The organism is Kitasatospora sp. NPDC053308, from assembly GCF_055585785.1.
The window spans coordinates 9,969-123,186 of record NZ_JBVJJY010000005.1; the positions used below are offsets into that span (position 1 = coordinate 9,969).

Below are 113,218 nucleotides of genomic sequence, written 5' to 3' on the forward strand. Positions count from 1 at the left end.
GCTGGAAGGGCGAAAACGTGTGCGGGACAGAGGGGAAGCCCGACAGCCCTTTTGGGGGGGGTGCCCCGGGGGGGCGGGGGCGTCCCCCCCCCGCCCCCCCGGCCCGGCCCGTCAGCGCTTGGCGTAGTCCGCGACGCCCTGCCAGTCGATCACGACGCAGGGCGCGTCGCCCACCACCCAGCCGTCGTGCCCGGGCGGGCAGACCATGAAGTCGCCGGGGCCGAACTCGTCCTCCTGGCCGTCGTCCATGACGATCTTCATCCGGCCGGACACCACGTACCCCATGTGGGAGGCCTGGCAGCTGTCGGTCTTGGCGATCGGCTTCACGTGCTCGGACCACCGCCACCCCGGTTCGAACACCGCCCGACCGACCGGGCCGGCCTCCAGGTTCACCAGCCGCACCTCCCCCTTGGCCTCCTCGAAGGGGCGGACTTCCTCGGGTTCGTCGAAGCTCTTGCGGACCAGACCGGACATGGCGCACTCCTCTCCACGAGGGCGGCCCGGCCACCGGAGAGGTGGCCGGGCCGCCCCTGCTGGCCCTTCCAGTCTGCGCCCGCGGCGGGCGGCGGTCACGTGTGGAGTCGCGCCCCCGTGATCGCCACCGGGCCGTCAGCCCTGGGTGCGGGCCACGCCGATCGGGCAGGACGCGCCGGTCCCGCCGAGACCGCAGTAGCCGTTGGGGTTCTTGGCCTCCGACAGGTACTGCTGGTGGTACGGCTCGGCCGGGAAGAACGGGCCGGCCGGGGCGATCTCGGTGGTGATCGGGCCGTAGCCGAGCGCCGTCAGGGCCGGCTGGAAGGCGTCCCGGGAGGCCGCGGCGGCCTCGGCCTGGGCGGGGGAGTGGGTGTAGACCGCGGAGCGGTACTGGGTGCCCACGTCGTTGCCCTGCCGGTTGCCCTGGGTCGGGTCGTGCGCCTCCCAGAAGGTCTTCAGCAGGCGCTCGTAGGAGATCACGGCCGGGTCGTACACCACCCGGACCGCCTCGGTGTGCCCGGTCAGCCCGCTGCACACCTCCTCGTACGTCGGGTTGGGGGTGTAGCCGCCCTGGTAGCCGACCAGCGTCGTCCAGACGCCGGGCAGGCGCCAGAACGTGCGCTCGGCGCCCCAGAAGCAGCCCAGCCCGAAGTCGGCCACCTCCAGCCCCTCCGGGTACGGGCCGGTCAGCGGGTGGCCGAGCACGGTGTGCGGGTCGCGCAGCTCGAAGGCCGGGGCCGGCCGACCGGGCAGCGCCTGGTCGGCGGGGACGAGCGAGGTCTTGTGGCGGTTGAACAACACGGCCTGCTCCAGCGGGTCGGAAAACGTGGCTCCGTGTGCAACGCGAACGGCCGCCCCCGGATTCCGGGAACCCCGCCGCGCCCGGCCGCACCGGCCGGGCGCGGCGCGTGGCCCGCCCGGGGCCGGGCCGGGTCGCCGTTCCGGCGGGCACGGGGGCGTGCGGCCGTTAGGCTCGGACCCATGACCGAGCACCAGCTTCCCCAGGGCTTCGAGACCCTCGCCATCCACGCGGGTCAGGAAGCAGACCCCCAGACCGGGGCCGTCGTCACGCCGATCTACCAGGTGTCCACCTACAAGCAGGACGGGGTGGGCGGCCTGCGGGGCGGCTACGAGTACAGCCGCAGCGCCAACCCGACCCGCACCGCGCTGGAGGAGTGCCTCGCCGCGCTGGAGGGCGGCGCCCGCGGCCTCGCCTTCGCGTCGGGCCTGGCCGCCGAGGACACCCTGCTGCGCACCATCCTCAAGCCGGGCGACCACATCGTGATCCCCAACGACGCCTACGGCGGCACCTTCCGGCTGTTCGCCAAGGTGCTGACCCGCTGGGGCGTCGAGTTCTCCGTGGCCGACACCCAGGACCTGGCCGCCGTCCGCGAGGCGATCCGCCCCCACACCCGCGCGGTGTGGGTGGAGACCCCGTCCAACCCGCTGCTGGGCATCACGGACCTGGCCGCGCTGGCCGAGATCGCGCACGGCGCCGGCGCGCTGCTGGTGGTGGACAACACCTTCGCCAGCCCGTACCTGCAGCAGCCGATCGCGCTCGGCGCGGACGCGGTCGTGCACTCCACCACCAAGTACATGGGCGGCCACTCGGACGTGGTCGGCGGCGCCCTGGTGCTGGCCGACGCGACGCTCGGCGAGGAGGTCGCGTACCACCAGAACGCGATGGGCGCGGTCTCCGGCCCGTTCGACGCCTGGCTGGTGCTGCGCGGCATCAAGACGCTGGGCGTCCGGATGGACCGGCACAGCGCCAACGCGGAGAAGGTCGCCGAGCTGCTGGCGCGCCACCCCAAGGTCAGCGAGGTGCTCTACCCGGGTCTGCCCGAGCACCCCGGCCACGACATCGCCGCCAAGCAGATGAAGGCCTTCGGCGGCATGGTCTCGTTCCGGGTCGCGGGCGGCGAGGAGGCCGCCGTCGAGGTGTGCAACCGCGCGCAGCTGTTCACCCTCGGCGAGTCGCTCGGCGGCGTCGAGTCGCTGATCGAGCACCCCGGCCGGATGACCCACGCCTCCGCGGCGGGCTCGCCGCTGGAGGTCCCGGCCGACCTGGTGCGCGTCTCGGTCGGCATCGAGTCGATCGACGACCTGCTGGCCGACCTCACGCAGGCGCTGGGCTAGGCACGGCTCACTGCCCCTGCTGGTCCGCCGTGTACGACTCCATCGCGTCGTTGAAGCGGGCCAGCAGGGCGCAGAACGCCCGCTGCTCCTCCGGGGGCCAGTCGGCCACCAGGCGGCGGGTCAACTCGGCCCGCCCGTCGCGGACTTCGTCCAGCCGGCCGGCGCCGCGCGAGGTCAGGGCGAGCCGGACGGCACGGCGGTCGGCCGGGTCCTGCACCCGGCCGACCAGCCCGGCCGCGACCAGCGGGGCGACCTGGCGGGTCACCGTGGAGGAGTCCACGCCCAGCGACTCGGCCAGCGCCTTGACGTTGGCGGGCCCGTGCCGTTCCAGCCGGTCGAGCAGCAGGTAGGCGGCCCGGTCCAGCGTTCCGACCCCGCCGCCGGAGGCCCGGACCTGTTCCATGCGGCGCGCGAACACCGCGAGCTGGTACTGGAGTTGGGTGTGCACGGGGTCGGTGCGGTCGGTGGCCTGGGGCGAGGTCGTCGTCATCGCGGCTCACGATCGTCGTGCGGTGAGGGAGGCTCAGGAGCAGCAGCGTACGCGGGCGCGGCTGGCCCGGGAACAGGCCCGGCGTCCCGGATTGCCACCCCCGGAGTCCTACCCTGGGGGACATGCACCACTGGCCCCTCACCCTCGACGACGTCCGCGGCGCCCAGAAGATGCTCGCCGGGATCGCCCGGGTGACCCCGATGGAGGGCAGTCGGCACCTCTCCGCGCTGATCGGCGCGCCGGTCCACCTGAAGTGCGAGAACCTGCAGCGCACCGGCTCGTTCAAACTGCGCGGGGCGTACGTGCGGATCGCGGGACTCTCGCCGGTGCAGCGGGCCGGCGGGGTGGTCGCCGCGAGCGCCGGGAACCACGCCCAGGGGGTGGCGCTGGCGGCCTCGCTGCTGGGGGTGCGCTCGACGGTGTTCATGCCGGTCGCGGCGCCGCTGCCGAAGGTCGCGGCCACCCGCGAGTACGGCGCCGACGTGCGGTTGCACGGCGCTTCCGTGGACGAGGCGCTGCAGGCCGCGCAGCGGTTCTCGGAGGCGAGCGGCGCGGTGTTCATCCACCCCTTCGACCACTGGGACGTGGTCACCGGCCAGGCGACGGTCGGGCTGGAGATCCTGGAGCAGTGCCCCGAGGTGCGCACCATCCTGGTCGGGGTGGGCGGCGGCGGGCTGCTGGCCGGGATCGCGGCGGCGGTCAAGCCGCTGCGGCCGGACGTCCGGGTGATCGGGGTGCAGGCGGCGGGCGCGGCCGCGTACCCGCCCTCGCTGACGGCCGGGCGGCCGGTGTCGCTGGAGCACTTCGCCACCATGGCCGACGGGATCATGGTCGGGCGCCCCGGGGACATCCCCTTCGAGGTGGTCAACACGCTGGCGGACGGCATCCGCACGGTCTCCGAGGACGCGCTGTCCCGGGCGCTGCTGCTCGGCCTGGAGCGCCTCAAGCTGGTGGTCGAGCCCGCCGGGGCGGCGCCGATCGCGGCGCTGCTGGAGCGGCCGGACTCCTTCGAGGGCCCGGTGGTGGCGGTGCTGTCCGGCGGCAACATCGATCCGCAGCTGATGCAGCGGGTGCTGCGGCACGGGCTGGCGGCGGCCGGCCGCTACCTGTCGCTGCGGGTGCGGCTGGCGGACAAGCCGGGCTCGCTGGCGGACCTGCTGGGCGTGCTGACCAGGCTGGACGCCAACGTGCTGGACGTGGCGCACGTCCGGACCGATCCGAAGCTGGGGCTGACCGAGGTCGAGGTGGACCTGCACCTGGAGACCAAGGGGCCGGAGCACTGCGCGGCGGTGGTCGGCGAGCTGCGGGACTCGGGGTACGTCGTCGCCGGCTAGGACCTGGCCGGCGGCGGACGGCCCTCGGCCCTCGGCGCGCGGCTCCCGCGGCGCGGGCGGCGGGTTTCCGGGTGTCGGTGCTGGGGGCCTGTCGTGGCCGCGGTGCGATGTCAGTCCTCCCTGGAACGATGGCGGAGCCGCATCCCTTGACGCGATATATCGCGTACTGGGAGACTCGCGATACATCGCGTTCGAGTCCCGCGGGTCGAGAATCGAGTCGCCCGCGCGCCCGAAAGCGGGGCAGAGTGGGACAGATCGCTCCATACGTCCGAGGAGATGAGGCAGGCCATGGCGCCAGCCATCCAAGCCGAGAACCTGGTGAAGACCTTCGGCGACGTACGAGCCCTGGACGGCGTCAGCCTCGACGTCCCCGAGGGCACGGTGCTCGGGCTGCTCGGCCCGAACGGCGCCGGGAAGACCACCACCGTACGGGTCCTCACCACCCTGCTGCGCCCCGACTCCGGCCACGCGGTGGTCGCCGGCGTCGACGTGCTCAAGCACCCCCACCGGGTCCGCAGCCTGATCGGCCTGTCCGGTCAGTACGCGGCGGTCGACGAGTACCTGACCGGCTTCGAGAACCTCACCATGGTCGGCGAGCTGTACCAGATGAGCACCCGCGACGCGAAGGCCCGCGCGCTGGAGCTGCTGGAGTGGTTCAACCTCACCGAGGCCAAGGACCGCACCGCCAAGACCTACTCCGGCGGCATGCGCCGCCGCCTGGACCTCGCCGCCGCGCTGGTCGTCCGTCCGCCGGTGATGTTCCTGGACGAGCCGACCACCGGCCTCGACCCGCGCAACCGGCTCGCGCTCTGGGAGGTCATCGAGACCCTGGTCGAGCAGGGCACCACGCTGCTGCTCACCACCCAGTACCTGGAGGAGGCCGACCGGCTCGCGCACGACATCGCGGTCGTCGACCAGGGCCGGGTGATCGCCCGCGGCACCGCCGACCGGCTCAAGGCGCAGATCGGCGGCGAGCGGATCGAGGTCGTGGTGCACGAGCCCGGCCTGGTCGCGGACGCGGTCGGGGCGCTGTCCGGCTACGCGCTGAGCGAGCCGACGGTGGAGCGGAACACCCGGCGGATCACCCTGCCGATCAGCGGCGGCGCCCGGGTGCTCGCCGACGCCATCCGCGAGCTGGACGCCCGCGGGATCGAGATCGACGACATCGGCCTGCGCCGCCCGACCCTGGACGACGTCTTCCTCACGCTGACCGGCCACGTCGCCGAGCAGCAGGACGAGGAGGGCGGCTCCGGCCCCGAGGCGCGCGGCCGGGGCAGGGGCAAGGGCAGGTCCGGCGCGGACGACGCCGACGGCCGGGACGCGCAGGCCGTCGCGGCCGGGAAGGAGCGCTGAGATGAGCACCGCCACCGAGCACGCCATCGGAGCGGCGATCCCCCCGCAGCGCCGCGGGCCGGCCGCCATGCTCCACGACTCCTGGGTCGTCGCCAAGCGCAACCTGCGCCGGATGACCCGCATCCCGGAGATCGTCGTCTTCGGCCTGATGCAGCCGGTCATGTTCGTGCTGCTGTTCTCGTACGTCATGGGCGGGGCGATCAAGATCCCCGGGGCGGACTCCAGCTCCCACACGTACATCCAGTTCCTGATGGCCGGCATCTTCGCCCAGACCGTCACCTTCGCCACCGCCGGGGCCTCGGCGGGCATCGCGGAGGACATGACCAAGGGCCTGGTGGACCGCTTCCGCTCGCTGCCGATGGCCCGCTCGGCGGTGCTGGTCGGCCGCACGCTGGCGGACCTCGTGCAGACCGGCATCACCCTGGTCGTGCTGGCCCTGGTCGCACTGCTGGTCGGCTGGCGGATCCACGACGGGCTGCTCAACGCGCTCGCCGCCTTCGGCCTGCTCCTGCTGCTCGGCTACGCCTTCTCCTGGATCGGCGCGCTGATCGGCCTGTCGGTGCGCAGCCCCGAGGCGGCCACGTCGGCCGGGCTGATCTGGCTGTTCCCGCTGACCTTCGTGTCCAACGCCTTCGTGCCGGTCAGCTCGATGCCGGACTGGCTGCAGCAGGTCGCGTACTGGAACCCGTTCAGCGCCACCGTGCAGGCCTGCCGGGTGCTGTTCGGCAACCAGGTGGGGCCGGTGGACGACGTCTGGCCGATGCAGCACGCGGCGCTGGTGTCGGTGATGTGGTCGATCGTCATCACGGCGGTGTTCTCCTGGCTCGCGGTGCGCAAGTACCGTTCGTCCACCGCCTGAGCCGCTCCGTCCGAGCGGGCGGTTCCCGGCACGGAAAGGGCGGCCGCGGAGTCCAGGACTCCGCGGCCGCCCTCGCCGGCGTTTCGGGGGCCGGGCGCCGGATCAGCCGGCGTACGGCACGACCTTGACGATCTTCACCATGGCCGGCTTGCCGTTCGGCAGGTCGTAGGTGGCCTCGTCGCCGATCTTCTTGCCGTCGATCGCGCGGCCCAGCGGCGACTGCGGGGAGTAGACGTCCAGGTCGTCGGAGCCGGCCACCTCGCGGGAGGCGAGCAGGAACTCCATGAGGTCGTCCTCGTCGCCGTCGAAGGCGACCGTGACGACCATGCCCGGAGCCACCACGCCCGAGTCGGCCGGGGCCTCGCCGACCTTGGCCCGCTCCAGCAGCTGGGTGAGCTGGCGGATCCGCAGCTCGTACTTGCCCTGCTCCTCCTTCGCCGCGTGGTAGCCGGCGTTCTCCTTGAGGTCGCCCTCCTCGCGCGCCGCCTCGATCTTCTGGGCGATCTCGATGCGCCAGGGCCCGGTCAGGTGGTCCAGCTCGGCCTTCAGCTGGTCGTAACCGGCCTGAGTGAGCCAGGTCACGTTCTCGCTGGTCTGGGTCACGGGTGCTCCTCGTAGGTGCTGGGGCTGTGCTGAGGGTGTGAGTCGTCAGCAGGGTTGGTGGTATATCGGTCTCAACTACAAAGCAACGCCCGCTCCCGTACCATCCGGTGCGGAAGGGGCGAAACCACGAGCCTAACAAGTCCTGCCGACAAGCGGGAGAGCCGTTGGCGTGCCATTGACGGTGGCGTTACGCCGCGATGTACAGGACGGGGTGCGACCCCCTACGGATGCCCGTTCCCCCGGCCGACTATGCGCGCTACCGGGCGGGCGTGCAGCCCAGCAGCTCCGCGGTGGTGCCGCGGGCCGTGGTGCGCAGGATGACCGTCGCCTCGTAGCTGGAACCGGCCGCCGGCACGGGGAAGTCGGCCACCCCGACCACCGCGTGGTCGTCGCCCTGCGAGCGGACCGTACAGGTCCCGGCCTGGCCGTCGCCCTTGCGGACGGTGAGGTGCAGCTGCACCTCGGAGTCGGACAGCACCTGGAAGGTCGGCACCGAACCGTTGATCTTGGTCTCGCGCAGCAGGTAGGAACCGCCCAGCCAGGCGATCAGGCCCAGGCCCAGCACGCCGCAGACCGCGCCGACCACCTTGAGGCGGCGGTCCGAGTCGCGGTCGCCGCTCCGGCCGTAGCGCCCCTCGGGCAGCGTGCTGGCGGTGGTCTCTGCGGTCATCGGACTCGGTCCTCTCCTGGGGGAGGGGGCGCACGGGGGTGCGCGGGCGGTGCGGGGCGGTGCAGTACGGGTGGGACGGGGCGGTGCAGTACGGGCGGTGCCGTAAGGGCGGTGCGGTGCGGGGAATGCGACGCTCCTCCAGTCCGTCACTATAGGAGGGGCACGCCCGCGGCCGGTCCGGCGGGGGCAGGGCTCGGCCGGCGCGGCGACTCCCGCGGGCCGACCCCGCGGCGACGCGGTCCCGCAGTGAGCGGTTCGTACGGTGGGCAGACCCGGACTTCGCGGAACGCCCGACGATGTGGAAGGAACGCAAGGCGTTGACTGAGCAGTTGCGACTGATGGCGGTGCACGCCCACCCGGACGACGAGTCCAGCAAGGGCGCGGCCACCATGGCCATGTACGTCGAGCAGGGTGTGGACGTGCTCGTGGCCACCTGCACGGGGGGCGAGCGCGGGTCGGTCCTCAACCCCAAGCTCCAGGGGGACCCGTACGTCGAGGAGAACATCCACGAGGTCCGCCGCAAGGAGATGGACGAAGCGCGGGCGATCCTCGGCGTCAAGCAGGCCTGGCTGGGCTTCGTGGACTCCGGCCTGCCCGAGGGGGACCCGCTGCCCCCGCTGCCGGAGGGCTGCTTCGCCCTGCAGGACGTCAAGGAGGCGGCCGAGCCGCTGGTCCGGCTGATCCGCGAGTTCAAGCCGCAGGTCATCACGACCTACGACGAGAACGGCGGCTACCCGCACCCGGACCACATCATGACCCACAAGATCACGATGCTGGCCTTCGACGCCGCGGGCGACCCGGACGCCTACCCGGAGGCCGGCGAGCCCTGGCAGCCGCTGAAGCTCTACTACAACCACGGCTTCCCGATGGGCCGCATCCGCGCCCTGCACGAGTACCTCACCGAGCACGGCCACGAGTCGCCCTACGGCGAGTGGATCGCGGGCTGGGAGAAGAGCGGCCGCAAGGAGCGCGAGATCACCACCCGGGTCCGCTGCGCCGACTGGTTCGAGACCCGTGACCGCGCGCTGATCGCCCACGCCACCCAGATCGACCCGGACGGCCCGTGGTTCCGGGTGCCGCTGGAGGTCCAGCGCGAGGTCTGGCCCACCGAGGACTACGAGCTCGCCCGTACCCTGGTGGACGTGGACCTGCCCGAGGACGACCTGTTCGCCGGGCTGCGCACCCCCACCCTGGCCGTCGAGGCCGCCGACACGCGCGACTGAACCACCCCCCGATGGCCCGGCTCCCCGTGAGCCGGGCCACCATAGAGATATGAGCGCCCCCGTGAACGTCCTCCACCTCGCCGCCGACCTCGCCGTCGACGACGCCAAGGTCACCCCCGGCCTGCTCGGCTTCCTCGTCTTCGCCGCCCTCGGCGTGGCGACCTGGTTCCTGGCCAAGTCGATGAACCGGCAGTTCAAGAAGGTCGACTTCGTGGAGGAGCCGGAGGCCCCGAAGGAGTGAGTCCGGCGGCGTGGGGCAGGTCCTACGCCGACAGGGAGTCGGGGAGTGGTGCCCGCCGGTCCCGCCGCGGGAGTGCGTCGTCGGGGTGCCCCAGACCGAGGCGGTAGGCGAGCACGGCGGTACAGACCCGGTTGCCGGTCCCGAGTTTCGAGTAGATGGCGCTCAGGTGGTCCTTCACCGTGGCCGGGCTGAGCAGCAGCGACCGCCCGATCTCGACGTTGGAGAGGCCGGAGGCGAGCATGGTGCAGACGGCCTGCTCGCGCCGGGTGAGGGCGCGGGCCCGCTCCCGGATCTCGCGCGGTACGGCCTCTCGTCCCAGCGCGTCGAAGAGCGACCGGGTGGCGGCCGAGGTGAGCACGCGGTTGCCGGCGGCGACGATGCGGATCGTGTCCTGGATCGTCGCCGGCTCGGTGTCCGGGCTCAGCACGCCCGCCACGCCGTTGAGCAGGGCCTCCGAGACGAGCGTGTCCTCGCCGTCGTGGGCCAGCAGAACGACCTTCGGACGGTTTTCCGAACGCTGGAGCGAGGCGAGGTCGGCCAGCGGGGCCGACAGTCCCGGCCGGCCTCCGATCACCACCACGTCGGGGCTCCGCCGGACCGCGGTGGCGACGACCTCAGCCAGCCCGCACCGTCCGACGACCTCGATGTCCGAGGCCTCCCCGAGAAGGGCGCTCAGCCCCGCTCTGATGATTGCGTCCTCGTGAACGATAAGAACACGGATCATCTCTGTGTACTCCCCCCAAGAGTCCAAGACAGAGTGGAATGTTCGTCACTGATTCTGTGACCGGTTGCCCCGGAGGCGCTCATTCCATGGCAAAGATTGAGGATTATTTGAGTTAAGTGTAGGTCATGCCCACCGCCCTCAATGCCCAAAACGGTCATTCGTGATATCTGATTCCAAGTCAGGCTACCAGGGGGTGGCGACGGGCGGCCGGGGCGGGCCGGTGACGGACCGGTGAGGGTTCGGTGACGGGCGCGCGCGGGTCTTCGCGCTCGTGGGAGCGGGTGACCGGTGAGTAGCCGACGACTCCGGGGGACGCGCCGACCGGTGGGCCCGGCACCGCTGTTCGGCGGGGGTGGGAACCGCTGTTCGGCCGATGTGCGACGCGGCGGGGGCGGGCATGATCATGCCGTCGGCTTGTTCCGGCACACCACCACGCGACAGGGGGAAGCGTGCTTCCGCGGCGCAACACATTCGCACCCGTCGACCTCGCCACGGCACCCGAGGTCAACAGTGTGCTCGACGAACTCGGCATCGGCCGTCTGGGCACGGACGACGTCGAATCGTTTTTCGGACGAAACGAGAACTGGGCCGGGACGACGGACGCCGGCGTCGGAGTCTTCGTCAAGAGGGTGTCGCTCGACGGAGGGCCCGAGGACGCCGAGCTCCGGATCGGCAGGTCGCGCACCTTCGCCTCGCTGATCGAGCGGAACGGCTCCCGGGATCTCGTGACGCCCCAACTCATCGGCTACGAGAACGAATCCAGGATGGTCGTGTTCCGGCTCCTGCCGGACACCCGGACCTTCGCCGAGCTGACCACGGACGGCGGGATCGACACCGACCTGGCCCACCGCGCGGGCCGGGCCACGGCCGCGCTCCACGAACTCGACGTCGAAGGGGCCGAGCCGGCGGTCGACCGCTCGCCGTTCCCCTTCCCGAGCCTCGGGCTCATGCACTCCCTGCCGCTCTCGGGCTTCATGGGACTCACCTTCGCCGAGACCACGCTCTGGCAGCTCCTGCACGGCGACCAGGTGCTCGCCGGGGCCGCGGCCCGACTGCGGTCGGTGGAGGCGCAGGCCCCGCTCGTACCGACCCACTGCGACCTCCGCTTCGACCAGTTCCTGCTCTCCGGGGACGAGCTGTACCTGACGGACGGCGAGGAGTTCCGGCTGGCCGACGGCGCGCGCGACGTCGGCGCGATGGCGGGCGAGTGGCTCTACCGGGCCGTCACCGGCCTGACCGGGCGCGACGAGGACGACCTGTCGCCCGCCGAGCCGACCCACGAGGAGATCGTGGCGCGGGGCTCCCGGGAACTGGACAAGGCCCGGCCGATGATCTCCGCCTTCTGGTCCGGCTACCGGTCCGTCCGCACCGGCGACGACCCCGGGTTCGCCGCCCGGGCCACCGCCTTCGCCGGCTGGCACATGATCGACCGCGCGATGGCGACGGCCGTCCGCAGCGCCACCCTCCCGGCCGTCGCACGGGCGGCGATGGGCGTCGGCCGCAACGCGCTGCTGGACCCGGAGCACTTCGTCTCCGCCCTTGGCATCGAGGAGAAGCGATGACCACCGCACTGGAGGACGTTCCCGCCGTGGTCGACGGACTCAACGGCCGGCTGGCCCGGGCCGTCGACTCCATCGAGGTGGCGCCCGACTGCCTGTCGGCCGCCGTCGAGGGCCGCGAGATCACCGCCGACACCACCGCCGGACTCCGCGACCGGCTGGCCGCCACGATCTACGAGGCCCTGCACGCCGGCCGCCCCGCGAGCGACGAGCCGATGCCCCGGAACCTGCGGGACCGGACCCTGGAGGCCCGCTTCCTCGAGGCGACCCCGCACACCACGACGCCCTACCGCGCCCGGCTGCACGGCCTGTACGAGGGCCTCGCCGTGGTGGAGCTGGACGGCGTGCGGGTCCGGGTCCCGGCCGCCGGGCCGGGGCCCGCGGACCCGGCCGAGGAGGCCGCCAGGGCCGCCCTGCGCGAGGCCGCGGAGCGCTCGGCGACGAGCACCGAACCCGTCTACGCCGACGTGCGCATCGCGGCGGCGCGACCGGCCCTGTCCCCGGGCTTCTTCCTGGTGGACGGTTCGCACGGCCGGCCGTCCCGGGGCTCGCTGCTCCGGCTCTACACCCACGTCTCGGAGGCGTCGTACGCCCCGGACGTCTGGCACTCGGTCCTCACCGCCCTGGAGGCGGCCGTGGTCCCGTACCGGGCCAAGATCAGCTCCTCCCCGCTGCTCTACCCCCGGCGTGACGCGCTCGTCGTCTACCTGGGCGAGGACGCGCTGCACGCTGTGAACACCGTCGGTGAGGCGGTGCGCGGCCTGCCCGGGATCGGTGCCGAGACCTCGCCGTTCGCCGACGAGATCACCCCCGGCTTCGCCGCCGCCTGGGAGCCCGAGGACGACCGGCCCGGCCACCGGAACATGAGCTTCGGCCAGCACCGCGCCGCCGCGGTCGCCGCGGGCCTCACCGCGCACCGGGTCGACCCGCAGCACCCCTCACCGGCCGCGGCCGTGGCGGCCGCGCTGGTGGAAGCGGGAGTCGACCCCGCCCATCCGGCCCGGAGCCTGGGCCGACCGCACGCCGATCCCCGAAAGGAGGGCTGAGGGTTGCCGCGTCCGCCGGCCCTTCCGTCCGAACAGAAGACGCGCCTCGTCCTCGCGGTGCTGTCCAAGGAACGCTCGGTGTCCGAGGCCGCCCGCATGGCGCAGGTCTCCGAGCAGTCGATCGCCAACTGGCGCCGTCAGTTCGTCGAGGGCGGCAGCCTGGCACTGGCCGGCAAGGCGCCGGCCAGCCCCGCCGACCTGCGCGAGGCCGCGCTGATGAAGGAGGTCGACCGGCTCAAGCAGGCGCTGGGCGAGGCCTACGTCGAGCTGATGGCCTGTCGGCGGACCGGGGTGTCGCGGCATGTCCCTTCCGCGACCTCGAAACAGTTCGCACGGAACTAGGAATCAGTGTTTCGAGGTTCTGCGTGATTCTGGGGATTCCGCGCCGGACCTACACCCGCAGGTTGAAGCAGTACAGGGAACAGCAGCACGGAGAACGGGAAGAGCATGGCGAAGCGCGGTCCGAGGGAACCGGATCTGCCGGCGATTGAAGTGCGGGGCCTCACCATGCGCTACGGGGACAGAACCGTGCTGCGCGGGGTGGACCTCCACGTCCGGCACGGCGAGGTGCTGGGGGTGCTCGGCCCCAACGGGGCGGGCAAGACCACCACCATCGAGATCCTGGAGGGCTTCCGGGCCCGCACCGACGGCGAGGTCCGGGTGCTGGGGGAGGACCCCCAGCGGGCCGGTCAGGACTGGCGGGCCCGGGTGGGCGTCGTGCTGCAGGACTGGCGCGACCACGCCCGCTGGCGGGTCGCGGAACTGCTGGAGCACGTGGCCTCCTGCTACCCGGCGCCGCGGTCGGTGGCCGAGACCCTCGACACCCTGGGCCTGACCGCACAGGCCGGACAGGTCTGCCGGCGGCTCTCCGGCGGGCAGCGCCGGCGCCTCGACGTGGCCCTCGGCATCATCGGGGACCCGGAGCTGCTCTTCCTCGACGAGCCGACCGCCGGGTTCGACCCCGTCGCCAGGCGCGAGTTCCACGAACTCATCGAACGACTCAAGGACGACGGCATGACGCTGGTGCTCACCACCCACGACCTGCACGAGGCCGAACGCCTCGCGCACCGCACCGCGATCCTCGTCGACGGGGCCATCACCGCCGTCGGCACCCAGGTCGAACTGGCGGCCGTCGCGCACGCGCAGGCGAAGGTGCTGTGGACCGAGGACGGCGAGCCGCACGAGGAACGGACCCCGGACCCGTCCCGGTTCGTCTGGGAACTCCACCAGAGGTTCGACGGCCCCGTGCCCGGACTGGTGGTGCAGCGGCCCACGCTGGAGGACGTCTACCTCCGCATGATCACGGAGACGGGCGAGTGACCGTGCGCGAACCCCTCACCGGCCGTTCCTCCTCCACCCGCCGCGTCCTCGCCGCCGGGGTCAGGCGCGGACTCCTCGAGCTCGCCCAGCAGTTGCGCAGTCCCCGGGAGGCCTTCGGACTGTTCAGCACCCCGCTGCTGTTCGTCCTGCTCGGCACCTTCCTGGACGGGGACATCCCCGGATCCACCGTTCCGATGGCCGAGCTGATGGTGGCCGGCGGCATGGCCACCATGGTGGCCCAGGCCGGCCTGCTCGGCCTCACCCAGACCCTCGCCGTGGAGCGCGAGGACGGGACCCTGGCCCGGATGCGGGCAGTCCCGCACGGGATCTCCGTCTACCTGGTGGCGAAGACCGTCGTGGTCGCGCTCACCGCGCTGGGCGGCAGCGTCCTGGTGCTGGCGGGCGGCGTGCTGTTCGTCGGGTCCTCGCTGCCCCGGGACGCCGGGCACTGGCTGGTCCTGGTGTCGGTCGTCTCGATCGGCCTGCTGGCGCTCGTCCCGTTCGGGGCCGTGCTCGGCGCGGTCCTGCCCAACGCGCGGGAGGCACTGGGCTTCCTGATGATCCCGCTGCTCGTGCTGATGGTCTTCTCCGGCCTCTACTTCCCGATCTCCGCGCTGCCGACCGCCGTTCAGGACATCGTCGGGGCCTTCCCGCTGAAGTGGACCGGACAGGGGATCCGGGCGGCACTGCTGCCCGACGCGGCGCTCGGCTCCGAGACGGCGGGCGCGTGGGAACTGTCCAAGGTCCACCTGATCAACGCCGCATGGGCGGTCGCGGGCTTCACGGTCGCCCCGCGCGTCCTGCAGCGCATGACCCGCCGTGCGACCGGCACTCGACCCAAGAGAGTTAAGGCATCGCAATGACAGGAACCCTGCGGCACATATCCGCGATCTTCCCGATCCAGCCGGACGCGCTGGACCCGATGGTGGAGTTCGGGACCTTCGCCCGCGACGCCGGGGTGCGCCGGCTCTGGCTCGGGCAGTCCCTGCGGGTGGAGACCCACCTGGCGCTCGCCGCCTTCGCGGCGCGGGTCCCCGGCGTCGCGCTCGGCACCAGCGTGGCCCTCTCCATCCTGCGCCACCCGTACCAGGCGGCCGTCGAGGCGCGCTCCATCAGCACGCTGTCCGGGGCCCCGTACGTCGCCGGGTTCGGCCCGGGGGCCGTCGGCTCCCAGAAGCAGTTCCTCGGTGCGCCCTACGAGAAGCCGCTGCAGGCGATGACCGAGTACGTCAGCGTGATCCGCCGGCTGCTGGACAGCGAGCACGTCGTCCACGACGGCGAGTACTTCAAGTCCAGCTGCCCGATGCTGCACGTGCCGTCCCCGCCGATCGAGGTGGGCCTCGGCGTGCTGCGCCCGGGCATGGCCAAGACCGTCGGCCGGATCGCGGACGTGGCCATCACCTGGCTCACCCCGCACCACTACATCAGCGAGCAGCTGATGCCCGCCATCGCGCGGGGCGCGGAGGAGGCCGAGCGGCCCCGGGTGCCGCGCGTGGTGAGCATCGTGCACGCCGCCCTGGACCGGCCCGGCCGCAACCTGCGCCGACTGGTCTTCACCGCCGCCGGCCCCCACCTCGGGTCGCCCCACTACACCGACATGCTGCGCCGCGCGGGGCTGCCGGTGGACCCCAGCGAGCCGGTCAGGGGCGCCGAGGCGCTGCTCGACGCGCAGGTCTTCGCCCACGGGACGGCCGAGGACATCGCCAAGGTCGTCCGTGCCCACCGGGAGGCCGGGGTGGACGAGGTCGTCATCAACGTCTGCGGGGTCTACCTCATCGAGGGGGCCCGGGCCGCGATGGACGACCTGCGCGAGATCCTGGAGGCGGTCCGGGCCGATGACTGACACGTCGTCCCCGGGCCCGGAGGACGTCCCCGCCTTCACGGGCCGCCGCCTGGTCTTCGCGGTCACCGGCGCGCTGACCGCGGCGCACACCCCCTTCTGGGTGAACTGGACACGGCTCTACTACCCCGACGTGGAGGTCCGGACGGTGGTGACCCGCTCCGCCGAGCGGTTCGTCACCCGGCAGGCGCTCGCCTCGCTGAGCGGCGCGGACGTCATGGTCGACGTCTGGCCGGACGCCCCCGCGGCGCAGGCCCCGCACGTCGAACTGGCCGAGTGGGCGGACACCGTCGTCGTGGCTCCCGCGACGCTGGGATTCTGCTCCCGGCTGGCGGCCGGGCTGGGGGACAGCCCGCTGCTGCTCGCCCTCCAGTGCACCCGGGCGCCGGTGGCGCTCGCGCCCTCCCTGCCGCCCGGCGGCGCGGAGTCCCCGGCCTACCGCCGGGCCACCGCCGCGCTGGCGGAGTTCCCGCACGTCACCGTGGTCCCGCCGGTCCCCGGGCTGAGCTCGTCCACGGGCCGCTGGGACGCGATGGTCAACGCGCCCATGCCCGCCGTCTTCGCGGCGGCGGAGGCCCTGCGCGGTGCGCTCGCGGCCGGTGCGCCGCGGGACGGGCACGGTGCCGGGGCGACCGGTGCGGCGGAGGACCGGTCGTGACCGCGGCACCCGCCCGCACGGCGGTCGCCGAGTTCGGCACGGGCTACCTGAGCACCCGCATCCTCTCGGACGGGGTCGGTCACCTCTGGGTCCGCTCGCCGGGCCCCGACCGTCCCGAGCCCTTCACCGCGGTCCCGGCGGGCCTGCGGAGCGCCCTGGGCGCTCACAGCGGGTCCACCGCCCCGGAAGCGGTCACCGGGGCGCGCATCGTGCTCGGTGCGGAGGGGCCCGGATCCGACGGGGGAGCCGGATCCGACGGCGGGTCCGGATCCGATGGCGGGTCCGGAGCCGAACGGTGGTACCGGGCCGACTGCGCCTACTCGCTGGGCCACGTCCTGGCCGGCCCGCAGACGGTGCCGCACCAGTGGGAGGCCCTGCCCGGACTGCTGCAGCACTGCGGCCGGGCGCTCCGGGAGCTGCACACCGCTGTTCCCGTCCCGGCCGGCCTCACGGCTCCCCGCGGCGCCGGCCGACTGGCCGGCTGGCTGGCCGGGCGCTCCGACCGGGGAGCCACCGCCCGGCTGCGGGACGAAGCGCGGGCCCGGCTCGGCGAGGCCCGGCTCAACCGGGCCGCGGAGTGGTGCTCGCTCCTGGTCGCCCCCGCCGACGAGGACGTCCTCCTGCTGGGCGGGCTGTCCCTCGGCGGGGTCGTGCCGACCCGCAGCGGAGCGGGGTGCCACGTCCTGGCGGGCGAGGAGCTCGCCCGCGGGCCGGCCGCCTACGACCTGGGCTGGGCGGTCGGTGAAATCGCCGAGTTCGCCCTGCTGCACTTCGCGGACGGCGGCCGGCGGTCCGCCGTCGCCGAGCGGTGCGCGGAGGCCGGGGCCGCCCTGCTGGGCGGGTACCGGGAGGCCGCGGGCGGGGAGCCCGCCGCCGTCGACCCGGACGCCGTGGCGCGGATCGCGGTGCTGCGGATCCTCACCCACGTCCACGACTTCTCCGCGTTCGTGCAGTGGATCGACCAGGTGACGCTCTACCTCGATCTGCTCGCCGACCTGATCGACGACCCCGCCGTGGCCCTCGAAGCCGCGTGCGGCAGCCAGACCTCACAACGCCCCACCGATGAACCGGAGGACCAGTGATCTCGCAGAACGCGCACTACGACGAGAAGATGGCCAGCGTCTACGAACAGATGTACCCCATCGGCGTCGACACCGATGCGGCCGTGAACTTCCTGTCCACGCTGGTCAAGCCCGACGCCAAGGTGCTCGAGCTGGGCATCGGCACCGGCCGCATCGCCGTCCCGCTGGCCCAGCAGGGCTTCCGGGTGCAGGGCATCGACGCCTCCGAGGCCATGCTGGCGAAGCTCGCCGAGCGGGACCCGGAGGGCTCGATCCCCGTCACCCTGGGCGACTTCACCGCGCCGGACCTCGACCTGGGCGGCGACTTCGACCTGGTCACGGTCGTCCTCAACACCTTCTTCGTGGCGGTCACCCGCGACGCCCAGCTGAACTGCCTGCGCAACGCGGCCTCCCAGCTCGCCGAGGACGGGAAGTTCGTCCTGGAAGCGTTTGACCCGGCTCCCTACCACTCGATGACCAAGCCGGAACTCTCCGTGCGCCACCTCAGCGAGAATTCGCTGATGTTCGACACGATGATGGTCGACCGTGCCCAGCAGCTGATGCTCGCCACCCACACGATCGTGGACGGCGGACCTCCGCAGACCACCCAGCACGTGATCCGGTACGCATTCCCGTTCGAGCTCGACGCCCTGGCCGAATTGGCCGGACTGAAGCTCACGGCGCGCTGGAGCGGTTGGCACCAGCAGCCGTACACTGCAATGAGCCCGCGGCATATTTCTGTCTATGAGCGGGTAAAGTGAGCAGTGTCCGGTCGATAAGGATGGCCGACTGAGGGAGGGTCATGATCGAGGGAATTGCAGGAGTAATCGCTCTTGGCGTCACGGGGGCGCTGGGAGCCGCTGCCGACCGCTCTTCGAGCAAGCGCAAGAAGGGCTTCCGGGAGCGTTACGGATCCTTCGAGGGGTTCCGGGCCCAGGTGGACAAGGAGAAGGTCCAGCAGGTCCGCAACGAGAAGGGCGACATCGCCGCGATCAAGGTGGTGCGCCAGAACTACCCCTACGTGTCGCTCGCTTTCGCGAAGCGCTACGTGGAGGAGCTCCCCGCCTAGTCGGAGGGGTTCTGCGGAGGGCGGGTGCGGGCCGGGTGCGGTCCGCGCCCGCTCCCGGCGCGGCCGAACCGGTTACCGGTTCGGCCGCGCCCCGTTGTGGGGCCGGCCTGCGCGGGTGCCTCCGGGGGGCCTGCGAGGGTGCCTCCGGGCGGTGTCCGGGCGGGTCTTTGGTGCGGGCCTTAACGGAATCGGGTATTCCGGTATGTGGGGTGGACGGACGACGGCCCCCGGGTCGGCCCAATGTTCCCAAGTAATTCCCCCGGCCGCCGGCGGCCCCGAATCGGGAAGAGCGGTGGCAGGGCCACCGGAAATGCGCCGGGCAAAGTTTCCCGAGCCGGGACCTGGGCCGCGTTATTTTTTTCCTGGATTCCTCCCGGACTTCGGGTGTAGAAATATCTCGAAGGCGGGAATTGCCGCCGGAATCGATCGTGAACAGGAGCCACCGTGAACACGTCCGACAACCTGATGGCCGGCTACGCGACCTACACCTCCGCCGACGAGATCGCCTCGACCCTCGGCGCAGGCGCCCCGGAGATCAGCCCGATCAGCCTCTCGATCGCCGTCTCGATCACCGAGTCCTCCTACGCGTGCGGCGCCGGCATCAGCCTGAGCGTCGGCTGGACCGTCGGCAAGGGCTGCTGACCCTTTCCGTCGCGCACGCTCCGTCCCGCCGGCTCGGCACCCTGGACCACAGGGCGCCGAGCCGGCGGGACGACCCGACGCCTCCCCCCCCGGAGCACGGAGAACACCGAGGAGAGAACCCGACCATGCGGCGGATCACGCTGGACAACGGCCTGCGGGTGGTGCTCGACGCCCGGGCCACCGCCCCCGTCGTCGGTGTCGCCGTGCATTACGGGGTCGGATTCCGCAGCGAGGCGGTCGGGCGCAGCGGATTCGCCCACCTCTTCGAGCACCTGATGTTCCAGGGCAGTGCCCATGTCGCGGCGGGCGAGCACTTCTCGCACGTCCAGGGGTCCGGCGGGGCGGCCGGCGGGTCGACGCACCAGGACTACACCGACTTCTACGAGATCGCCCCGGCCGCGGCCCTCGAACGGCTGCTGTACCTCGAGGCGGACCGGATGGCCGGGCTGCGCCTGACCCAGCACGCCCTGGACACCCAGCGCCGGGTGGTCGCCGAGGAGATCCTCGCGAACGTCTCCCACCGCCCCTACGGCGGGTTCCCCTGGACCCTCCTCCCCGGAGTGCTCTACTCCTCCTACGCCAACGGCCACAACGGCTACGGCGACTCGCACGACCTCGAGCGGGCGACGCTCCAGGACTGCGCCGCCTTCCACCGGGACCACTACGCGCCGGGCAACGCCGTGCTGACCGTCTCCGGCGGCTTCGACGACACGCTGGCGGAGGGCCTCGTCGAGCGGTACTTCGGAGGGATCCCGGCCCGCGCCGCGGCACCCGTCGCCGACCTCGCCGAACCGCTGCCGCAGGCCGTGCTCCGCGGGACGTGCGAGGACGCCACCGCGCCGCTCCCCGCGCTCGCGCTCGGCCACCGCATGCCCGACCCGGTCACCGAACTGCCCTCGTACGTCGCGCACATGGTCCTCTCGACGCTCCTGACGGGCACCGACCGCTCCCCGCTGTCCCGACGGCTCGTGCAGCAGACCCGGCTCGCCACCGCCGTGCGCTCCGGCTGCGGCTTCTTCGGCCCGCTGCAGGCCCGCGACCCGGACACCTTCCAGTTCGTGATCACCCACCTCCCGGAGTCCGCCGTCGACGACGTGCTCCAGGAGACCGACGGGGTGCTGCGCGACATCGCCGAGCGGGGCGCCGGGCCGGCCGAGCCGGCCCGCTCGCTGGCCAGGCTGCAGGCCTCGACGGCCCGAGGCTACGACAGCCTGCTGACCCGGACCCGGCACGTCGGCGCGTTCGAGCTCCTCCACGGCCGGGCGGGCCTGGTCGACGACCTGCCCGCGGTCATCGCGGGGGTGGACGCCGAAGCCGTGTCCGCGGCCGCGGCCGCCCTGCTCGCGCACCCCCGTGCGGTCCTGCGGCTGCGCACCCGTCAGGAGGCCCTGGTATGAACCCCGTCACCGCCACCGCTCACGGCCCCGCCGCCGCGGCCCTCCCCGCGCTCGCGAACGGGATCCCGCCGCTCGGGCCGCGGACGCCGTTCCCGCTCCCGCCGCACCTGGACGACCGGCTGCCCAACGGCCTGCGGGTCGTCGCCGTGCACTCCGCCACGACGCACCTGGCGGAGGTGCGGCTGCTGCTCCCACTGCCCGCGCACAGCACCGACGCGGCCACGGCCGCCGTGCTCGCGGCCCTGATCACGGTCCGTACCGCCGTCCGGTCGGCCACCGAGATCGAGGAGGCGCTAGCCGACGACGGCTCCGTCCTCGCCGCGGCCCGGGCGGGGAACCACCTCCTGGTCAGCGCCTCCCTGCCGGCCGCCCGCCTGCGCGCGGTGCTCGACCTGCTCGCCGAGTTCCTCGGGCAGCCGCACCACACGGCCGAGGCCTGTACGGCCGTCGCGCACCGGCTGGCCGAACGGGCGGGCCGGGTGCGCGCCGTGCCCGTCGACGCGGAGCTGCGCACGCACTGCTTCCCCGGCTCCCCGCACGCCCCGCAGCCCTCTCCCGGGGAGCTGGCCGCCGTCACGGCGGACCGGGTCGCGGAGCTCCACGCGGCCACGGCCCGCCCGTCCGGCTCCGTCCTGGTGGTCGTCGGGCCCGTCGAGCCGTCCCGGGCACTCGCGGAGAGCGCCGCGGCCCTGGGCTGCTGGCGGGACGGCGGTCCGGCCCCGGAGCAGCGCCCCCCGGTCTGGTCGGGGCGGGGCGTCCGGGTCGTCGCACGGCCGGACGCGGTGCAGGCCCAAATCGCGCTGGCCGCTCCCGCGCTTCTCCGGACGGACCCCGGATTCGCCGCCCTGAGCATCACGAACTGCCTCTTCGGCGGATACTTCTCCGCGCGTCTGATGCGGCGATTGCGCGAGGAGGCCGGACTCGTCTACCAGGTGGAGTCAACCATCGACGAAATTTTGTCGAACCCGGCCGTCCTGATCACCTGCGCGACGGCTCCGGAGAATGCCGAGAAGACCCTCGCCGAGCTGCGCGACCAAATCGGGGAACTCCACCGGAAACCGCCGACCGGGCAGGAGGTCGCGGCGGCCCGCGACTACATGACCGGGGTCACCTACATCGGCCAGACCTCGCAAGCGGGCCTCGCGTCCACCCTGGCCGGGGTGCTCGCCAGCGGGCTGGAACCGGACTGGCTGCGTGAATTCCCGGAACGGCTCGGCGAAGTGACCCCAGCTCAGGTGCGTGACACCGTCGAGCGCCACTACGCCGTCGACGCGTTCTCCGGGGTCGTCCTGACCGCACCGGGCGCGGGGGCCCGTCCGGCGGGGCCCTAGGGGCCGTCCTGCGGCAAAATGCCGTCCGCCGGTCGGTCCGCCGATCCGCGAAAACCGATGACGCCACTTTTCCCGGGTGGCATCATCGGTTTTTCCGTGTTCCCCCGCGCCCATTGTCGGACGTCCTCCGGGAGTGCGGCTCCCAAGCATCGGCGGCGCCAGGGTGAGCCAGTAAAGAATATTCCCCCCGTGTCGCTCCAGTTGGGGCCGCGGCTCCCGCCAACAAACGGGGTGGTCCTTCGGCGGTGCGGCGTGAGAGAAATTCCTCAGCCGATTTTGGCTTTCCATCACGGAGGAATCATGAACACCACCGACCAGCTCATCGCCGGCTACACCGCCTACACCGACTCGGCCGAGATCGCCGCCGACGCCTCCGCCGAGGCTCCCGCGATCACTCCGACCACCACGATCACCATCGTCTCGGTCGAGAGCGCCGTCTTCTCCATCGGTGCCGGGGCCAGCTTCAGCGCCGGCTTCACCATCTCCAGCGGCTGCTGATCCCCTCCCGGCCGCGGCCCTGAGCGTCAGCGCCAGGGCCCGGCCGGGGCTCGACCCCCTCTCGGACTCCTTGGAAGGGATATGCCATGCGGATCAGCCCCACCTCCGCGAGCGGTCCGCAGCGTCCGAACATCCTCGGCGCCCTGCTGCGGGACAAGCTCGCCCCGATCCTCTTCGCCCTCCTGCTGAGCCTGGCCGCGGCGGCGTCCACCCTGGCGATCCCGCTGCTGGTCCGCGACCTGATCGAGGCCCTGTCGACGCACGGGAGCATGTGGGACATCCTGCTGTGGATGGTGCCGCTGGCACTCAGCGGTGCGCTGGCCTCTGCCCTCTCCGGTTACCTGCTGGCGCGCGCCGGTGAGCAGTTCATCCTCCAGCTGCGGGCCCGGGTGATGGAGCACACCCTCCGGATGCCCCTCCAGGTGGTCCGCGCGGCCGGCGCGGGCAACCTCGTCGCCCGCATCACCTCCGACGCGATGCTGCTGCGATCCGTCGTGGACGCGGGCGCCGTGCAGATCCCGGTGGCCGTCCTCACCGGGCTCGCGACCATCGTGCTGATGGCCGTCATCGACTGGATGCTCGTCCTGATCACCTTCACCGCCTTCGCGCTGGCGGGCTGTGCCATCTGGTACGTCCTGCGCCGGGTGCGCAAGGGGTACGAGGCCATCCAGGTCGCCACCGGCGGTCTCGCCCAGCGGTTCACCACCGCGCTCACCTCGCTGCTGACGGTCAAGGCGTACCGGGCCGAGCGGCGCACCGCGGAGTCGCTGACGGCGGACGCGTCCGAGATCACCAAGACGATGCTGCACGCCTCCCGGCTGCAGTCGGTGGTCCTCCCCATCATGTCGCTGGGTCAGGAGGTCGCGCTGGCCAGCATCGTGATCGTGGGCAGCGCCCGGATCGCCGACGGCGCCATCGCCCTGCCGGACTTCGTCGCCTTCCTGCTCTACCTGCTCCAGCTGGTCAGCCCGCTGACCGTGATGGTGATGGGCTTCGGCAAGCTCCAGACCGGGCTGGCCGCCAAGGGCCGCTTCGAGGAGCTGCTGGCCGTCCCCGTCGAGCCGACCGGGGCGCCCGGCCACGACCCGGCCGCCGCCGGGACCGCCGTCACCGCCTATCCCGCCGTCACCGAGTCGCAGGACGCCGTCCGGTTCGACCGGGTCTCCTTCGCCTACGACGGCGTGCCGGTCCTGAAGGACGTGAGCTTCCGCGCCCCCCGGCACGGTCTGACCGCCATCGTGGGCCACTCCGGGGCCGGCAAGTCCACGGTGCTGGGGCTCATCGAGGGCTTCATGGGGAGCACCGGCGGCACGCTGAGCGTGCTGGGCCGGGACATCTCCCAGTGGCCCCTTCCGCTGCTGCGCGACCGCCTCGGTTACGTCGACCAGGCGTTCACCCTGCTGGAGGGGACGATCCGGGAGAACCTCCTGCTGGGTATCGAGATCGACGACGACCAGAGCACCGTCGGCAACGACAAGTGGCTGATGGACGCCCTCGAGTCGGTGGGCCTCGCCGAGACCGTGCGCGCCCTGCCCGACGGCCTGGACACCGTCCTCGGCCGCGACACCGACCTGTCCGGCGGCCAGCGCCAGCGCATCGCCCTCGCCCGGGCACTGCTCAGCCCGGCCGACATCATCCTGCTGGACGAGCCGACCTCCCAGCTGGACGCCCTGAACGAACTGCGGCTGCGGGACGTCATCGACACCCTCGCCCGCGACCGGGCGGTCCTGGTGGTGGCGCACCGGATGTCGACGGTGATGCACGCCGACCACGTGGTGGTCCTGAAGGAGGGCACCGTGGCCGCGACCGGCACGCACGCCGACCTCATCAGGACCGACGACCACTACCGGGACCTGGTGGAGAGCCAGCAGTGGGCGGCGCTCGAGGAGTCCGAGGAACCCGCCCCGCTCCCGGCCTGACCCCGGCCCCGCCGGACGGACCCCCACCGACGAACCCCCGCCGCAGGCCCCCCGCCCACGGCGGGGGTTCCGGCGTTCCCGCCCCCGGCCCGCGGATCGTGCGACGATGCCGTCATGAACCGGTTGGCTGGTGTGACCTCGCCCTATCTGCTGCAGCACGCTGACAATCCAGTCGACTGGTGGGAGTGGTCCCCCGAGGCGTTCGATGAGGCCCGGCGGCGCGGGGTGCCGGTGCTGCTGAGCGTGGGCTACGCGGCGTGCCACTGGTGCTAGATGCCCGCGTCGAGGAAGCTAGAAGTTACTTCCCTGAAATTCTGCGCCTGCGTAAGCGGCGGCCCGGAACGCGGGTGACGGTCGCACGTGGGGACCGTCGGGCTCCTTCGTGCTTTGGTTGGCCAGCTCGGTGCAGCGCCCCTCAGATCCCTTGAAATGATCACGTGCGAACTATCTGGCTAATCTGTTCCGCCTGTATGCGGCTGCTTGGATCGGCTGTGCGGGGCGTAGGAAGAGGGCTGCGTGCGGGGCCACTTCGGTAGGGGTCGTTTCCAGCCGGTAGTGCTGGACGAGGGTGGCGAGGATCAGGGTGGCTTCGACCTGGGCGAAGTGGAATCCCAGGCAGCCGCGGGGGCCGCTGCCGAAGGGGAACCAGGCGCGGGCGGGAACGGGGTGCGGGGTGTCGGCGTCCCAGCGTTGGGGGCGGAAGGCGCCGGGGTCGGGGAACCAGCGCGGGTCGCGGTGGGTGACCCACTGGCTGCACCACACGACGGTCCCAGCCGCGACGGGGCTGCCGGCGAGCATTGCCCCTTCCTGAGCGGCGGCGGCGCTGAGCCACACCGGCGGGTACAGGCGTAGGGCCTCTTTGACGATCTGGCGGGTCCAGACGAGCCGGTCGTAGTCCTCGATGGCGGGTGGGCGGCCGTTCAGGACGTGGTCGAGTTCGGCTTCCAGGCGGGCGCGGGCCGCGGGTGCGTGGGTCAGGAGGTGGAAGGTCCAGGTGAGGGCGGTGGAGGTGGTTTCGTGGCCGGCGGCCCACAGGCCCACCGCCTCGTCGCGGATCTCGTTTGCGGGCAGGGGGTGGCCGTGTTCGTCGCGGGCCGCCAGCAGCCGTCCGAGGAGGTCGTCGCGGGTCTGGGCGTCTGGGTCCTGTCGGCGTTCTCGGATCAGCCGGTTCATCTCGGTGTCGACGGTCTTCACGGCGGCGAGCAGGCGTCTACGGCGGGGTGTGTGCACCCAGCCGGGCAGGAAGAGGCTGGTGCTGCGCAGCTCATGTCCGACGGTGGTCACGGCTGTGTCTACCGCGTCGGCGAGGGCGTGGGCCTGGTCGCCGACGTCGTTGCCGAAGAGGGTGCGTACGACGATGCGCTGGGTGATGCCGGCCATTTCGGCGGCCAGGTCGAGGTGCTGTCCGTCGTGCCAGCTGTCGGCCGCCGAGCGGGCGCAGTCCACCATGGTCTCCGCCTGTGCGCGTACCTGCCGGGGGCGGACGGCGGGTTGCAGGAGGGCGCGCTTGCGCCGCCACTGGGCGCCGGTGCTGCGGACCAGGCTCTGGCCGGTGATCTGGCGGAACGCCCAGCCGAGGTCGGCGAGGTCGAAGGTGGTGGTGCGCTTCGCGAAGAGTTCGGCGATGTGTTCGGGGTGGGAGAGGAAGAGGTTGCGGACGGGGCCGAGCGTCCAGGTGACGGAGTCCCCGTAGTCCTCGCGCAACCGGGTCAGAAAGCGGAGCGGGTCCTTTCCGAACGCCACCAGATTTCCCAGGCCCGGCAGTCCTCGGGGCCCGGGGGCAGGGTTCAGTGGGGGTGGAGCTGCGGGGTCTGCTTTTGCGGTGTCGCCGGAAGGCGGGGGAGGCGCGGTCATCGCGCGACGGTAGGTGCGGGCGGGGTCCAGCGGCTGGTGGGCGGCACGGTGTTGCCGAGTCCGTAGTCCTTCTTGAGGTGTTCGGGGATGGCGTAGTGCATGACGCGGCCGCGGGTGAGGGAGGAGAGCTCGAAGATGGTGGTGAGGTGGCCGAGGTGGTCCAGGGCCCAGGCGCCGAGCGGTGAGTGGTCCTCGATGGTCTCCAGGACCCCCAGAAGACTGGGAACGGCTTTGACGAGGGTGTCCCAGGTGGTGCGGGGCACGCGCAGCCAGTCGGCGCAGGTGTCGCCGACGAGGTAGCGGATGAGGGCGGAGACGATGGGGTCGAAGAAGGTGCCGGGGACGACTTCTTCGTAGAGGTCGATCAGCTGGCGGGTCAGGTGGGTGCCCTCGTCGGAGGGTCCCATGTGGCGCAGCATGTACAGGTCGAGGAACTGCCGGGCCTCATCGAGAGTGGTCGGCACGGCGGCTTGGTCGACGCCGAGCATGGCGCCCACCACACGCCAGGCGTAGTAGTAGGACTCCGCGCCTTCGGTGGACATGTGGATGCCGAGCCGGTGGAGGCTGTCCAGGACGAGCAGGGAGAAGAACATCTGCCCGCCGATCATGTCCTCCTGGCAGATCGGCGTGCCCAGAGCCCGGCTGTCCCAGCGGTCCTCGCGCGTGAGGTGGTGGCGGATGGAGGCGTGCAGGAGGCGGACCTTCTGGGCTGCGGGGATGAAGCGGCTGCCGGCCTCGAAGGCGTCGGGCTGCATCAGGTAGGTGGTGAACTGGCCGGTCTCCGCCATCCGCTTGGAGGGGTAGTTCAGCCCGTGGGTGGCGGACAGCAGCCGGGCCACGTGCGGGACCAGGTAGCAGGCGGGCATGGAGGCGAAGGACAGTGCGGTGTTGATGTGGACGTTGTTGTCGATGAAGAACAGCCGCGCCTTCTCCATCTCGTTCCAGTCGATCCAGGCCGGGGGCGCGCTGGTGGTGTGAAGGTATTCGCGGGCGACGTCGGGCAGTCCGTCGGGCAGTGGAGAGCCGGCGGTGGAGACGTGGCGCATCAGGGTGTTGAACGCGCCGACCTCCCCCCGCTCGAACAGGGTCGCCACCACCGCGTCGGCGATCTCGTCCCCCGCTTCGCGCAGGGAGTTCATCGAGGTTTCGGTATAGGGCATGTCGTTCCTTCTCCGAAGGCTTCGCGGGCGTGGCGTGGGGCTGATCATGTGCGGCGGTCGGCGGCGCGTTGGGCGAGGTCGGTCAGCACCCGGCGCGCCTGCGCGGGGACACAGGCCCCGCCCAGGTGGCGTACCGCCTCCCGTGTCCGTGCCGCGATCAGGTCCTCGATGCGCTGGGGGGCTTTCAACTCCGTCATCAGTTCGCGGACCTGGCGCAGGTGGCTCTCGTCCAGGTCGCGGCGGCCCAGGACGGCGGTCAGGTACTCACGCCGGTCGGGCGGCGCGGCCTGCCAGGTCAGGGCCAGTAGCGCGGTCGGGCGCCGGCCGCGCAGGTCGTCCAGGTTCGCCTTGCCCGTGCGCTCCGGCTCTCCGAACAGACCCAGCAGGTCGTCACGCAGCTGGAATGCCTCACCCAGTGCGAGCCCGTACCCGGACAGGGCCTGTCGCAGCTGCGGCGAGGCGCCGGCGAGAAGGGCACCGATGAGCAGGGGCTGCTCGACGGTGTACTTGGCCGTCTTGTACCGGACGACCTTGAGGGATACTTCGGGGTCCGGGTCGGCGCCCGTGGCAAGGATCTCCAGGCACTCACCCGCGATCAGCTCGCGCGCCAGATCCGCCCACAGCGGGCGGGCCCGGGCCAGGTAGGCGGCGGGCAGCCCGCAGCCGGTGAAGAGCTGGCCGGCCAGCGCCATGAGGTGGTCACCGACCATCATGGCGAGCGAGCGAGCGGCGCCGTGGGCCTGCGGCCGTCCGGCGAGCGCGGCCCGCAGGGCGACGTGGGCGGTGGGCAGACCGTGGCGCAGGGGGCTGTCGTCGATGATGTCGTCGTGGACGGTCGCCGCGGCGTGGACCAGCTCCATGGAGGCGGCCGCACGCAGCAGATCGTCACTCTCGGGCTGGCCGCCCGCCCGCCACCCCCAGTAGCAGAAGGCGGCTCGCATGCGCTTACCGTGCCGTGCCGCCGCCCGCAGCTGCCCGGCGACCGGCCGCAGCGCCTCGTCGATCATGAGAAGCCGTTCGGCCTCGCCCGCCAGAAAGCCGTCCAGGGCCGTGTCGACGCGGTCCTTGAAGCCGGCCGCATCCCAGGACTCAGGCATCGCCGCAGGAGGCGGCCTGCCGGGCCACGACGCGCCGGGCGAGGATCTCCAGGTGGGCAGGGGCAGTCGGTGTGACGCGCCCCAGAGCCACGCGGCCACGGGCCATCAGGTCGTGCTGCGCGTCCCGGACGAGTTCGGGACCGTCCGACCGCCGCAGCAGCTTGCGCACTCCCCCCAGAGCCGATCCGGCGGTGCTCACCGCCAGGTCCGCCAGACCGACGGCGAGCAGCAGCGCCCGCCGTTCCAGCCCGGCATCTTCTGGTGCCGACGTCATACCGGTCCTCCCGCACGATCGGGCACACGCCACCTGCGGCATTGCCGAACTCACATTAACGTCAGGAAATGACGGGATTTCGTGGCATTGCCCATTCGAGTGAATAAAAGAATGATTCTACGATCCAACTGTCGGGCTCCCGGGTGTGGCGGTCGAGGTCGCGATGCGTTCATGTGACTGAAGTGATTTGGCTGACTGTCTTTGACCCTGTTGCCTGCGTGACCACGCAGGTCGACCATCGGTTCACCCCTACGTGCGTTCGCGAGGGGCTGTGCGCCGGGCGTACGCCGCCCACCCGCGCGTGCGCCGAGCGCCTTTGACAATTCCCTCAGTCCGCAGAGACAATTTCGGGGCCCGGTCTGCCCCGATGAATCGAATTCTCCGCGCATTGACCGGAAGTTCCTGATGTTCACCGCCGATCTCCGCGGCTGCGTCGCACCGCTACGCCGGCACATTCTCCGAGTTCGGCACCCTCCGGTGAGCATGTTCTCTTTCCTGTCGCGTTCGCCAGGCCGGGAGGACGATGCCGCTCGCCGCGCATCGACAGGAGCAGGGCGTGTTTCACCCTTCAAGCCCCCACGGGGTGCCAGGCGGACCGGACTGGCTGCGCGATGCCCACAGCAGCGTCGAAGCGGGGCTGCGGGACGCCGTCGCAGGCTTGGACCTGGCGACCTTCCAGACGGTGGCCCACGGTTTCGGCTGGCCGGAGGAGCCTGGCCACGACGCGGCGGGCGGGCGCCGTCAGCTCGGCACCCTGGCGCTGCTGGCCTCCACCGTCAACGGAGGTGACTGGCGTCGGGGCCTGCCCGCCGCGCTGGCCTGCGAGCTGGCCTTCAGTTCGGCGCTCATCCACGACGACGTCCTCGACCGTGACCCCACCCGCGGCGGCAGGCCGAGCGTCTGGTCCCTGTTCGGGCAGACGGCCGCGGTCCAAGCCGCCACCACACTGACCGCACTCGCCTTCCAGTCCCTGGCCACCGCCCGGCCCGAGCTGGCCAGCACGACCACGAGCCGACTGGCCCGCACCGTCGCCAACCTCAACGCCGGCCAGTTCCTTGAGCTCCAACTCCAGGCGCGCACCGACCTCACCGTGCCCGAATACCTGGCCATGGCGGGCGCCAAGGCCAGCTCCCTCGCCGAGTGCGGATGCGCGCTCGGAGCCCTCCTCGCAGGCGCCGACGCGGACACCGCCGACGGCCTGGCCGCCTTCGGTAGTCGCCTGGGCATCATCTGGCAGCTGCGCCAGGACTACCTCGGCATCTGGGGCGAGCCCGGCCCGACGGGCGGCCAGGCCCACGAGGATCTGGCGCGCCGCAAGAGGACCTACCCCGCCCTGGCGGTGCTGGCCGCCAGGGGCGAGGAGCGCGAACGCCTCGCCGAGCTCTACCGGGACACCACCCCCGGCCCCCTCACCGAACAGCAGGCCCGACAGGCAGCCGACCTCATCGAACAGTGCGGAGGCCGAGAGCACACCCGTGAGGAAATCCAGCTCCGCCTCGCCGATGCCCTCGAACCCCTGGAACACCTGGTCCGCGACGCCGCCACCCGCCAAGCCCTCACCGCCCTCGCCACCACCATCGCCATCGGCGACAGCTGACCCACGCGCGCACACCGTTCCCATCCGCAGGCGGCCCACCCTCTCGGACAACGCCCCGCCGAAACCCCTTCCGGACAGGCCCGGCGCGCCCGCAGCCACAGCCGGCCGCCCACCCGACCGTCCCCGTACCCGCGCCCACAAGGCCCTGAGCCACCACCCGCTGCACGTCGACCCTGCCGACGCCACCGTGTGGCCGAGCCCAGGCAAGGCCGTGAGGTTCCACGACAGCTACACCGACCGGAGAGCTTCGAGCAGACAATCATGACCATTGCTTCCGCCGCCGCCTCACCGCCCCACGACCTCGCCCAGGCCCTTGGGCGTACCGAGAACGCGCTGACCGAGTTCCTACACGCGAAGGCCGACCAGGCGCGCGCGCAGGACCTTCCCGACGAGGCCGCCCTGATAATGGCCACGTTCCTGGCCGCCGGGGGCAAGAGACTCCGCCCCCTCCTGTGTGTCCTGGGCTGGCAGGCCGGCGGCGGCGACGAACTGCCCCAGTCCGTGGCGCAGGTCGGGGCCTCCATCGAACTGTTCCACGCCTTCTGCCTCATCCACGACGACCTGATGGACGGCTCCGACACCCGCCGCGGACAGCCCACCGTCCACCGCGCACTCGCCACCGCCTACGCCCCTGGCCGCTCACACGGCCTCGCCGAACGGACCGGACAGGCCGCCGCCGTCCTCATCGGCGACCTCGCCCTGTGCTGGGCCGACGAACTACTCCACACCGCCCACCTCACCCCACGCCAGCTCGCACGGGTGCTGCCCATCGTCAGCGCCATGCGCACCGAGGTCATGTACGGCCAGTACCTGGACATCACCGCCACCGGCGTCCCCATGACCGATGTCAACCGCGCCCTTGCGACCATCCGCTACAAAACCGCCAAGTACACCGTCGAACGCCCCCTGCACCTGGGCGCCGCCCTGGCCGAAGGCCCACCCGGTCTCACCGCCGCCCTGAGCGCCTACGCCCTGCCCCTGGGAGAGTCGTTCCAGCTGCGCGACGACCTGCTCGGCGTCTTCGGCGACCCGCACGCCACCGGCAAATCCCGCCTGGACGACCTGCGCGAAGGCAAACCCACCGCCCTGCTCGCCCTCGGCTTCCAGCGTGCCGACGCCGCGCAGGCCCGCACCCTCCAGCAGCACGTGGGCAACCCGCGCCTGGACGAGCAGGGCGCCGAGCGCGTGCGGGAGGTTCTGGAAGCAACCGGTGCCCGCGCCGAGGTCGAAGCGATGGCCCACACGCGCGCCCGGCACGCCGCCCAGGCCCTGGCGCACCTGCCGGCCCGCGTGCGGCAGCCGCTCGCCGACCTGGCCGCTTCCCTGACCGACCGATCCGCGTGACTCCACCCCGCCCAGCCGACTCTTCGAGGATGAGCATCCGATGACCACCGCCCTGCCGCAGCCCGCGAACCCGTTCTTCACCCGTGTCGACGACCACCCGCGCCCCTGCACACCCGCCGACCTCAAGCGTCTGGAAACCCTGCGCGAGCAGTACCGCGAGTACATCACCCGAAACGGGCCCGGACAGCTGTCGATCAACGACCTCCTCAGCCCCGTCGGCGTCGACTTCCAGCAGTACACCGCCCACATCGAGCACCACCCCGCGATGCACTTGGTCTCCGGCCTGGTGGACGCCTGGATGCGCGAGCACCAGATGTGGCTGACCACCACCCCCCACGTCGTCCAGGCTCCGTCCTGGATGTACGCCCACGCCACCGAGAGTGCGCTGGTCCACATCACCAAGCTCACCACTGTGGACTGGTACCTCAACGACACCTTCGGCCGCGACCTGCCCGGCGCGAACCCCCACGGCCGCCTGCACCTGATCGAATCCGCGGCAGCCATGGGCCAGGACCTTGACGCACCGCTCGCGCACCCCAACGTCCAGGCCCAGGCCCTTCAGGGCCTTCTGCAGGAGATCCGCGCCGCCGCCCCCGCCCGCTGGTTCGCGTCCCTCCTGGAGCACTGGACCGACCAGGTCGAACTCACCCACGCCGATCTCGGCATCGCCGCCACCGGCGCCGTGCCCTCGGTCTTCGGCTACCTGCGCCAACGCTGCCGCACCTCCGGCATGCTCTACTGCACGAGCCTGGCCGAGTACGCGGCCGGCGTCTACCTCGACGACCTCTTCCAAGGCCCGCGCGACATCACGACCGCGCTGGAGCGCCTGGTCTTCCTCGCCGCCGCGATCCCCGCTGTCGGCAACGACGTCTACGGATTCGAGAAGGAGATCGTCGACCTCGGCTCCAGCAACAACCTCATCAGCGTCGTCGCCCTCAACCGGCCCGAGACCGGGATGCTGGAAGCGGTGACCGCCGCCGGCCGGATGGTCGCCGACATGCTCCAGGAGTTCATCACCCTGTCCCGGCACATCAGCACCCGCGCCAACGACCTGCCCCACGACCAGCCCTGCTCGCCCACCGCGCTCACGCGCTACCTCACCGCCCTGGACGTCCTGGTCGCCAGCACCTGGACCTACCAGTCCCGCAGCCTGCGCTACCGCTACCCCCACTCCCTGTGGACCGAGTCCGCCACCACCGCCGCCCCCACCACCCGCCACGCCGAAACCGGCCTGCAAACAGCCGCAACCCCGCACTGACCCCCGTATGCGTCGGTATCAGACAAGGAAGCGCCCGCGACATGGACGAAACCCAGATGCCAAACCCACCACCGGCTCGCCGGTGCCGGCGGAAGTCTTCGGGCTGACCGCCCGACTGGGGCCCGCCCACCACACAGGAGGATGGTCGACTTACGCGGTCCACCCTGGACTGCCGCGACTGCGACGGACCAGGACCCGGACGTACCACGCACCTTGGAGTCAACTGCTCGGCGCCCTGGACTACGGCCGGCGCAACAGCCCCACACATACCGGCCCGCCCACCCGTGCGGAGGACGGCGACACCCCATCTGTCCCAAGGCTTAAGGGCTCGCGCGGAATGGTCCGGCTGGTGGGATGAGCGATGCTTGGCCGATCAGAGGGCGGTGTGCCACCGTAGGGCGGCATGAGCAATGATCAGGGGAGGACCGCGGCGCTGAAACAAGCGGTTCAGCTGCGGGAACAGGGTCAGGCTGGGCCAGCCCGAGAACAATTGGTGGCGCTGGCCGAGCGGTATCCCGAGGACGCCGAGATCGCCTACCAGGCTGCCTGGGCACACGATGTTCTCGGCTTGGAGCGCGAGGCCGTGCCGTTCTATGAGCGGGCCCTGACTGGTGTGGGACTGTCTTCGGAGGACCGCCATGGGGCTTTCCTCGGGCTGGGGAGCACTCACCGGGTCCTGGGCTCCTACAAGGCAGCCGTGCAGACCTTGCGGCACGGGCTTGAAGAATTCCCGGACGATGCGGCGCTGTGCGCTTTCCTGGCCATGGCGCTGTACAACGCTGGGGAAGGTCGCGAGGCAGTGAGTCTGTTGCTGAAAACGCTGGCCGCCACCAGCAACGACCCCCGGGTGCGGGACTACCGGCGGGCGATCGAGCACTACGCGGACGATCTGGACGGCGTACAGCAGGCAAACGATGAGCAGCAGAGCTGAGATGCCCGCGACGCCGCGGGCGGCGCTTCCCATGGTGAGTGGCCCAAGCTCGTGGGATCAGGCTGCGCACGGTGATCACGGAACCCGCGGCTGCCGCATCTGCTGCCCGACCCATGCCTACCCGCGTGAGTTCTCAGCCACATGGGGAAGTGCGCTGGCCGCTGTAGCCAGACTCGGGCGCACGGTGCGAGAGGTGCGCGTGCGGCGATGGAAGGCGGACACGGCCACGGCGGCAGCCACGGCCAACCACAGGCCTTGGGCGGCCAGCGCGGGTGCAGCGGAATGGGTCGTGAACGTGGCAGTGACGGCGGCCTGAACGGCGCCCCAGCTGGGCAGGAGAGCGACCATCGGATGGTCGGCGATCGCGCTGGCGACCGGCGTCTGCAGGGAGATGTCGACCAGGCTGATCATGACGATGACGAACATGCCGGTGACCTCACGCCGCAACACGGTTCCCAGCGTTACCCCGAAGGCGCCGTAGGTCATGGTCGCCATGAACAGTGCCGCCGCCACCTCCTGCGGTCGGGGGAGAGGGTGGAACAGGCACAGCACGGCGGTGGCGTAGGTCGCGATCAGGGCGCAAGCCAGTGCGAGCGCCACGAGCTTGCCCAAAACCAGGCGGGGTCGCGAATAGCTGGCCAGTGCCAGACGGTGGTCGAAGGGGTAGCTGGTGAAGGTCGCGGCGAACATCAAGAATCCGATGATGAGGACGACCGCGTTGAGGGCACCGGTCAGCTGCATCAACCGGTTCCCAGCGACATGCACCGTCGTCCCGTCCGAGCGCAGCAGGAAGGGGACGGCGGTGGTGTAGGTGACGGCGTACGTGATAGCGCTCCAGCCGGGAACGAACGCCGCGGCCAGAAGGATCGCGAACCGGTTGCGCACGTACTCGGTCAGGGTGAAGCGGGCTGTCGTGAGGGTCTGCTCCATGCTGCTCACGTCCGGAGAACCGATTCCTCTCGGTGCAGGGCACCGTCGCTCAGACGCCACAGGGCGTCGAGGTGCTGAGTGTCGTGGGCGAGGTGCGTGACGACCAGGACGGAGCGGCCCGCGTCCCTCAGCCTGGACGCCATGACCCAGAACCGCTGATAGGTGTCCCAATCGAAGCCCTGGTACGGCTCATCCAGGAGCAGGACCTGCGGATCATGCATCAGCGCCAGCGTCAGGTTCAGCTTCTGCCGGGTTCCCCCGCTCAGCCGATCCGCTGTGACGTCCGCGTACGAGGTGAGCCCGAGTTCCTCCATCACCTCGTGCGATCGGCGCTCGGTGCTCGGCAACCGGTAGGCCGTGCGGAAGTAGCGCACGTGCTGGGAGACGGTCAGAGACTCATTCAAGACAGCAAGCTGAGGGCAATATCCCAGCTTCCCGCCGATTTCGACTGTCCCCCGGTCGGGCCGCAGATGACCGGCGAGGATCCTCAGAAGCGTGGTCTTGCCCGAACCGTTCTCCCCGACGATCCCCGCCAGCACGCCGGGCTCCAACTGAAGACTGACCCCCGACAGCACCTGTCGATGCCCATAGGCGTGCTTCACGCCCCGCACCCGCACAGCTGATCCCTTCCGCGGGAAGCCAGTTCCTAGGGACCTGCTTCCGGCCTGGCCATCACGCAGCTCCGGGCCGCGCGGCAATGTGCTCCGGTGGCTTAACGGTCTAGGGACCGGCAGGTGACGCTCCGGCAGCTCATGGACGCACCGGCGGCAGGGCCCCGGGTTGCTGATGTCGTAGGCCGAACGTAACGAAACGTGCGACGATGCCGTTATGAACCGACTGGCTAACGAGCAGTCGCCCTATCTACTCCAGCATGCTTCCAATCCGGTGGATTGGTGGCCATGGGGAGAGGAGGCGATGAATGAAGCTAAGCGGCGGGACGTACCCATCTTCCTCTCGGTGGGGTATGCGTCCTGTCACTTATGCTTCTACTAATGCACTGGTGCCACGTGATGGCGCACGAGAGTTTCGAGGACGCCGGGCTCGCCGGGTACCTGAACGAGCGCTTCGTCGCGGTCAAGGTGGACCGGGAGGAGCGGCCGGACGTCGACGCCGTGTACATGGAGGCGGTGCAGGCCGCGACCGGGCAGGGCGGGTGGCCGATGACGGTCTTCCTCACGCCCGACAAGGAGCCGTTCTACTTCGGCACGTACTTCCCGCCGCAGCCCCGGCACGGGATGCCGTCCTTCCGGCAGGTGCTGGAGGGCGTCGACGCCGCCTGGCGGGACCGGCGGCAGGAGGTGGCCGAGGTCGCCGGGCGGATCCGGGCGGACCTGGCCCAGCGGGCCGCCGTGTACTCCGCCGGCGCCCACAACCCGCCCGGTGAGGCGGACCTGCACCAGGCGCTGGTGACCCTCAGCCGGGAGTTCGACCAGGCCCGCGGCGGCTTCGGCGGCGCGCCCAAGTTCCCGCCCGCCATGGTGGTCGAGTTCCTGCTGCGTCACCACGCGCGCACCGGTTCGCAGGCGGCGCTGGAGATGGCCGAGCGCACCGGCGAGGCGATGGCCCGCGGCGGCATCCACGACCAGCTCGGCGGCGGCTTCGCCCGGTACTCGGTGGACGCCGGCTGGGTGGTGCCGCACTTCGAGAAGATGCTGTACGACAACGCCCTGCTGCTGCGCGCCTACCTGCACCTGTGGCGGTCCACCGGCTCCCCGCTCGCCCGGCGGGTCGCCCTGTCGACCGCGGACTTCCTGCTGCGCGAACTCCGCACGCCCGAGGGCGCGTTCGCCTCCGCGCTGGACGCCGACAGCCTGGACGAGGAGACCGGGCAGTCCGCCGAGGGCGCGTACTACGTCTGGGAGCCCGGCCAGTTGGTCGACCTGCTCGGCCCGGCCGACGCGGCCACCGCCGCCCGGCTGTTCACCGTCACCGCCGACGGCACCTTCGAGCACGGCACGTCCGTCCTCCAACTCCTCGCCGAGCCAGAGGACTTCGCCGAGTACGAGACGATCCGCGCCCGGATGCTCGACGCGCGGTCGGCCCGGCCCGCACCGGCCCGGGACGACAAGGTGGTCGCCGCCTGGAACGGCCTCGCCATCGCCGCGCTCGCCGAGACCGGCGCCCTGCTGGAACGGCCCGACCTGGTCGAGGCCGCCGAGCGCGCCGCCGACCTGCTGCTCGCCGTCCACCTCACCCCCGACGGCCGGCTGCTGCGCACCTCCCGGGACGGCCGGGCCGGCGCCAACGCCGGAGTGCTGGAGGACTACGCGGACACCGCCGAGGGCTTCCTCGCGCTGTACGCCGTCACCGGCGAGGCGGAGTGGCTGCAACTGGCCGGCGGCCTGCTGGACACCGTCCTCAAGCACTTCACCGACGAGGCCTCCGGAGCGCTCTACGACACCGCCGACGACGCCGAGGAACTGATCCGCCGCCCGCAGGACCCGACCGACAACGCCACCCCGTCCGGCTGGACGGCCGCCGCCGGCGCCCTGCTCACGTACGCCGCGTACACCGGCTCCGACCGGCACCGGACGGCCGCCGAGCGGGCCCTCGGCGTGGTCGGCGCGCTGGCCGGGCGGGCGCCGCGGTTCATCGGCTGGGGCCTCGCCGTCGCCGAGGCGCTGCTCGACGGGCCGCGCGAGGTGGCGGTGGTCGGCCCGGCCGGGGACCCGGCCACCGATGCGCTGCGGCGGGCGGCCCTGCTCGGGACGGCGCCGGGCGCGGTGGTCGCGGTGGGCGAGCCGGGGGAGACCGAGGTGCCGCTGCTGGCGGACCGGCCGCTGGTCGGCGGCGCGCCCGCGGCGTACGTCTGCCGGCACTTCGCCTGCGACGCGCCGACCACCGATCCGGCGGCGCTGGCGGAGCGGCTGGGCGCGGCGGTCGAGTAGCGGGCGAGCGGCGGTCGCGTGGTGAGCGAACGGCAGGGGACCGGCGGGGACCGGCGGGCGCCCGGATAATCGCTGGCGGGGGCGCGCGGACCGGGTGAGGATGGGCCATGACCTGGACTTTCAGCACCTCGCTCGACGACTTCCGGGAGCAGGCGGGCGCCTTCCTGGCCGCCCGCCCCGCCGAGAACACCGTCCTGCTCACCATCGCGCACCGGCTGGCCGAGGCCGGGCTGGACGTGTTCGGCGGTCCGCCGGTCTTCGGCTGGTGGCGGCCCGCGGACGGCGCACCGGTCGGCGGCGCCTTCCTGCAGACACCGCCGTTCGACCCCCGGCTCTCCTGCATGCCGCCGGCCGCGGCCGCCGAGCTCGCGGTCGCCCTGGCCGCCGCCGGGCCCGGGTTCACCGAGGTGGCCGGGGTCGGCGGGTCGGCGGACGCCGCCCGGGCCTTCGGTGCGGCCTGGACGGCGGCCACCGGCACCGTGCAGTCCGTGCGGGTCGACGAACGCCTCTACCGCCTGGGCGAGTTGACCGATCCCCCGCGGCCGCCGGCGGGCCGCCACCGGCTCGCCGCACCGGCCGACCGCGAGCTGGCGATCCGCTGGTACGAGGAGTTCCTGGCCGAGGCCGAGGTCATGCTGCCGGACGTGCCGCGGGCGGTGGACGACAAGATCGCGGGCGGCGGGCTCCACCTGTGGGAGGACGACGGCCGCGCGGTCGCGCTGGCCGGCAGCAGCCCGGTGATCGCCGGGATGTCCCGCATCGGACCGGTCTACACCCCCACCGAACTGCGTGGCCGCGGGTACGGCAGCGCCGTCACGGCCGCGGCCTCCGCGTACGTCCTCACCCTGGGGGCCGAGGAGGTGCTGCTCTACACCGACCTCGCCAACCCGATCAGCAACTCGATCTACCAGCAGATCGGCTACCGGGCGGTGGAGGACTGTCTGATCCTGGACTTCCGGGCGTAGCGGGGGTTGCGCGCTCCGGGCGGGGCCCGGGTGGCCTACGCGTCCTCGGCGGGGTGCCGGCCGGCCGCCTTCGTGTCGAAGGGGTCGGTGGCCCCCGCCGCGGCGGGGACCGGCAGCCGGTCGGAGTCCAGATAGGTCCGCGCGCAGGTGATCAGGTTCCCCCCGGCCGCCTTCATGTCGTTCGCCAGCCCGTCCAGCAGCGCCTTCCAGGCGGCGCCACACCGCTGCAGTGCCGCCCCGCTCCGCCAACCCGCGAGACCCGCGGCCGCGTTGGCGCTGGGCTCCGTCAACGTCGCGGTCTCGTCGGGGACTTTCCCGGCCACTGCCAGCGCGCTGTTCCCGGCGGCGGTCAACTCCCATGGTTTCACCGTGAATCCCGGATCCTGACCCATCGGTTCCCCCTGGCATCCGTGACGGCCGCGGACGCTATGGTAGCGGTGAGTGTCGTGGTGGACACGGAGCACACAGGGGCAGGAATGGACATCGCGAGCCTGCGCGACGCCGTACCGGCGGACCTCTACACGGCGGCGGACGAGTACGACGCGCTGGCCACGGCGATGTCGCGGCACGCCACCGACTGGAAGAGCGGCACCGCGGACCGGGTGCACGGCTCCCAGTGGAGCGGTCCGGCGGCCGACGCCGCGATCCCGGTGCTGGACGGCATCACCGGCAAGGTGCGCGCGGCGACGACCGAACTCGGCCTCATCGGCAAGGAGATCCGGGACTGCGCCGACGCCATGACGCTGGCCCAGGGGCGGCTCGTCCAGGCCCTCTCCGACGCGTGCGCCCAGGGCTTCCCGGTCAGCGACAGCGGCACGGTGAGCCGGCCCCCGTCGACCAGCCCGTTCCAGGCCGCCGACTGGGAGGCCAGGCGGAAGGCGGCCGCCGAGGAGATCGGCGAGCGGATCCGAAAGGCACTCTCCGACGCGGCCGACGCCGACACCGCGCTGGCCGGCACGCTCGACAGGTTCGCGGGGCACGCCAGGGACAGGTCGGGCCTGGACGAGAAGGCGGCCGCCGCCGACGTGTACCTGGACCGGTTCGGCGACACGTGCGGCCCGATGTGGCAGCGGGGCGTGCCCGGCAAGGACGCCGCTCCGACGGAGGTCAACCGCTGGTGGAAGGGCCTCGGCCCGGAGGGGCAGCGGTGGTTCCTCGGCCACCACCCGGAGGTGCTCGGCAACCTCGACGGCATCCCGGCGGAAGTGCGGGACACGGTGAACCGCGACCGGTTGGAAGCCCTGATGAAGTCCGTCAGGACCAAGGAACCGGACGAGATGAACGCCGTGGAGAAGGACCTGGTCGCCCTCTACGGGCCCATCGACGCGCGCCTTCGGCAGCACACGGGAGACCCGCCGGTCTTCCTGCTCGGTCTGGGCGGCGAAGGCCGGGGCCGGGCGATCCTGTCGTACGGGAACCCGGACACCGCCACCGACATCTCCGCCTACGTGCCGGGGATCACCACCACCATGACGAGCCTGGGTCCGGGAGAGAACGACGGGACCAACGAGGCGGAGAACGCGCTGAACCTCTACCGCGCCGCGAGCGGCAAGGCCCCGGCAGGCCACTCCGTCGCCTCCATCGTCTGGCTCGGGTACGACTCGCCGGGGATGGACCTCGGGGCCGCGTCGACGAAGGCCGGCAAGGACGGTGCCCCGGTGTACGCGAAGTTCCTGAGCGGGGTGAGGGCCGGGCACGACGGCACGCGGCCCCCACACCTCACCGCGGTCGGTCACAGCTACGGTTCGTACCTGGTGGGCCAGGCCACCATGATCGCCACCCGGCCGGGCTCGCACGACGCGCCTCCGGACGACGTCGTCTTCATCGGCAGTCCAGGTGTGGGAGCGGACAGGGCCTCCGACCTCCGTCTGCCGCCCGGCCACGTCTGGGTCGGCGCCGCCGACAACGACGTCGTGACGCACGCCCCCTCGAAGTTCAGCCTGGACCCGGACGAGCGCTGGTACGGGCGGGACCCGTCCAGCAAGCACTTCGGCGCGAACCGCTTCACCGTCGACGACTGGAGCCGCGGCAATCCGATCGACGCGCACACCAAGTACCTGAACGGGCGCGGCGGACCCTCGCTGGACAACATCGCGGCGATCGTGAGCGGCAGCGGTGACGTCGAGCTGACGGGCCGGCGCGGGTGAAGCGCCCGCGGCGCGCGCTACCGGGCCCGAGCCCGCGTCCGGCCTCGACGACCCGTACTGGTCGCACTGACCGCCCCTACTCCCAGTCCCAGCGGATCCCCAGGATGCACGGCCGCAGCGCGGTGGCGACCAGGTGGACGCAGTGGTGTCCGTCGAGGGTCAGCTCCTCCGTCTCGTACGGGGCCTCGCCCGGCGAGTGGAGGGCGAAGCGGTGGCAGCGCACCGGGAGGGCGTCCGGGTGGAAGGTGACCTGGAGGACGTACTGCCCGGCGCCGGAGTTGAAGCCGCGGACGTACTCGCAGCTCGGGTCCGGGGAGGGCGCGTCGTCGAAGCCGTAGCCGAGGAGGTGGGTGTCGCCGGCGCGCAGCCGGCGGTCGAGGAGGAGTTCGGCGGCGAGCAGGTGGTGGGCCGGGTCGCGGCGGATGCGGCCGGGGCGGCAGTTCTCCTCGGCCCGGACGCCGACGAGCGCGATGTCGCTGCCCGGGTCGCCCTGGTAGAGCGCGAGGTAGCGGTCGATGCCGTCGCGGTGGGCGCGCAGCGCGTGCTGGGAGTCGCGGCGGGTCAGCTGGCGGTCGGGGCCGACCCGGATGCGCTCGATGTGGGTGACGGTGTGCAGGCCGGTGTCGCGCGGCCCGGGGAGTGCGGTGAGCAGGTCGTCGACGGCGGCGGCCGGGGAGATGAGGTCCCGGTACGGCCGGACGGGCGGGCCGGCCGGGGCCGGTCCGGCGGCGCGGCGGGGGCCGAGCAGCCGGGTCAGGGAGTGCTCGGGCAGGTCGAGGACGTCCTCCAGGGCGGCGACGGCGCGCAGGGACTCGGGCCGTTCCGGGCGGCGGCGGCCTTGTTGCCAGTAACTCAGGCTGGTGAGGCCGACGTTCACGCCGCGCAGGGCGAGCCGGTGGCGGATCCGGTGCAGTGCGAGGCCGCGGGCGGTGATGGCGGTGCGCAGGGCGAGGTGGAACGGGCCGGTGCGCAGGGCGGCGGCGAGGTCGGCTGGGTCGCTCCGGTGGATGGCGGTCTCCTGGCGGACGGGGCGGGGCGGGCGGACCGGCTTTTGACCGTGAATATTCACATCGGTGCGGCGGTTTGTCACCGGTCCACGCCTGCTGCGCGGGGGTTTCCGGCGCGCCGTTCACACCCCCGCCCGGGCATTCACACCTCGACTCGGGTCGTCGCGAAGCCCGTTGACCGCCTTCGGGAAGCGGCGCGATGCTCGGGACGCGATCCGGACCGCGCCCCCCACAGCACCTCGCTCCATTCGCGCAAGGAGGCATCCCCACATGCCAGTTCCACGGATACGGCTGCGCCGTGCCGTCTCGCTGCTCGCCCTCGGCGTGCTCGGGCCGACGCTCACGGCGGCAGTGGCCGCGCCCGCGATCGCCGCCCCCACGGCGGACCGGGCCCCGCACCAGGTGCGCCAGGCCGCCGCGCCCGGCAGCACGGCCGATCTGGCCGGCACGTACAAGAAGCTCAACATCACCATGCAGCAGCAACAGCAGACCAACTGGTGCTGGGCGGCGAGCGGGAACACCATCGCCACCTGGTTCGGCTACAACTACAGCCAGAACCAGTTCTGCAACGCCGCGTTCGGCCGCGCCGGCACCTCCAGCTGCCCCAACAGCCAGGCCACGCTGGGCGACGTGCAGAACGGGTTCGACCGGGTCGGGATCAACCCGGGCTCGTACGTCACCGGCTACCTGCGCTACAGCACCGTGCAGGCCGAGGTGGACGCCAACCGGCCGATCGAGACCCGCATCCAGTGGAGCTCGGGCGGCGGGCACATGCACGTCCTGTACGGCTACGACACCGGGAACAACTGGGTCTACTGGGGAGACCCGTGGCCCTCCAACTACCGCTACAACTGGGCGGATTACTGGTACTACGTGAACAACGACACGTTCTCGTGGACCCACTCCCTGTACCGGATCGGCGCGTGAGGGCGACCATGACCGAGAGCCGTAACCTCCGTCGGGCCGCCGCCGGCGCCCTGCTCACCGCCGGTCTCGCGCTGGCGCTCGCCCCGGCCGCGCACGCCGACGCGCCCGCGTCGGCCGGCACCCAGGCCTTGGCCGAGGCCCCCGCCCAGGTGCCTGCGCAGGCCCCCGCCCAGGCCCCCGCTCCGGTGCCCGCCGCCGAACTGGCGCAGGCCCGCAGCGCCGTCCAGGACCCGGCCGTCCTGGACAAGGTCGGCCACTTCTTCGCCCGCAAGGGCGTCCCGCCGACCCAGCAGCTGACCATCGGCGCCGCCGAGGAGGCGCGGGCGGCGAGCGCGTCCGCGCCGCGGCTGGCCGGCGACACCGTGCCGGTGTACGTGCTGGACGCCGGCTTCGTGGCCGGCACCCCGGGCGCACCGGTGGCGAAGGCCGAGTTCACCGCCAGCACGGTGGTGGCGGCGGACGGGCAGACCGCCTCGGTCTGGACCGTCCGGCAGGGCGACGCCTGGCGGGTCGTGAACATCGCCTCGGGCGGCGACGAGAGCGACTACGCGGCGAAGGCGGCGAGCGGCGGCGGCACCGCGTTCCGCGAACCGCAGGTCAACGCCTGGTACGTGCTGCGCGACGGTCGGGTGCTCCCGCTGGACGACGAGGCCCGGCGCTCGGTGGGCACCGGCGGGGTGTCGCTGGCGGCGTACCAGCAGCTGGTGCACCAGCGGTACGGGGACAAGCTGCCCGGCTCGGCGTACGACCGGGCGGGCGAGGGCGGCGGCTACCAGGTGGACACCGCGGGTGCTGCGGGTGCCGCCGGCGCCGCTCGGCCGGTGGCCGCGCCGGAGCCGGCGGCCGGTGGTGGCCAGGTGCTGCCGGCCGTGACGGCGGTCGCGGCCCTGGGCGCCACCGCGCTGGTGGGCGCGGGCGCCGTCCTGCGGCGGAGGACGGGCGTCCGCCGCGGGTGAAGGGGCCGCGGGGCCCGGCCGAACGGGCCGGGCCCCGCGGCTTTTCCCGCCGCGGGGGGGTACCGGGGCTCGGCGGGGCCCACCGGGGCTCGGGCCGGCCTGGAGGCTGAGCCTCGGCGGGGCCCACCCGGGGCTCACGGACACCGGCATCGCCTGCACGGGATCGGCCGGGACGCCCGAAGCCCGGACCGGACGCCGGGACGCCCGAAGCAGGGGGCGTCCCGGCGTCGGGCTTCCGGGGCGGGGACGTCCGGAGGGGCCGCGGTCGGCCGTTGGGGAGTCATGCCCCCGGCTGTCCGGGATCTCCGTCGGCGGCCGGGGTGTCCGCGGGCATCGCCGGCATCCACGCCGCGACCAGCGCCGCCGAGACCGCCGCGACGGTGACCCCCGGAAGATGGCGACCGTCAACACGGTGACACCGCCGAAGTTCCCTCACGTTCTGTGACGTGTCCTGGAAGTGCCGCTTCCGCACATGGAATTGACGCAACGTTGATCTGTCGTTCGCCGCCCGAGGGCGGTGGCGGGTGACTGTCGGTAGATACCATGTGGCAATCGGTCAGTGCGGGCCGACGCGTGCCGAGAGCGGAGAAGGGGTGGGGCGGCAGGAGCCGACCACGAGCCCGGCACCGGGGAAAGGGGAGCCGAAGTGGCTGACGCGGACGACAGGCGGGCGAGTGCCCAGGTGTGGGGTGCGGCGGCGGTGGTGGCCTCCGCGCTGGCCGTGGTCGCGGCCTATCTGATCAACGGCGCCGCGCTGGTCCTGGGGGTCGCCGGGGTCGAGACCCTGCTGCTCATGGTCTATGTCGGCCGCCGCTGGCGGGCCCTGCACGGGCGGCCGTCCCCGGCCCGGCACCGTCCGGCCCGGGGCATGCCGGACGCCGCGCACTGCGAGCGCTGCCGCCGGGCCCGCGAGGCGCTGGACGCCCGGCAGGCGCGCGGGGGGTACGTGGAGCCCGGTGGGCGCGCGGAGCAGGGCGGCCGTACGGAGCACGGGGGCCCGGTGGGGGGCGAGGGGCGCCGGGAGGCCGCCCCGCAGCCCGAGCCCGGGTCGGCCGACCACGCTCCGTACGCGCGCCGCCCGCAGGGCCGGACACCGTACGAGCGCCCCTGGACGGCGGAACGGGCGGCCGCCCGGTCCGTGGACCGTTCGACCGCCCGTCGTGGTGCGCCGGGTTCAGCCGGCCGTGCTGTACGCCACCAGTGAGACACCGACGTACTGCACGATGAAGGCTCCCAGGGTGAAGGCGTGGAACACCTCGTGGAAGCCGAACCAGCGCGGTGAGGGGTCGGGCCGCTTGAGCCCGTACACCACGCCTCCGATGCTGTAGAGCACCCCGCCGACGATCATCAGCACCAGTACGGCGACCCCGCCGGTGTGCAGGAAGTCCGGCAGGAAGAACGCCGCGGCCCAGCCCAGCGCGATGTACACCGGCGTGTACAGCCAGCGCGGCGCGCCGACCCAGAAGACCCGGAACGCGATCCCGGCGAGCGCGCCGCCCCAGACCGCCCAGAGCAGCAGCTGCTGGCTGGTGCCCTTGAGCAGCAGCATCGTGAACGGCGTGTAGGTGCCCGCGATGATCAGGAAGATGTTCGCGTGGTCGAGCCGGCGCAGCACGGCGTCGCCGCGCGGTCCCCAGCTGAAGCGGTGGTACACCGCGCTGACCCCGAACAGCAGCCAGGCGCTGACCGAGTAGATCGCGCAGGCGATCTTGGCGGGTGTGGAGTCGGCGAGGCAGATCAGGACGATCCCGGCGGCCACCGTGGCGGGGAACATCCCCGCGTGCAACCAGCCGCGCCACTTCGGCTTGCTCTCCCCGTTCTCGGCAGGGCCCTCCGCGAGGCTCTCAGCGAGCACAGCAGCAGTCATGCGCAGCATGCTACCGGCTACCTACGCACGCGTAGGTTACTGGCGCGTAGGAAGTGGCGATCATCACTCTTGGACGTTTTGGAGTATTCGCAGTGTGGCGCCGCGCACTCCGTCCGGGACGTGAGCGACCTATTACCGGCCAGTAATCGTACTTACTGTAGTAAAGGATGCGTCAATTTCGACTCCGCGGGGCGTTCCGGCCTTGAGGCCGGAGCTACGCTGCAAGCACCCTCAGACCCCCGCAACGCCCTCTCTTCGCCGAGATGGCGTGAAACGGAGCGATCGTGTCGTACGAGATCTCTGCTCTCAGCGCATCCGCGCCCACCCACCACAAGCAGCTGCTGGCTTGGGTGAGCGAGATCGCCGAGCTCACCCAGCCGGACCGCATCGAGTGGTGTGACGGCTCCGACGAGGAGTACCAGCGCCTCGCGGACCTGCTGGTGGCTCAGGGCACCTTCAAGAAGCTCGACGAGGACAAGCGCCCCAACTCCTACTACGCCGCCTCGGACCCGACGGACGTGGCGCGCGTCGAGGACCGCACCTACATCTGCTCCGAGCAGGAGGAGGACGCCGGCCCGACCAACAACTGGAAGGCCCCCGCCGAGATGCGCGAGGTCTTCCAGGGCGAGCAGGGCCTGTTCCGCGGCGCGATGAAGGGCCGCACGATGTACGTCGTGCCCTTCTCGATGGGCCCGGTCGGCTCCCCGCTGGCCGCGTACGGCGTCGAGATCACCGACTCCGCCTACGTCGCCGTCTCCATGCGGGTGATGACCCGCATGGGCCAGGCCGTGCTGGACCAGCTGGGCGAGGACGGCGACTTCGTCAAGGCCGTGCACACCGTGGGTGCCCCGCTCGCCGAGGGCGAGGCCGACGTGCCGTGGCCGTGCAACAGCACCAAGTACATCTCGCACTTCCCGGAGACCAGGGAGATCTGGTCCTTCGGCTCGGGCTACGGCGGCAACGCCCTGCTCGGCAAGAAGTGCTACGCGCTGCGCATCGCCTCGACCATGGCCCGCGACGAGGGCTGGCTGGCCGAGCACATGCTGATCCTGAAGCTCACCCCGCCGGCCGGCCCCACGGGCGAGGCGGAGCCCAAGTACGTCGCGGCCGCCTTCCCGTCCGCCTGCGGCAAGACCAACCTGGCCATGCTCCAGCCGACCATCCCGGGCTGGAAGGTCGAGACGATCGGCGACGACATCGCCTGGATGCGCTTCGGCGCCGACGGCCGCCTGTACGCCATCAACCCCGAGGCCGGCTTCTTCGGCGTCGCCCCCGGCACCGGCGTGGACACCAACGCCAACGCCATCGACACCCTCTGGGGCAACACCGTCTTCACCAACGTCGCCCTCACCGACGACGGCGACGTGTGGTGGGAGGGCCTCACCGAGGAGCCCCCGGCGCACCTGACCGACTGGCGCGGCAACGACTGGACCCCCGAGTCCGGCACCCCGGCCGCCCACCCGAACGCCCGCTTCGCCGTCCCGGCCGCGCAGTGCCCGACCATCGCCCCCGAGTGGGAGGACCCGGCGGGCGTGCCGATCTCGGCGATCCTGTTCGGCGGCCGCCGCGCCACCGCCGTCCCGCTGGTGACCGAGTCCTTCGACTGGCAGCACGGCGTCTTCCTCGGCGCCAACATCGCCTCCGAGAAGACCGCCGCCGCCGAGGGCACCGTGGGCGAGCTGCGCCGCGACCCGTTCGCGATGCTGCCGTTCTGCGGTTACAACATGGGCGACTACTTCGCCCACTGGCTGAAGGTCGGCGCCCAGGCCGACCCCGCCAAGCTGCCGAAGATCTACTACGTCAACTGGTTCCGCAAGAACGCCGAGGGCACGTTCGTCTGGCCGGGCTACGGCGAGAACAGCCGCGTGCTCAAGTGGATCGTCGAGCGCCTGGAGGGCACCGGCGAGGGCGTGGAGACCCCGATCGGCGTGCTGCCGACGGTCGAGGGCTTCGACCTCGGCGACCTGAAGCTGTCCCAGGAGGACCTCGACCTGCTCTTCACCGTGGACGCCGACATCTGGCGCCAGGAGGCCGCCCTCGTGCCGGCCCACCTGGAGACCTTCGGCGACCACACCCCGAAGGAGCTGTGGGACGAGTACCGGAACCTCGTCGCGCGCCTCGGCTGAGCCTGAGCCTCGACCGAGCGAAAGGCGGACGCGCGGCACGAACCGCGCGTCCGCCGAGCGACAGGACGGCCGGAGTTCCGCCGGACGGTCTTCCCCCGACCAAGGAGATCGTCCGGCCGGGACTCCGGCCGTAGTGCTCTACCGCCCGTGGTGCTCTACCGCCCGTGCTGCCGCACCGGAGTGATCAGAGCCGGGTGATGGCAGTGATCCACGCCTGGTTGCCCTGCGGGACGTCCACCGTCGACCCCCGCCACTGGCGGGCCGGGGCGCCGTCGTCGGTGCGCCAGTCGGCGATCTCCAGCAGGAGGGCCGAGTTGAGGTTGGCCAGTCCGAGCTCGTTGCGCGAGCCGATCGAGCCGGCGTAGTTCCAGTGCTGGTTCCAGCCGCCGGTGCAGTCCCACTGGCGGGCCGGGGCGCCGAGGTCCCGGCTCCAGTCGGCGATCTCCAGGCACTTGCCCGAGTTGCGGTTCACCAGGCGGAAGCCGCCGCTGTCGGGAACGTAGTCCCACCGCTGGTTGGCGCCGCCGGTGCAGTCCCACTGGCGGGCCGGGGCGCCGTCGTCGGTGCGCCAGTCGGCGATCTCCAGGCACATGCCGGAGTGGGCGTTCACGATGGTGCTCGACGTCGGGGTGCGGAAGCCGCCGTTGTAGGCGGACGCGGGAGTGGCCGGCAGGGCGGTGGTCAGCGCGATGGCGGCGACCGAGACGGCCGCGGCGGCGCGGGCGCGGGTGAGCGGAATGCGGATGGTCAAGACGGACCGGTCCCTTGCGGAGAAGTAGGGCAGGGGAGCGGAGCCTTCCGGGGCGTCGGGCGCCTCGGTGTCCGCGTCGGCCCGGGCCCCGGCACATCGCCGGTCGGCCCGTCCCCCCTACGGACCGGGGAGGAACCCGGGCCGCCGACGCGCCGGAATCCTACGGTCCGGTCGTCCATCCGTGACCAAAGGGCAGGTCAAGGCTGCGTATAGCCGCCGAGGAAGTCGCCGATCCTGGTCACCGCGTCGGTGATCTCCTCCGCCCGGGGGAGCGTCACCAGCCGGAAGTGGTCCGGTTCGGGCCAGTTGAAGCCGGTGCCCTGGACCAGCAGGATGCGCTGGGAGCGCAGCAGGTCGAGGACCATCTGGGCGTCGTCCTTGATCTTGTGGACCTTCGGGTCCAGCCGCGGGAACGCGTACAGGGCGCCCTTGGGCTTGACGCAGCTGACCCCCGGGATCTGGTTCAGCAGCTCGTACGCGGCGTCGCGCGAGGCGAGCAGGCGGCCGCCGGGGAGCACCAGGTCGCGGATCGACTGCCGGCCGCCGAGCGCGGCGGCCACCGCGTGCTGGGCGGGCATGTTGGCGCACAGCCGCATCGAAGCGAGCACGGTGAGGCCCTCGATGTAGCTGCGGGCCCGGTGCCGGTCGCCGGACAGCACCATCCAGCCGGAGCGGAAGCCCGCGACGCGGTAGGCCTTGGACAGGCCGTTGAAGGTGACGCAGAAGAGGTCCGGGGCCAGCGTGGCCAGCGGGATGTGCTCGGCGTCGTCGTAGAGGATCTTGTCGTAGATCTCGTCCGCGTAGACCACCAGGTCGTGCCGGCGGGCGATCTCGACGATGCCCTCCAGGACCTCGCGCGGGTAGACCGCGCCGGTCGGGTTGTTCGGGTTGATCACCACGATGGCCCGGGTGCGGTCGGTGACCTTGGACTCGATGTCGGCGAGGTCCGGGTACCACTCGGACTGCTCGTCGCAGCGGTAGTGCACCGCGGTGCCGCCGGCCAGCGAGACCGAAGCCGTCCACAGGGGGTAGTCCGGCGCCGGGACGAGCACCTCGTCGCCGTCGTCGAGCAGGGCGGTCATGGCCAGCTGGATCAGCTCGGAGACCCCGTTGCCGAGGAAGACGTCGTCGACGGAGAGGCCGTGCAGCCCGCGGTCCTCGTACTGCATGACGACCGCGCGGCGGGCCGAGAGCAGGCCCTTGGAGTCGCCGTACCCGTGCGCGTTCGCGAGGTTGCGCAGGATGTCCTGGAGGATCTCCGGGGGCGCCTCGAAACCGAAGGTGGCGGGGTTGCCGGTGTTGAGCTTGAGGATGCGGTGGCCCTGTTCCTCCAGCCGCATCGCCTCGTCGAGTACCGGGCCGCGGATGTCGTAGCAGACATTGGCGAGCTTGCTGGACTGGATGACCTGCATGTCTGCCTACTTTAGGGGTACGCCGGGGCCGCGCGTGGGGTGTCCGGAGGACCGGGTGAAAGGGCCCGAAGGGCCCTCCTTGGAACGGCAGGCGGGGGCGAGCGGAGACCTTCCAAACCGGTGGCCGAATGTCCGGAATGCTCCCGTACGCGAGGAGCGCCACGCGGAACCCGGGCGGAACGAGACGGACGGCACACCGCCGGCCCGCCCGCGCGCGGGAGGATGTGCGCGTCGCGTCCGGTGGGCCGGGCGCGCGGGCCGACGCCGGTTCGGGTCGGCGCCGGGTTCCGGATCGAGGAGGGTGCGCCGGTGGTAGCGGTCGTGGCGGTGCTGGTCGGTCTCCTGGTGGCTGCGCCGCTGCGCGGGCTGATCGCCTACTTCGCCGTGCCCGAGGGCGAACCCTGGTGCGGGGCCTGCCCGTTGTGCGGGCGGACGGTGCGGCTGCTGCCGCCGACCGGGCGCTGCCCGGGCTGCCGGGGCCGGCTGGGCGCCGGCGCCGGGACGGTGGAGGCGGTCGCGGTGGCCGTCGCCCTCGCACTGGCGTCCGCGGCGGACGGTCCGCAGACGATGGCCCTGGGCTGGGCCGGCGCACTCGGCGTGGCGCTCGGCTTCGTGGACGGGCGGGTGCACAGGCTGCCGCACCTGCTGAACCTGGCCCTGCTCGCCGGGGTGGCCGTGCTACTGGTGGTGGCGGCCCTGGCCGAGGGGCACCCCGGGGTGCTGCTGCGCTGCCTGCTGGTCGCGCTGACCGTCGGGGCGCTGCTGGAACTCGCCGTCTGGGCCCGGGCGCTGGGCCCGGGCGACTCCCCGCTCGGGTTCGCCCTGGGCGGTCTGCTCGGCTGGTACGGCTGGTCGGTGGCGTTCGGCGGGCTGTTCGCCGCGGTGGTGCTCGCCGGGCTGTGGGCCACCCTGCGGGCCGCCGCGGCCCTGGTCCGGCGCCGTCCGGTGCGCGGACTCGCCGTCCCGGTGGGCCCGTTCCTGCTGCTCGGCTCCCTCGTCGCGGTCCTGGCCGGATGACGGAGGGGCCCGTCGTACCGGCTCCGGTACGACGGGCCCCTCCGCCGGCGCGCGAGCCCCACCCTCAAGGAGCGGCGCGCCGGGGGGAGTTACGCATGAGGCCCGCCCTGACGCCTCAGGGCATCTTGTGGACGAACGGGCCGACCGTGGAGGAGAAGGCGTTGCCGTTGTTGGCGTCCCAGTTGGTCGACCAGGTCATCGCGCCGCGGATGGCGGGCCACTTGGCCGGCGGCACGAAGCTGCCGCAGTTGTTGCCGGTGGCCAGGCAGTCCAGCGCGTTGTTCACCACGGTCGGCGAGACGTAGCCGCCGCCCGCCGCCTTGGCCGAGGCCGGGACGCCGATGCCGACCTGGTCCGGCCGCAGGCCGCCCTGGATGTGGGTGCAGACCTGCGAGGTGATGAAGTCGATGGTGCCCTGGTTGTAGACCTTGCCGTCGCAGCCGTTCATGCCGCCCGAGTTGTAGAACTGGGTGTTGACGACGGTCAGGATGTCCTTGGTCTTCAGCGCCAGCTGGAAGTAGGCGCCGGCGGTGCTGTACATCCCGATCGTCTCGGGCGCCATGGTCAGCACGAAGCCGGAGCCGGCCTTCGCCTGCAACGAGTGCAGCGCGTCGGCGAGCGGGCCGGGCTGGACGCCGTTCTCCAGGTCGACGTCGATGCCGTCGAAGCCGTAGTCCTTGAGGATCGCGGCTGCGCTGTCGGCGAAGTTGGCGCCGGCCGTGGCGTCCCCGACGCTGATCGCGCCGTTCTGGCCGCCGATGGAGAGGACGACCTTCTTGCCGGCCGCCTGCTTGGCCTTGATGTCGGCCCGGAACTGCGCGTCGGTGTAGCCGCCGAGCGCCTTGGACAGGCCCGGGTCGAGGGTGAAGCTGATCGCGCCGGTCCGGGTCGGCACGGCGTCGGCGAAGGAGACCGCGATGATGTCGTACGCGCTCTGGACGTCGCTCAGGCGCTGCGGGGTGGAGCCGTTGTCGAAGTTCTGCCAGTAGCCGGTGACCACGTGGGCCGGCAGGCCGGTGGCCGGCGGGGTGTAGGTGGCCGTGGGCGTCGGCGTCGCGGTGGGGGTGGCCGTCGCCGTCGGGGAGGCGGTCGCCGTCGGGGAGGCGGTGGCGGTGGGCGTGGCGGTGGGGGTCGCGGTCGGCGAGGGCGTGCCGGTGCCGCCCGGGCCGACCAGCGCGACGTCGTCGGCGAGGTAGGCGCCCTGGCCGTACCAGCCGTGCAGGTAGACGGTGACGCTGGTGGCGCTCGCCCCGGTGGTGAAGGTGGTGGAGAGCTGGTTCCAGCTGTTCTGGTTCGACCAGGTGGACGGGTCGGTGCCGCCGGTGCCGCGCGCGCCGAGGTAGACGTACGGGCCCTGCACCCACGCGCTCAACGTGTAGCTGGTGTTGGGCAGCACGCTGATGGTCTGGGTGCACTCGGCGGTGTCGCCGGCGCCCGGGGTGGCCTGCAGGGCGCCGGCGCCGGAGTGGACCGGAGCGGAGACGGTGGTCGCGGCGCCGGTGCAGCTCCAGCCGCCCAGACCGCCGTCGAAGCCGCCGTTGGTGACCAGGTTGCCGACCGCGGCGCCCGCGCCGCCGGCGAAGAGGGTGAGGCCGCCGCCGGCCAGGGCGAGGGCGGTGGCACCGGCCGCGACGGCCGGGAGGGGGCTGCGCCGGCGCTTGTGCGCGGCCTGGTTCAGCGTACGGGCCATGGGGGTGACGCTCCTGGGGGTGGAGCGGCCGCCGCGGTGGGGGGCGCGGCGGCCGCGTGTGGGGGAGGGCTGTTGCGTCCGCGATGAGCCTGGGGGAGGAGGACGAGGGGGGCTGTTCCGTCCCGGATCACAAGCTGGACTAGACCATTGGGGGTCGTCAAGCACGGAACCGACGGCTTACGGTTCCGTTAAGGATCCGGAGACCGTTCCGTGTCCGCACCGCCCCGGCCGCCGGACATCCGCGGAAACACCGTCGAACGGCACTCCGACGGCCCTCCGCACTCACCGGCACGCCCTCGCGACAGACTTCGTACAGGACCGTGACCAGACCGCTACCTGCGGCTTTACCGTGCGCCTGCGCGCGGGAGTAGGCTGCGCCGGGGTGGTGACGCACCAGCTGAACGAGTACGGAGGGGTCCGGAAAACATGGGTCTGCGCGATGTCGCCGAACGGACGCCGGGGCTGCGCACCCTGCTGGGCGGGATGTACGGGCTCTACGGCCGCCGGGTCGAGGTCCACCTCGCGCGCACCCCGCACCACATCGGCGTGATCCTGGACGGGAACCGACGCTGGGCCAAGGCCGCCGGCGGTTCCACCGCGTACGGACACCAGCGCGGCGCCGACAAGATCAGCGAGTTCCTCGGCTGGTGCGACGAGACCCACGTCAAGGTCGTCACCCTCTGGATGCTCTCCACCGACAACCTGGACCGCCCGGCCGACGAGCTGGTCCCGCTGCTCGGCATCATCGAGGACGCCGTCACCGGCCTGGCCGCCGCCCGCCGCTGGCGGGTCCACCCGGTCGGCGCACTCGACCTGCTCCCGCAGCACACCGCCGACGTGCTCAAGCGCGCCGCCGAGGAGACCGCCGACATCGACGGCATCACCGTCAACGTCGCGGTCGGCTACGGCGGACGGCACGAGATCGCCGACGCCGTCCGCTCGCTGCTCCAGGAGCAGGCCGGCCGCGGCACCTCGATCGAGGAACTGGCCGAGATCCTCACCGTCGAGCACATCGCCGAGCACCTCTACACCCGCAACCAGCCCGACCCGGACCTGATCATCCGCACCTCGGGCGAGCAGCGGCTGTCCGGCTTCCTGCTCTGGCAGAGCGCGCACAGCGAGTTCTACTTCTGCGAGGCGTACTGGCCGGCCTTCCGCAAGGTCGACTTCCTGCGCGCCCTGCGCGCCTACGAGCAGCGCCACCGACGGCTGGGCCTGTAAGTCCCGCTCGGGCGGGGGGCTCGGCGCGGAGCGAAGTGACCGCCGTAGGGCTGGCGTACCCGGCCGCCTCGTGAGGCCAAACGTTCACCGGCAATGATCCGTCAGTTCGCCGGGGGCGCGAATGCACCGCCCCCCGCCTGGGAATACTCCGGTCAGACCGGCTCCGAGGCCACCGGGGCAGCGGGGCCGGCTTGCCGCGGATGACGCAGGGTCATCCGCTCTGGAGGCCTAGTGGTCAGTTCCAAGAGCCGCCGGACACCAGACCGGCGCACGTACGTTCTCGACACCAGCGTGCTCCTGGCGGACCCGCTCGCCATGACCCGCTTCGAGGAGCACGAGGTCGTCCTCCCGGTGGTGGTCGTCACCGAGCTGGAGGCCAAGCGGCACCACCCGGAGCTGGGCTACTTCGCCCGCCAGGCGCTGCGACTGCTCGACGACTACCGCATCCGCCACGGCCGGCTCGACGAGCCGATCCCGGTCGGCGAACTCGGCGGCACCATCCGGGTCGAGCTCAACCACTCCGACGTGTCGATACTGCCGGTCGGCTACCGGGCCGGTGGCGGCGAGGCGGACACCCGGATCCTGGCGGTCGCCCGCAACCTGCAGGCCGAGGGCTACGACGTCACCGTCGTCTCCAAGGACCTGCCGCTGCGGATCAAGGCCAGCTCGGTGGGCCTGCTCGCGGAGGAGTACCGGGCCGAGCTGGCGATCACCTCCGGCTGGACGGGCATGTCCGAACTGCACGTCCCCGCCGACCAGGTGGACGCGCTGTTCTCGGCCGGCCACGACGTCGCGGTGGACGTCGACGGGGCGGACGAGCTGCCCGTCCACACCGGACTGGTGCTCACCTCGGAGCGCGGCCGCGCGCTCGGCCGGGTCACCGGCGACGGCCGGGTCCGGCTGGTGCGCGGGGAGCGCGAGGCGTTCGGGCTGCGCGGGCGCAGCGCCGAGCAGCGGGTGGCGCTGGACCTGCTGCTCGACCCGGACATCGGCATCGTCTCGATGGGCGGCCGGGCCGGCACCGGCAAGTCGGCGCTCGCGCTGTGCGCGGGTCTGGAAGCGGTGCTGGAGCGGAGGCAGCACCGCAAGGTGATGGTCTTCCGGCCGCTGTACGCGGTCGGCGGCCAGGAGCTCGGCTACCTGCCGGGCTCCGAGGCGGAGAAGATGGGCCCCTGGGCGCAGGCGGTCTTCGACACCCTCTCCGCCGTCACCACCCCGGACGTGATCGAGGAGGTCATCTCCCGCGGGATGCTGGAGGTGCTGCCGCTGACCCACATCCGGGGCCGTTCGCTGCACGACGCCTTCGTGATCGTGGACGAGGCCCAGTCGCTGGAACGCAACGTCCTGCTGACGGTGCTGTCCCGGATCGGCCAGGGCTCGCGGGTGGTGCTCACCCACGACGTGGCGCAGCGGGACAACCTCCGGGTGGGCCGGTACGACGGCGTGGTGGCGGTGGTGGAGAAGCTGAAGGGGCATCCGCTCTTCGCGCACATCACGCTCACGCGCTCGGAGCGTTCGCCGATCGCGGCGCTGGTCACGGAGATGCTGGAGGACATCCACCCGTGATCCACCCCTGATCGGGACATAGTCGGACAATACGGTCAACTCGCGCCCTGGGGCCCGCTCCTGATGGAGCGGGCCCCGCCCGTTTCATCACATCGAGTGCTTTCCGTCCGGGGAACTTCCGTACGGTGAATGTGACATGCGCCACGCGGGCGGGAATTGCGTCGACAGCGCCCGGTGCGGCATGGTGAGGGTTCTGTCAGGCCCCGCGTACGGCGCGGCAGGGCTTCCGGACTCCGGGAGTCAGGCCCGGAAGGTCCGCCAACTCCGGTCGGTGGACGCACAATTGAACACCGATGAGCCGTACGCCGCCCGATTCCAACGCCCGGTCGCCTCACCTCGGCCGGACGCCGGGCCAGCACCTCCCGTGACCAGAGCACCGTGCGGAGGTCCGTGCCAAGGGGCATGTTGCGCCCGCACGGTCACGCGTGGGCGATGCTGGAAGGAATCCATGTGACTCGGATCTCGGTCCGGGGAGTTGCTGTGGCCTCCGCCACCGCCGTCACCGCTGTCGGTGCCGTCGTCGGCATGGCCTCGGGCAGCGAGGGCAAGACCACGCAGACGGTCGATGTCGCCGCCGGCGCGACCCTGCTTGCCGAAGTCCCCTCTGGCGCCCAGGCGCAGACCATCAGTGACAACATCGGCCAGCAGGCATCCGCCCAGCAGGCCTCCGCCGACGCCGCCGCCAAGGCCGCCGCTGAGCAGAAGGCCGCCGAGGAGGCCGCGCGCCAGAAGGCCGCCGCGGACGCCCAGGCGAAGGCCGACGCCCAGGCCAAGGCCGACGCGGAGAAGGCCGCCAAGGCCGCCGACGACCAGCGCAAGGCCGCCGAGGCCGCGAACCGGTCCAAGGCCCGTTCGGCGATGACCGCGGTCGACGACAGCGCCCCCGCCGTCTCGGTCAGCCCCGGCTCGGTCCAGGACCTGGCGCGGCAGATCGTCGGCAACGACGCGCAGTTCCAGTGCTTCAGCCAGATCGTGAAGCGCGAAAGCGGCTGGGACTACACCGCGACCAACAAGAGCTCCGGCGCGTACGGCCTGGTCCAGGCGCTGCCCGGTTCGAAGATGGCCTCGGTCGGCGCCGACTGGCGCACCAACCCGGCCACCCAGATCAAGTGGGGCCTCAACTACATGAACAGCCGCTACGGCAGCCCCTGCGGCGCCTGGTCGTTCTGGCAGGCCCACAACTGGTACTAGGAGGCCGCCGCTGCGGCGGCGCACTCCGTGCGGCCCTCGGTCGCCCGCCCCGGGAAGGGTGGGCGACCGGGGGCCGTCGCTTTCGGGGGGCCGGCGCCGCGGGCGGCCGGCACGAGCGAACCGCGCCGCCCGGGCTGCGCTGACCAGTGCGCTCTCGGGCGGTGCGGTCCTGGTTGCGGACGCGGGGCGCGGGAAGGGGTCCTGGTTGCTTCCCGCACCGGCCGGTCCGCCGGCGGTTGGCTTTCGGATGCTCCCGGGGCTGTGGTCTCCGGGTCTCGTCCCGTGTCCTCCCCAGCGAAGTGCATCCGAAACCACCTGGAACATGGTGATTTGTCCCAGTCGTCGGACTGGGGTGGGCGCATCGAACCCGGCGGTGGCCGGACGGGCCGCACCCACGCCGGGTAGCGTCATCCCTGACGGCCGCGGCGGGACCCGCGGCGTACCGCCGGGCACGGCGGACCGGGCAGCGGAGCGGTGGTAGCGAGGATGGCGCGGGGCGGGAAGGCCTTCAAGGCCGTGGCCAAGGGCATGGCCGTGGTGGCGAGCGCGGCCGCCGTGATCGAACGGCGCCGCCGCGCCGCGATGGCGGCCGACCCGCACGAACTCGCCGTCCCCGCGCTCGCCGAGGGGCACGTGTTCACCGAGGGGCGCGTACCGGCGGCCGTCGAGACGCCCGGCCCGGTGCCGGTGCCCCGGGCCGACCCGGCGCCGGAGCCGGCGGGTGCGGCCGCAGCCCCCTCCGGCACTTCCGCGCCCGCCACCCGGGCCGTGCCCACCGCCAGCGCGCACGCGGGGCTCGGCCGGGAGTACCACCCGGGCCGGCCCGCCACTCCCGCCGAGGCGGTCCCGTGGGGCCTGCGGGTGGCCGCCGAGTCGACCTGGCGGCTGCTGCTGCTCGGCGCCGCGCTCTACGTGGTCTTCTACGTGGTCGACATGCTGCGGCTGGTCGCCTTCTCGGTGCTGGCCTCGCTGCTGATCGCCGCCCTGCTGGAGCCCTCGGTGTCCTGGCTGCGCCGGCGCGGGGCGCCGCGCTCGCTGGCGGCCGGCGGGGTGTTCCTGAGCGGCCTGGCCGGGATCGGACTGGTCGGCTGGTTCGTGGTCTGGCAGGTGAGCACCAACCTGCCGAACGTGACCGCCCAGGTCAAGGACGGTGTCAACCAGCTCAGGGACTGGCTGATCACCGGCCCGCTGCACCTGACCCAGCAGCAGATCAAGGACTTCGCCGACCAGATCACCAAGGCGATCACCACCAACACCGATCAGCTCACCTCGGCCTCGATCACCGGCGCGCAGATCGCCGTCGAGGTCCTGACCGCGCTGCTGATGACCTTCTTCACCACCTTCTTCCTCCTCTACGACGGCGAGCGGATCTGGTCCTGGGCGCTGCGCGGCCTGCCCCGGAACTCGCGCTTCGCGATGGCCGGCGCCGGACCGAAGGCCTGGGCGACGCTCACCGCCTACGTGCGCGGCACCGTGTGCGTGGCCTTCATCGACGCGGTCTGCATCGGGATCGGCATCGACCTGCTGGGCGTGCCGCTGGCGATGCCGCTGGCGGTGATCATCTTCCTGGGCGCCTTCGTCCCGCTGGTCGGCGCGCTGGTCACCGGCACCGTCGCGGTGCTGATCGCGCTGGTCACGCAGAACCCGTGGACGGCGCTGATGGTGCTGGTGCTGCTGATCGCGGTGATGCAGGTCGAGAGCCACATCCTGCAGCCGTTGATCCTCGGCCGGGCCGTCCGGGTGCACCCGCTGGGCGTGGTCCTCGGCGTGGCGGCCGGCGGCATCATCGGCGGCATCGGCGGCGCGGTCGTCGCCGTCCCGCTGATCGCCGTCACCAACACGGTGGTGACCCATCTGCGCCGCCGCAACGAGGCCGGCCAGGCCGTCTTCACCGCCCTCGAAGCCGCCCGCGAAGCCGCCGAACGCACCGCCGCCGCCACCCCGGGACCGGTCGCCGAGCCGGCTTCCGCCGAGCCGGCTTCCGCCGCCCGCCCGGCGCCGGCCACGGAGTAGGGCGGGCAGCACCGGCCCCCGAACCCGCAACGGTGCGCCGAAGCCGGTCCGGGGGGGGGACCTGCGCCGTCGGCGTCGTCCGGGCGACGGCCGCCGGCCGGATCCCCGCTCGCCGGAGGGTTCAGCCACGGCGCCCGGGCGCCCCGGTGATCCGGCTGCCGTGCCCGCTCACGATCCTGCCGATGTTGTCGACCGAGGTGCGGTCGTCGCCGGGCCCGTCGTCCCAGTAGGACGAGTGCGCCGTGCCGTCCGCGGCCCCGGCGCCGACGGCGAAGCGCCGGGCCCCGAACTCGGCGCTCGCCGGATCCCTGGCGTACCAGCCGGTGTGGGAGACGTAGTCCCATCCGGCCGCGCCGACATAGGTGTGATCGGCGCCGACGGAGAAGTCGGAGGCGTGGAAGGCGTCCGTTCCGGGGCTGCCGACCAGGACGAGGTCGTCGGCCGCCAGCCCGGTGGGCTTCCGCGCCGCGAGACCGACCAGGAGCGAACCGAAGCTGTGTCCCTGCGCCGTCACATGGGCCGGCCGGCCCTGGTGCGAGGCGCGCTGCCCTTCGAGGAACCTGCGGTAGGCGTCGACACCGCCCCGGGCGCGTCCGAGGTCGAGGGTCTCCGCGGCGCAGAGCGGTGCGTCGTAGCCCAGCCAGGCGATCGACGCCGTCGAGCGCGTCGGGTCGGCGCGTCGGGCCGCGTCGTACACGGCCCTCGCCCGGGTGGCGTCGCCGCCGCCGATGCGCTGGAGCTCGGTGCCCAGGCCGCCGACCAGCGAGGTGACGTCGTCCGCGGTGTCCGGGTCGCCGAAGGAGAGGATGCCGCGGCCCCGCCCCTCGCCCCCGATGCCGAGCAGGAGGACGGGCGGGTGCGTTCCGTCCGAGTCGCGCAGCCGCCGGGCGATGCTCCGGAACCCGTTCAGTTTGAGCTCCTCGTCCGGGTCGGACGCGTGGTCGCCCCGCTCGTACGCGGCGATGAGCCTGGGCAGGAGGATCCGGTTGGCCTGGTCCCGGGCGGCCGCGGGCACGCCGTCACGGTTGCCGACCAGGTCCGGGTGCGCCGTGATCAGCCACTGCCGCTCGTCGGAGGGGAGCCCGTTCCACCAGGCGTTGACCTCGGCCGGTGACGCGTCCGCGTCCGGGACGGCGCCGAGCAGCAGGGCGTCCGGGAGGAGGCCGGGGTCGAGCCGGTCACCGGCGGCCGTCGCCGGGTCGAGGCCGGTGCCGTCCCGGGCGCGGCCGGTGTGGTGGCGGAGCCGGGCGGTGAGCGCCCGGTCGACGGCGTCGGCCTCGGCGAGGGCCGTGGTGATGCGGGCGGCCAGCTGCCCGGCGGTCCGTGCGCGGTCCTCCTCGTCCTGCTGGCCGTCCTGGTCGGCGGGGTGCGCGGGTGGCCAGGAGACGGTGCCGCGGTCGTCGACGGACATGCCGGCGGTCCGCGCGTCGGCCAGCGCCTTGCGCAGGGTGGACTGGGCGACGGCCAGCGCGTCGGCTCCGGTGCGCAGGGAGCGGCCGACCAGGCCGACCTCGCTCCGGGCGGCCCCCAGTTCGCCCGTGGTGCGGTGGAGTGCTGGCCGGGCCGCGTCGGCGGTGGCCCCGGACCAGTCGGAGGCGGCGGTGCGGTGGTCGACGGTGGTGCCCCACGTCTGCGCGTGCCGCCGCAGGGCACCGTGGAGCCTGTCGTAGGCGTCGGCCGCGGCGTACAGGTGGGCGAGGTCGGTGTCGCGCAGGGTGGCGAGGTCCACGCGGCTCCCCCTAGCCGAAGTGCAGCACGAAGTTCCGCCGCTGCGCCGCGGTGGGGCCGGGGGAGCCGGTGGGGCTCGGCGTGGCGGTGCGGGTGTCCGGGCCGAAGGCCGTACTGATCCGCCGGTCGGTGTCCGCGTACCCGTCGGCCGCGTCGAGGAGCCCCCGGCCCTGGTGGCTCATCCTCGTGTGCAGGCCGGCGACCAGGGTGTTCCAGGCGTCGGTGCAGTCGGCGAGGGCGGCGCCGCACCGGAGGCCGGACAAGCCGGCCGCGGACTGCTGCGAGGCGTCGACCAGGGCCTTCAGCTCGCCGGGGATCGCGGACGCCGTCTCGACGGCCCTGCCGCCGGTCTGCCGGAGTTCGTGGGGACTCGCTCGGAAGCCGGATGACGGTCGGTCGGACACCGCGGGCCCCCTCGGACCGAATGTCGTGTACGGATCGCCCAGCACTGTAGCGGAGCGCGGGGCGCCCGGCGGAAACGGCGGCGGGCCCCTCGCGGACGTGGTGTCCGGGAGGGGCCCGCTCGGGGTGCCGGGTGCGTCAGGCGGTGACGGCGGCGAGGGCGGCCTCGGAGTCGAGGACGCCGGCCACGGCCTGCAGGACGGCGGCGATCTTCATCGAGGCCTGGATGACCTCGCGCTCGACGCCGGCCTTGCGCAGGACGGCCTCGTGCGAGTCGAGGCACTGGCCGCAGCCGTTGATGGCCGAGACCGCGAAGCACCAGAGCTCGAAGTCGACCTTCTCGACGCCCGGGGTGCCGATGATGTTCATCCGCAGACCGGCCCGCATCGTGCTGTACTCCTTGTCGGAGAGCAGGTGCAGCGTCCGGTAGTAGACGTTGTTCATCCCCATGATCGCGGCCGCGCCCTTGGCGGCGGTGTACGCCTCGGGGGAGAGGTTGGCCTTGGCCTCGGGCTCCAGCTCGCGCAGCAGGCCGGGGCTGCGGGTGGCCATCGCGCAGGACAGCACGGTGCCCCACAGCTGCTGGGCCGGCAGGTCGGAGTTGCCGATGACCGAGCCCAGGTTGAGCTTGAGGTCCTTGGCGTAGTCCGGGAGGGCGGCCTTCAGGTCGTCGAGGGCCATGGGTCAGCCCGCCAGCAGGGCCTGGGCGTCGAGGGTGTCCTCGCCCTTGTTCCAGTTGCACGGGCACAGCTCGTCGGTCTGCAGGGCGTCCAGCACGCGCAGGACCTCCTTGGGGTTACGGCCGACGGAGCCGGCGGTCACCATGACGAACTGGATCTCGTTGTTCGGGTCCACGATGAACACGGCGCGGTGGGCGGTGCCGTCCTCGCCCTCGACGCCGCAGGCGCGCATCAGGTCGTGCTTGACGTCGGCCAGCATCGGGAAGGGCAGGTCGCGCAGGTCCTTGTGGTCCTTGCGCCAGGCGTGGTGCACGAACTCGGAGTCGCCGGAGACGCCGAGGATCTGGGCGTCGCGGTCCGCGAACTCGTCGTTCAGCTTGCCGAACGCGGCGATCTCGGTGGGGCAGACGAAGGTGAAGTCCATCGGCCAGAAGAAGACGACCTTCCACTTGCCCTCGTAGGACTTGTGGTTGATGTCGGCGAAGGCGTTCGCGGCGTCGAGGTCGACACAGGCCTTGAGGTCGAACTCGGGGAACTTGTCACCGATCGTGAGCACGTTCGCTTCTCCTGAAGTGAGTTGAGGGGAGCTTTGTCCGGATTCCGGACACGGATCACAATTCCACATCGTGGACTGATCAGGGAAATAGCTAGACTGGATGTGTCTGATCGGAGGTTGCTATCAGTACCGAATCCCCCACGTCGCGGCCGGGCACCCGCCGGGCCTCCGCCGCGAAGGCCGGCCAGGCTGTGGCGAGCGCCACAGGCCGCGGACCCCGCACCCCGACCGTCGCCCAGCTCCGGGCCTTCGTCGCGGTGGCCGAGCACCGGCACTTCCGGGAGGCCGCCGCCGCCACCGGGACCAGCCAGCCCGCGCTGTCCGGGGCGGTCGCGGCGCTGGAGGAGTCGCTGGGCGCGCAGCTCGTCGAGCGTACGACGCGCAGGGTGATCGTCACTCCGCTGGGGGAGCGCGTGCACCGGCACGCCCGCCGGGTGCTGGCCTCGCTGCAGGCCCTCACCGAGGAGGTCGAGGCCGCCCGCCGCCCGTTCACCGGGCCGCTGCACCTGGGTGTCATCCCGACCGTCGCGCCCTACCTGCTGCCCACCGTGCTGCGGCTGGTCCGGGACGGCTTCCCGGAATTGGAGCTGCACGTCCACGAGGAGCGCACCCCCTCGCTGCTGGAGGGCCTGGCCGCCGGGCGGCTGGACGTCCTGCTGCTGGCGCTCCCGGCCGGCGGGAGCTCGCCCACCACGGACATCCCGCTGTTCGACGAGGACTTCGTGCTGGTCACCCCGCCGGGCCATCCGCTGGCCGGGCGGGTGGACGTGCCGCGCGACGTGCTGCTCGACCTGGACGTGCTGCTGCTGGAGGAGGGCCACTGCCTGCGCGACCAGGCGCTGGACATCTGCCGCGAGGTCGGCGCCGATCCGGCGGGCTCCACCACCCGCGCGGCCGGCCTGTCCACCCTGGTGCAGCTGGTCGCCGGCGGCCTCGGGGTGACGCTGCTGCCCGCCACCGCGCTGGACGTCGAGGCCGGGCGCACCGACCGGCTGGCCGCCGTGCGCTTCGCCGCCCCGGCGCCGGGGCGCCGGATCGGGCTGGCCGTCCGCCCGGGCTCGGCGCGCGGCGCCGAGTACGAGCGCTTCGCGGCCGCGCTGCGCGAGGTGCTGGTCGAGCTGCCGGTCCGGATCGTGGAGGCCTGACCGGCTCGGGGCCGGGACCGGCTGGGGTCGGGGGGCGGTTCAGTCCTGATCGGCCCGGGCCGGGTGCGGCTCCCCGTGCCAGCGCGGTTCGGGCCGGACGGCGGGGGCGCCCAGGCAGAGCCCCACCGTCGTCGCGACCAGGAGGTCCAGGGCCCGCAGGGTGTCCGCCTCGGCTCGACCGTCGGCGCCGCGCAGCGCGAGGTGGCGGGCCGTCAGTCCGTCGAAGCCGCTGAGGAAGTGGACGGCGATCTCGCGCGCGGGCATCGCCAGGGCCAGCCCGTGGGCGGCCGCGAGGGCGGTGAGCATCTCGGTGGCGGTGCCCTCGATCTCGCGCTGCAGCCCGAGCATGATCTCCCGCACGTCCGGGTCGCGCATCGCCAGCGCCCCGAACTCGCTGAGCAGCACGCAGCGCCCCTCCTCGCCGGTGGCGGCCTCCCAGAGCGCGTAGACCAGGGTGCGGACCTGCTCGCCGAACGGCCCGTCGCCCGGGGTCGCGGCGCGCACCTGGCCGATCGCCTCGGAGGTCAGCTGCTCCACCACGGCCCGGTAGAGGTCCTTCTTGGTGCCGAAGGTGTAGTGCACCGTCGCCTGGGCGACCCCGAGCTCGGCCGCGATCGCGCGGGTGCTGCCCGCGGCGACCCCTTCCCGTGCCATCAGGTCGAGGGCGGCCTGGACCAGTTGCGGGCGGCGTTCGGAGGCGGGGACGTGAGCCATCCAGCCAGGGTAGCGCCATGGTCGGCCAACTGTGTCAAACGATCTGGTCGGATGATCCGGTCGACCAACTTTGTCACTCGACAAACTTGAGCGTACGGTGGAACGCGACCTGCCCTGACCGACTCCGAGGACCGCCCATGGCCACCTACCTGTACCGACTGGGCCGCTTCTGCTTCCGGCGGCGGCGTACCGTCCTGGCCGTCTGGATCGCCGTGCTGATCGCGATCGGCGGGGCCGCGGGCGCCTTCGCCGGCAAGACCAGCGACGAGTTCACGGTGCCCGGCACCGAGGCGCAGACCACGCTGGACCGGATCAAGGACACTTTCCCGGCGCAGGCCCACGGCTCCGCCCAGGTCGTCTTCGCCGCTCCGGCGCCCGGCGGCGCCACCACGCCCGAGGCCGCGAAGGCGGTCGGCGAGGCGGTCGGCCGGATCGCCGGCGTCCCCGGCGTGGCCGCGGTGCCCGATCCCTACGCGACCGGCGCCGTCTCGTCCGACGGCCGGGTCGCGATCGCCCTGGTCTCCTTCGACCACAAGCTCGCCGACATCACCGACCGGCAGCGCGACGCCGTCAAGGCCGCCGCCGAACCGGTCCGCGCGGCCGGCCTGGACGTGGCCTTCGGAGGCGACGCGTACAACAGGTTCGCCCAGATCGAGGGCGGCTCCGAGTCGATCGGCCTGCTGGTGGCCGGGGTGGTGCTGGTGATCACCCTGGGCACCCTGGTCGCGGCCGGCCTGCCGCTGCTCACCGCGCTGGTCGGCGTCGGGGTGTCGATGGCCGGACTGCTGGCGCTGACCGGCTCGTTCCGGATCATCACCACCGCGCCGGTGCTGGCCCTGATGGTCGGCCTCGCAGTCGGGATCGACTACGCGCTGTTCATCCTGTTCCGCCACCGCCGCCACCTGGACGAGGGGCTGGAACCGGAGGAGGCCGCCGCCCGCGCCACCGCGACGGCCGGCAGCGCCGTCGTCTTCGCCGGGCTGACCGTGGTCGTCGCGCTCGCCGGACTCGCCGTCGCCGGCGTCCCGTTCCTCACCGTGATGGGCCTGGCCGCCTCCGGCGCGGTCGTGGTGGCCGTCCTGGTCGCGATCACGCTGCTGCCCGCGGTGCTCGGCTTCGTCGGCCGCGCGATCGACCGGCTCCCGGTCTGGAAGCGGGCGCTGCGCACCAGCGGGCGGACCACCATGGGCGAGCGCTGGGCCCGCTTCGTGGTCCGCCGCCCGCTGCCCGTCCTGCTGGTCGGCCTGGCCGGGCTGGGCGCCCTGGCGGTGCCCGCGGCGAGCCTGAACCTCGGACTGCCGGGCGGCGGCTCACAGGCCGTCGGGACGGACGCGCGCACGGCGTATGACCTGGTCAGCGACGGCTTCGGACCAGGCTTCAACGCCCCGCTGGTGGTGGTCGTGGACGCCCACGACGCCCCGCGGCCCGACCAGGCGGTGCAGGGCGTGGCGGCGAAGCTGCAGTCCCTGAAGGGCGTCAGGACTCTGCTGCCGCCGCAGGTCGACCAGGTCGGCCGGACCGCGCTCGTCCCCGTCATCCCGCAGACCGGCCCGGACCACGCGGACACCAAGGCGCTGGTCACCGAGATCCGCGACCAGCGCGGGGAGTTGAAGGCGGCGACCGGCGCGGACATCGCCGTCACCGGCACCACGGCCGCCAACATCGACGTCTCCACCAAGCTCGGCCAGGCGCTGCCCCCGTTCGTCGGGGTGATCGTCGCGATCGCGCTGGTGCTGCTCGCCCTGGCCTTCCGCTCGGTGCTGGTGCCGCTCAAGGCGGTGCTGGGCTTCCTGCTCAGCATCGGGGCCTCGCTCGGCGCGGTGGTCGCGGTCTACCAGTGGGGCTGGCTGGACGGCGTGATCGACGTGCCCAAGGTCGGTCCGGTGGTCAGCTTCGTGCCGATCCTGCTGATCGGGGTGCTGTTCGGCTTGGCGATGGACTACGAGCTGTTCCTGGTCTCCGGGATGAAGGAGCAGTACGTCCACGGCAAGGCGCCGCGCGAGGCGGTGGTGGGCGGGGTCAAGGGCGGCGCCCGGGTGGTGACGGCGGCCGCGCTGATCATGGTCTCGGTGTTCGGGGCCTTCGTCTTCGGCCACGACCCGATCGTCCAGCCGATCGGCTTCGCCCTCGCGGTGGGCGTGCTGGTGGACGCCTTCGTGGTGCGGATGGCGCTGGTGCCCGCCGCGATGGCGCTGTTCGGCAAGGCCGCCTGGTGGTTCCCGAAGCGGCTGGAGAAGGTCGTGCCGAAGGTGGACATGGAGGGCGAGCAGTTGATCGCGCGCCTGGCGGAGCAGCCCGCGAAGGAGCCGGTCGCCGTCTGAGGCCGGGGCTGCCGCGGCCGGCTACGGCTGCGGCAGCCGCTGCTCGAACCAGACCACCTTGCCGGTGCCCAGCCGGGTCGCGCCCCAGCGGTCCGCGCACCTGGACACTATCTGCAGCCCGCGCCCGCGTTCGTCCTCCGGCCCGGTGCGGCGCGGGCGCGGCAGCAGCGGACTGTCGTCGCCGACCTCGCAGCGCAGCCGGGTGGTGCGCACCAGGCTCAGCGTGATCGGCCGGGTCGCGTGCTGGACGGCGTTGGTGACCAGCTCGCTGACCATCAGCTCGGTCGCCTCGCTGAGCTCGTCCAGCCCCCAGCGGCGCAGGGTGTGCGCGGCCAGCCGGCGGGCCCGGCCGGGCGTCTCGTTGCGCGGCTGCAGGTACCAGTGCGCGACGTCCCCGGCCGGGATGCCGTCGAAGCAGGCGCCGAGCAGGGCGATGTCGTCGCCGCGGTCGCCGGGCGGCAGGATCCGCAGCGCCTCCATGCACAGCTGCTCGGGGGACTGCCAGCGGGCGGCGGCGATCCGGGCGCGCAGCACCTCCAGGCCGTCGCTGATCGCTCGGCTGCGGGTCTCCACCAGGCCGTCGGTGAACAGCAGCAGCGCCGAGCCGGGCGGCGCGGGCAGCTCGACCGAGTTGAAGTCGACCCCGCCGACCCCGATCGGCGCCCCGGAGTCCAGCTCCACCACCTCGGCCGTCCCGTCCGGGCGGACCAGCACCGGCGGGACGTGTCCGGCGTTGGCCAGCACCACCCGGTTGGCGATCGGGTCGTAGACCGCGTACACGCAGGTCGCCAGGTGCTGTTCGCGGCCGAGCCGCTGGGCCTGCTCGTCCAGGTGGTAGAGCACCTCGTGCGGCGGCAGGTCGAGGGCGGCCAAGGTCTGCGCGCTGGTGCGCAGTTGGCCCATGATGGCGGCCGAGGTGAGCGAGTGGCCCATCACGTCGCCGACGATCAGGGCCACCCGGTTGCCGGGCAGCGGGATGGCGTCGTACCAGTCGCCGCCGACCTGCGCGCCGCGCTCGCCGGGCAGGTAGCGCTGGGCGAGCCGGACGCCGTGCGGCTGCGGCAGCCGCAACGGCAGCATGCTGCGCTGGAGTTCGTTGGCTATCTCCCACTCGCGGGCGTACCGCAGGGCGGTGTCCACGGCCAGCCCGGCCTGGGTGGCGAGGTGCGCGGCGGTCGCGGTGTCCGCGGCGTCGAAGACCGGGCGGCCGCTGCGTTCGGGAGGACGGCGGATCAGCACCAGCAGCCCGAGGACGGCCTTGCGGCCGCGCAGTGGGAGGGCGAGGACGGAGGTGCCCGCCGCCAGCCGGGCCACCCCGCGGGTGCCGTACAGCTCGCGCAGCAGCACCTCGGTGCGTTCGGCACCGGGCGTGCCGAGGACGGCGGGCTCGGCGGGGCGGCGGCTCAGCAGGGCGTGCGCGAGCGCCCCGCCCCGGGTGACGGGGACGGCGGGTCCGCTGTCGGCGGTCGAGCGGGCGCCGAAGCGGGAGCGGCGCCGGTCGTCGAAGCCCCCCGGGCGGCCGCGGCGGCCGATCCTGGTGCCGGTGCTGTGGTGGATCCGCAGCTCCTCGGGGAAGCCGGGTTCGCGTTCGACGTTGGGCAGCGGGTCGCGCAGGTGGACCACGGCGGCGTCGGCCAGCGTCGGGACCAGCACCCGGCCGATGTTGCGCAGCGTCGCGGCCAGGTCGAGGGCGCTGTTGATCCGCCGGGTCGCCGAGTCGAGGTAGGCGAGGCGGTCCGCCACCTCGGCCCGTTCCGGCCGGGTGGCGGTGGCGGACGGCTTCGCGGGAGCCGGGGCGGGGGCGTGGGCCGGTGCTGGGGCCGGGGCGTGGGCCGATGCCTGGGTCGGGGCCGGAGCCGCAGCCGGTGCCTGGGTCGGGGCCGCAGCCGGTGCCGGTGCCGGTGCCTGGGCCGGGACGTGGCGGCGCCGGCCCGGGACGGCGGGCGGCTGCTCCGCCTCGGTCTTGAGCTGGTCGCGCACGGCTGCCTGTCCTGGATTCGGTGGGGTCGATGGGGAGTTCTGGGCCGGTCGGTCGATCAGCCGACGCGTCGACAGCACAGGAACAGCTGTTCCTCCGGCGGCAGCGAGGTGCTGGCCGGCGCGTACGGATGCCCCGAGCACTCCTCGACGGCGAAGCCGGACGCGACCAGGACCCGCTCCAGATCCTCCCTCAGATACCCACTGATCCGCAGCTCTCTGCCAAGGAACGGAAGCGGAACGTGATCCAGGTCCGCCTCGACCATGCCGAGCGCCAGCAGTCCGCCCGGTCGCAGGAGTTCGCGTAGCCGCCGGAGCACGGTCGGGATCTCGTCCTGCGGCAGCAGGATCAACGTGAAGAACGCGGTGACGGCGGCGAAGGTGCCGTGGCCGTCCGGTCCGAGCGCGGGCGCGTTCCAGACCCGTTCGGCGCGCTCGGTGGCCAGATCGTACAGGTCGATCCGATGGAACACCGGCGGGATCGCGCCGGGGGACGCCGACTGCCGGGCCAGCGTGAGCATCACGTCGGAGAGGTCCACGCCGGTCACCCGCAGCCCGGCTCCGGTCAGCTGGCGGACGGTCGGTTCCCCGGTGCCGCAGCCCACGTCCAGGACCCGGGCGCCCGGTTCCAGCTCGGCGACCAGACGCCGGCCGCAGGCCAGCTGCCCGTCCTTGGCGGGGAAGGCCTCCCCGTACCCCGCGCCGATGGTGTCGAAGGCGACCGCCTGCAGGGCCCGCGCCGCCCGGCGCCGCCGTACCTCGGGCTCGTCGTCCCCGGCGTCCTCGCCGACGGGGAACGGGTCGGATATCCGTCCGGTCGTCACGTTGAGAGGCACCCTTCCACCCGTGCCTCCGGTCGGCTCTCGGCGGCCTCCCGGGCCGCCGCCGGTGGCGGCGTGTCACACTCCCCGCAGCACGCGGACCGACTGCACCCCGGCGCGTTGGCGACGGACACTCGTGTGCGTACTGGCATCTGAGAATATGCGCGATCACCGCGCCATGGGGTCCCTTTCCGGCCAACTCGTCGTGCTTGGGTCGATGTGGCCGGGGTTGCGGAAGCACGGCGGTGTGGGTCGGGGTGGTGCGCGAGGGGCCGCGCGCCGTACGGAGCGCCGGGGGTGACGCCGGGATGACGGCGCTGACCTGCGGTTTCTCGGAGCCGCCGGCCGACTATCGGACGTTTATCGAACGTCAATCGGCGGGGTGCACAGTGGAGTCCAGCGCCGGGGAAGCGTTGAGGGCGCTCCCGCAGCCGGGGGGCTGCGGGAGCGCCGACGCGCGGTTCGGGGGAGGTGCTCCGAGGGGGAGCGGAGGCCTTACGGCGCCGGGGGAGAGATGGGCTCGGTGTGCTGCTGGGAGATGAGGTCCGCCACGGGGGAGGCCTCGGGCACACCGAGCCGCGTGAAGATCGCGTGCGCCTCCTGGAGGCACGCGAGCCCGCGAGCGGGCTGGGCGAGGGCGAGCAGCGCCTCGCCCAGTGCGGCGTTGGCCAGGCCCTGGCAGAAGGCGGAGTCCATCTCCTGACCGATCGCGAGCGATTCGCCGGCGGCTTCGGCGGCCTCGGTGTGCTGCCCGGAGGCGAGCAGCGCGGAGGCGAGGCGGGCCAGGGTGTACCCCTCCCAGAGGGGGTTGCGCTGGGACTGGTAGAGCCGGTGGGCCTCGCGCAGATGGGGGACGGCCTCGATGCCGGAGAGCACCACGCCCAGTTGGTAGAGCGTCTGGGCGAGCAGCGGACCGTTTTCGGACTCCCGTGCGGCGGCGACGCCGTCCTCGGCTGAGCGGATCGCCGTCTCGGTCATGCCGAGCCGGTGCTGCACCCGGGCCATGTTGCTGACTACCCGTGCCTCCAGGACAGGCGCGCCGACGGCCCGACTGGTGGCCCGCGCCTGCTCCAGGAAGGGCAGCGCCTCGGCCGGACGGTTCCCGACGTTCAGCATGACACCCAGCATGTTGGCCGTGGCCAGCAGGATGACGGTCGGCTCGTCCGGCGCCTGGTGGTCCAGGCTCCGGCGGAAGGACTGCTCCGAGCCCTGGAAGTCGCTGGTGACGGACTGCAGGGTGCCGCGGGCGAAGTACACCCGGGCGAGCGCGGCCGAGTCGTCGCGGCGCTGCGCGTCCTCGCCGATCGCGTCCAGGGTCCGCAGCGCTCGGGGGCCCCGGGTCGGGTCCGGATCGATGCTGATCAGGTAGTTCAACAGGTCGACGGCGGCGCGCTGCAGCACGCCGGGGCCGCTCGCGGCGGCCTCGACGGTGCTGAGGAGCAGGCCGCCCTCGGTACCGAGCCAGTCCTGTGCCGCCTGGCTCGTCGGCAGGTCGAGGCCCGGAGACGTGGGCGTGGTCAGCAGTTCGGGCAACGGGTCGTCCGGCTCGATGACCTGGGCCGCGTTCCGCACCGTCGGTATCAGCAGGTCGAGCAGCCGCAACACCGCCCGCTCCTGCTCTCCGGTGTCCCCGATCCGCTCGTTCTGCCGCTGAGCGTAGAGCCGGAGCAGGTCGTGGTAGCGGTAGCGGCCCGGGGTGAAGCACTCCAACATGTTCGCCTCGACCAGCGCCTCGGCGAGGTCCTCGGCGGTGTACTCGTCCACGCCGAGCAGCGCCGCGGCGGCCGCCAGCGGAATGTCGGGCGAGTCGATCAGGGCGAGCAGCCGAAAGGCGCGGGCCTCGTCCGTGGACAGCTGTCCGTAGCCGAGCCCGATGGTGGTCTCCACGGCCAGGTTGCCGAGCTGGAGTTCGTCCAACCGCCGTCGTTGATCGGCTAACCGACTGGCCAGGTCGGAGACGCTCCAGCGCGGGCGGCTGGCCAGCCGGGCGGCAGCGATGCGGACGGCCAGCGGTAGGAAGCCGCAAGCGGTGACCACCTTCATGGCGGCTTCCGGCTCGGCGGCGACCCGCTGCTCGCCGACGATGGCGGAGAACAGTGCCAAGGCCTCGGCGGGGGTCAGCTCCTCGACGTCGAAGAGCTGGGCGCCCGGGATGCCGGCCAGCCGGGACCGGCTGGTCGCAAGCACCGCGCAGCCGGAGACGCCCGGGATGAGAGGTCGAATCTGCTCGGCGTCGCGCGCGTTGTCGAGCAGGATGAGCATCCGCCGGTTGGCGAGCAGCGAGCGGTACAGGGCGGCGCGCTGTTCGAGCGAGTCCGGGTTCTCCGTGACACCGAGCGCGTGCAGGAAGTCACCGAGGACGACCACCGGGTCGGCTGGGGAGGCCCCGGCCCCGCGCAGGTCGACGTACAGCTGTCCGTCCGGGAACTCGGCGCGGACGCGGTGGGCGACGTGCACCGCGAGAGTGGTCTTGCCGACCCCGCCGATACCGGCCAGCGACGTGACCACCACGGCCTGGCCGGTGGCGTTCATCAGAACCTTGGAGAGATCGCCGACCAGCTCGGAACGTCCACTGAAGTCCGAGACATCGGCGGGGAGTTGGGCCGGAGCCGGGGGCGCGGTCGGACTGTCCTCGCGGGCGGCCAGGGCGGCGGCGGGGAGCGCGAGGCCCGGATCGGCCGCGAGGATGCGGTTGTGCATCGCGGAGAGGCCGGTGCCCGGCTCGACACCGAGCTCCTTGATCAGGAGCTTGCGGGTGTCGGTGTAGACGCCGAGCGCCTCGGCCTGCCGGCCACAGCGGTACAACGCCAGCATCAGCAGCTCGCGCAGGCGCTCGCGCAGCGGGTGCTCGGCCGTCAGGCTGTTGAGCTCACCGACGATCTCCGCGTGCAGACCGATGTCGAGGGCAGCCGAGCAGAGTTCCTCGGCGGCGGCCACCTGGCGTTCGGCGAGGCGCAGCCGCTGGGTGTCGGCGTAGGGGCCGGGGATACCGGTGAGCGGACGGCCGCTGAACAGGTCCAGCGCCTGGACCAGGAGGCGGTGCGCCTCGTGCTTGTCGCCCGAGGTCCGGGCGGCCGCGGCCTCGGCGGAAAGCCGCTCGAAGACCGTCAGGTCGAGGGCGTCAGCCGGGATGCGGAGCGCGTAGCCGTCAGCGACGGAGACGAGCAGCTCGGCGGGTCGGCGCACCTCGCGCCGGGGCTCGATGACGGAGCGGAGGCGGGAGACATAGGTGCGGAGCGCGGCCACGGCCTGGGCGGGAGGCCGCTCTCCCCAGAGTGCGTTGACCAGGTCCTGGGTGGTGACCGGGCGACCGGAGTGCAGCAGAAGGGTGGTCAGAACGGCCTGTTGTTGCGGGGATCCGAGAGAGAGGGGTTTGCCGTCGAGCCAGGCCTGGACCGGACCGAGGACTTGGAAGCGCAGCGCAGGGGTCTGCGGCGTCTCCCGAAACTCCATGAAGTCCCCCGATGGCCTGTGGTGTCGTTTCCGTGAAAGGGCGCTCGGCGGTCTGCCGCGGTGCTTCAGCTTAGGCGGACGCCCGACTCTGCCGGACGGCAGCGCAAGCCACACGATGTTTATCGGACATTTAATCAACCCTACGATACTGTCCGCGCGCCCGCGCCACAGAGGCCGGGCTGGACACATTTGATGACCGAAAGGCGGCCGACCCATGGCCAACGACCAGAGCGAGACCCCGGTGGCGTCGGCGCCCGAGAACGCGGCGAAGACCGAGGCCCCGGCCGCCGCTGTGGAGGCGGGCAAGGCTGTCGAGGGCGCGGTGACCGCGGCCTCGAACCCGACCGAGTACGCCGCGCCGACCGACACCCAGAAGGCTGATATCGAGGGCGCCCTCTTCGGCGACGAAGCCGAGCACGTGGAGGAATCCACCGAGCCGGCCACTGGTGAGCCGGGCAAGAAGTACGTGCCGGAGAGCGTCGTCGGCGGCCACCCGTAAGCCGTTCCTCTCCCGTGCCCCCGTGCCCCCGTCCGGGCGCGGGGGCACGTGTGGTGGTGTACGCGCCAGTTCGTACCCCGGCGGATCGGTGGCCGATTCCCGTCCCCGGTGCACGCATGGTGACCGGCGTTATCCGTAACGTGCCCGGCGGGCGGCCGCGGGGCGTTCCGGAATTCCGGATTCACCGCAGGGATTGCGAAGTCCGGAATGTAGCCGTTCGTGGGGATTTCGCCGGAATTATCGACGCCGAACTCATTCAGCCGATTCGCGTGGCCCGGGAACGGGTGAGACGTGGGCGGGTTCGACGGCCCATTCGAGACCGCCGCCCTCGGGGCGCAGGTAGTGCTCGCCGCCGATGGTGTCCATGTAGATGCCGGTGCGTCCGGTCCTCCGGTCGAGGACGAGTTCACCCACGTGTGGTCGGTAGGCCGGGGCGTTGCGCTGTCGGATGCTCACCGCTGTGCTCCTCGCTCTGGGAGGCGACTGGCCAGCATCTCTAGAGAAGCTAATATCTCTAGAGATGTCAACGGTCGTATCTGCTTACTAGCGGCCGCGGGCGCGCCTACGATTTGGTCCGAGGCAGAGGGAGCGGCGATGACCGGCAGCACTGGCGACAAACGCCCCAAGTACCAGCGGATCGCCGAGGCGCTGAAGGCGGCCATCGACACCGGCCGGTACGGCGCGGGCGACCGCCTGCCCGGCGAGAACGACCTCATGGACGAGTACGGCGTGGCCCGGATGACCGCCCGCCAGGCGCTGGGGGTGCTGCAGAGCGAGGGCATCGCCGAGGCGCGCCGCGGCGCGGGGGTGTTCGTCCGGGACTTCCGGCCGCTGCGCCGGCGCGGCATCCAGCGGCTGGCGCAGGGGCAGTGGGGGTCCGGCCGGTCGATATGGTCGGCGGACATCGACAACCGCACCCTGGTGGTCGACCAGGTGTCCGTCACCGAACAGGGCGCCCCCGAGCACGTGGCCCGGGTGCTGGGCGTGGACCCGGGCGCCCCGATGTGCGTGCGGAGCCGCCGCTTCGTCCTGGACGGCAAGCCGGTGCTGCTCTCGACGTCGTACCTGCCGGCCGGCCTGGTGGCCGGCACCGCGATCACCCGCGAGGACACCGGCCCGGGCGGCACCTACGCCCGGCTGGCCGAGATCGGCGCCAAGCCCGTGCACTTCCGCGAGGAGGTCCGCTCCCGGATGCCCGGTGCGGAGGAGTCCACCCGCCTGGAACTGTCCGCCGGCACCCCGGTGATCCTGATCTGCCGCACCGCCTTCGCCGACGAGGGGCAGGTGGTCGAACTCAACGAGATGATCCTGGACGCCGCCTCCTACGTCCTGGAGTACGACTTCGACGCCTGAGCCCCCGCCCGCGCGGCTGCTGCTACTGGTAGTGGTAGCGGGCCTTGAGAACCTTCACTTCCTTGTCGTCGGCCCGGTACACCAGTCGGTGCTCGTCATCGATCCGGCGTGACCAGTAGCCGGCCAGGTCGCCCTTCAGGGGTTCCGGCTTGCCGATCCCGTTGAACGGATCGCGCTGGATCTCGCCGATCAGGCGGGTGATCCGCTGGGCCATTCTCCGGTTCGATCCCAGCCAGAACAGGAAGTCCTCCCAGGCGTCCGGGTCGAAGTGGACGCTCCTCACACCTCGCCCGCCAGGGCCGCCAGTTCCTCCATCGTCCTGGTGACCCCCGGATCTCCCGCCTTGTCGCGGGCGACGGCCTCCATGAGTCGCCGGGCATTGGCGGGTGAGCGCAGGAGGTAGATCGTCTCCTGCCAGGAGTCGTAGTCCTCGGCCGACATGAGGACCGCGTCGCCGCTCTTGGAGGTGATTCTTATCGGGGCGTGGTCGTCGTTGACCTTCTTGATCAACGGGAAGAGCTGCGTGCGGGCCTCGCTTGCGCTGATCGCCATCGATCCGCCTCCTGTCCGAACCGGAAAGCCGTACGTCTACGGTACGGGATTCCGGTACCGGTTGCGAGGAAAACCGCCCCGGCCGCAGGGGCGGACGGGGCGGTCAGGGGGCGTACGGGCTACGCCGTGGCGGCGGGGGCTACTCCTTGGAGCGGACCCGGAGGTTGGTGATCAGCGGGCCCTCCGTCGTCTCGCGGAAGAAGTCGTTGCCCTTGTCGTCCACCACGATGAACGCCGGGAAGTCCTCGACCTCGATGCGCCAGACGGCCTCCATGCCGAGCTCGGCGTACTCCAGGACCTCGACCTTCTTGATGCAGTCCTGGGCGAGGCGGGCCGCCGGGCCGCCGATGGAGCCGAGGTAGAAGCCACCGTGCCGGGCGCAGGCGTCGGTGACCTGCTTGCTGCGGTTGCCCTTGGCGAGCATGACCATCGAGCCGCCGGCCGCCTGGAACTGGTCGACGTAGGAGTCCATCCGGCCGGCCGTGGTCGGGCCGAAGGAGCCGGAGGCGTAGCCCTCGGGGGTCTTGGCCGGGCCCGCGTAGTAGACCGGGTGGTCCTGCAGGTACTTGGGCATGCCCTCGCCGGCGTCCAGGCGCTCCTTGATCTTGGCGTGGGCGATGTCGCGGGCGACGACCAGGGTGCCGGTGAGCGAGAGGCGGGTCTTCACCGGGTACTTGGAGAGTTCGGCGCGGATCGCGGACATCGGCTGGTCGAGGTCGACCCGCACCACGTCGTCGTCCAGGTGCTCGTCGGTGGTGTCCGGCAGGTACTTCGCCGGGTCGGTCTCCAGCTGCTCCAGGAAGACGCCCTCGGCGGTGATCTTGCCGAGCGCCTGGCGGTCGGCGGAGCAGGAGACGGCCATCGCGACGGGCAGCGAGGCGCCGTGGCGGGGCAGGCGCACCACGCGGACGTCGTGGCAGAAGTACTTGCCGCCGAACTGGGCGCCGATGCCGATCTTCTGGGTCAGCTCGGTGACCTTGGCCTCCAGCTCCAGGTCGCGGAAGCCGTGGCCGGTCCTGGCGTTGCCCGAGGTCGGCAGGTGGTCCAGGTAGTGCGCCGAGGCGTACTTGGCGGTCTTCAGCGCGAACTCGGCGCTGGTGCCGCCGATCACGATGGCCAGGTGGTACGGCGGGCAGGCGGCGGTGCCGAGGGAGCGGATCTTCTGCTCCAGGAACGAGAGCATGCTGGCCTCGTTCAGGATGGCCTTGGTCTCCTGGTACAGGTACGACTTGTTGGCGGAGCCGCCGCCCTTGGCCATGAAGAGGAACTTGTACGCGTCGCCGTCGGTGGCGTACAGCTCGATCTGGGCCGGCAGGTTGTTGCCGGTGTTCTTCTCGTCCCAGGTGGTGACCGGGGCCATCTGGGAGTAGCGCAGGTTGAGCTTGGTGTACGCGTCGTACACCCCGCGCGCGATGGCGGCCTCGTCGCCGCCCTGGGTGAGCACGTTCTGGCCGCGCTTGCCCATGACGATCGCGGTGCCGGTGTCCTGGCACATCGGCAGGATGCCGCCGGCCGAGATGTTGACGTTCTTCAGCAGGTCGAGCGCGACGAAGCGGTCGTTGGGGCTGGCCTCCGGGTCGTCCAGGATGCGCCGCAGCTGGGCGAGGTGGGCGGGGCGCAGGTAGTGCGAGATGTCGTGCATCGCCTCGGCGGTGAGCAGCCGCAGGGCCTCGGGCTCGACCTGGAGGAACGTGCGGCCGCCCGCCTCGAAGGTGGAGACTCCCTCGGAGGTCAGCTTGCGGTACGGGGTCGGGTCAGCGCCCAGGGGGAGCAGGTCGCTGTACTCGAAGTCTGGCGTGGGAGCCATCGGGGCGGTCCTTAGGGGTCCAGTGGTACGGCTGCGTCGGCGAAGCACCATCCAGGGTAGGACCCGGTCGCGGTCGGCATGCGGACAGGTCCGCCTTGCGTGATCGGGCTCACTCGGGCTGGAGTGCGAGCGACTAGGCTGGGCCCGTGGACAACTCGCCGTCGCACGACGATCCGGGGCAGCCGGTGCCGGCGCCCGTACCGATGACCAAGTCCGAACTCGAGCCCGAGGCCAGGCCGGAGGCGAAGCCGGAGTCGCGGCCGTCGCACGCGCCGGTCCCGCAGGCGCAGATGCGCGTCTCGGACGCCGACCGCGAGCGGATCGCGGAACTGCTGCGGGACGCCTACGCGGAGGGGCGCCTGGACGCGGACGAGCACGCGGAGCGGATCGAGGCCGCGTACGCCGCCAAGACCTTCGGCGACCTCGCACCGCTGACCCGGGACCTGCCGGCCCGCCCGCTGTCCTTCGAGAAGCAGCCGCTGGGCGCACCGGCGGCGCCGCCCCAGCCGCCCGCCCGCCAGGAGTCGCCGGCCGTGGTGGCGATCTTCGGCGGCGCGTCCCGCAAGGGCCGCTGGCGGGTGGGTTCGCAGCTGAAGGCCTTCGCCGCGTTCGGCGGCGTGGAGATCGACCTGAGCGACGCCGTCTTCGAGTCTCCCGAGGTGGAGATCGTGGTGGTGGCGGTGTTCGGCGGGGTCGAGGTCCGGGTGCCGGAGAACGTCAGCCTGCAGGGCGCCGGGGTCGGCCTGTTCGGCGGTTTCGACGTCCGCGAGCAGACCGCGGCGGACCCGTACGCTCCGGTTGTCCGGGTCAAGGGCCTTGCCCTGTTCGGCGGTTGCACCGCCAAGCCGCGCCGGGGCAAGAAGCTCAAGGAGTGGGTCCGCCGCCAACTCGGCACCGACTGATCCCCGTTGACCTGCACAGCGCTGATCCCCGTTGACCTGCACAGCGCCCGGCCGGGAGCCAACTCCCGGTCGGGCGCTCGACGTTGCGCCGAGTGCACTCCGTAGTCGATTGCGTGCAGTGTGCATGAATCGGAGCGGGGCGGGGTAGTTCCTTCCGCACATCGCTTCTTGTACGGCTGCGCACCGGAGGCGGCCCAGCGGCCGTTCCGGGAGGTTGGACAGCGGGGGCTCGCAGCCGGGCAGGGGAGCGAGGGTTCCCCGTGTCCGAGAGCCTCGTCAGGAGTACGGCCGTGCTGCATCCGATGGAGTCCCGCACCACCTCGCCAGTCGCCGCCGCCCAGCTGCTGGAGCGCCGTCCCGACGTCCGTCCGCAGCCGCAGCCCCCGGGCGGCCAGGCGGGTGCCCCCGCGGGCGAGGACAACCCCTGGCACACCGGTGCGGCGTGCCGGCGGGACGAGGTCGGGTTGTTCTTCGCGCCCTCCAAGGAGCCGACCGCTGCCCGGTTGTCCCGGGAGGAGCAGGCCAAGCAGGTGTGTGCCCGCTGCCCCGTGCTGCTGGAGTGCCGCGAGCACGCGCTGGCCCAGCCGGAGCCGTACGGCGTCTGGGGCGGGCTGACGGCCGCCGAGCGGAGGGTGGTGCTGGCCCGGCGCCGCCGCCGGGATGCGGAGCTGCGCGAGGCGACCCGGGTGACGGCGGCCGCGCGGCGCCGGATAGCCGGGTGACGGCGGGTCGAAGACCCCGGAGGCGGCCCCGAGGAGCCGAGCCCCGGGGCCGGACGCGCCGCGGCCCCGACGGGGGAGGATCCCCGCCGGGGCCGCCGCCTGCTGTCCGCAGGACGCGTCGTCGCCGGTGCGTCAGTTGGCGCGGTCGAAGTCGATCGCGCTGTAGGCCCGCAGCTTCGCGAGCTTGTGGGTGGAGTTGATCTCGCGGATCGTGCCGCTCTTGGAGCGCATCACCAGGGAGCTGGTGGTGGCGGTCTCCGAGCGGTAGTGCACCCCGCGCAGCAGCTCGCCGTCGGTGATGCCGGTGGCGACGAAGAACACGTTCTCGCCGCTGACCAGGTCGTCCGTGGTGAGCACCCGGTCCAGGTCGTGCCCGGCGTCCATGGCCTTCTGCCGCTCGGCGTCGTCCTTGGGCCACAGCCGGCCCTGGATCACGCCGCCCATGCACTTCATCGCGCAGGCCGCGATGATGCCCTCCGGGGTGCCGCCGATGCCCATCAGCAGGTCGACGCCGGTGCCCTCGCGGGCGGCCATGATGGCGCCGGCCACGTCGCCGTCGGAGATGAACTTGATCCGGGCGCCCGCCTCGCGGATCTCCCGGACCAGGCCGTCGTGGCGCGGGCGGTCGAGCACCACGACGGTGACGTCCTCGACGGCGCTGCCCTTGGCCTTGGCGACCCGGCGGATGTTGACCGCCGCCGGGGCGGTGATGTCGACGAACTCGGCGGCCTCCGGCCCGGCCACCAGCTTGTCCATGTAGAACACGGCGCTGGGGTCGAACATGGTGCCGCGGTCGGCCACCGCCAGCACGGCCACGGCGTTGTTCATGCCCTTGGCGGTGAGGGTGGTGCCGTCCACCGGGTCGACCGCGACGTCGCACTCGGCGCCGGTGCCGTCGCCGACCCGCTCGCCGTTGTAGAGCATCGGGGCCTCGTCCTTCTCGCCCTCGCCGATGACGACCACGCCGTTCATCGAGACGGTCGAGACGAGGGTGCGCATCGCCTTGACGGCTGCGCCGTCCGCGCCGTTCTTGTCGCCACGTCCGACCCACCGGCCGGCGGCCATCGCGGCCGCCTCGGTGACCCGGACGAGTTCGAGCGCGAGGTTCCGGTCCGGGGCCTCGGGCGCGACCTCCAGGGCACTGGGAAGGTGGTGCGGGTACTGCGTGGTCATCGTCGTTACCTCTCTGTACGCGACGGCCAGTGAGCGCCCGACTACTGCCTGGTCGAACGCCGTGGTGAGGGTCCTGCGATCGTATCTGCCCACGAGATGACTGTCTGTGGCGCGGGTCGCCGCTCCTCGGCGAAAAGCGCCGGTTCGTCCCGCTTCACCCGTACGTGGACACCCCGGGTGGCCGCCCCCGGATGTGGATGAGTCACCATGTGGGGGTGGCTGCAGAGAGCAAGGGCATGAGGGGTCGCCAGACCGTACGGGACATGGTCCTGTCGATGCTGGCGGTCGGTTTCGTCGTCTGGGTCGGGTACCTGTTCCTCCCGCACGACGCCAACAGCGACCCGGTGCACGTGGTCGAGTACAGGGTGGCCGCGGCCACCGCGAAGCGTGCCGCGCCGTACCCGCTGCTCGCCCCTGAGGGCCTGTCCGACAAGTGGCGGGCCACCTCGGTCAGCTACCGGCCGGCCGACCAGAACAACGGCAAGGGCAACGCCTGGCACCTGGGCTTCGTGACGCCCTCCGGCCAGTACGCGGCGGTCGAGCAGACCGACGTGTCGCGCGACGCGCTGCTGGCCGACAAGGTCGCGGGCGGCAAGCCGGACGGCACCTCCGACGTGGCCGGCCGCACCTGGGACCGCGTGCAGGGCGAGAAGGCCCGCGCGCTGGCCGCGCAGGGCGGCCCCGGCGCGACCGTGCTCACCGGCACCGCCTCCTACGAGGAACTGGCCGAGCTGGCGCAGGCGCTCAAGTAGCGCGGCGAGCGGCGGCGGTGACGCGGAAGGGCCCCGCACCGGACGAACCGGTGCGGGGCCCTTCGCGCGGGGCGGGTCAGACGGTGGTGACGACCTCGTCGTACTCCAGGCGCGGCGAACGCGGGAACCAGGCGTCCTCGCCCGGCTTGCCGATGTTGACCACGGCCAGCACCGAGTGGTCGCCGTCGCCGAAGAACTCCTTGTTGAGGCCGTCGGCGTCGTAGCCGGTCATCGGGCCGGCGGCCAGGCCGGCGGCGCGCACGCCGATGATGAAGTAGGCGGCCTGCAGGGCGCCGTTCAGCGTGGCGGACTGCTCACGGACGCTGCGCTCCGAGAAGAACATGTCCTTGGCCTGCGGGAAGTGCGGGAGCTGGGTCGGCAGCTCCTCGTGGAACTCGTTGTCCGCGGCCAGGATGGCGACCAGCGGGGCGGCGGCGGTCTTGGCCTTGTTGCCGTCCGCCATGTGCCGGACGAGGCGCTCGCGGCCCTCGGCCGAGCGGACCAGGACGACGCGCAGCGGCTGCTGGTTGAACGCGGTCGGGCCGAACTTGACCAGGTCGTAGATCGCCTGGATCTGCTCGTCGGAGACCGGCTCGTCGGTGAAGGTGTTCGCGGTGCGGGCCTCGCGGAACAGCAGGTCCTGAGCGGCGGCGTCGAGTACCAGGGCGTCGGTGGTCATGCTTCTGCACCTCATGCGGGAGGGGGGGAGTACGTCGGGGGCGACCGGTCGCGGCCGATCACCTCCTCCAACATAGGTGAATATTCAACTATTCCTCAAGTGCATGTGACCCGCATCACTCCCGGCGGTGCGGCTCGGACCCGCCCGGCCCGCCTCACCGTTCGCCCGGGGCCCCGCCCTCCTCGGCGGCCAGCGCCGCGTCCAGCCGTGCCCGGGCGCCGTCCAGCCAGCGCTGGCACACCTTCGCCAACTGCTCGCCGCGCTCCCACAGGGCCAGCGACTCCTCCAGCGACGTCCCGCCGTTCTCCAGCTGCCGGACGACGTCCAGCAGCGCGTCCCGGGCGTGCTCGTAGCCCAGCGCGTCGTCCGCGGTCGGCGCCGCCGCGTCCTGCTGCTCCTGCTGCTCTGCCATGCGTGCCAGCGTAGGGGGTGGCACGGACACCGCCGGCCCTGCTAGTCCTCCGCGGCCACGGTGACCCCGAAGCCGCCGCCCGCCACCCGGGCGTGCAGGGCCTCGCCGGGCGCGGTCTGGCCGGGGTCGGTCACCACCGTGCCGTCCGCCCGCTGGAGCACCGCGTAGCCGCGCTCCAGGGTGGCCGCCGGGGACAGCGCGACCACCCGGGCCAGGGTGTGCCCGAGGTCGCTCTGCGCGTGGTCCAGCCGGTGCCGCAGGGTGCGGCGGGCCCGCTCCAGCAGGCCCTCCACCTCCTGGCCGCGCCCGTCCAGCATCCGGTGCGGAGCGGCCAGCGCCGGACGGCTGCGCAGCCCGTCCAGCCCGTGCTGCTCGCGCTCGACCCGGCCCAGGACGTGCCGGCGGGCGCGGTCGCGCAGCTGGCGCACCTTGGCCAGCTCCTCGCCGACGTCCGGAACCACCCGTTTGGCGGCATCGGTCGGGGTGGAGGCGCGCAGGTCGGCGACGAAGTCCAGCAGCGGCTGGTCCGGTTCGTGCCCGATCGCGCTCACCACCGGCGTCCGGGCGGCCGCGACCAGCCGCACCAGCCCCTCGTCGGAGAACGGCAGCAGGTCCTCCACGCTGCCGCCGCCGCGGGCCACGACGATCACGTCCACCTCGGGGTGCTCGTCCAGCTCCCGCACCGCCGCGCTCACCCGCTCCACCGCGCTGATGCCCTGCACCGGGACGTTGCGCACCTCGAAGCGGACGGCCGGCCAGCGCCGCCGGGCGTTCTCCAGCACGTCCCGCTCGGCCGCCGAGCCCCGCCCGGTGACCAGCCCGACGCACTGCGGCAGGAACGGCAGGGGCTTCTTGCGCTCGGCCGCGAACAGGCCCTCCCCGGCGAGCCGGCGCTTCAGCTGCTCCAGCCGGGCCAGCAGCTCGCCCAGCCCCACCGGCCGGATCTCCGCGGCGCGCAGCGACAGCTGCCCGCGCGCCGCGTACCACTCCGGCTTGGCGTGCACGACGACCCGCGAGCCCTCCTGCACGACGTCCGCGACCTGCTCGAACACCGAGCGGAAGCACGTCACCGTGAGCGACACGTCCGCCTGCGGGTCGCGCAGCGTCAGGAACACCACGCCCGCGCCCGGCCGCCGGCTGAGCTGGGTGATCTGCCCCTCCACCCACACCGCGCCGAGCCGGTCGATCCAGCCGCCGATCAGCGCGGAGACCTTGCCGACCGGGAGCGGGGCTTCGGGGGAGCTGGTGTTGGCCATGCGTACGAGGCTAGCGGCGCCCGCCGACACCTCCCGGCGAACCCTGCACTCCGAGCACCACCAGTCCGGCCGCCAGCCAGACCAGCCCGGCCAGCTGCGCGGTGGTCGAGGCCTCGCGGACCACCGCGCCGATCACCGCGATCCCCAGCAGCGGGACGACCACGTGCCGCAGCCGGTCCCGCGAGCCGTGCCGCACCGCGTACCAGCCGATCACCGAGGCGTGCAGCAGCGCGAACGCGGTCAGCGCGCCCATGTTCACCACGGAGGTCAGCTGGTCCAGCCCGTCGTCCCGGTTCGCCGCCCAGACGGCCGCCGCCATGGTGATCGCGGCGGCCGTCAGCAGCGCCCGGCGCGGCACCGCGCTGCCCGGGTCGACCGCGTCGAGGACCCGGGGCAGTCGCCCCTCCCGGGCCATCGCGTAGACCAGCCGGGCGGCCGCCGCCTGCCCGGCCAGGGCCGCGAAGGCCGCGCCGATCGCCTTGCCGGCCGCCACCAGGACGTGCAGCCAGTGCCCGATCCCGCTCTCCACGGTGTCGTAGAAGGCCGAGCCCTGCGCGGCCGGGTCGGCGGCCAGCTGCCGCGGCGCGAGCGGCTCCAGCAGCGCCGCCAGGTAGGTCTGCGCGACGAACAGCACCCCGGCCAGCGCCAGGCACAGGAGCACCGCCCGGGCCACCGCCGCCGAGGCGCCGACCGCCTCCTCCACGAAGGTCGCGATCGCGTCGAAGCCCAGGTAGGAGAGCACGGCGACGGACACCGCCGAGACCACCGCGGTCGGCGAGAAGTCGCCGACGGCGGTGAACGGGGTGTCCCAGCCGCGCCGGGCGCCGTCCTGGGCCAGCGCGACGACGGCCGCCACCAGGAACACCGCGAGCACCACGATCTCCAGCGCGAGCACGGCGAAGCCGACGACCGCGGCCGTCCGCACCCCGATCAGGTTGAGCGCGGTGGTCACCACGACCGCGACCGCCGTCCACAGCCAGCGCGAGACGTCCGGCACCAGCGAGTGCAGCGCGATCCCGGCGAACAGGTACGCCACCGCCGGGATCAGCAGGTAGTCGAGCATCGCCATCCACCCGGCGATGAACCCTGGCCCCTCGCCCAGCCCGGCCCGCGCGTAGGCGAACACCGAGCCGGTCTGCGGCACCGCGCGCACCATCTGGGCGTACGAGAAGGCGGTGAAGCCCATCGCGACGGTCGCGACCAGGTAGACCGTGGCGACGGCGCCGTGGCTCTTGGCGTCCAGCACGCCGAAGACGCCGACCGGGGCCATCGGGGCGATGAACAGCAGTCCGTAGACCATCAGATCGCGGACGCCCAGGCTGCGGCGCAGACCGCCGGGCGTCGTCCGCTCGCTCACAGGGCTCATAGGCACCACATTCGATCACCTGTGACCGGGTCGGCGTGGAATGTGTCCGCCATCCGCGCGGCTCGCGGCTGCGGGCGGCGCCACCCGCAGCCGCCCGTACGATGGAGCCATGTCCAACACCGCGCCGCGCCGTGTCCTGCTCGCCGCCCCCCGGGGCTACTGCGCGGGTGTCGACCGCGCCGTGATCGCCGTGGAGAAGGCCCTGGAGCAGTACGGGGCACCCATCTACGTCCGCAAGCAGATCGTCCACAACAAGTACGTGGTGCAGACCCTGGAGAAGAAGGGCGCGATCTTCGTCGACGAGACGGAGGAGGTGCCCGAGGGCTCGATCGTGGTCTTCTCCGCGCACGGGGTCGCCCCGTCCGTCCACGACGAGGCGCGGGCCGGCAAGCTCGCCACCGTCGACGCCACCTGCCCGCTGGTCACCAAGGTGCACAAGGAGGCCGTGCGCTTCGCCGACGAGGGCTACGACATCCTGCTGGTGGGCCACGAGGGCCACGAGGAGGTCATCGGCACCATGGGCGAGGCGCCGGACCGGATCCACCTGGTGGACGGCGCGGAGGACGTCGCCAACGTGAAGGTCCGGGACGAGTCCCGGGTCGTGTGGCTGTCCCAGACCACCCTGTCGGTGGACGAGACCATGGCCACCGTCGGCGAGCTGAAGAAGCGCTTCCCGGCGCTGGTCAGCCCGCCCAGCGACGACATCTGCTACGCGACCCAGAACCGCCAGGTCGCGGTGAAGCAGCTGGCCCCCGAGGCCGACCTGCTGATCGTGGTCGGCTCCAAGAACTCCTCCAACTCGGTCCGCCTGGTCGAGGTGGGCCTGGAGTACGGCGCCAAGGCCGCCCACCTGGTGGACTTCGCCGAGGAGATCCGCGAGGAGTGGCTGGAGGGCGTCACCACCGTCGGCCTGACCAGCGGCGCCTCGGTGCCGGAGGTCCTGGTGGACGGCGTGCTCGAATTCCTGGCCGCCCGCGGTTACGACACGGTCGAGACGGTCAAGACCGCCGAGGAGCACCTGACCTTCTCGCTGCCCAAGGAACTGCGCCGCGACCTGCGCGCCGAGGCGGCGGGCAAGCTCTGACGACACCGGAAGGCCCGGTACCCCCGTGCGGGGTACCGGGCCTTCTGCTGTGCGGGCCCGCGCGCCCTCTCGTAGCTTTGTGCACAGGCTGTGGACAGACCGGTGCGCGGCCCCGGAGGAGGGTGGAACGTGATGACGGCGGTATTCGGCGTGGACATCGGCGGCTCGGGGATCAAGGGCGCGCCGGTCGACCTCGCCCGGGGCGTGCTCGCCGAGGAGCGCCACAAGGTGCTCACCCCGCAGCCGTCCGCCCCCGAGGCCGTGGTCGCCGCCGTCCGCGAGGTGGTCCGCCACTTCGACCACCGGGGCCCGGTCGGGCTGACCTTCCCCGGGGTGGTGGTCGGCGGCCGGACCAGGACGGCGGCCAACGTGGACAAGGGCTGGATCGGGGTGGACGCGGAGGGCCTGTTCCGCGAGGCGCTGGACCTGCCCGTGACCGTCCTGAACGACGCGGACGCGGCCGGGCTCGCCGAGCTGACGCACGGCGCGGGCCGGCAGCAGCCGGGGGTCGTCCTGGTGCTCACCTTCGGCACCGGCATCGGCAGCGCGCTCTTCGTGGACGGCGTGCTGGTGCCCAACACCGAGCTGGGCCACCTGGAGCTGCGCGGCAAGGACGCCGAGCGCCGGGCCTCCTCGGCCGCCAAGGACCGGCACGACCTGACCTGGGAGCAGTGGGCCGGGCGGGTCGACGAGTACCTGGACCTGGTGGAGATGCTGTTCTCGCCGCAGCTGATCGTGATGGGCGGCGGGGTGAGCCGCAAGCACGAGAAGTTCCTGCCGCTGCTGAAGGACCGCGAGGCGCGGGTGGTGCCGGCGGAGCTGCGCAACGACGCCGGGATCGTGGGGGCGGCCATGGCTGCGGCCCGGGCGGCGGGCTGAGGCCCGCTTCCCGGTGGGGCGGTGTCCGGCAGGGCCGGGCCGGGTCAGCGGGAGCGCTGGATCCGGCGCTGGGCGATGAAGCGGGCGAGGACGATCAGCGCGGCGAGCCCGGTGCCGGAGAACAGCCAGCCGGCCCGCAGCGCCAGCCCGGTCGCCAGCGAGACCACCTGGGCGGTGACGCCCGGGGAGTCGACCGGCGCGAGCAGCAGCAAGGCCAGCGCGAAGGCGATCGGCCCGCTGATCGGCGCGGCCAGCAGGTCGACGGAGCGGACCCGGACGGCCAGCTGGAAGCAGACCACCAGGTAGCCGAGGCCGAACAGCCAGCCGAGGTCGTCGAAGAGCAGCCGGTCCACGCCCGCCACCGTGAGCGTGGCCAGGACGGCGAGCACGCCCGTGCCGACGGCCGTCAGCCGGGTCGGCCGGCCGGTCCGGCGGCGGCCGTACAGCTGCTCGTCGGCGCGCCCGCGCAGCGGCAGCCGCAGCCGCGGGGCGGGCGGACGGGCGGCGCCGGAGGGGCCGGCGACCGGGCGCAGCCGGGAGGCGGGGGCGGGCGCCGCGGTCTCGGGAGCCCGGCCTGGACCGGGGACGGCGGCTGCGGCCGCGCCGTTCGGCGGACGGCGTCTGGGCCCTGGCGGCTGGGTTCGGATGCTCTGCTCCACCCGCCCAACGTACGGTCCGATCATCGCCACACTGTGTAATGGACCGTTCAGGCCTTGTCCCGTGTCTCCGGATGGCGTAGTCATGTGATCGTCGCTCGGACAGGCTGACCCGCTCGGCCGAGTCGACGAACCATGATCATCCGATCGTCGCACGGGGGCTCGCATGGCAGGTTTCACCTTCGAGCGGTTCGACCACGTCCAGCTCGACATCCCGGCCGGCGCCGAGGACGAGTGCCGCGCGTTCTGGTCCGGCGTGCTCGGCATGACGGAGCTGGCGAAGCCGCCGGTCCTGGCCGCCCGGGGCGGCTGCTGGTTCCGCGGCGGCGGCGTCGAGGTGCACCTGGGTGTGACGCCCGACTTCCGTCCGGCCCGCAAGGGGCACCCGGGCATCCTGGTGCGCTCGCTGGACGCGCTCGCCGACCGCCTCGCGGCGCACGGCCACGAGGTGCTCTGGGACGACGAGCTGCCCGGCCACCGCCGCTTCCACAGCGCGGATCCGCTCGGCAACCGGCTGGAGTTCCTGGAGCCCCGGGCGGCGGCGACCGAGGCGTGAGGCTCCGCGGGCGCTGCCCGTAGACTTGGGGGTCGGCCCGTACGGTGCCGACCCAACTCCTCCAAGCCCCCGGGACTGCGCTTCATGTCGCTCACGATCGGAATCGTCGGTCTGCCGAACGTCGGCAAGTCGACCCTGTTCAACGCCCTGACCAAGAACGACGTGCTGGCGGCCAACTACCCGTTCGCCACCATCGAGCCGAACGTCGGTGTGGTCGGCGTCCCGGACGCGCGGCTGGCCAAGCTCGCCGAGATCTTCGGCTCCCAGCGCATCCTCCCGGCCACGGTCGACTTCGTCGACATCGCCGGCATCGTGCGCGGCGCGAGCGAGGGCGAGGGCCTGGGCAACAAGTTCCTCGCCAACATCCGCGAGTCGGACGCGATCTGCCAGGTCGTGCGGGCCTTCACGGACCCCGACGTGGTGCACGTGGACGGCAAGGTGTCGCCCAAGGACGACATCGAGACCATCCACACCGAGCTGATCCTGGCCGACCTCCAGACCATCGAGAAGGTCCTGCCGCGGCTGCAGAAGGAGGCGCGCCTCAAGAAGGACACCGCCCCGGTGCTGGCCGCCGCCGAGGCCGCGCAGGCGATCCTGGAGACCGGCAAGACCCTCTTCGAGGCCGGCTTCGACACCGCCCCGATCCGCGAACTCCACCTGCTGACCGCCAAGCCCTTCCTCTACGTCTTCAACGTGGACGAGGACGAGCTGGCCGACGAGGACTTCAAGAAGGCCCAGCGCGAGCTGGTCGCCCCGGCCGAGGCGATCTTCCTCAACGCCAAGATCGAGTCCGAGCTGATCGAGCTGGACGACGCCGAGGCCCTCGAACTCCTCCAGTCGATGGGGCAGGAGGAGCCCGGCCTCGCCACCCTCGCCCGGGTCGGCTTCGACACCCTCGGCCTGCAGACCTACCTGACGGCCGGCCCCAAGGAGACCCGGGCCTGGACCATCAAGAAGGGCGCCACCGCCCCCGAGGCCGCCGGTGTCATCCACACCGACTTCCAGAAGGGCTTCATCAAGGCCGAGGTCATCTCCTTCGCCGACCTGGTCGAGGCCGGCTCCATCGCCGAGGCCCGCTCGAAGGGCAAGGCCCGCATCGAGGGCAAGGAGTACGTCATGCAGGACGGCGACGTGGTGGAGTTCCGCTTCAACGTGTGATCGTTTGATTACTTAGAGATGGATCGACCTGTCGCATGTGCAGGTCGGACGGGGCCCGCCTCCCGTGAGGCGGGCCCCGATCTCTTTTCCGTGCTGACTTGGTCCACCCGCCCCGTCGTGCAGGTCGGAGCGCGGTCCTGGATGTGCCGGCGCCTGATCGCCTGGTGCCCGGCCGGGCCGCCCGGCCCCGTGTTCGTACGGGGCCGGGCGGTCCGGCGTTCGGCGGGTGGTGCGGGTGGGCTCAGCCGACGGTGACGGTGAGCAGGCCGTCCGGGCCGGCCGTGACGGTGACGGCGGTGAGGGTGTCGGCGTGGGCGTCCGGGCGGTGCGCGGTGGCGCGGGGGCCGACGCCGACCACGCGGACGCCGGCGGCCTTCGCCGCGGCGATGCCCGCGCCGGAGTCCTCGAAGGCCAGGCAGTCCTCCGGGTCGAAGCCGAGGGCGGCGGCGCCCTTGAGGAAGCCCTCCGGGTCCGGCTTGCTGGCGCCGACGGACTCGGCGGTGACCAGGACGGGCGGCAGCGGCAGGCCGGCGGCGTCCATCCGGACCCGGGCGAGCGGCTGGTCGGCCGAGGTGACCAGGGCGTGCGGGAGGCCGGTCAGCGAGGCGAGGAAGGCCCCGGCGCCGGGGACCGGGACGACGCCCTCGGTGTCGGCGCGCTCCTCGGCGAGCATCCGCTCGTTCTCGGCGAGGTTGACCTCGACCGGGCGGTCGGGCAGCAGGGCGGCCATGGTCGCGTGGCCCTGGCGGCCGTGGGCGACGGCCAGCACCTCGGCCGGGTCCAGGCCCTGCCGCACGGCCCAGCGGCCCCAGCAGCGCTCGACCACGGCGTCGGAGTTCACCAGGGTGCCGTCCATGTCCAGGAGGACGGCGCGGGCGGTCAGCCGGACGGGGGCGGCGGGCATGGGGCTCCTCGGAGGACGGGACGTCGCGTAGTTTGTTTCTCAATTATACAAAATATCAGCCGAGCAGGTGGGCGTTGACCGCGCGGGCCTCCTCGGCGAGCTCCGGCAGCTCCACCACCTCGACCCCGGCCGCCTCCAGCAGCGCGGTGCCCTGGCAGTCGGTGACGAACAGGTCCGGTTCGCGCCAGGCGACCACCACCCGCGGCACGCCCGCCGCGATCAGCAGCCGGGCGCACGGCACCGGCCGCGAGGCGCGCTGCCCGCAGGGCTCCAGCGAGCTGTAGACGGTCGCCCCGCGCAGCCGGGGATCGCCGGTCGGCAGCTTGGCCAGGGCCGCCTCCTCGGCGTGGTCGTGGGCGTCCGTCTCCCGGCTGTGGGCCTCCGCCAGCACCTCGCCGTCGGCACCGACGATCACCGCGCCGACCGAGAAGGCCGTCCCGGAGGGCGGGCAGCGGCGGGAGAGCTCGACGGCCCGCCGCAGGTGGTCGAGGTCGGTGGTCGCGGGGCGGTTCACGGCGCGGGCTCCTTCGGGGCGTACCTGAGCAGGACGACGTCGCCCACGGTACGTGCCTCCAGCAGCCGCATCCGTCGGGTCGGACCGCCGGGGAAGGCGGCCGGACGGACGAACCTGGGTGCCCCGGCCTGGCCGACCAGCAGCGGGGCGACGGCCAGCTGCAGCTCGTCCGCGAGGCCCCGGGCGAGGAACTGGGTGTGCACGCCGCCGCCGCCCTCGACCATCAGCCGGCGCACCCCGCGGGCGCCCAGGTCGTCCAGCACCGCGCCGAGGTCCACCGCGGCGCCGAGCGCGACCACCTCGGCCAGGCCGTCCAGCCGGGGGCGCAGGGCCGCCGCGCCGGTGTCCGTGGTGTAGGCGAGCTTGGCGCCGCCGGTGTGCCAGAACCGCAGCCCGGCGTCGAGGTCGCCGCTCGCGCTGAGCGTCACCTTCAGGGGGTGCTCGGGCCGGCCGGCCGTCAGTCGGGCGGCCCGGCGCGCGGGGTCGTTGACCAGCAGGCGGGGGTTGTCGGCGCGCAGGGTGTTGCCGCCGACCAGGATCGCGTCGGCGGCCGCGCGCTCCTCGTCCACCCGGTCGAAGTCCGCGGCGTTGGAGAGCAGCAGCCGGTCGGGGGAGGCGTCGTCGAGGTGGCCGTCGAGCGAGACGGCGGCGCTCAGCAGGACGAAGGGGCGCTGGCCGGGCATGGGCGGGACCGTTCTGTCGGGGGCGGCTCCACGGTACGGCGGGCGGGTGCCGCTCGGGCGCCCTCCGATCGGAATGTGAGACGGAATTTCTCGGAATGCGGGACGAGGAGTAGCGTCGGGGGCGTCGAGGAGAACGGAACGCCGACCACTCCCAGGGGGACCGCATGTCCGGACCGCAGCCTTCCGCCGTCTACACCCACGGCCACCAGGAGGCCGTGCTGCGCTCGCACCGCTCCCGTACCGCCGCCGACTCGGCGGCCTACCTGCTGCCCGAACTGCGCCCGGGGATGGCCCTGCTGGACATCGGCTGCGGGCCCGGCACGATCACCGCCGACCTGGCCGGGCTGGTCGGCCCGGGCGGCCGGGTGGTGGCCGTGGACACCTCGGCCGAGGTGCTGGAGCAGGCCGCCGGGTACCTGGCGGCGCGCGGTGCGGCCGGGGTGGTCCTCGAACGCGCCGATGTGCACCGACTGCCCTACCGCGACGGCGAGTTCGACGTGGTGCACGCCCACCAGGTGCTGCAGCACGTGGCCGACCCGGTGGCCGCGCTGCGCGAGATGCGGCGGGTGACGGCCCCTGGCGGCGTGGTCGCGGTGCGGGACGTCGACTACGCCTCGATGACCTGGTTCCCCGAGGTGCCCGCCCTGGACCGGTGGCTGGAGCTGTACCGGCGGACCGCCCGCGCCAACGGCGGCGAGCCGGACGCCGGGCGCCGGCTGCTGTCCTGGGCCCGCGCGGCCGGCTTCGCCGAGGTCACCGCGAGCGCCGGCACCTGGACGTACGCGACGCCCGAGCAGCGCGCCTGGTGGGGCGGGATGTGGGCGGACCGGGTGGCCGGGACGACGCTCGGCCGGACGCTGGTCGAGCGGGGCTACGCGGAGCAGGAGGAGGTGGAACGGATCGTGGCCGGCTGGCGGGAGTGGAGCGCCGCCGGGGAAGGCTGGTTCTCGATGCTGCACGGCGAGATCCTGGCCCGCGGCTGAGCGGGCGGGCGGGGCCCGGGCGGGCCGGACCGCTGTCGGAACGATCGGGTAAAGTCGCGCGACCGTTCACATCCGGGCCCGTTCGGGTCCGAGCCATGGTGCCGAACGCCGAGCCGATGCCCGCCCCGGCGGGAGGGGGAGTCCACGTGTCCAGGCCTGAGTCCGAGCTGTCCGCCCCGGGGCCGGAGCCGCTCGCGCGGACCGGCGCGGACGCGGGGGCGGACGGCGGCGCGGCCGTGGCGGCCCCGGCGGCGGGGCAGGACCCGCGGGTGGACTTCGGCCGGCGGGCCGACGAGCCGGCCGCCTCCCCGGCGGACACCGAGCCCGGCCCGCCCGCCGCTCCCGCCCCGCCCACGGGCGCGGCGCAGCCGTCCGGTCCCGCGGCCCCCGCCGACCCCTGGGCGGCGCCCGATCCCTGGGCCGCCCCCGCCCCGGTCGCCGCTTCCGCCACGGCGGCACCGCACCCGCAGGCCGTCCCGCTGCCGTCGGCCGCCCCGCCCCAGCCGCCGCACCCGCTGCCCGCCGGCGGCTGGGCCTCCGTCACGCCCTCGGCCCAGTCCGGTTTCCGGCCCGGCCCCCACCCGGGCCCCCACCCCGGGATGCAGCCCGGCTTCCCGCCCGGCCAGCCGTACCCGCAGCCCCTCGCTCCGACCGCCACCAACAGCTTCGCGGTCGCCGCCCTGGTGACCGGCCTGGTCCTGGTGGCGCCGGTGGCCCTGGTCCTGGGCATCGTGGCGCTGGTCCAGATCAAGCGCCGCAAGGAGCAGGGCCACGCCATGGCGGTGACCGGCGTGGTGCTCGGCGCGATCGGCACCGTGCTGCTCTCGCTGCTGCTGGGCGCGGGGGACTTCAGCTCCGCGCGCGACGGCCGCTTCGCCCAGAGTCCGAAGGCCCCGGCCGGCGCGGTCCACTGGTCCGACCTCAAGGCCGGCGACTGCTACCGCTCCCCCGACGGGGGCGCGGCCACCGACGGGGCCGGCGACGAGACGGTGTCCTGGGTGCACCGGGTGGCCTGCGCCGAACCGCACCACGGCGAGGTGGCCGGTACCGCCACGCTCCCCACGGACAACGGCCCGTACCCGGGCGAGAGCGCGGTCCGCGAGTCGGCCGCCCGGCTGTGCCGCACGGTGCTGGACGACTACGCGCTCGACCAGTGGGCCGTCCCGGACGGCATGGACGACGTCTACCTCTACCCGACCGCGCGGAACTGGGCGGCCGGCCAGCGGTACGTCACCTGCGCCTTCGAGGACCGCGACGACCAGCACCGGGGCACCGTCCGCACCGACCGGGGCCGTCTGACCGCGCCCCAGCTGGCCTACCTGCAGGCGGTCCGGGGCTTCAACGACGTCTACCTGGACCAGCCGAAGAAGGACGTCTCCGCCGCGGAGGCGGACCACCGCGCCTGGGCCCGCCGGGTGGCCACCGCCTCCCGCACCGAGGCGCTCGCGCTCGGCTCGCCGGCCGCGGACTGGCCGGCCGACGTCCTGCCGAAGATCGGCAAGCTGGCCGAGGCGCAGTCCCAGGCGGCCGCCGCCTGGGACGCCGCCGCCACCGGCACCGACGTGGCGGGCGACATCCGCCGGGCGCGGGCGCAGGTTTCCAAGACCCTCCCGCTGACCGTCGACGTCCGCCGATCGCTCGGCCTGTCCACCGGCGAGCAGGCGCCCGACCTGCGGGTCTGAGCCCCCGCACCCCCGGTTACCGGCCGTTAACAAGGACCGTACCTGTCGGTAGCGAACGGCCCGTAGCGTCGCGGGTCGTGCCCCCCGGCCCGACCCCCACGCGAGCCGGGGGCACGAGGACCTCCGCCCTTCGCGTCCACGGGCGGGGGCCGCCGGATAGCCTCCCGCCATGGGCACCTATCGGGTGATGCGGCAGGACGACAACGGCAACCGCTTCCTGGTCGCCAAGGACCTGGACGGCCCCGAGGCGCGGCGGCTCGCCGCCGAGTTCGAGGTCCGCGGCCACAAGCAGCTGTACTGGGTCGAGGAGGCCGGGGCCGCGGAGCCCGCCGGGGAGCCCGGGAGCGGGGACGCCGCCCTCCGGAACGCCTGAGGCCGTAGGGTCGGGGCCATGGACGCCACACCCGCCGCACGCCCCGCCGACCCGCCCGCGGACCGGCCCGTCGAGCCCCGGATCGTGGTGGGCGGCGCGCTGGTGCACGACGGCCGGGTGCTCGCCGCCCGGCGCAGCGCGCCCGAGGCGGTGGCCGGCCGGTGGGAGTTCCCGGGCGGGAAGGCCGAGCCCGGTGAGACCGAGGCGCAGGCACTGGAGCGCGAACTGCTGGAGGAGCTCGGCGTCAGGGCGCGGGCGCTCGCCCGGCTGCCCGGCGCGTGGGCCGTGCGCCCCGGCCTGGAGTTGCGCTTCTGGGCGGCTGAACTGCTGGCCGGCGAGCCCCGCGCGCTGCAGGACCACGACGCGCTGCGCTGGCTCGGCCCGGACGAGCTGGACGCCGTCGACTGGATCGACCACGACCGCGACGTGCTGCCGTACGTCGCCCGGCTGCTCGCCGCTCCGGGAGCGGTGGGCGACGCGCTGTCCGCCGGGTAGGTCAATCGGACAAGACGACCCGGCGGCCGGGATAGCCTGGGTTCTGCTGGGTATGTCACTTTTCGGCACTATTCGTCACCATCGGTGAGCCGCCCCCAGCCGGCGACGCCGATCCCGACCAGAGCCGGAGGCCCCGTCGGTGTCGAGTACCGGGAACGGCGGCGGGGGAGAGCGGCGGACAGGAACCGCGGGCGGCGCCTCCGCGCGCGCCCGGCTGCGCCGCGCCGCCCGCCCGGCCGCCCCCCAGCCGCGGGCCGGCCGCCGCCGCGGCCCCCTCGCCGCCCCCGACGCCGAGCGGCCCGCCCGGCCGGCGCCCACCCTCGCGCTCCCCGAGCCGGGCGACCGCTCCGGCCTGCGCAGCCGCCCCGGCCGGCCCTTCCCCGGCGGGCCCGGCGACCCCCCGGACGGTCCCGGCGTGCCGTCCGAGGGCAGCCTGCTCGACATGCTCAAGGTGGCCATCGCGATCCTCGACACCGCGGGCCGGGTGGTGCTCTGGAGCCCCGCCGCGGAGGAACTGCTCGGCTGGCCGAACGAGCTGCTGGTCGGCCGCCGGATCGAGGAGCTGATCCCCGACCAGGAGCAGGTCGCCCGGATCCGGGTCGCGATCCAGGACACCCTGCGGCACGGCCGCTGGGCCGGCTACGCGGAGCTGCGCGACCGGCCGGGCGCGCCGATCGCCGTGGAGGCCCGGATCTCGCTCCTGGTGGACGGTGACGGCACCCCGTTCCTGCAGGTCAGCATGGCGGAGGCGGCCGCCGTGCGGGCCGTCGAGCGCGACCTCGCGGTGCGGGACGCGCTGTTCGAGCAGTCCCCGCTGGGCATCGCCATCCTGGACACCGACCTGCGCTACACCGCGGTCAACCAGACCCTCGCCGAGATGAACGGCGTCGCCCTGGAGGACCACGTCGGCCGCACCACCGGCGAGACCCTGCCCGAGCGCGCCGCCGACGAGATCACCGCCATCCAGCGCCAGGTGCTGGCCACCGGCGAGCCGGTCATCGACGTCACGCTGGCCTCCCCGGTCACCACCCGGGCCGGGTACCGCTCGATCTCCTACAGCCGGATGACCGACCGCTCCGGCCGGGTGCTGGGCATCTCCGGCACCGTGATGGACGTGACCGAGCGTTACCGGGCGGTCGCCAAGGTCGAGCACGCCCGGCGCCGGCTCTCCCTGCTCAACGAGTTCGGCTCCCGGGTCGGTGACCTGCTGGACGCCTCCCGGATCGCGCAGGAACTCGCCAGCTCGGTGGTCCCCCGGCTGACCGACCACTCGGCGGTGATCCTGCTGCAGGCCGTCGCGCACGGTGACGACCTGCCCCGGCACGGCCACGACCGGCGCACCTCGCTGCTCCAGCTCGGCACCGCCTCCGTCCAGGACGGTCCCGAGGTCGACGTGATGCTGCGCCGCGGCGCCCGGATCACCTTCGCCGAGGACTCCGCCTGCGGCCGGGTGCTGCGCACCGGCGTGCCCGAGCTGCTCTCCGGAGCCGACCAGCTCGACGACGTCACCTACCCGGGCGACCCGAAGATGCAGGCCGCCCGGGACCTCGGCGTGCACTCGATGCTCGCCGTCCCGCTGCGCGCCCGCGGCATCGTGATCGGACTGCTGCTGGTCAGCCGGGCCGGCTACCGCGAGGGCTTCGACCGGGACGACCTGGCGTTCACCGTCGAGCTCGCCGACCGGGCCGGCAGCTCGCTGGACAACGCCCGGCTGTACGCCCGCGAGCGCACCGCCGCACTCACCCTCCAGCGCACCCTGCTCCCGCAGCAGGTCCCGCAGCCCACCGGCGTCGAGGTGGCCTACCGGTACGTGCCCGGCAGCAGCGGCACCGAGGTCGGCGGCGACTGGTTCGACGTCATCCCGCTGCCCGGCGACCGCACCGCGCTGGTGGTCGGCGACGTGATGGGCCACGGCCTGCGGGCCGCCGCCACCATGGGCCGGCTGCGCACCGCCGTCCGGGTGCTGGCCGCCCTGGACCTGCCGCCGGACGTCCTGCTGCGGCACGTCCACGAACTGGCCGACGACCTCGCCCAGGGCCCGGACGAGGCGCTGCTCGCGACCTGCGTCTACGCGGTCTTCGACCCGGGGACGGCGCGGCTGACCGTCGCCAAGGCCGGGCACATCCCGCCGGTGCTGGTGGTGCCGGGCCAGGAGACCGAGGAGCCGACCCGCACCGGCAGCCCGCTGCCCGGCGGCACCGGCCGGATCCTCGACCTGCCCTCCGGCGCCCCGCTCGGGGTGGGCGGCGTCCCGTTCGAGTCGGTCGAACTGAAGATCCCCGAGGGCAGCCTGCTCGCGCTGTGCACCGACGGCCTGGTGGAGTCCCGGGACAAGGACCTGGACGTCGGCCTCGGCCGGCTGATCACCGTGCTCCAGGAGCCGTACGCCTCCATCCAGGCCGCCTGCGAGGCGGTGCTCGACACCATGGAGCAGGGCCGCGAGCCGGACGACGTCGCGCTGCTGCTCGCCCGGCTCGGCCACGGCCAGGCCGGCACCCCGACGGCCGGCTGGACCCTGCCCGCCGAGCCCACCGCCGTCTCCCGGGCGCGTCGGCTGGTCCGCGCCACGCTCGCCGAGTGGGGTGTCGAGGCGCTCACCGACACCGCCGAGCTGCTGGTCAGCGAGCTGGTCACCAACGCCGTCCGGTACGCCAGCGCCCCGATCGGGGTGCGGCTGACACTCGGCGAGACGCTGCTGGTCGAGATCTCCGACCCGCTGCCCGACCCGCCCCGGGAGCGGCACGCCGCCGAGGCCGACGAGGGCGGCCGGGGCCTGGAGCTGGTCCGCCGGCTGGCGCTGCACTGGGGCGCCCGGGCCGAGGGCATCGGCAAGGTGGTCTGGTTCGAGCAGGCGCTGCCGGGCAGTGAGCCCGACGAGGCGTGACGCCACCGGGCCCGGACCGGACCCCGGACGAGCGGCGCCGCATATGCCATCGGGAGCCCGGGGGGAGCGCGCGCTCCGGCAGGGGGCGCGAGCGTGGCATTGTGGTGGCGCGGGCGGTAGGACAAAAACCTTCGCCCGATCTGATGTTGTGATGTTGAGGGCGTGTGAACGTACCCCTCGATGATGAATACTCGGTCTTCTCGACATCCGGACGGTCGCGGGTTGGAGGGGTCGGTCCGTTGAACAGCACTCCGGCGCGGAACGCGCCGAGCAGCAGCGGTCATGCCGCTGTACCCGGGCAGGCCGGCTCGTCGCACCTGCCCGTACCGGCGGACCCGCCGGCCGGCGGCGCCACGAGCCGCGGTGCCCACCCCCTCACCGAGTCCCAACCCTGGGGCGCCGGCGATCCGGGATCGATCTACGACTACATCCGGGTCGCCACCTTCGCGATCGGCCCCGACGGCCGGATCAGCCAGTGGAGCGACCGCGCCGCGGAGTTCTTCGGCATCCCCGCCGCCGAGGCCGTCGGCGCCGACCCGATCGCCACCTTCGTCCCCCGCGAGCTCTGGCAGCGCGGCCGCGCGCGGCTGGAGCGCACCCTGGCCGGCGAGGAGTGGGTCGGTACCACCCCCTACCGGGAGGCCGGCGGCGGCGAGGGCCTCGCCGAGCTCTACCTGATGCCCGACAGCGCGCTGCCCACCGCGGGCGCCACCTGCCTGGCCGTCGACCTCGGGCGGCTGCGCCGGATCGAGACCGACCTCGCCGCCTCCGAGGCCGTCTTCGGACAGACCCCCACCGGCTTCGTGCTGTTCGACGACCGGCTGCGCCTGCAGCGGGTCAACGACGCCTTCGCCTCCGGCATGGGCCTCGTCCCCGGCGACCTCGAAGGCCTCACCCCGCACGACCTCTTCCCGCCGTCCGAGGCCGACCGGCTCACCGCCGCCCTGCGCAAGGTCCTCGCCACCGGCGAGCCCGTCTTCGACCTCCGCTTCCACGGCTCCGTCCCGACCCGCGAGGGCAACCGGCTCTGGGCCGTCTCGCTGTACCGCCTCAACGGCGCCGCCGGGCAGCCGATGGGCGTGGCCGGGCAGGTCTCCGACGTCACCAGCCGGCACGTCGCCGAGCGCGAGGCGGACGGCGTGCGCCGCAACCTCGCCCTGCTCAACGAGGCCAGCGCGCACATCGGCTCCACGCTCGACCTGGAGACCACCGCCAAGGAACTGCTGGACGTCGTCGTCCCGCCGTTCTGCGACCTCGCCACCGTCGACCTCTACACCGCGCTGCTGTCCGGCGAGACCGTCCCCAGCGCCGGCCGGCTCGGCGACACCGTGCTCACCGACGGCAGCGGCGAACTGCGCCGGGTCGCCGTCTCCAGCGTGGTCGGCGGCGCCTCCTCGGTGCTCGGCTCGGTCACCGGCCTGCCCATCGCCGAGGCCGGCGGCACCCTCTGCTACCCGCGCCGCTCCCCGCACGCCCGGGCGCTGCGCACCGGCCGCAGCGTCGTCCCGGAGCCGGGGCCCGACCCGCTGCTGCGCTCCACCCTGATCGTCCCGCTGGTCGCCCGCGACCAGGTGCTCGGCCTCGTCCAGCTCTCCCGGGCGATCGGCAGCGAGCCCTTCGACGCCCGCGACGTCGCGATCGCCGAGGAGCTCGTCGCCCGCGCCGCCGTCTGCATCGACAACGCCCGGCTCTACCGCCGCGAGCACGAGCGGGCGCTGATCCTCCAGCGCAGCCTGCTGCCCCCGGGCAACCCGGCCGCCAGCGGCCTGGAGATCGCCTGCCGCTACCTGCCCAGCAACAACAACACCGAGGTCGGCGGCGACTGGTTCGACGTCATCCCGCTGCCCGGCAACCGCACCGCGCTGGTCATCGGCGACGTGATGGGCCGCGGCCTGCGCGCCGCCGTCGCCATGGGCCAGCTGCGCACCGCCGTCCGCACCCTGGCCATGCTCGACCTGGAGCCCGGCGAGGTGCTCACCGCCCTGGACGAGATCGCCCGCGGGCTCGGCGACGACTCCGTGCCGGTCAGCCCGCCCACCCCGTACGGGCGGCTCACCTCGACGGCCGACGAGGAGGCCCGCGAGGTGTACCTGGCGACCTGCGTCTACGCGGTCTACGACGCCGTCACCCGCCGCTGCTGGATCGCCAACGCCGGCCACCTGCCGCCCGTCCTGCTCAGCCCCGGCGAGGGCGCCCGGATGCTCGACGTGCCGCCCGGGCTCCCGCTCGGCGTCGGCGGCGAGCCCTTCGAGGAGGTCGAGGTGGACCTCCCGGACGGCGCCGTGCTCGGCCTCTACACCGACGGCCTGGTGGAGAGCCGCAAGCACCAGCTGGACGAGGGCCTGCGGGCCTTCCGCACCGCGCTGTCCGCCGGGGGCAAGGCCCTGGAGGACCTCTGCGACCACGTGCTCGGCGAGCTCAACCCGCACCACGGCGAGGACGACATCGCCCTGCTGATGGCCAAGGTGCACGCGTTCCCCGAGGACGCCGTCGGCCAGTGGTTCCTGCCGCCCGAGCCCACCTCCGTCGCCAAGGCCCGCGAGAAGGCCTGCAGCTGGCTGCTGGCCCGGGGGCTGGAGGAGCTGGTCGACACCACCGAGCTGCTGGTCAGTGAGCTGGTCACCAACGCCCTCAAGCACGGGCGGGGCGAGATCCGGTTGCGGCTGCTGCGCGAGCGCGGCCTGGTCTGCGAGGTCTGGGACGACGGCTACGCGCAGCCCCGGCAGCGGCGCGCCCAGGAGACCGACGAGGGCGGGCGCGGCCTGCAGCTGGTCAGCCTGCTGGCCGAGCGCTGGGGCAGCCGGCGCACGCCGAAGGGCAAGATCGTCTGGTTCGAGCTGGCGCTGTAGCCGCCCCGGCGGGCCGGTGCGAGGGGTTGGGCCGTAAGGGTGCAGTCGCCCCCGGCCCGCCGTGTCGGTGCGGACCGGGCCGCGGCGGCGGCGTTCGATGGCCGCCATGCGCGCCCGCCAGCTCACCGCCGCAGCCGCCGCGCTGCTGCTCGCCGCCGGTCTCGGCGGCTGCTCCGCCGACCCCGGCCCCGTCCGCGCCCCCGCTCCGGTGCCGGCCTCGGCCGACCCCACCGCGACCACCGGGGACGTCCGGCCGGCCGACCGTACCGCCGTCCGGGACGGCGGCACGCTGCGCTGGGCGGTGGACGGCGTCCCCGCCACGCTGAACGTCTACCAGGGCGCGGCGACCGCCGACTCGGCGCTGCTCGCCCACGCGCTCTACCCCTCGCTGTTCCGCCCCGACGAGCACGGCCGGCTGGTGCCGGACCCGGACTACCTGGCCGGCGCCGAGTCCACCCCGCCCGGGCAGCAGCCGCAGGTCGTCACCTACCACCTGAACCCGCACGCCGTCTGGAGCGACGGCACCCCGCTGACGGCCGCGGACCTCGCCGCCCAGCGGGCCGCCCTGTCCGGCCTCGACCCGGCCTACCGGGGCGGGCACCCGGCCGGTTACGACGCCGTCGACTCGGTCGCCCAGGGCGCCGACCCGCACGAGGTGCGGGTCACCTTCCGCCGACCGTACGCCGAATGGCGCTCGCTGTTCGGGCCGCTCTACCCGGCGGCCGAGACCGGGCGGGCGGACGTCTTCCAGCGGCCGCTGACCGGCGTGGGCCACCCCGGTGCCGGGCCGTACACCGTCTCCGGGTACGACCCCGAGGGCGGGCGGGTCACCCTGGCACGCAATCCGCTCTGGTGGGGCGACCGGCCGAAGGCCGAACGGATCGAGTTCCTCGCTGTGCCGCCCGGGCAGCGGCTGGACGCGCTCGACCAGGACCGGCTGGACGTCGCCCCGCTCACCGCGGCGGTGGACCGGGCGGCGCCCGCCACCGCCCCCGCCGCCGCGGCCGCGGCCCCGCCCGCGGCCGCCCCCGCGGCCGCGCCCGAGGCGGCGGCGACGGCACTGCGGCGGGCCGACTCGCTGCCCGGCATCACCGTGCACCGGGCGGCCGCGGCCTCGCTGACCCAGCTCACCGTCAACGCCGCCCGCGGCCCGCTCACCGACCAGGCCGTCCGGCGCGCCCTCGGCCGGGCGGTCGACCGGCGGCGGATCGCCGAGGCCGCGCTCGCCCCGCTCGGTCTGCCCGCCGCGCCGCTCGGCAGCCACCTGCTCGCCGGGGACCAGGAGGGCTACCGGGACAACAGCGCGGCGGCCGGTCCCACGGACGCCGCCCGGCTGCTGGACGAGGCGGGCTGGAAGCGGCCCGGCGGCCGGGGCACCCGCACGAAGAACGGCAAGGAGCTCGCCCTCACCCTGCTCGTCCCGGCCGGTTCGGCGACCGCCAAGCGCACCGCCGACGCGCTCACCGCCGACCTGGAGGAGTCCGGGATCGCGCTGAAGCCGGTGACCGCGCCCGCCGAGACCTTCGTCCAGGACCACCTGGCCGTCGGGGACTACGACCTCGCGCTGTTCTCCTGGCCGGCCGGTCCCAGCCCCGCGGGCGAGCAGCGCCCCGCCTACGCCAAGCCCCGGCCCGGCCCCGACGGCGCACTCGACGCCGGCACCAACTACGGACGCAGCGGCACCGAGGAGATCGACCGGCTCTTCGACCGGGCGTCCGCCGAACTGGACCCGGCGGCCCGGCTGGACCTGCTGCAGGAGGCCGACGTACGGATCTGGCAGCTCGGCCACTCGGTGCCGCTCTACCAGCGCCCCGAGCTGGTCGCCGTCCGCGGCGACGTGGCCGGCGCGGGAGCCTTCGGCTTCGCCTGGCCGCGCTTCCAGGACCTGGGCCGGACCGGGGGTGCCCAGGGGCTGCGGTAGGGCGGACGCGAGGCGAACGGCACGTGACACCGCTGTGATCTTGGTCCCGCCCGACCAGCTCGTTTCCGCCCATCTGGGGGCTTCCCCGTACGATAGGAGGAAGCCGAGGCATGTCCATTGCCCGGCGGGTGGACCGGTAGTAGCAGGCGGAACGGGCGGCGGCGATCGACAGGGATCGCAAGTGCGCGTCACGCAGCCGGGCGCCGCAACCCACGATTCCGGGAGAATCCGCAAGGCATGCCCACGCGCAACGACATCCGTAACGTCGCCATCGTCGCCCACGTCGACCACGGCAAGACCACGCTGGTCGACGCCATGCTGAAGCAGGCCGGCGCCTTCGCCGCCCACCAGCAGCTCGACGACCGCATGATGGACTCGAACGACCTGGAGCGCGAGAAGGGCATCACCATTCTCGCGAAGAACACCGCGGTCAAGTACCACCCGAAGGACGGTGGCGCGCCGATCACCATCAACATCATCGACACCCCGGGCCACGCCGACTTCGGTGGCGAGGTCGAGCGCGGTCTGTCGATGGTGGACGCGGTCGTCCTGCTGGTCGACGCCTCCGAGGGCCCGCTGCCGCAGACCCGCTTCGTGCTGCGCAAGGCGCTCTCCCAGCGCCTGCCCGTCATCCTCTGCATCAACAAGACGGACCGCCCGGACTCCCGGATCGACGAGGTCATCAACGAGACCTACGACCTGTTCCTGGACCTGGACGCGGACGAGGAGCAGATCGAGTTCCCGATCGTCTACGCCTGCGCCCGTGACGGCGTGGCGTCGCTGACCAAGCCGGAGAACGGCACCGTCCCGGCGGACAGCACCAACCTGGAGCCGTTCTTCTCCACCCTGCTGGAGCACGTCCCGGCCCCGAGCTACGACGAGGACGCCCCGCTCCAGGCCCACGTCACCAACCTGGACGCCGACAACTTCCTCGGCCGCATCGCGCTGCTCCGCATCGAGCAGGGCGAGCTGCGCAAGGGCCAGACGGTGGCCTGGATCAAGCGCGACGGCTCGATCCAGAACGTCCGCATCTCCGAGCTGCTGATGACCGAGGCGCTCACCCGCAAGCCGGCCGAGGTGGCGGGCCCCGGTGACATCTGCGCCGTCGCCGGCATCTCGGACATCATGATCGGCGAGACCCTGGCCGACCCGGAGAACCCGGTCGCGCTGCCGCTGATCACGGTGGACGAGCCGGCCATCTCGATGACCATCGGCACCAACACCTCGCCGCTGGTCGGCCGGGGCGGCAGCGGCAAGGGCGCGGACGCCAAGTCCGGCGTCAAGGTCGACCGCAAGGTCACCGCCCGCCAGGTGAAGGACCGCCTGGACCGCGAGCTGATCGGCAACGTCTCGCTGCGCGTGCTGGACACCGAGCGCCCGGACGCCTGGGAGGTGCAGGGCCGCGGTGAGCTGGCGCTGGCCATCCTGATCGAGACCATGCGCCGCGAGGGCTTCGAGCTGACCGTCGGCAAGCCGCAGGTGGTCACCAAGGAGGTCAACGGCAAGGTCCACGAGCCGGTCGAGCGCCTCACCGTGGACGTGCCGGAGGAGCACATGGGTGCGGTCACGCAGCTCATGGGTGTCCGCAAGGGCCGGATGGACAACATGTCCAACCACGGCTCGGGCTGGGTCCGGATGGAGTTCGTCGTCCCGTCCCGCGGTCTGATCGGCTTCCGCACGGAGTTCCTGACCAACACCCGCGGCACCGGCATCGCACACTCGATCCACGAGGGCCACGAGCCGTGGTTCGGTCAGCTGACGACCCGCAACAACGGCTCCCTGGTCGCCGACCGGGCCGGTGTGGTGACCGCATTCGCGATGACCAACCTGCAGGAGCGCGGCGTGCTGTTCGTCGAGCCGGGCACCGAGGTGTACGAGGGCATGATCGTCGGGGAGAACTCCCGCTCCGACGACATGGACGTCAACATCACCAAGGAGAAGAAGCTCACCAACATGCGGTCCTCGACCGCCGACGTGGCCGAGTCGATCGTCCCGCCGCGCAAGCTCTCGCTGGAGCAGTCGCTGGAGTTCTGCCGCGAGGACGAGTGCATCGAGGTGACCCCGGAGACGGTTCGCATCCGTAAGGTCGTCCTGGACCAGAAGGACCGCGGACGCACTGCCTCGCGCGCCAAGAAGGCGTGATCCGGACGCGTTGAACGGCCATTGGCCGGAATGATTCGCCCCCCTTTCCTTTGGAGAGGGGGGCGAACTTTTTCAACTACTCCAAGTTGTCGGGGCCGCTATTAACCGAATAACGCTCATCACACCCGGGTGTCCGCTGAGCGGACACGACGGTTCGTCATGCATGACGACTGTCCGTTTGGTACCTGTCTGGCTATGTCTCAAATGTCCGGTTTTCGAAACTTACCGACTGTTCATGTGACCTAATTGAGATCGTCACTGGTCACTTTCGTGTCCGTGCGTGACGGATAGTGGGTGCAGTCAGGCTCGGGTCAAGGGTGAACGCGCAGGGGTGCGCGCCGAAACCACGAGCGCGGACGGCACAGCGGGCCCGGTGACAACCGTTCCGCAGTGCTCTCCTCGTTGCAACGTCGAATTCAGGAGGCACACCGATGCGTGGTGGGAGCCAGGCCAAGTGGGTTGTCGCAGCTGTTGCGGTCGCCCTTGCCGCGACTGCTTGTAGCAGCGGGGGCAGCGACTCCTCCGGGGGCAGCTCCGATGGCGCTGCGGTCAACCCCCAGGGCGTCTTCAGCTACCAGAGCGCCGAGCCGCAGCGTCCGCTGCAGCCGGCCAACGCCATGGAGAACCAGGGCGGCCGTATCGTCAAGCAGCTCTTCACGGGCCTCGTCGACTACGACCCCGCGACCGGTGCCCTGCGCAACCAGGTGGCCGACAAGATCGAGACCACCGATGCCAAGACCTACACCGTCACGCTGAAGTCCGGTTGGACCTTCCACGACGGCACCCCGGTCACCGCCTCGTCCTTCGTCAAGTCCTGGAACTGGTCGGCCAACCCGGCGAACAACCAGATCAACTCGGACTGGTTCTCGGACATCGTCGGCTACGACGCGGTGCACCCGGAGAAGGGTGACCCGACCGCCACGGAGATGTCCGGCCTCAAGGTCGTCGACGACACCCACTTCACCATCGAACTGACCAGCCCCGTCTCGTACTTCACGTACAAGCTCGGCTACTCGGCCTTCTTCCCGCTGCCCGAGGGCTTCTTCGCGGACCCGAAGGGCTACGGCGAGAAGCCGGTCGGGAACGGCCCCTACAAGTTCGTGTCGTGGGAGCACAACAAGGCCGTCACCCTGGCCGCCTACGACAAGTACACGGGCATCAACAAGGCGAAGAACGGCGGCATCGTCTTCCGCGCCTACACCTCGCCCGAGGCCGCGTACAAGGACCTGATGTCCGACACGCTGGACGTGCTGGACCAGGTCGACTCGACCGACCTGCCGAAGTACAAGGACGACCTGGGCAAGCGCGCCGTCGACCAGGCGCAGGGTGCCATCCAGAACATCTCCTTCGCGCTGTACAACGCCGAGTGGAGCACCCAGGACAAGGCCAAGGTCCGCCAGGGCCTGTCGATGGCGATCGACCGCGACACCATCACCAAGACGGTCCTGAACAACAGCCGTCAGCCCGCCGACTCGTTCGTGGCGCCGGGCGTCATGGGCTACAAGGCCGGCACCTGCGGCGACGCCTGCAAGTACAACCCGGAGAAGGCCAAGCAGCTCGTCCAGGAGGGCGGCGGCGTTCCCGGCAACAAGATCACCATCCTGTACAACTCCGACGGTGGCCACAAGGAGTGGGTGGACGCGGTCTGCAACTCGATCCGCCAGGCGACCGGCGTCGAGTGCCTCGGTGACCCGAAGCCGGACTTCAAGACCGCGCGTGACATCGTCACCAAGAAGACCGTCCCGAGCATGATGCGTACCGGCTGGGTGCAGGACTACCCGCTGAACGCCAACTTCCTGCGCGACGTCTACGGCACCGGTGCGGCCGCCAACGACGCCGGCTACTCGAGCCCCGAGTTCGACAAGCTGTCGCACGAGGCCGACGCGGCCACCTCGGTGGAGAAGACCGCCGAGCTGTACCAGAAGGCCGAAGAGGTTCTGGCCAAGGACATGCCGGCGATCCCGCTCTGGTACTACAAGACCAACTCGGGCTTCTCCAAGAAGGTCCAGAACGTCAAGTTCAACTCCTTCGGCGACCCGGTCTACACCGACGTCGAGGTCAAGAAGTAGTAATCGGTCGGCACCGCCTGACCCGGTGACAACGGCCGGTGCCCGTCCCATCCCCACAAGGGCGAGGACTGGCACCGGCCGTTGGCACGCCGACTTATCTCTGGCCGGGTTGACGGGCCCGGCAGAGTCATACATGGAGGCACGATGGGGCGCTTTGTCGCAAGGCGACTGCTCCAGATGATCCCGGTGTTCCTCGGAACGACCGCACTCATCTTTTTCATGGTGCACTTGCTGCCCGGTGACCCGCTGGCAGCGCTGTGGGGCGACAAGGCACCGGACCCGGTGCAGCTCGCCGCGCTGAAGCACCAGCAGCACCTCGACGAGCCGCTGGTCCAGCAGTACCTCGACTACATGGGGGGCCTGCTCACCGGCGACTTCGGCAAGGCCCTGGACGGACGTCCGGTGCTCGACAAGATCACCGAGGCGCTGCCGGTCACCATCCGGCTGGCGCTGTTCGCGTTCGCCATCGAGATCGTCGTCGGCATCGGCATCGGCCTGTTCGCCGGCCTGCGCCGCGGCAAGGCGTTCGACAAGGGCGCCCTGGTCTTCACCCTGCTGCTGATCTCGATCCCGGTCCCGGTCCTGGGCTTCATCGTCCAGACGGTCTTCGGCCAGAACCTCAAGTGGGTCACCCCGACCGTCCAGGACTCGAACGACATCACCCAGCTGGTGCTGCCGGCCGTCGTGCTCGGCGGGCTGTCGCTGGCCTACGTCGCGCGCCTCACCCGTACCTCCATAGCCGAGAACATCAAGGCCGACTACGTCCGCACCGCGGTGGCCAAGGGCCTGCCGCGCCGGAAGGTCATCGGCACCCACCTGCTGCGCAACTCGATGATCCCGGTGGTCACCTTCCTCGGCACCGACCTCGGCGCCCTGATGGGCGGAGCGATCGTCACCGAGGGCATCTTCAACGTCCAGGGCGTCGGCCACGCGCTGTACCAAGCGATCAACATGAAGGAGGGCGCGACCGTCTCCGGTTTCGTGGCCTTCCTGGTGCTCGTCTACCTGGCCGCCGGACTGATCGTCGACCTGCTCTACGCGGTCCTGGACCCGAGGATCCGTTATGCCTGACCTGACCGAGAAGAAGAACGCCGCGGAGATCCCGGCCCAGCGCACCGCGGAGGCCGCGGCGCCGAAGCAGGAGAAGGCCCGCAGCCTCGGCTCGGACGCCTGGCACGACCTGCGCCGCAAGCCGATCTTCGTGATCTCCGCGCTGCTGATCCTGCTGCTGATCGTCATCGCCATCGCCCCGGGCCTGTTCACCTCGGTGGACCCGCGCGCCGGCGACCTGCGCAACCACTACCTGACGAAGCCGAACTACAGCCACTTCTTCCAGGCGGACTGGTTCGGCTACGACCTCCAGGGCCGCAGCATCTACGCCCGCGTCATCCACGGCGCCCGCGCCTCGGTCGTGGTCGGCATCACCGTCACCGTCGGCGTGACCATCCTCGGTGGCATCACCGGCATGCTCGCCGGGTACTTCGGCGGCTGGATCGACACGATCATCTCCCGCATCACCGACATCTTCTTCGGCATCCCGCTGCTGCTCGGCTCCCTGGTGATCCTGAACGCCTTCACCTCGCGCACGATCTGGAGCGTGGTCTTCGCCCTGGTCGTCCTGGGCTGGACCCAGATGACCCGCGTCATGCGCGGCTCGGTCATCACGGTCAAGCAGGCCGACTTCGTGACCGCGGCCAAGGCGCTCGGCGCCGGCACCGGCCGGATCCTGTTGAAGCACATCCTGCCGAACGCGATCGCCCCGGTGATCGTCGTCGCCACCATCGCGCTCGGCGGCTACATCGCCACCGAGGCGACGCTGAGCTTCCTCGGCATCGGTCTTCAGGACCCGACCATCTCCTGGGGCATCGACATCAACTCGGCCCAGAAGGTGATCCGCACGGCTCCGTTCGCCCTGTTCTTCCCCGCCGGAATGCTGAGCATCACGGTGCTCGCGTTCATCATGCTCGGCGACGCGGTGCGCGACGCCCTCGACCCGAAGCTCCGCTGAGAGAAGAGGTGACGACCCGATGACCACCGTGATCGAGAACAACCAGCAGAACGACCGTCTCGAAGTCGGAACCCCGCTCCTGGAGGTCAAGGACCTCCACGTGGAGTTCCACACCCGGGACGGCATCGCCAAGGCCGTGAACGGCGTCAACTACTCCGTCGCGGCCGGCGAGACGCTCGCCGTGCTCGGAGAGTCCGGCTCCGGCAAGTCCGTGACGGCGCAGACCATCATGGGCATCCTGGACATGCCTCCGGGCAAGGTGACCCAGGGCGAGATCCTGTACCGCGGCCAGGACATGCTCAAGATGAGCAACGAGGACCGCCGCCGGATCCGCGGCCGGAAGATCGCGATGATCTTCCAGGACGCGCTCTCCGCCCTCAACCCCGTGCTCAGCGTCGGCTACCAGCTCGGCGAGATGTACCGGGTGCACCAGGGCGCCTCCAAGAAGGAGGCGAAGGAGAAGGCCATCGAGCTGATGGACCGGGTGCGCATCCCCGCCGCCCGGCAGCGGGTGAACGACTACCCGCACCAGTTCTCCGGCGGCATGCGCCAGCGCATCATGATCGCGATGGCGCTCTCCCTGCAGCCCGACCTGATCATCGCCGACGAGCCCACCACCGCCCTGGACGTCACCGTCCAGGCCCAGGTGATGGACCTGCTCGCCGAGCTGCAGGCCGAGTACAACATGGGTCTGATCCTGATCACCCACGACCTCGGCGTGGTCGCCGACGTCGCGGACAAGATCGCCGTGATGTACGCCGGCCGGATCGTGGAGACCGCCCCGGTGCACGAGCTGTACGCGAACCCCGCGCACCCGTACACCAAGGGCCTGCTCCGCTCCATCCCGCGCCTGGACCAGAAGGGCCAGGAGCTCTACGCGATCAAGGGCCTCCCCCCGAACCTGCTGAAGGTTCCCACGGGCTGCGCGTTCAACCCCCGCTGCGACGTCGCCACCGACCTGTGCCGCACGGAGATCCCGGCGCTGCACCACGTGACGGACAAGGACGGCAAGGAGCTCACCGGCCGCCGCAGCGCGTGCCACCTCTGGAAGGAGACCCTCCATGGCTGAGAACATCCTGGAGGTCAAGGACCTGGTCAAGCACTACCCGCTGACCCAGGGCATCCTCTTCAAGAAGCAGGTCGGCGCGGTCAAGGCGGTCGACGGCATCTCCTTCGAGCTGAAGAAGGGTGAGACGCTCGGCATCGTCGGCGAGTCCGGCTGTGGCAAGTCCACGCTGGCCAAGGTGCTGATGAACCTGGAGCGGGCCACCTCCGGCCAGGTGCTGTTCAAGGGCGAGGACATCTCCACGCTGTCCGGGTCGGCGCTCAAGGCCGTCCGCCGGAACATCCAGATGGTGTTCCAGGACCCGTACACCTCGCTGAACCCGCGCATGACGGTCGGCGACATCATCGGTGAGCCGTTCGAGATCCACCCCGAGGTGGCGCCCAAGGGCGACCGCCGCAAGGCCGTCCAGGACCTGCTGGACGTCGTGGGTCTGAACCCGGAGTACATCAACCGGTACCCGCACCAGTTCTCCGGCGGCCAGCGCCAGCGCATCGGCATCGCCCGCGGTCTGGCGCTCAAGCCGGAGATCATCATCTGCGACGAGCCGGTCTCCGCCCTGGACGTGTCCGTCCAGGCGCAGGTGATCAACCTGCTGGAGCAGCTGCAGGGCGAGTTCGGCCTCTCCTACATGTTCATCGCGCACGACCTCTCCATCGTCCGGCACATCTCCGACCGCGTCGGCGTGATGTACCTGGGCAAGATGGTCGAGATCGGCTCGGACGAGGAGATCTACGAGAACGCCACCCACCCGTACACCCAGGCGCTGCTCTCCGCGGTGCCGGTGCCGGACCCGACGGCGCGCGAGACCCGCGAGCGGATCATCCTGAGCGGCGACATCCCCTCGCCGGCCAACCCGCCGTCCGGCTGCCGCTTCCGCACCCGCTGCTGGAAGGCGGAGGACCGCTGCGCCGAGGAGACCCCGCTGCTCGCGGTGCCCTCGGTGCTGAAGGGCGCGGCCGCGCACGAATCGGCCTGCCACTTCCCCGCGGTCCGCGAGCAGGCCGCGGCCTGATCCCCGCTCTCCCCGGAAGGGCCCGTGGCTTCCCGCCACGGGCCCTTCCGTCGTCCGTGACGTCCGGCGCTGCGTCACTTCGGCGCCGCGTCAACTCGACAGGGGGGTCACGGCACCCATCCGGGTGCACCCGACTCGCGCCGTCGCCGGGCCGCGCTTCTCATGGGGTGTGATGCGACACACACCTTGAGGAGGGACCTTCATGCCCGCAGCCGCCCGTGCTCGTTGGGTCCTCGCCGTTGCGACGTCCGTGGCCCTGGTGGCCACGGGGTGCAGCAGCAGCGGCGGAGGAGGCAGCAGCTCGTCGGACACCAGCAAGACCTTCAGCTACCAGAGCAGCGAGCCGCAGAACCCGCTGCAGCCGGCGAACGCGAACGAGGTCGGCGGTGGTCGCATCATCCAGAACCTCTTCAAGGGGCTGGTGGACTACGACCCGAGCAATGCCAAGATCCGGATGCAGGTCGCCGACAAGATCGACACCAGTGACTCGCAGACCTTCACCATCACGCTGAAGGACGGCTGGAAGTTCCACGACGGCACCCCGGTGCACGCCAAGAACTTCGTCGACGCCTGGAACTGGGGGGCCAACCCCGCCAGCAACCAGATCAACAGCTCCTGGTTCTCGGACATCGAGGGCTACCAGGACGTCCACCCGGCCTCCGGCAAGCCGACCGCCGACAAGATGTCCGGTCTGACCGTCACCGACGACCTGCACTTCACCGTCAAGCTGAGCCACAAGGTGTCGTACTTCGAGTACAAGCTCGGCTACATCGCCTTCTCCCCGCTGCCGGACGGCTTCTTCAAGGACCCGGCCGGGTACGGGCAGAAGCCGGTGGGCAACGGCCCCTACCAGTTCGTCAGTTGGGCGCACAACACGCAGGTGGTCACCAAGGCCTTCCCGGACTACCAGGGCGTGGACAAGCCGAAGAACGGCGGCATCGTCTTCAAGATGTACACCACGTCCGAGGCGGCGTACGCGGACCTGCAGTCCAACAACCTGGACGTGATGGACCAGGTGCCGCCGTCGGCGCTGGCGACGTACAAGAACGACCTCGGCGACCGGGCGGTGGACTCCCCGCAGGGTGCCATCCAGAACATCGGGTTCACGCTCTACCAGGCCGACTGGTCCGCGCCGGACAAGGCCAAGGTGCGCCAGGGCCTGTCCATGGCGATCGACCGCGACGTCATCACCAAGACGGTGCTGCAGGGCTCCCGCAAGCCGGCCACCGCCTGGGTGGCCGAGGGCGTCGAGGGCTACAAGGACGGCGCCTGCGGGGACTTCTGCAAGTTCGACGCCGCCAAGGCCAAGCAGCTGATCCAGGAGGGCGGTGGCGTCCCCGGCAACAAGCTGCTGATCACCTACAACGCGGACGGCGGCCACAAGGAGTGGGTCGACGCCGTCTGCAACTCGATCCGGCAGAGCACCGGCGTCGACTGCCTGGGCGACCCGAAGCCCGACTTCAAGACCGCGCGGGCGGCGATCACCGGGCACACGATCAACGGCGCGTTCCGCACCGGCTGGGTGCAGGACTACCCGCTGAACGCCAACTTCCTGTCCGACGTCTACCGCACCGGCGCCGCCTCCAACGACTTCGGGTACAGCGACCCGCAGTTCGACGCGGCGGCCACCAAGGCGGACGAGGCCGCCAGCGTCGCCGACACGGTGACCGGATACCAGCAGGCCGAGGCCGTGCTGCCGAGCGGCATGCCGGCCATCCCGCTCTGGTACTACCGCACCAACTCGGGCTACTCGACCAAGGTGCAGAACGTGAAGTTCGACTCCTTCGGCAACCCGGCCTGGACCCAGGTCGAGGTCAAGGGCTGATCCCCGCGCCCTGATCCCCCGCACCGGCCCCGTCCTCCCCGCACGGAGGGCGGGGCGCGGTCTCCCGGCCGACCGGCCCGGCCGGTCGGGCACCTAGGAAGGAGGCTCGGATGGGCAGTTACGTGCTGCGGCGGGTGCTGCAGATGATCCCGGTGTTCTTCGGCACCACGCTGCTGATCTTCCTGATGGTCTACTCGCTGCCCGGCGACCCGGTGTCGGCGCTGTTCGGCGACAAGGCCGCCGACCCGGCCGTGGTGGCCAGCCTCAAGCACACCTACTACCTGGACCAGCCGATCTGGAAGCAGTACCTGCACTACATGGGGAACCTCTTCCAGGGGGACTTCGGGACCAGCTTCACCGGCCGCCCGGTCTCGGACATCATGGCGGACGCGTTCCCGGTGACCATCCGGCTGGCGCTGCTGGCCTTCGTCTTCGAGATGGTCGTCGGCCTCGCCTTCGGCGTGCTCTCCGGGCTGCGGCGCGGCAGCGTCGCGGACACCGTCGTGCTGATCCTGACCCTGGTGGTGATCTCGATCCCGGTCTTCGTGCTCGCCTACATCGCCCAGACCGTGTTCGCCACCAACCTGGGCTGGGTCACGCCGACGGTGCAGGACAGCTACGACCTCTCCCAGCTCATCCTGCCGGCCATCGTCCTGGGCTCGCTGTCGCTCGCGTACGTCGCCCGGCTCACCCGGACGTCCATCGGCGAGAACCTGCGGGCCGACTACATCCGCACCGCGGTCGCCAAGGGGCTGCCCCGGCGGACCATCACCACCCGTCACCTGCTGCGCAACTCGCTGATCCCGGTGGTCACCTTCCTCGGGACCGACCTCGGCGCGCTGATGGGCGGGGCGATCGTCACCGAGGGCATCTTCAACGTGCAGGGCATCGGCAACGTCCTGTACCGGGCGATCAACCAGAAGGAAGGCCCGACCGTGGTCGGCATCGTGACCGTCCTGGTGATCGTCTACCTGGTCGCCAGCCTGATCGTCGACCTGCTCTACGCGGTCCTGGACCCGAGGATCCGCTATGCCTGACATCCACGACGAGGACTCGTACGAACCGCACCCCAAGCCGGGGGTCTCACGCCTCGACTACGCCGGCGAGCAGGGCATGGCGGTCGAGCAGGAGACCCTGATCGAACCCGACCCGGAGAAGCGGGAGGCGGCCCGCAGCCTCTGGGGCGACGCCTGGCGGGACCTGCGCCGACGGCCGATCTTCCTGATCTCCGCGGTGCTGATCCTGCTGCTCGTCGTGATGGCGATCTTCCCCTGGGCGTTCACCGACGCCGACCCCCGCAAGGCCGACCTGGTCAACAACTACCTCAAGCGGCCGGACTGGGGAGACGTCTTCGGGGCCGGCTGGTTCGGCTACGACGCGCAGGGCCGCTCCATCTACGCCCGGGTGATCTACGGCGCCCGGGCCTCGATCACCGTCGGCATCTTCGTCACCGCGGCGGTCACCCTGCTCGGCGGGCTCACCGGGATGGTCGCCGGGTACTTCGGCGGGGCCGTGGACGCGGTGATCTCCCGGATCACCGACATCTTCTTCGGCATCCCGCTGCTGCTC

The 113,218-nt window shown here is 72.4% G+C and carries 100 protein-coding genes and 3 pseudogenes (1 of these 103 running past the window's edge); 65 read left to right on the forward strand and 38 right to left on the reverse strand.

Features of this window, described 5'->3' with window-relative positions; all coding sequences use genetic code 11:
• Positions 1-111 precede the first annotated feature (111 nt).
• Entirely contained in the window at positions 112-474 is a 363-nt protein-coding gene (locus ACZ6Y7_RS13395) for a cupin domain-containing protein (RefSeq protein ID WP_465758041.1), read from the reverse strand.
• Between the two features lie 135 nt (positions 475-609).
• The gene (gene msrA / locus ACZ6Y7_RS13400; protein WP_465758042.1) at positions 610-1,275 is read right to left on the reverse strand and encodes a peptide-methionine (S)-S-oxide reductase MsrA; all 666 of its coding nucleotides are present in this window, start codon (positions 1,273-1,275) and stop codon (positions 610-612) included.
• A 180-nt stretch (positions 1,276-1,455) separates the two neighbouring features.
• Here msrA and ACZ6Y7_RS13405 point away from each other — a divergent pair, with 180 nt between their 5' ends.
• A complete protein-coding gene (locus tag ACZ6Y7_RS13405; RefSeq protein ID WP_465758043.1) occupies positions 1,456-2,610 on the forward strand; it encodes a cystathionine gamma-synthase in 1,155 nt (384 codons plus the stop codon).
• 7 nt (positions 2,611-2,617) lie between these two features.
• Here ACZ6Y7_RS13405 and ACZ6Y7_RS13410 read toward each other — a convergent pair whose 3' ends face one another.
• A complete protein-coding gene (locus ACZ6Y7_RS13410; protein ID WP_465758044.1) occupies positions 2,618-3,100 on the reverse strand; it encodes a MarR family winged helix-turn-helix transcriptional regulator in 483 nt (160 codons plus the stop codon).
• A gap of 122 nt (positions 3,101-3,222) precedes the next feature.
• Here ACZ6Y7_RS13410 and ilvA point away from each other — a divergent pair, with 122 nt between their 5' ends.
• The 3 genes from ilvA (at position 3,223) to ACZ6Y7_RS13425 (ending at position 6,646) form a co-directional block, all read left to right on the forward strand.
• Positions 3,223-4,434, forward strand: a complete 1,212-nt coding sequence (ilvA, locus tag ACZ6Y7_RS13415) for a threonine ammonia-lyase (protein ID WP_465758045.1) — start codon at positions 3,223-3,225, stop codon at positions 4,432-4,434.
• A 288-nt stretch (positions 4,435-4,722) separates the two neighbouring features.
• Positions 4,723-5,787, forward strand: a complete 1,065-nt coding sequence (locus ACZ6Y7_RS13420) for an ATP-binding cassette domain-containing protein (RefSeq protein ID WP_465758046.1) — start codon at positions 4,723-4,725, stop codon at positions 5,785-5,787.
• Between the two features lies 1 nt (position 5,788).
• Positions 5,789-6,646, forward strand: a complete 858-nt coding sequence (locus ACZ6Y7_RS13425; protein WP_465758047.1) for an ABC transporter permease — start codon at positions 5,789-5,791, stop codon at positions 6,644-6,646.
• 102 nt (positions 6,647-6,748) lie between these two features.
• Here ACZ6Y7_RS13425 and greA read toward each other — a convergent pair whose 3' ends face one another.
• Entirely contained in the window at positions 6,749-7,249 is a 501-nt protein-coding gene (greA, locus tag ACZ6Y7_RS13430) for a transcription elongation factor GreA (protein ID WP_465758048.1), read from the reverse strand.
• A 256-nt stretch (positions 7,250-7,505) separates the two neighbouring features.
• Entirely contained in the window at positions 7,506-7,919 is a 414-nt protein-coding gene (locus tag ACZ6Y7_RS13435; protein WP_465758049.1) for a DUF4307 domain-containing protein, read from the reverse strand.
• Positions 7,920-8,236: 317 nt separating this feature from the next.
• Between ACZ6Y7_RS13435 and mca the strand changes: the two genes are divergently transcribed.
• Together mca and ACZ6Y7_RS13445 are read left to right on the forward strand one after the other, a co-directional pair.
• Positions 8,237-9,142: a mycothiol conjugate amidase Mca gene (mca, locus tag ACZ6Y7_RS13440; protein ID WP_402222582.1), complete on the forward strand. Its 906-nt coding sequence runs from the start codon at positions 8,237-8,239 to the stop codon at positions 9,140-9,142.
• A 49-nt stretch (positions 9,143-9,191) separates the two neighbouring features.
• Positions 9,192-9,383: a hypothetical protein gene (locus ACZ6Y7_RS13445; RefSeq protein ID WP_465758050.1), complete on the forward strand. Its 192-nt coding sequence runs from the start codon at positions 9,192-9,194 to the stop codon at positions 9,381-9,383.
• A gap of 22 nt (positions 9,384-9,405) precedes the next feature.
• Here ACZ6Y7_RS13445 and ACZ6Y7_RS13450 read toward each other — a convergent pair whose 3' ends face one another.
• On the reverse strand, positions 9,406-10,107 hold the full coding sequence (locus ACZ6Y7_RS13450; protein ID WP_465758051.1) for a response regulator transcription factor: 702 nt from the start codon (positions 10,105-10,107) through the stop codon (positions 9,406-9,408).
• Between the two features lie 449 nt (positions 10,108-10,556).
• Here ACZ6Y7_RS13450 and lxmK point away from each other — a divergent pair, with 449 nt between their 5' ends.
• The 16 genes and pseudogenes from lxmK to ACZ6Y7_RS13530 all read left to right on the forward strand — a co-directional run.
• On the forward strand, positions 10,557-11,669 hold the full coding sequence (lxmK, locus tag ACZ6Y7_RS13455; protein WP_465758052.1) for a class V lanthionine synthetase subunit LxmK: 1,113 nt from the start codon (positions 10,557-10,559) through the stop codon (positions 11,667-11,669).
• Positions 11,666-12,712 (forward strand): T3SS effector HopA1 family protein, encoded by a 1,047-nt coding sequence (locus ACZ6Y7_RS13460; protein WP_465758053.1) that lies wholly within the window; start codon positions 11,666-11,668, stop codon positions 12,710-12,712. Before lxmK ends, ACZ6Y7_RS13460 begins: the two co-directional genes overlap by 4 nt.
• A 3-nt stretch (positions 12,713-12,715) precedes the next feature.
• Complete coding sequence (locus tag ACZ6Y7_RS13465) at positions 12,716-13,054, forward strand: transposase (protein WP_465758054.1); 339 nt, start codon at positions 12,716-12,718, stop codon at positions 13,052-13,054.
• 165 nt (positions 13,055-13,219) lie between these two features.
• Positions 13,220-14,032, forward strand: coding sequence for an ABC transporter ATP-binding protein (locus ACZ6Y7_RS13470; protein ID WP_465758055.1), 813 nt, complete (start codon positions 13,220-13,222; stop codon positions 14,030-14,032).
• A complete protein-coding gene (locus ACZ6Y7_RS13475) occupies positions 14,029-14,895 on the forward strand; it encodes an ABC transporter permease (protein ID WP_465758056.1) in 867 nt (288 codons plus the stop codon). Before ACZ6Y7_RS13470 ends, ACZ6Y7_RS13475 begins: the two co-directional genes overlap by 4 nt.
• On the forward strand, positions 14,892-15,875 hold the full coding sequence (locus tag ACZ6Y7_RS13480; protein ID WP_465758057.1) for an LLM class flavin-dependent oxidoreductase: 984 nt from the start codon (positions 14,892-14,894) through the stop codon (positions 15,873-15,875). The genes ACZ6Y7_RS13475 and ACZ6Y7_RS13480 overlap by 4 nt, the downstream gene beginning before the upstream one ends.
• Positions 15,868-16,530, forward strand: coding sequence for a flavoprotein (locus ACZ6Y7_RS13485; RefSeq protein ID WP_465758058.1), 663 nt, complete (start codon positions 15,868-15,870; stop codon positions 16,528-16,530). Before ACZ6Y7_RS13480 ends, ACZ6Y7_RS13485 begins: the two co-directional genes overlap by 8 nt.
• Complete coding sequence (locus tag ACZ6Y7_RS13490; RefSeq protein WP_465758059.1) at positions 16,527-17,612, forward strand: hypothetical protein; 1,086 nt, start codon at positions 16,527-16,529, stop codon at positions 17,610-17,612. The genes ACZ6Y7_RS13485 and ACZ6Y7_RS13490 overlap by 4 nt, the downstream gene beginning before the upstream one ends.
• Complete coding sequence (locus ACZ6Y7_RS13495) at positions 17,609-18,352, forward strand: class I SAM-dependent methyltransferase (RefSeq protein WP_465758060.1); 744 nt, start codon at positions 17,609-17,611, stop codon at positions 18,350-18,352. Before ACZ6Y7_RS13490 ends, ACZ6Y7_RS13495 begins: the two co-directional genes overlap by 4 nt.
• A 176-nt stretch (positions 18,353-18,528) precedes the next feature.
• Positions 18,529-18,660 (forward strand): hypothetical protein, encoded by a 132-nt coding sequence (locus tag ACZ6Y7_RS13500; RefSeq protein ID WP_465758061.1) that lies wholly within the window; start codon positions 18,529-18,531, stop codon positions 18,658-18,660.
• A 444-nt stretch (positions 18,661-19,104) separates the two neighbouring features.
• A complete protein-coding gene (locus tag ACZ6Y7_RS13505; RefSeq protein WP_465758062.1) occupies positions 19,105-19,302 on the forward strand; it encodes an LxmA leader domain family RiPP in 198 nt (65 codons plus the stop codon).
• Positions 19,303-19,427: 125 nt separating this feature from the next.
• Complete coding sequence (locus ACZ6Y7_RS13510; RefSeq protein WP_465758063.1) at positions 19,428-20,699, forward strand: M16 family metallopeptidase; 1,272 nt, start codon at positions 19,428-19,430, stop codon at positions 20,697-20,699.
• On the forward strand, positions 20,696-22,030 hold the full coding sequence (locus tag ACZ6Y7_RS13515) for a M16 family metallopeptidase (RefSeq protein ID WP_465758064.1): 1,335 nt from the start codon (positions 20,696-20,698) through the stop codon (positions 22,028-22,030). Before ACZ6Y7_RS13510 ends, ACZ6Y7_RS13515 begins: the two co-directional genes overlap by 4 nt.
• 300 nt (positions 22,031-22,330) lie before the next feature.
• Positions 22,331-22,528: an LxmA leader domain family RiPP gene (locus tag ACZ6Y7_RS13520; RefSeq protein WP_465758065.1), complete on the forward strand. Its 198-nt coding sequence runs from the start codon at positions 22,331-22,333 to the stop codon at positions 22,526-22,528.
• A gap of 86 nt (positions 22,529-22,614) precedes the next feature.
• Positions 22,615-24,447 carry an ABC transporter ATP-binding protein gene (locus ACZ6Y7_RS13525; protein WP_465758066.1) on the forward strand — a complete coding sequence of 611 codons (1,833 nt, stop codon included), beginning with the start codon at positions 22,615-22,617 and terminating at the stop codon, positions 24,445-24,447.
• Between the two features lie 114 nt (positions 24,448-24,561).
• A pseudogene (locus ACZ6Y7_RS13530) lies at positions 24,562-24,717 on the forward strand (DUF255 domain-containing protein); the annotation flags it as partial.
• 174 nt (positions 24,718-24,891) lie between these two features.
• Here ACZ6Y7_RS13530 and ACZ6Y7_RS13535 read toward each other — a convergent pair.
• The 4 genes from ACZ6Y7_RS13535 to ACZ6Y7_RS13550 are packed head-to-tail and all read right to left on the reverse strand — an operon-like array spanning position 24,892 to position 28,832.
• Entirely contained in the window at positions 24,892-26,301 is a 1,410-nt protein-coding gene (locus tag ACZ6Y7_RS13535; protein ID WP_465758067.1) for a cytochrome P450, read from the reverse strand.
• The gene (locus ACZ6Y7_RS13540) at positions 26,298-27,461 is read right to left on the reverse strand and encodes an oxygenase MpaB family protein (RefSeq protein WP_465758068.1); all 1,164 of its coding nucleotides are present in this window, start codon (positions 27,459-27,461) and stop codon (positions 26,298-26,300) included. Before ACZ6Y7_RS13540 ends, ACZ6Y7_RS13535 begins: the two co-directional genes overlap by 4 nt.
• A gap of 44 nt (positions 27,462-27,505) precedes the next feature.
• Positions 27,506-28,558 (reverse strand): polyprenyl synthetase family protein, encoded by a 1,053-nt coding sequence (locus ACZ6Y7_RS13545; protein ID WP_465758069.1) that lies wholly within the window; start codon positions 28,556-28,558, stop codon positions 27,506-27,508.
• Complete coding sequence (locus ACZ6Y7_RS13550; RefSeq protein WP_465758070.1) at positions 28,551-28,832, reverse strand: polyprenyl synthetase; 282 nt, start codon at positions 28,830-28,832, stop codon at positions 28,551-28,553. Before ACZ6Y7_RS13550 ends, ACZ6Y7_RS13545 begins: the two co-directional genes overlap by 8 nt.
• A gap of 583 nt (positions 28,833-29,415) precedes the next feature.
• Here ACZ6Y7_RS13550 and ACZ6Y7_RS13555 point away from each other — a divergent pair.
• The 4 genes from ACZ6Y7_RS13555 (at position 29,416) to ACZ6Y7_RS13570 (ending at position 33,962) form a co-directional block, all read left to right on the forward strand.
• Positions 29,416-30,429: a polyprenyl synthetase family protein gene (locus ACZ6Y7_RS13555; protein WP_465758071.1), complete on the forward strand. Its 1,014-nt coding sequence runs from the start codon at positions 29,416-29,418 to the stop codon at positions 30,427-30,429.
• 261 nt (positions 30,430-30,690) lie between these two features.
• Positions 30,691-31,773, forward strand: a complete 1,083-nt coding sequence (locus tag ACZ6Y7_RS13560) for a polyprenyl synthetase family protein (protein ID WP_465758072.1) — start codon at positions 30,691-30,693, stop codon at positions 31,771-31,773.
• 40 nt (positions 31,774-31,813) lie between these two features.
• The gene (locus ACZ6Y7_RS13565) at positions 31,814-33,031 is read left to right on the forward strand and encodes a terpene synthase family protein (protein WP_465758073.1); all 1,218 of its coding nucleotides are present in this window, start codon (positions 31,814-31,816) and stop codon (positions 33,029-33,031) included.
• Between the two features lie 403 nt (positions 33,032-33,434).
• A complete protein-coding gene (locus ACZ6Y7_RS13570; protein ID WP_465758074.1) occupies positions 33,435-33,962 on the forward strand; it encodes a tetratricopeptide repeat protein in 528 nt (175 codons plus the stop codon).
• Positions 33,963-34,079: 117 nt separating this feature from the next.
• On the opposite strand, the gene ACZ6Y7_RS13575 is transcribed toward ACZ6Y7_RS13570, so the two are convergent.
• Together ACZ6Y7_RS13575 and ACZ6Y7_RS13580 are read right to left on the reverse strand one after the other, a co-directional pair.
• Positions 34,080-34,901: an ABC transporter permease gene (locus ACZ6Y7_RS13575; protein WP_465758075.1), complete on the reverse strand. Its 822-nt coding sequence runs from the start codon at positions 34,899-34,901 to the stop codon at positions 34,080-34,082.
• Entirely contained in the window at positions 34,898-35,509 is a 612-nt protein-coding gene (locus tag ACZ6Y7_RS13580) for an ABC transporter ATP-binding protein (RefSeq protein WP_465758076.1), read from the reverse strand. Before ACZ6Y7_RS13580 ends, ACZ6Y7_RS13575 begins: the two co-directional genes overlap by 4 nt.
• Before the next feature lie 211 nt (positions 35,510-35,720).
• Between ACZ6Y7_RS13580 and ACZ6Y7_RS13585 the strand changes: the two are divergent.
• Both ACZ6Y7_RS13585 and ACZ6Y7_RS13590 read left to right on the forward strand, forming a co-directional pair.
• Positions 35,721-37,780, forward strand: a pseudogene (locus ACZ6Y7_RS13585) (thioredoxin domain-containing protein).
• A 107-nt stretch (positions 37,781-37,887) separates the two neighbouring features.
• Positions 37,888-38,745 (forward strand): GNAT family N-acetyltransferase, encoded by an 858-nt coding sequence (locus ACZ6Y7_RS13590; RefSeq protein ID WP_465758077.1) that lies wholly within the window; start codon positions 37,888-37,890, stop codon positions 38,743-38,745.
• Between the two features lie 35 nt (positions 38,746-38,780).
• Here ACZ6Y7_RS13590 and ACZ6Y7_RS13595 read toward each other — a convergent pair whose 3' ends face one another.
• Positions 38,781-39,137 carry a hypothetical protein gene (locus ACZ6Y7_RS13595; protein ID WP_465758078.1) on the reverse strand — a complete coding sequence of 119 codons (357 nt, stop codon included), beginning with the start codon at positions 39,135-39,137 and terminating at the stop codon, positions 38,781-38,783.
• A gap of 84 nt (positions 39,138-39,221) precedes the next feature.
• Here ACZ6Y7_RS13595 and ACZ6Y7_RS13600 point away from each other — a divergent pair, with 84 nt between their 5' ends.
• On the forward strand, positions 39,222-40,892 hold the full coding sequence (locus ACZ6Y7_RS13600; RefSeq protein ID WP_465758079.1) for an alpha/beta hydrolase: 1,671 nt from the start codon (positions 39,222-39,224) through the stop codon (positions 40,890-40,892).
• Between the two features lie 76 nt (positions 40,893-40,968).
• On the opposite strand, the gene ACZ6Y7_RS13605 is transcribed toward ACZ6Y7_RS13600, so the two are convergent.
• A complete protein-coding gene (locus tag ACZ6Y7_RS13605; RefSeq protein WP_465758379.1) occupies positions 40,969-41,901 on the reverse strand; it encodes a hypothetical protein in 933 nt (310 codons plus the stop codon).
• Between the two features lie 268 nt (positions 41,902-42,169).
• Between ACZ6Y7_RS13605 and ACZ6Y7_RS13610 the strand changes: the two genes are divergently transcribed.
• From ACZ6Y7_RS13610 to ACZ6Y7_RS13620, 3 genes are all read left to right on the forward strand, one after another.
• Positions 42,170-42,826: a papain-like cysteine protease family protein gene (locus ACZ6Y7_RS13610; RefSeq protein ID WP_465758080.1), complete on the forward strand. Its 657-nt coding sequence runs from the start codon at positions 42,170-42,172 to the stop codon at positions 42,824-42,826.
• An 8-nt stretch (positions 42,827-42,834) separates the two neighbouring features.
• Positions 42,835-43,782 (forward strand): hypothetical protein, encoded by a 948-nt coding sequence (locus ACZ6Y7_RS13615; protein WP_465758081.1) that lies wholly within the window; start codon positions 42,835-42,837, stop codon positions 43,780-43,782.
• Between the two features lie 646 nt (positions 43,783-44,428).
• Entirely contained in the window at positions 44,429-44,986 is a 558-nt protein-coding gene (locus ACZ6Y7_RS13620) for a hypothetical protein (RefSeq protein WP_465758082.1), read from the forward strand.
• Here the strand turns inward: ACZ6Y7_RS13620 and trhA are convergent.
• A complete protein-coding gene (trhA, locus tag ACZ6Y7_RS13625; RefSeq protein ID WP_465758083.1) occupies positions 44,957-45,649 on the reverse strand; it encodes a PAQR family membrane homeostasis protein TrhA in 693 nt (230 codons plus the stop codon). The genes ACZ6Y7_RS13620 and trhA overlap by 30 nt on opposite strands.
• 284 nt (positions 45,650-45,933) lie before the next feature.
• On the opposite strand from trhA, the gene ACZ6Y7_RS13630 reads away from it, so the two are divergent.
• The gene (locus ACZ6Y7_RS13630; protein ID WP_465758084.1) at positions 45,934-47,775 is read left to right on the forward strand and encodes a phosphoenolpyruvate carboxykinase (GTP); all 1,842 of its coding nucleotides are present in this window, start codon (positions 45,934-45,936) and stop codon (positions 47,773-47,775) included.
• A gap of 184 nt (positions 47,776-47,959) precedes the next feature.
• Here the strand turns inward: ACZ6Y7_RS13630 and ACZ6Y7_RS13635 are convergent, their stop codons facing one another.
• Both ACZ6Y7_RS13635 and ACZ6Y7_RS13640 read right to left on the reverse strand, forming a co-directional pair.
• The gene (locus tag ACZ6Y7_RS13635; protein ID WP_465758085.1) at positions 47,960-48,526 is read right to left on the reverse strand and encodes an RICIN domain-containing protein; all 567 of its coding nucleotides are present in this window, start codon (positions 48,524-48,526) and stop codon (positions 47,960-47,962) included.
• Positions 48,527-48,723: 197 nt separating this feature from the next.
• Positions 48,724-49,938, reverse strand: a complete 1,215-nt coding sequence (locus ACZ6Y7_RS13640) for a pyridoxal phosphate-dependent aminotransferase (protein WP_465758086.1) — start codon at positions 49,936-49,938, stop codon at positions 48,724-48,726.
• Positions 49,939-50,247: 309 nt separating this feature from the next.
• On the opposite strand from ACZ6Y7_RS13640, the gene ACZ6Y7_RS13645 reads away from it, so the two are divergent.
• Entirely contained in the window at positions 50,248-50,955 is a 708-nt protein-coding gene (locus ACZ6Y7_RS13645; protein ID WP_465758087.1) for a prepilin peptidase, read from the forward strand.
• 115 nt (positions 50,956-51,070) lie between these two features.
• On the opposite strand, the gene ACZ6Y7_RS13650 is transcribed toward ACZ6Y7_RS13645, so the two are convergent.
• On the reverse strand, positions 51,071-52,645 hold the full coding sequence (locus tag ACZ6Y7_RS13650) for a chitinase (protein ID WP_465758088.1): 1,575 nt from the start codon (positions 52,643-52,645) through the stop codon (positions 51,071-51,073).
• Between the two features lie 426 nt (positions 52,646-53,071).
• Here ACZ6Y7_RS13650 and ACZ6Y7_RS13655 point away from each other — a divergent pair, with 426 nt between their 5' ends.
• The 4 genes from ACZ6Y7_RS13655 to ACZ6Y7_RS13670 all read left to right on the forward strand — a co-directional run bounded on the left by ACZ6Y7_RS13655 (position 53,072) and on the right by ACZ6Y7_RS13670 (position 58,636).
• Complete coding sequence (locus ACZ6Y7_RS13655) at positions 53,072-53,866, forward strand: isoprenyl transferase (protein WP_465758089.1); 795 nt, start codon at positions 53,072-53,074, stop codon at positions 53,864-53,866.
• Between the two features lie 231 nt (positions 53,867-54,097).
• Positions 54,098-55,432 (forward strand): PhoH family protein, encoded by a 1,335-nt coding sequence (locus ACZ6Y7_RS13660; RefSeq protein ID WP_402219330.1) that lies wholly within the window; start codon positions 54,098-54,100, stop codon positions 55,430-55,432.
• Positions 55,433-55,882: 450 nt separating this feature from the next.
• Positions 55,883-56,623: an aggregation-promoting factor C-terminal-like domain-containing protein gene (locus tag ACZ6Y7_RS13665; protein ID WP_465758090.1), complete on the forward strand. Its 741-nt coding sequence runs from the start codon at positions 55,883-55,885 to the stop codon at positions 56,621-56,623.
• 486 nt (positions 56,624-57,109) lie between these two features.
• Positions 57,110-58,636, forward strand: coding sequence for an AI-2E family transporter (locus ACZ6Y7_RS13670; protein WP_465758091.1), 1,527 nt, complete (start codon positions 57,110-57,112; stop codon positions 58,634-58,636).
• A gap of 121 nt (positions 58,637-58,757) precedes the next feature.
• Here the strand turns inward: ACZ6Y7_RS13670 and ACZ6Y7_RS13675 are convergent, their stop codons facing one another.
• The 4 genes from ACZ6Y7_RS13675 to ACZ6Y7_RS13690 form a co-directional block, all read right to left on the reverse strand.
• Positions 58,758-60,365: an alpha/beta hydrolase gene (locus ACZ6Y7_RS13675; protein WP_465758092.1), complete on the reverse strand. Its 1,608-nt coding sequence runs from the start codon at positions 60,363-60,365 to the stop codon at positions 58,758-58,760.
• Positions 60,366-60,375: 10 nt separating this feature from the next.
• Positions 60,376-60,768 (reverse strand): WXG100 family type VII secretion target, encoded by a 393-nt coding sequence (locus ACZ6Y7_RS13680; protein WP_465758093.1) that lies wholly within the window; start codon positions 60,766-60,768, stop codon positions 60,376-60,378.
• A gap of 136 nt (positions 60,769-60,904) precedes the next feature.
• Complete coding sequence (locus ACZ6Y7_RS13685; protein WP_402219317.1) at positions 60,905-61,447, reverse strand: alkyl hydroperoxide reductase; 543 nt, start codon at positions 61,445-61,447, stop codon at positions 60,905-60,907.
• A 3-nt stretch (positions 61,448-61,450) separates the two neighbouring features.
• Positions 61,451-62,002 (reverse strand): peroxiredoxin, encoded by a 552-nt coding sequence (locus ACZ6Y7_RS13690; RefSeq protein ID WP_402219314.1) that lies wholly within the window; start codon positions 62,000-62,002, stop codon positions 61,451-61,453.
• Positions 62,003-62,193: 191 nt separating this feature from the next.
• Between ACZ6Y7_RS13690 and ACZ6Y7_RS13695 the strand changes: the two genes are divergently transcribed.
• Positions 62,194-63,147 (forward strand): LysR substrate-binding domain-containing protein, encoded by a 954-nt coding sequence (locus ACZ6Y7_RS13695; protein ID WP_465758094.1) that lies wholly within the window; start codon positions 62,194-62,196, stop codon positions 63,145-63,147.
• A 39-nt stretch (positions 63,148-63,186) separates the two neighbouring features.
• Here the strand turns inward: ACZ6Y7_RS13695 and ACZ6Y7_RS13700 are convergent, their stop codons facing one another.
• Positions 63,187-63,861, reverse strand: coding sequence for a TetR/AcrR family transcriptional regulator (locus ACZ6Y7_RS13700; RefSeq protein WP_465758095.1), 675 nt, complete (start codon positions 63,859-63,861; stop codon positions 63,187-63,189).
• 137 nt (positions 63,862-63,998) lie between these two features.
• Here ACZ6Y7_RS13700 and ACZ6Y7_RS13705 point away from each other — a divergent pair, with 137 nt between their 5' ends.
• Positions 63,999-66,182 carry an MMPL family transporter gene (locus ACZ6Y7_RS13705; protein WP_465758096.1) on the forward strand — a complete coding sequence of 728 codons (2,184 nt, stop codon included), beginning with the start codon at positions 63,999-64,001 and terminating at the stop codon, positions 66,180-66,182.
• A gap of 21 nt (positions 66,183-66,203) precedes the next feature.
• On the opposite strand, the gene ACZ6Y7_RS13710 is transcribed toward ACZ6Y7_RS13705, so the two are convergent.
• From ACZ6Y7_RS13710 to ACZ6Y7_RS13720, 3 genes are all read right to left on the reverse strand, one after another.
• The gene (locus ACZ6Y7_RS13710) at positions 66,204-68,162 is read right to left on the reverse strand and encodes an ATP-binding SpoIIE family protein phosphatase (protein ID WP_465758097.1); all 1,959 of its coding nucleotides are present in this window, start codon (positions 68,160-68,162) and stop codon (positions 66,204-66,206) included.
• 56 nt (positions 68,163-68,218) lie between these two features.
• Positions 68,219-68,890 (reverse strand): class I SAM-dependent methyltransferase, encoded by a 672-nt coding sequence (locus ACZ6Y7_RS13715; protein ID WP_465758380.1) that lies wholly within the window; start codon positions 68,888-68,890, stop codon positions 68,219-68,221.
• Between the two features lie 585 nt (positions 68,891-69,475).
• Positions 69,476-72,433: an AfsR/SARP family transcriptional regulator gene (locus ACZ6Y7_RS13720; RefSeq protein WP_465758098.1), complete on the reverse strand. Its 2,958-nt coding sequence runs from the start codon at positions 72,431-72,433 to the stop codon at positions 69,476-69,478.
• Between the two features lie 214 nt (positions 72,434-72,647).
• Here ACZ6Y7_RS13720 and ACZ6Y7_RS13725 point away from each other — a divergent pair, with 214 nt between their 5' ends.
• Complete coding sequence (locus ACZ6Y7_RS13725) at positions 72,648-72,932, forward strand: hypothetical protein (protein WP_465758099.1); 285 nt, start codon at positions 72,648-72,650, stop codon at positions 72,930-72,932.
• Between the two features lie 252 nt (positions 72,933-73,184).
• On the opposite strand, the gene ACZ6Y7_RS13730 is transcribed toward ACZ6Y7_RS13725, so the two are convergent.
• Positions 73,185-73,388, reverse strand: a complete 204-nt coding sequence (locus ACZ6Y7_RS13730) for a hypothetical protein (protein WP_465758100.1) — start codon at positions 73,386-73,388, stop codon at positions 73,185-73,187.
• 138 nt (positions 73,389-73,526) lie between these two features.
• On the opposite strand from ACZ6Y7_RS13730, the gene ACZ6Y7_RS13735 reads away from it, so the two are divergent.
• The gene (locus tag ACZ6Y7_RS13735) at positions 73,527-74,285 is read left to right on the forward strand and encodes a GntR family transcriptional regulator (RefSeq protein WP_465758101.1); all 759 of its coding nucleotides are present in this window, start codon (positions 73,527-73,529) and stop codon (positions 74,283-74,285) included.
• A 22-nt stretch (positions 74,286-74,307) separates the two neighbouring features.
• Here the strand turns inward: ACZ6Y7_RS13735 and ACZ6Y7_RS13740 are convergent, their stop codons facing one another.
• From ACZ6Y7_RS13740 to ACZ6Y7_RS13750, 3 genes are all read right to left on the reverse strand, one after another.
• Positions 74,308-74,568: a Txe/YoeB family addiction module toxin gene (locus ACZ6Y7_RS13740; RefSeq protein WP_465758102.1), complete on the reverse strand. Its 261-nt coding sequence runs from the start codon at positions 74,566-74,568 to the stop codon at positions 74,308-74,310.
• Complete coding sequence (locus ACZ6Y7_RS13745) at positions 74,565-74,837, reverse strand: type II toxin-antitoxin system Phd/YefM family antitoxin (RefSeq protein WP_465758103.1); 273 nt, start codon at positions 74,835-74,837, stop codon at positions 74,565-74,567. The genes ACZ6Y7_RS13740 and ACZ6Y7_RS13745 overlap by 4 nt, the downstream gene beginning before the upstream one ends.
• Positions 74,838-74,976: 139 nt before the next feature.
• Positions 74,977-76,644, reverse strand: a complete 1,668-nt coding sequence (locus ACZ6Y7_RS13750) for a fumarate hydratase (protein ID WP_465758104.1) — start codon at positions 76,642-76,644, stop codon at positions 74,977-74,979.
• A 146-nt stretch (positions 76,645-76,790) separates the two neighbouring features.
• On the opposite strand from ACZ6Y7_RS13750, the gene ACZ6Y7_RS13755 reads away from it, so the two are divergent.
• On the forward strand, positions 76,791-77,546 hold the full coding sequence (locus tag ACZ6Y7_RS13755) for a DUF1707 SHOCT-like domain-containing protein (protein ID WP_465758105.1): 756 nt from the start codon (positions 76,791-76,793) through the stop codon (positions 77,544-77,546).
• A 302-nt stretch (positions 77,547-77,848) separates the two neighbouring features.
• Entirely contained in the window at positions 77,849-78,268 is a 420-nt protein-coding gene (locus tag ACZ6Y7_RS13760) for a WhiB family transcriptional regulator (protein ID WP_465758381.1), read from the forward strand.
• 132 nt (positions 78,269-78,400) lie between these two features.
• On the opposite strand, the gene glpX is transcribed toward ACZ6Y7_RS13760, so the two are convergent.
• Entirely contained in the window at positions 78,401-79,441 is a 1,041-nt protein-coding gene (glpX, locus tag ACZ6Y7_RS13765; RefSeq protein WP_465758106.1) for a class II fructose-bisphosphatase, read from the reverse strand.
• 215 nt (positions 79,442-79,656) lie between these two features.
• On the opposite strand from glpX, the gene ACZ6Y7_RS13770 reads away from it, so the two are divergent.
• Positions 79,657-80,193 (forward strand): DUF4245 domain-containing protein, encoded by a 537-nt coding sequence (locus ACZ6Y7_RS13770; protein WP_465758107.1) that lies wholly within the window; start codon positions 79,657-79,659, stop codon positions 80,191-80,193.
• A gap of 76 nt (positions 80,194-80,269) precedes the next feature.
• Here the strand turns inward: ACZ6Y7_RS13770 and ACZ6Y7_RS13775 are convergent, their stop codons facing one another.
• The 4 genes from ACZ6Y7_RS13775 to ACZ6Y7_RS13790 all read right to left on the reverse strand — a co-directional run bounded on the left by ACZ6Y7_RS13775 (position 80,270) and on the right by ACZ6Y7_RS13790 (position 83,906).
• Positions 80,270-80,872, reverse strand: a complete 603-nt coding sequence (locus ACZ6Y7_RS13775; protein WP_465758108.1) for a malonic semialdehyde reductase — start codon at positions 80,870-80,872, stop codon at positions 80,270-80,272.
• 154 nt (positions 80,873-81,026) lie between these two features.
• A complete protein-coding gene (locus ACZ6Y7_RS13780; RefSeq protein WP_465758109.1) occupies positions 81,027-81,284 on the reverse strand; it encodes an exodeoxyribonuclease VII small subunit in 258 nt (85 codons plus the stop codon).
• Between the two features lie 41 nt (positions 81,285-81,325).
• Complete coding sequence (gene xseA / locus ACZ6Y7_RS13785; RefSeq protein WP_465758110.1) at positions 81,326-82,540, reverse strand: exodeoxyribonuclease VII large subunit; 1,215 nt, start codon at positions 82,538-82,540, stop codon at positions 81,326-81,328.
• A 10-nt stretch (positions 82,541-82,550) separates the two neighbouring features.
• A complete protein-coding gene (locus ACZ6Y7_RS13790; protein ID WP_465758111.1) occupies positions 82,551-83,906 on the reverse strand; it encodes an APC family permease in 1,356 nt (451 codons plus the stop codon).
• A 109-nt stretch (positions 83,907-84,015) separates the two neighbouring features.
• Between ACZ6Y7_RS13790 and ACZ6Y7_RS13795 the strand changes: the two genes are divergently transcribed.
• Together ACZ6Y7_RS13795 and ppgK are read left to right on the forward strand one after the other, a co-directional pair.
• Positions 84,016-84,990, forward strand: coding sequence for a 4-hydroxy-3-methylbut-2-enyl diphosphate reductase (locus ACZ6Y7_RS13795; protein ID WP_465758112.1), 975 nt, complete (start codon positions 84,016-84,018; stop codon positions 84,988-84,990).
• A 132-nt stretch (positions 84,991-85,122) separates the two neighbouring features.
• A complete protein-coding gene (gene ppgK / locus ACZ6Y7_RS13800; protein ID WP_465758113.1) occupies positions 85,123-85,869 on the forward strand; it encodes a polyphosphate--glucose phosphotransferase in 747 nt (248 codons plus the stop codon).
• Positions 85,870-85,913: 44 nt separating this feature from the next.
• On the opposite strand, the gene ACZ6Y7_RS13805 is transcribed toward ppgK, so the two are convergent.
• On the reverse strand, positions 85,914-86,528 hold the full coding sequence (locus ACZ6Y7_RS13805) for a DUF6542 domain-containing protein (protein WP_465758114.1): 615 nt from the start codon (positions 86,526-86,528) through the stop codon (positions 85,914-85,916).
• 163 nt (positions 86,529-86,691) lie between these two features.
• On the opposite strand from ACZ6Y7_RS13805, the gene ACZ6Y7_RS13810 reads away from it, so the two are divergent.
• Both ACZ6Y7_RS13810 and ychF read left to right on the forward strand, forming a co-directional pair.
• Complete coding sequence (locus ACZ6Y7_RS13810; RefSeq protein WP_465758115.1) at positions 86,692-87,081, forward strand: VOC family protein; 390 nt, start codon at positions 86,692-86,694, stop codon at positions 87,079-87,081.
• An 84-nt stretch (positions 87,082-87,165) separates the two neighbouring features.
• Complete coding sequence (ychF, locus tag ACZ6Y7_RS13815; protein ID WP_465758116.1) at positions 87,166-88,239, forward strand: redox-regulated ATPase YchF; 1,074 nt, start codon at positions 87,166-87,168, stop codon at positions 88,237-88,239.
• A 241-nt stretch (positions 88,240-88,480) separates the two neighbouring features.
• On the opposite strand, the gene ACZ6Y7_RS13820 is transcribed toward ychF, so the two are convergent.
• Both ACZ6Y7_RS13820 and ACZ6Y7_RS13825 read right to left on the reverse strand, forming a co-directional pair.
• Positions 88,481-89,143: an HAD-IA family hydrolase gene (locus ACZ6Y7_RS13820; RefSeq protein ID WP_465758117.1), complete on the reverse strand. Its 663-nt coding sequence runs from the start codon at positions 89,141-89,143 to the stop codon at positions 88,481-88,483.
• Between the two features lie 55 nt (positions 89,144-89,198).
• A pseudogene (locus ACZ6Y7_RS13825) lies at positions 89,199-90,340 on the reverse strand (dihydrofolate reductase family protein).
• 164 nt (positions 90,341-90,504) lie between these two features.
• Between ACZ6Y7_RS13825 and ACZ6Y7_RS13830 the strand changes: the two are divergent.
• From ACZ6Y7_RS13830 to ACZ6Y7_RS13905, 16 genes are all read left to right on the forward strand, one after another.
• Positions 90,505-91,323 (forward strand): methyltransferase domain-containing protein, encoded by an 819-nt coding sequence (locus tag ACZ6Y7_RS13830; protein ID WP_465758118.1) that lies wholly within the window; start codon positions 90,505-90,507, stop codon positions 91,321-91,323.
• A 146-nt stretch (positions 91,324-91,469) separates the two neighbouring features.
• Complete coding sequence (locus tag ACZ6Y7_RS13835; protein ID WP_465758119.1) at positions 91,470-93,005, forward strand: DUF4190 domain-containing protein; 1,536 nt, start codon at positions 91,470-91,472, stop codon at positions 93,003-93,005.
• A gap of 169 nt (positions 93,006-93,174) precedes the next feature.
• Entirely contained in the window at positions 93,175-93,378 is a 204-nt protein-coding gene (locus ACZ6Y7_RS13840; protein ID WP_465758120.1) for an SPOR domain-containing protein, read from the forward strand.
• An 18-nt stretch (positions 93,379-93,396) separates the two neighbouring features.
• Entirely contained in the window at positions 93,397-93,873 is a 477-nt protein-coding gene (locus tag ACZ6Y7_RS13845) for an NUDIX domain-containing protein (RefSeq protein WP_465758121.1), read from the forward strand.
• A 139-nt stretch (positions 93,874-94,012) separates the two neighbouring features.
• The gene (locus tag ACZ6Y7_RS13850) at positions 94,013-96,757 is read left to right on the forward strand and encodes a SpoIIE family protein phosphatase (protein ID WP_465758122.1); all 2,745 of its coding nucleotides are present in this window, start codon (positions 94,013-94,015) and stop codon (positions 96,755-96,757) included.
• A gap of 239 nt (positions 96,758-96,996) precedes the next feature.
• Positions 96,997-99,606 (forward strand): SpoIIE family protein phosphatase, encoded by a 2,610-nt coding sequence (locus ACZ6Y7_RS13855; RefSeq protein ID WP_465758123.1) that lies wholly within the window; start codon positions 96,997-96,999, stop codon positions 99,604-99,606.
• A 106-nt stretch (positions 99,607-99,712) separates the two neighbouring features.
• Positions 99,713-101,527, forward strand: coding sequence for an ABC transporter family substrate-binding protein (locus tag ACZ6Y7_RS13860; protein WP_465758124.1), 1,815 nt, complete (start codon positions 99,713-99,715; stop codon positions 101,525-101,527).
• A 237-nt stretch (positions 101,528-101,764) separates the two neighbouring features.
• Positions 101,765-103,669 carry a translational GTPase TypA gene (gene typA, locus ACZ6Y7_RS13865; protein ID WP_465758125.1) on the forward strand — a complete coding sequence of 635 codons (1,905 nt, stop codon included), beginning with the start codon at positions 101,765-101,767 and terminating at the stop codon, positions 103,667-103,669.
• A gap of 431 nt (positions 103,670-104,100) precedes the next feature.
• Positions 104,101-105,738 (forward strand): peptide ABC transporter substrate-binding protein, encoded by a 1,638-nt coding sequence (locus tag ACZ6Y7_RS13870; protein WP_465758126.1) that lies wholly within the window; start codon positions 104,101-104,103, stop codon positions 105,736-105,738.
• A 144-nt stretch (positions 105,739-105,882) separates the two neighbouring features.
• A complete protein-coding gene (locus ACZ6Y7_RS13875; RefSeq protein ID WP_465758127.1) occupies positions 105,883-106,809 on the forward strand; it encodes an ABC transporter permease in 927 nt (308 codons plus the stop codon).
• A complete protein-coding gene (locus ACZ6Y7_RS13880) occupies positions 106,802-107,746 on the forward strand; it encodes an ABC transporter permease (RefSeq protein ID WP_465758128.1) in 945 nt (314 codons plus the stop codon). The genes ACZ6Y7_RS13875 and ACZ6Y7_RS13880 overlap by 8 nt, the downstream gene beginning before the upstream one ends.
• Before the next feature lie 19 nt (positions 107,747-107,765).
• On the forward strand, positions 107,766-108,815 hold the full coding sequence (locus ACZ6Y7_RS13885) for an ABC transporter ATP-binding protein (RefSeq protein WP_465758129.1): 1,050 nt from the start codon (positions 107,766-107,768) through the stop codon (positions 108,813-108,815).
• Positions 108,808-109,824, forward strand: a complete 1,017-nt coding sequence (locus ACZ6Y7_RS13890) for an ABC transporter ATP-binding protein (protein ID WP_465758130.1) — start codon at positions 108,808-108,810, stop codon at positions 109,822-109,824. Before ACZ6Y7_RS13885 ends, ACZ6Y7_RS13890 begins: the two co-directional genes overlap by 8 nt.
• A 202-nt stretch (positions 109,825-110,026) precedes the next feature.
• Positions 110,027-111,649, forward strand: coding sequence for a peptide ABC transporter substrate-binding protein (locus ACZ6Y7_RS13895; RefSeq protein WP_465758131.1), 1,623 nt, complete (start codon positions 110,027-110,029; stop codon positions 111,647-111,649).
• A 110-nt stretch (positions 111,650-111,759) separates the two neighbouring features.
• The gene (locus ACZ6Y7_RS13900; RefSeq protein ID WP_465758132.1) at positions 111,760-112,686 is read left to right on the forward strand and encodes an ABC transporter permease; all 927 of its coding nucleotides are present in this window, start codon (positions 111,760-111,762) and stop codon (positions 112,684-112,686) included.
• 76 nt (positions 112,687-112,762) lie between these two features.
• A protein-coding gene (locus tag ACZ6Y7_RS13905; RefSeq protein ID WP_465758382.1) for an ABC transporter permease crosses the window boundary here: on the forward strand, positions 112,763-113,218 show its 5' end (the start). It continues 459 nt past the right edge of the window; 456 of the gene's 915 nt are visible here — the first part of the coding sequence; it begins with the start codon at positions 112,763-112,765; its stop codon lies beyond the right edge, outside the window.

Excerpts from the sequence above, each read along its gene's own strand:
- ACZ6Y7_RS13830 (WP_465758118.1), top strand. The coding sequence starts at position 90,505 with ATGTCCGGACCGCAGCCTTCCGCCGTCTACACCCACGGCCACCAGGAG.
- ACZ6Y7_RS13810 (WP_465758115.1), top strand. The coding sequence starts at position 86,692 with ATGGCAGGTTTCACCTTCGAGCGGTTCGACCACGTCCAGCTCGACATC.
- ACZ6Y7_RS13880 (WP_465758128.1), top strand. The coding sequence starts at position 106,802 with ATGCCTGACCTGACCGAGAAGAAGAACGCCGCGGAGATCCCGGCCCAG.
- ACZ6Y7_RS13780 (WP_465758109.1), bottom strand. The coding sequence starts at position 81,284 with ATGGCAGAGCAGCAGGAGCAGCAGGACGCGGCGGCGCCGACCGCGGAC.
- ACZ6Y7_RS13410 (WP_465758044.1), bottom strand. The coding sequence starts at position 3,100 with ATGACGACGACCTCGCCCCAGGCCACCGACCGCACCGACCCCGTGCAC.
- ACZ6Y7_RS13595 (WP_465758078.1), bottom strand. The coding sequence starts at position 39,137 with ATGGGTCAGGATCCGGGATTCACGGTGAAACCATGGGAGTTGACCGCC.
- ACZ6Y7_RS13435 (WP_465758049.1), bottom strand. The coding sequence starts at position 7,919 with ATGACCGCAGAGACCACCGCCAGCACGCTGCCCGAGGGGCGCTACGGC.
- ACZ6Y7_RS13460 (WP_465758053.1), top strand. The coding sequence starts at position 11,666 with ATGACCACCGCACTGGAGGACGTTCCCGCCGTGGTCGACGGACTCAAC.
- ACZ6Y7_RS13565 (WP_465758073.1), top strand. The coding sequence starts at position 31,814 with ATGACCACCGCCCTGCCGCAGCCCGCGAACCCGTTCTTCACCCGTGTC.
- ACZ6Y7_RS13560 (WP_465758072.1), top strand. The coding sequence starts at position 30,691 with ATGACCATTGCTTCCGCCGCCGCCTCACCGCCCCACGACCTCGCCCAG.
- ACZ6Y7_RS13670 (WP_465758091.1), top strand. The coding sequence starts at position 57,110 with ATGGCGCGGGGCGGGAAGGCCTTCAAGGCCGTGGCCAAGGGCATGGCC.
- ACZ6Y7_RS13895 (WP_465758131.1), top strand. The coding sequence starts at position 110,027 with ATGCCCGCAGCCGCCCGTGCTCGTTGGGTCCTCGCCGTTGCGACGTCC.
- ACZ6Y7_RS13600 (WP_465758079.1), top strand. The coding sequence starts at position 39,222 with ATGGACATCGCGAGCCTGCGCGACGCCGTACCGGCGGACCTCTACACG.
- ACZ6Y7_RS13860 (WP_465758124.1), top strand. The coding sequence starts at position 99,713 with ATGCGCGCCCGCCAGCTCACCGCCGCAGCCGCCGCGCTGCTGCTCGCC.
- ACZ6Y7_RS13485 (WP_465758058.1), top strand. The coding sequence starts at position 15,868 with ATGACTGACACGTCGTCCCCGGGCCCGGAGGACGTCCCCGCCTTCACG.
- ACZ6Y7_RS13750 (WP_465758104.1), bottom strand. The coding sequence starts at position 76,644 with ATGGCTCCCACGCCAGACTTCGAGTACAGCGACCTGCTCCCCCTGGGC.
- ACZ6Y7_RS13640 (WP_465758086.1), bottom strand. The coding sequence starts at position 49,938 with ATGCAGGTCATCCAGTCCAGCAAGCTCGCCAATGTCTGCTACGACATC.
- ACZ6Y7_RS13450 (WP_465758051.1), bottom strand. The coding sequence starts at position 10,107 with ATGATCCGTGTTCTTATCGTTCACGAGGACGCAATCATCAGAGCGGGG.
- ACZ6Y7_RS13745 (WP_465758103.1), bottom strand. The coding sequence starts at position 74,837 with ATGGCGATCAGCGCAAGCGAGGCCCGCACGCAGCTCTTCCCGTTGATC.
- trhA (WP_465758083.1), bottom strand. The coding sequence starts at position 45,649 with ATGACTGCTGCTGTGCTCGCTGAGAGCCTCGCGGAGGGCCCTGCCGAG.
- ACZ6Y7_RS13705 (WP_465758096.1), top strand. The coding sequence starts at position 63,999 with ATGGCCACCTACCTGTACCGACTGGGCCGCTTCTGCTTCCGGCGGCGG.
- ACZ6Y7_RS13420 (WP_465758046.1), top strand. The coding sequence starts at position 4,723 with ATGGCGCCAGCCATCCAAGCCGAGAACCTGGTGAAGACCTTCGGCGAC.
- ppgK (WP_465758113.1), top strand. The coding sequence starts at position 85,123 with ATGACGGCGGTATTCGGCGTGGACATCGGCGGCTCGGGGATCAAGGGC.
- ACZ6Y7_RS13725 (WP_465758099.1), top strand. The coding sequence starts at position 72,648 with ATGGCCAACGACCAGAGCGAGACCCCGGTGGCGTCGGCGCCCGAGAAC.
- ACZ6Y7_RS13790 (WP_465758111.1), bottom strand. The coding sequence starts at position 83,906 with ATGAGCCCTGTGAGCGAGCGGACGACGCCCGGCGGTCTGCGCCGCAGC.
- ACZ6Y7_RS13870 (WP_465758126.1), top strand. The coding sequence starts at position 104,101 with ATGCGTGGTGGGAGCCAGGCCAAGTGGGTTGTCGCAGCTGTTGCGGTC.
- ACZ6Y7_RS13525 (WP_465758066.1), top strand. The coding sequence starts at position 22,615 with ATGCGGATCAGCCCCACCTCCGCGAGCGGTCCGCAGCGTCCGAACATC.
- ACZ6Y7_RS13735 (WP_465758101.1), top strand. The coding sequence starts at position 73,527 with ATGACCGGCAGCACTGGCGACAAACGCCCCAAGTACCAGCGGATCGCC.
- ACZ6Y7_RS13590 (WP_465758077.1), top strand. The coding sequence starts at position 37,888 with ATGACCTGGACTTTCAGCACCTCGCTCGACGACTTCCGGGAGCAGGCG.
- ACZ6Y7_RS13875 (WP_465758127.1), top strand. The coding sequence starts at position 105,883 with ATGGGGCGCTTTGTCGCAAGGCGACTGCTCCAGATGATCCCGGTGTTC.
- ACZ6Y7_RS13425 (WP_465758047.1), top strand. The coding sequence starts at position 5,789 with ATGAGCACCGCCACCGAGCACGCCATCGGAGCGGCGATCCCCCCGCAG.
- ACZ6Y7_RS13650 (WP_465758088.1), bottom strand. The coding sequence starts at position 52,645 with ATGGCCCGTACGCTGAACCAGGCCGCGCACAAGCGCCGGCGCAGCCCC.
- ACZ6Y7_RS13610 (WP_465758080.1), top strand. The coding sequence starts at position 42,170 with ATGCCAGTTCCACGGATACGGCTGCGCCGTGCCGTCTCGCTGCTCGCC.
- ACZ6Y7_RS13885 (WP_465758129.1), top strand. The coding sequence starts at position 107,766 with ATGACCACCGTGATCGAGAACAACCAGCAGAACGACCGTCTCGAAGTC.
- ACZ6Y7_RS13535 (WP_465758067.1), bottom strand. The coding sequence starts at position 26,301 with ATGACCGCGCCTCCCCCGCCTTCCGGCGACACCGCAAAAGCAGACCCC.
- ACZ6Y7_RS13445 (WP_465758050.1), top strand. The coding sequence starts at position 9,192 with ATGAGCGCCCCCGTGAACGTCCTCCACCTCGCCGCCGACCTCGCCGTC.
- ACZ6Y7_RS13405 (WP_465758043.1), top strand. The coding sequence starts at position 1,456 with ATGACCGAGCACCAGCTTCCCCAGGGCTTCGAGACCCTCGCCATCCAC.
- ACZ6Y7_RS13840 (WP_465758120.1), top strand. The coding sequence starts at position 93,175 with ATGGGCACCTATCGGGTGATGCGGCAGGACGACAACGGCAACCGCTTC.
- typA (WP_465758125.1), top strand. The coding sequence starts at position 101,765 with ATGCCCACGCGCAACGACATCCGTAACGTCGCCATCGTCGCCCACGTC.
- ACZ6Y7_RS13470 (WP_465758055.1), top strand. The coding sequence starts at position 13,220 with ATGCGCTACGGGGACAGAACCGTGCTGCGCGGGGTGGACCTCCACGTC.
- ACZ6Y7_RS13775 (WP_465758108.1), bottom strand. The coding sequence starts at position 80,872 with ATGACCACCGACGCCCTGGTACTCGACGCCGCCGCTCAGGACCTGCTG.
- ychF (WP_465758116.1), top strand. The coding sequence starts at position 87,166 with ATGTCGCTCACGATCGGAATCGTCGGTCTGCCGAACGTCGGCAAGTCG.
- ACZ6Y7_RS13700 (WP_465758095.1), bottom strand. The coding sequence starts at position 63,861 with ATGGCTCACGTCCCCGCCTCCGAACGCCGCCCGCAACTGGTCCAGGCC.
- ACZ6Y7_RS13480 (WP_465758057.1), top strand. The coding sequence starts at position 14,892 with ATGACAGGAACCCTGCGGCACATATCCGCGATCTTCCCGATCCAGCCG.
- ACZ6Y7_RS13615 (WP_465758081.1), top strand. The coding sequence starts at position 42,835 with ATGACCGAGAGCCGTAACCTCCGTCGGGCCGCCGCCGGCGCCCTGCTC.
- ACZ6Y7_RS13570 (WP_465758074.1), top strand. The coding sequence starts at position 33,435 with ATGAGCAATGATCAGGGGAGGACCGCGGCGCTGAAACAAGCGGTTCAG.
- ACZ6Y7_RS13395 (WP_465758041.1), bottom strand. The coding sequence starts at position 474 with ATGTCCGGTCTGGTCCGCAAGAGCTTCGACGAACCCGAGGAAGTCCGC.
- ACZ6Y7_RS13900 (WP_465758132.1), top strand. The coding sequence starts at position 111,760 with ATGGGCAGTTACGTGCTGCGGCGGGTGCTGCAGATGATCCCGGTGTTC.
- ACZ6Y7_RS13510 (WP_465758063.1), top strand. The coding sequence starts at position 19,428 with ATGCGGCGGATCACGCTGGACAACGGCCTGCGGGTGGTGCTCGACGCC.
- ACZ6Y7_RS13845 (WP_465758121.1), top strand. The coding sequence starts at position 93,397 with ATGGACGCCACACCCGCCGCACGCCCCGCCGACCCGCCCGCGGACCGG.
- ACZ6Y7_RS13795 (WP_465758112.1), top strand. The coding sequence starts at position 84,016 with ATGTCCAACACCGCGCCGCGCCGTGTCCTGCTCGCCGCCCCCCGGGGC.
- ACZ6Y7_RS13890 (WP_465758130.1), top strand. The coding sequence starts at position 108,808 with ATGGCTGAGAACATCCTGGAGGTCAAGGACCTGGTCAAGCACTACCCG.
- ACZ6Y7_RS13545 (WP_465758069.1), bottom strand. The coding sequence starts at position 28,558 with ATGCCTGAGTCCTGGGATGCGGCCGGCTTCAAGGACCGCGTCGACACG.
- ACZ6Y7_RS13540 (WP_465758068.1), bottom strand. The coding sequence starts at position 27,461 with ATGCCCTATACCGAAACCTCGATGAACTCCCTGCGCGAAGCGGGGGAC.
- ACZ6Y7_RS13655 (WP_465758089.1), top strand. The coding sequence starts at position 53,072 with ATGGGTCTGCGCGATGTCGCCGAACGGACGCCGGGGCTGCGCACCCTG.
- ACZ6Y7_RS13515 (WP_465758064.1), top strand. The coding sequence starts at position 20,696 with ATGAACCCCGTCACCGCCACCGCTCACGGCCCCGCCGCCGCGGCCCTC.
- ilvA (WP_465758045.1), top strand. The coding sequence starts at position 3,223 with ATGCACCACTGGCCCCTCACCCTCGACGACGTCCGCGGCGCCCAGAAG.
- xseA (WP_465758110.1), bottom strand. The coding sequence starts at position 82,540 with ATGGCCAACACCAGCTCCCCCGAAGCCCCGCTCCCGGTCGGCAAGGTC.
- ACZ6Y7_RS13520 (WP_465758065.1), top strand. The coding sequence starts at position 22,331 with ATGAACACCACCGACCAGCTCATCGCCGGCTACACCGCCTACACCGAC.
- glpX (WP_465758106.1), bottom strand. The coding sequence starts at position 79,441 with ATGACCACGCAGTACCCGCACCACCTTCCCAGTGCCCTGGAGGTCGCG.
- ACZ6Y7_RS13820 (WP_465758117.1), bottom strand. The coding sequence starts at position 89,143 with ATGCCCGCCGCCCCCGTCCGGCTGACCGCCCGCGCCGTCCTCCTGGAC.
- ACZ6Y7_RS13720 (WP_465758098.1), bottom strand. The coding sequence starts at position 72,433 with ATGGAGTTTCGGGAGACGCCGCAGACCCCTGCGCTGCGCTTCCAAGTC.
- ACZ6Y7_RS13760 (WP_465758381.1), top strand. The coding sequence starts at position 77,849 with ATGGAGTCCCGCACCACCTCGCCAGTCGCCGCCGCCCAGCTGCTGGAG.
- ACZ6Y7_RS13685 (WP_402219317.1), bottom strand. The coding sequence starts at position 61,447 with ATGGCCCTCGACGACCTGAAGGCCGCCCTCCCGGACTACGCCAAGGAC.
- ACZ6Y7_RS13550 (WP_465758070.1), bottom strand. The coding sequence starts at position 28,832 with ATGACGTCGGCACCAGAAGATGCCGGGCTGGAACGGCGGGCGCTGCTG.